The sequence below is a fragment of the uncultured Ruegeria sp. genome (assembly GCF_947489545.1).
Classification (GTDB): domain Bacteria; phylum Pseudomonadota; class Alphaproteobacteria; order Rhodobacterales; family Rhodobacteraceae; genus Ruegeria.
On the sequence record NZ_CANLDZ010000021.1, the window covers coordinates 1 to 92126 of the forward strand.

The window sequence follows — 92126 nt, forward strand, 5'->3', positions numbered from 1 at the left end:
CCAACCCCCCCCCCACCCCCGCCCGCGGTCCCCCGGCGTGTGAGTCCGGTGTTGCTGGGGGGGGGGGGGGCGCCCCCCCCCGGGGCGCCCCCGCCACCCCCAACCGAAGGAGGGCATTTCGAATGCCCGATCGACGGGCGGGAGCCCCTAGCCCTGCTTCTGAATTTCCACCGAATGCGGATAGGGAATTGAAACGCCCTTACTGTCAAATGCTTCTTTGACAGTCTTGGTCGTCTCGAATTTAACGTCCCAGTAATCCGCTGCATTGCACCAGAGGCGCGCCGTCAGATCGACCGAGCTGTCGCCCAGATTTGTGACCCGCGCCCAGGGTTCGGGATCGGTGTGAACGCGGCTGTCAGCCTTGGCGATGTCCAAAATGATCTTCATCGCCTCGTCAGCATTGTCACCATAGTCGATGCCAAAGACCAGATCGACGCGGCGCGTGTCATGAGCCGAGAAATTGGTAATGACCGATCCCCAGGCTTGGCCATTGGGCACGATGATCTGCACGTTATCGGGCGTCACCAACTCAGTGGTAAACAGGTTCAAGTCCAGCACTGTGCCAGCAGTTCCACCGATGTCCACATACTGACCCAACTTGTAGGGGCGGAATACAACCAGCATTACACCCGCTGCCAGATCGCTAAGCGTGCCTTGTAGTGCCAGACCGATGGCCAACGAAGCCGCACCCAGAATGGCGACAATACTGGTGGCCTCGATACCAAAGATCCCCAGAACGGCGACCAGCACCATGGCAAGGATCACCCATTTCACAACGCTCGCCGCGAAATTCCCAAGCGTCGGGTCAATCTGAGGTGTCTTGTTGATGCGACGTCGGACCATGCCCGCGATCGCACGGGCCAGGATCCACCCCAGCACCAGAACAATCAAAGCCTTGCCAGCACTCATGATCATAGGCCATGCCTGACCCGCCATATCCACAGCCTGATCCATCCGTATTGTCCTCATTTCTAAAGGGTGTCGTATAAAACCATCAAACGGCCCCGCCAAATCGGCAGGGCCGAACTTTGTAACACACAGTGTTTCTTACTTTTTCAGCGAGTCGCGGATTTCCATAAGAATATCCAGTTCGCTAGGGCCTGCGGGGGCTTCTTCTGCCGCTTCTTCTTCCTCTGCAGCCGCGTCTTTGACACGGTTGACCATCTTCACCAGCATGAAAACCACCCATGCAATGATAAGAAAATTGATGATTGCCATGATAAACGAACCATAGGCAAACACCGATGCCCCGGTTTCCCGTGCGGCGTCCAGGCTTGCACCTTCGGCCACATCACCGGCCAAAACGGCATAGTTATTGGTGAAGTCTACCCCACCGGTGACCAAACCGATCAGCGGGTTGATCAGATCACCCACCAATGAGGTTACGATGGCGGTGAAAGCCGCACCAATGATTATACCAACGGCCATGTCCATGACATTGCCCTTGGCGATAAACGTTTTGAATTCTTCCAGCATTGCGTCCCTCGCTGTCGAACTAAGGTTTCTTTTTTCATTTGGCGCATCAGCGCAGGTCAATTGTGCGCAAACTGCATGCTAACAAGCGTGTTTTTATGGGAAACTTTACCTAAATTTCCCCAACATGTCGATTTCAGGAGACACCATGACCCAAAATGCGCAATTTTCCGTAGGTGAAAGATGGCCCGCCAAGGATCCATCTGTCATTCAGCTTTATTCATACCCAACGCCAAATGGTGTCAAAGCCTCGATCATGCTTGAGGAAACTGGCCTGCCTTACGAAGCACATCTGGTCACGCTGGCCGATGCCGATGTAAAAAGCCCCGAGTTCCTGTCCCTTAACCCCAACAACAAAATACCGGCAATCATTGACCCCAACGGTCCTGACGGGCATCCGGTGGGTCTGTTCGAAAGTGGCGCGATTTTGCTTTATCTGGCCGAGAAAAGCGGCAAGTTCCTCGGCCAGACTCAATCCGACAAGTACCGCATCACCCAATGGCTGATGTTTCAAATGGGTGGGCTTGGTCCGATGTTCGGGCAGTTGGGCTTTTTCTACAAATTCGCAGGTAGCGAAATCGAAGACCCCCGCCCGCGCGAGAGATACATCAACGAAGCCAAACGGTTATTGAATGTCGTAGACCAGCAGCTGGACGGGCAAGATTGGATTGCTGGCGAGTTTTCAATCGCGGACATTGCAATCGCGCCTTGGTTGAATGCGCTAGACTTTTATGGTGCAAAAGAGGCCGTCGGCTGGGCCGATCACGCCAACGCTGTGGCCTATGTCGAACGCTTCTTTGAACGCCCCGCCGTGCAACGCGGCAAAAACATTCCGGCTCAGGACCAATAAGACAAACCCGTAACACAGTCCGGGGCGGTGTCATCCGCCCCGTAACCAGCGACCTATCCTGGCAGTTTTCCGGTCAACACATAACGCAGAAGCTCAACCACTTGACCAGGCTCTTCGGCAACGGCCAAGGCCGCCGCATCGACCTCTTTCAGTGCATGCTGATGGTCCGGGCCATGCAAGACAATCAGCGACTTGCCTAACGCGGCAGCATAGCCCGCGTCAAAAGCGGCATTCCATTGTTTGTATTTGTCGCCGAACCGCACCACCACGACGTCCGCGTCAGCGATGCCTTTGCGCGTGCGAATGGCATTGACCATCGCACCTTTGTGGTCATGCCAGTATTTGTTTGGTTCTGCGCCCAGAACGGCGACGCCGCAATCGTCGCTTGCTGCGTGATCGGTCACCGGGCCGTTGAACGTCACATCCAAACCCTGTGCCCCGTCGATGATCTGTTCGCGCCAGTCGGTGTGGATTTCTCCGGACAGATAGACATTCAGGCCCATTGCAAGCTCCGTTGTTGTTTCACGACCTACTTAAGTCGCAATCGGGCAAACCCCAATGCGGAATGCGCAGAATCCGCCAAAGCGATTGCTATATCTTGCGAGCAACTAGATACCGAGCCGGAGGAGTCACGGGGAAATTCCCGCTTTCGACAATCTTGAACCCGGCTTTGGTAATTGCGGCTTCAAGAGTATCGATATCAAACTGATTGACAAATGGCGCTTTGCCGAACAGCTGCATTACGGGCAAGAGAAGCTTCAGCAAACCAAACTTGAACCCCAGACCGCCCTGGGCAAGGCACGGTGTTTTTGAGATAAACACTCCGTTGGGTGTCAGTTGCGCATGAATGCCTGCAAAAACCCCGTCGAAATCAGGTACAAGGTGAAACAGGTTGAAGCCCAGGATGGCATCATAGGTCTGCCCCTCAATCGGCATGGTAACATCCACATTTCTGAACGAGATGTTCTCGACCCCTTCTTCTTTCGCCTTTGCCCGGCCAACTTCGAGCATTCCTTCGGAAAAATCGCTCGCCGTAATATGTGAAACAGAGGGTGCGAGCAGCAGCGCTGTTGAGCCCGTTCCGCAGCCAAGCTCTAGAACCTTATGCTGTTTGGACAAATAGGACCGGGTCCGGGCCAAAGTGTACTCATAAGACTTAATGTCGCGGATTGGCGCGCGCGCGTACTTACCAGCTATACCGTCCCAGAACTTTGCGGTTGTCGTTGTCATCCTCGATCTCCTTTGCGCGCAAAGTACTCATGCACCAATCGAATATGAATTGTCGAAAATCGCAGAGTCCTTATACATATTTGCATGTCAAACCTGACCGATTTCGATTGGAACCACATCCGCGCGTTTCTAGCGACGGCCGAAACCGGATCGCTGTCTGCCGCCGCCCGGCAGCTGGGGCAGACACAACCGACGCTCAGCCGGCAGATTGCAGCGCTTGAGGCGGATCTGGGTGTGATGCTGTTCGAACGCATTGGCCGAGCCTTGCAAATCACACAAGCTGGGCTCGAATTGCTGGATCATACCCGCGCAATGGGTCAGGCAGCAAACCACATTGCACTGACGGCGTCGGGTCAGGCACAATCTATCGAAGGGCTGGTACGCATCACCGCCAGCGATATCATGTCCGCGTATATCCTGCCTGACCTTCTACGTGAACTTCGCGCTCAGGCGCCGCGGCTGCGGATCGACGTCATCGCCTCTAACGACATTCGTGATCTGATGCGGCGCGAGGCGGATATTGCGATCCGGCATGTACGCCCCGATCAACCCGACCTGATCGCCAGACTGGTCAATGAGGCATCGGGGCACTTCTACGCCACGACCGAATATCTGAACCGCGCTGGGCGCCCCAAGACCCTCGCCGAGTTATCGAAACATGAGTTCATCAGCTTCGGCGATACAGCCCAAATGATTGCTTATCTGGACCCACTTGGCATTCACCTGACCGAAGATAACTTTCGGCTCGGCTCGCAGAATGGCATCGTTTCCTGGGAATACGCGAAGCAAGGCTTCGGAATTGCTCCGATGTCTGAGGTGGTTGGCGACGCAACACCGGGCGTCGAACGTGTGATCCCAAACATGAAAGCGATCAAGTTCCCGATCTGGCTGACCACCCATCGCGAGCTGCATACAAGCCGCCGCATCCGCTTGGTTTTTGATTTGCTGGCCGACCATTTGTCCAAATGAAAAACGCGCCCGAAGGCGCGCATTTCCAATCGCGGGGCCCTGGGTCAGGCGCGCAGGACGCCGCCCGTGGCCTTGGTCACCTTGGCGATGATCTTTTCGGCCACCGCCTCAATATCCTTTTCCTTCAGCGTCGCATCCGAAGGTTGCAAGCGTACCGTAATGGCCAGCGACTTCTTGCCCTCACCAACACTGCCCCCAATGAATTCGTCAAAGACGCGCACATCCTCGATCAGCGCCTTGTCTGCGCCGGTGGCGGCATTGACCAGTGTCAGCGCCTCAACATCCGCGTCGACAACAAAGGCAAAGTCACGCTCGACCGCTTGTAGATCGCGCAGTTCCAGCGCCGACCGTGTCGCACCCGACTTGCGGGGCATTGGCACCTGGTCCGGCCAGATGGTGAATGCCATTGCCGGGCCTTTGATGTCCATCGCCTGCAGCACGCGCGGATGCACTTCGCCAAACACGCCCAGTACCTTTTTCGGCCCCAGACAGATCTTGCCGTGTCGCCCCGGGTGCCACCAGGCATCGCCATCGCGCAAAACTTGAACCTTGGCGGGCGCACCAATGGCAGCCAGCACAGCCTCGGCATCTGCCTTGGCATCGAACAGGTCTACCGGGCGGGACGCGCCGTGGACATCTTTGGGTCCGTCCCGACCAACAAGCAAACCTGTGATCTGCGTATTCTGCTCGCCGGGCTCTCCGTCATGGAAAACCGGTCCAACTTCGAACAGCGCCAGATCAGCAAACCCGCGCGCCTGATTGCGGGCTGCAGCCTGCAATAGCCCCGGCAGCAGGTCCGGGCGCATATGGCTCATCTCGGTCGAGATCGGATTTTCCAGCTGCGTCGCCTCATCCCCACCGCCAAACAGAGCGGCCGAGGCCTGATCGATAAATGTGTACGAAACGCATTCGTTGTAGCCCAGCGCCGCGCAGGTGCGTCGCGCCATCGACTGGCGTCGCTGTGCTGGCGTCATCACCGGCTTGGGGATACCATCGGTCACACGCGGCAATGGCTTGCCCTGCAACTTGGTCAGGGATGCGATCCGCGCGACCTCTTCCACCAGATCGGCCTCGCCCATGATATCCGGGCGCCAGCTGGGCACATGCGCCATCTCACCTTCAAGACGGAAACCCAGACGGGTCAGGGTCTGGCGTTGATCGCTTTCCGGAATCTCCATGCCAACCAGTGACTGTACGCGTTCCGCGTCCAGCCTGTAGGCCCGTGAATGCTTCGGCGCTTTGCCCGCAACAACAACTTTCGACGCCTCACCACCGCAGATGTCCAGGATCATCTGGGTCGCGTGCTCCAGCCCCTCAAGCGTGTATTCGGGGTCAACGCCACGTTCGAACCGATACCGTGCGTCCGAGTTGACTTTCAGCGCGCGACCCGTCAGCGCAATCTGCACGTGATCCCAGAACGCGCTTTCAAGAAAGACATTAACCGTCTCTTCCGTACATCCGGTTTCCGCGCCACCCATGATCCCGGCAATCGATTCCGGACCGTTGTCATCAGAAATCACCATCATGCCGGGCTGCAGCGTGTACTCTTTCTCATCCAGCGCAACCACCTGTTCGCCGCCTGTGGCGCGGTGCACCCGAAGGTTTCCCTGCACCTTGTCGGCGTCAAAGACGTGCAAAGGACGATTAGAGTCGAAGGTCATATAATTGGTGATGTCCACCAAAGCCGAGATTGGACGCAAACCAATCGCCTTCAACTGATCCTGCAGCCATTGCGGGCTGGGGCCGTTCTTCACGCCCCTTATCAGACGTCCAGTGAAATGCGGCGCCCCGTCCAGCGTGTCATCGTCGATGGCAACCTTGATCGGGCTTTCAAAATCACCCGGCACCGGAACATAGTCCCGCTGCTTCAACGTTCCCAGACCACGCGCTGCCAGATCGCGAGCAATCCCGACCACGCCCAGAGCGTCCGGACGGTTCGGAGTGATCGCAATCTCGATCATCGGATCAACCTTGGACGGATCATTCTCAGCCAGCCAGTCGACGAACTTGTCGCCCACGTCACCCGAGGGCAGTTCGATAATGCCGTCATGTTCTTCGGACAGTTCCAGCTCGCGCTCGGACGCCATCATGCCAAAGCTTTCAACGCCGCGGATTTTGCCAACGCTGATGGTCAGGTCCAGACCGGGGATATACATGCCCGGTTTGCAGACGACGACGGTGATGCCTTCTCGGGCGTTGGGCGCACCGCAGATGATCTGCAGATCACCCTCATTCGTCTCGACCGTGCACACCCGCAACTTGTCGGCGTCTGGGTGTTTCTCGGCATGCTTTACATAGCCCAGCGTAAAGCCAGCCAGCCGGTCCGCAGGATTTACAATCTCTTCAACTTCGAGGCCGAGATCGGTCAGCGTTTCGGCGATTTCCTCAACCGACGCATCCGTGTCCAGGTGGTCTTTGAGCCAGGAAAGAGTGAATTTCATCGGTCGTATTCCGCCAGTAATCTTGGGTTAAACCGCGTGTAGCGGATATTCACCCAAGGTGAAAGAGGCCGTATGACCCACTTACGCTAGTCATCAGCAACTGTGTTATCAACGCTGTCCGATCCCGCGAACACCGCCAGAATACGGGCAATACCATCGCCGGTGTTCACGCCGGTGTGGGGAGACTGAAACGCCTCGACAAAAGCGTCACCCTTGGTATAGGTTTTGGTCCCCTTGTCGGCGTAATCAACGGTTATTTCACCTTCGAGAACATAGGCCGCCAAGGGCGCATCGTGGCGATGCACACCCGTTTCCTGACCGGGTTGCATTGTCACAATAGCCATCGTGATTTGCGGGGTCCCGTCGGGATACTCCAACGGCTCGCCCATAACCGAGCTATCGGTCTGCAGCAGCACATCGACTGGCGGATAAGTGTCACGCGCAAGGGCTGGAACAGCCCCAAAGATCAGGGCAATCAAAAGCAACGTTTTCACCAGCAAACCTCCCAAGTAGCGTCAGTTGGCAAAGCTGAACGCGTTGCTTCGGGCTTGTCAAACCGCAACTTAGGGGTAAGCCGGCGTCTGGCCCAACAACTCATCAAGTTGCCAGCCGATCCAGCCATGCGGGATGAAATGTCCACCCGGATGCGTGTCCAACGTGACTTGCCCGATGGCACAATCGGTCCATTCCACACGGCTGAGCGTCAGAAAGGGCACCACGCTCCAATCACCTTGCGGGGTGGCGGAGCGGCAACCGTACATCTCACGCCACAGCGCCACCGGATAGGTCGTGTCGCCACCGGGGCCAAAGGGGAAATCCATCACCATATCGTCCAGCCCGTGCACATGACGCACCTCGCCCGGAGCCTGCGGGCAGGTTTCGGTCTGGCGGATCGAGCCTGCGACCGCCAGAAGCGCGGCAGTGTCATTGCCGGACTGGCAAACATAGCGCCAAGCCATCGCGCCACCGAAGGAGTAGCCAGAAACATAGACGCGTTCGGGATCGATCGGGTATCGCTTGGCGACATCATCCAGCACCCGGTCGGCAAAACCAACGTCACCTGTATCAGACGCCCAGAAGTTCCAGCTTTTCCCCAACCCGTTGGGCGCAACAAGCAAAACACCCCGCCGTTTCGTCGCCCCTGCGATCCGTTCGTGTTTCACCACAACGGTGCCCTGCCGCGCCCAGCCGTGGAAATGCAATAGCACCGGCAGAGGCGTTTCACCGTCCCAGCCATCCGGCTCCAGCACATGGTACGAGCGCTCGCCCACCTCGCAGGCAGTATCACCGTGGCAGTCAGTGTTCCAAGGCCCCATTGAAAAGGCCGGGGACGCTGCGAGCATCAAAAGGGAAATCAGTCGATAAATCATTTGGCTGAGCCTAGCCAGCCAGCGCGCCATGTCACGTCACAACCCCGTGGGACACTGTAACAAGCCGCGCTATCGCCAGACCGTGGGGTGGCAATCAATGCGGTGAGTTGGGTGCTTTATTGCAGGCAAGTCCGAGTACTGTTCGAGCCGCGTGTTGACGGGGGTAAATCGGCCTTTGCTCCGCGTAAAGCTTAGGAAGTTCTCCAGTGCTCTTTCACACAGTCTTCTCGCATGGCATCGGCAATGCCATCGAGCTTAGTTCTGATGTCGTCCCGATGCTCGTCTAAATCTGGCGCGTCTTCATCCAATCTCGCAAAATTCACTATTGTCATGAGCAACGGCTTCGCTTGGTCAACAACCTTCATTGAGCCGTAAACTTTCAAAGCGAGGAACGCTTCACGGTACTTTACTGTCTGCGCGTCCACTTTGGCTTCATCGCTTTCAGTGCACATAACGCGCAGAAGGTTTTCTGCCTCGGCCAAGTATTTCGTGTAGATTACGCGACATTCTGAAAGAACATGTTCTTTTCTATCGACTTTCTTTTGACGCCCATAGGCAATCAAACCTAATCCAGCTGCTACGAAGGGGGCGGCTAACTGTAGCCAATCAATTACTGTGACTTCGCCGCTCACCGCGACAAACCACCATGCAGGTTCGGCATGTCCAGCGCCGCGAAACCATAGTGGCGCAGCCAGCGCAGATCGGAATCAAAGAACGCCCGCAAATCCGGAATGCCGTATTTCAGCATCGCCAGACGATCGATGCCAATGCCAAAGGCAAAGCCCTGATAGACATCCGGATCAATCCCTCCAGCAGCGATCACCTTGGGGTGGACCATGCCGGAACCAAGGATTTCCATCCAGTCGTCGCCCTCACCGATCTTCAGCTGACCGTTGTCCCAGGAACAGCGGATATCGACCTCGGCCGAAGGTTCGGTGAAGGGGAAGTGCGAGGCGCGGAAGCGTAGTTCGACGTCATCGACCTCGAAGAACGCCTTCACGAACTCTTCCAGAACCCATTTCAGGTTCGCCATCGAGATGTCTTTGTCGATGGCCAGCCCCTCGACCTGATGGAACATCGGCGTGTGGGTCTGGTCATAGTCGGCGCGATACACACCGCCCGGACAAATGATGCGGATCGGCGCGCCCTGCAACTCCATCGAGCGTATCTGCACCGGAGAGGTGTGGGTGCGCAGCACGTGCGGCGGGCGGTTATCCCCCTCAGCACGGTGCATGTAAAAGGTATCCATCTCGGCCCGCGCGGGGTGGTGGCCAGGGATGTTCAGCGCATCGAAATTATGCCAGTCGGTTTCGATCCGCGGCCCTTCAGCAACCGAGAAACCAAGCTCGGCAAAGATCGCCGTCAGCTCTTCAGTGGCCTGGCTGACAGGGTGAACCGAGCCCTGACGACGCGCACGGGTGGGCAGCGTGACATCCAGCCATTCGGTGCGCAGACGTTCATCCAACGCAGCATCGGCAAGACCCGCTTTCTTGGCAACCAGCGCCGAGTTGATTTCATCCTTCAACGCGTTCAGCGCAGGACCCGCGACCTGACGCTCTTCGGGCGTCATCTTGCCCAGTTCGCGCATCTTCAGCGCGACTTCGCCCTTTTTGCCGACGGCCGCAACGCGGATCGCTTCAAGCGTGTTTTCGTCTCCAGCCTCGGCGATTTGGCCCAGATATTTTGCCTTAAGATCGTCCATGACGGCCCTCTGAAATTGGTCGAGAACCTGCTATCGGTCCGGCCACGCAAATGCAAGCCGAACGGGCGGGATCAATAACTGTAGTCGGGGAAAACCCGGGTCAGGTCGCCCTGCCAATCGCCGTTATAGTGATCCAGCAATTCATCGGCAGGAACTTTTCCCGTTTCTATACTGTCTTTGAGCGCATTCAGAAAATGCGATTCATCGGGAACCATGCCACCCGCGCCGGGATAGGCGCGGGCCTTCAGACCGGCCTCGGATATCGCGACCACTTCGCGCGCCAGATCGTGCATGTTGATGTTGCCGACCTGTGCTTGCAGACCGTCCTTGGCGGCTTCGACCCGCAATGCCTCGCGCGTTTCGGCATCCCAGCCTTTGACCAGATCCCAGGCCGCATCCAGCGCGCCTTGATCATAAGTCAGGCCCACCCAGAAGGCGGGCAAAGCACATAGACGCCGCCACGGGCCACCATCGGCGCCGCGCATTTCCATGAATTTCTTGATCCGTGCCTCGGGGAACGCGGTAGTCAGATGATCTGCCCAATCGCTCAGCGTTGGGGTTTCGCCCGGAAGGGCGGGAAGTTTTCCTTGTAGGAAGTCCCGGAACGACATGCCCAGCGCGTTGATGTATTCACCGTCGCGATAGACAAAATACATCGGAACATCGAGCGCGTATTCCACGTAGCGTTCAAACCCAAAGCCTTCTTCGAACACAAAGGGCAGCATACCTGTCCGGGCATCGTCCAGATGCCGCCAGATAAAACTGCGCCAGCTTTTCTGACCGTTGGGCTTGCCTTCAAAGAACGGCGAATTGGCAAAAAGCGCGGTCGCAACAGGTTGCAGCGCCAATGCGACACGCAGCTTTTGCACCATGTCGGCCTCGGATCCGAAGTCGATATTGACCTGAACCGTACAGGTCCGGCGCATCATCGCGCGGCCCATGGTGCCGACTTTCTCCATATAGTCATTCATCAGCCGGTATCGCCCCTTGGGCATCAGCGGCATTTCTTCATGGGTCCAGATCGGGGCAGCGCCCAGACCGATAAAACCCACTCCGATCTCGTCAGCGATATCTTTAACTTCGCGCAGGTGAACATTCACCTCGTCGCAGGTTTCGTGGATCGTCTCCAACGGTGCACCTGACAGCTCTAGTGCGCCGCCTGGTTCCAGGCTGACATTCGCGCCATCTTTTTCGAGGCCAATCAGATGCCCGGCTTCGCGCACCTCGCCCCAACCGTGACGATCCCGCAGGCCTTCCAGCACTGCGACGATCGAGCGTTTTCCGTCGAATGGCAAAGGCTTCAGCGTGTCTTTGCAATATCCGAACTTTTCGTGCTCGGTACCGATGCGCCAATCCTGTTTGGGCTTGCAGCCCGATTCAAGATATTCGGCCAATTGCTCATGGCGTTCGATCGGTCCGCCGCCGGACTGGGGGATGGACATGAACCGTGCTCCGATCCTGTTGAACCTTGTCTTGAAGGCCAGTCCTGAGGGCAAACTGCGCCAGTGTCAATGCAGCCGAAAGTGTGCGGGGCGCGAGGGTGTTCGCTCCCAGATAACGACCGGAATCGACGATCCGCGGTTCAGTTCCGCCAGCATTTGTTCTGTTTTCAAACCCGGCAGATTCGAAAACACATCGAACAACGCCTCGGCGCCTTCTGCATTCACAGGAATGTGAAGCGCCGGCTGACCGGGTTGGTCCAACACCCAATGCGCAGGGTGCAATGTCGGGTCCAGCGCCAGCCGCTCGATCTCGCGCGTGGCGACGATGCCACCGTCAAGCGGACCCAGATACGTGATCTGACCTTCGTCAATGGTCACCACACCTTGCCCGCCCGTACCGGTTCGGAACCGCGCCCGTTGCACGCCAATAACGGCCAGCGCTAGTGACACGGCGACCAATACCCAGCCAATCCAACCCAGCAATCCTCCGGGGCCGCTAACCCAGCTGAGGCCGAGGATCAAAACGAAAACCGCAACGAGAACCTCACGCCACCGCCAAAGGGCAAGCTTGGCTTCGGGTCGAATGAAGCTCATGCTGTGGCCTCCTTTTCTGCCTGGAAGAGTATCAAGGCGAACTTGCCAGCAGTGGCAAACCCAATAGCCATATAGGCACGCGCCGCTGATTCTGAAGCAGCAAACAGAATGGCACGCGTTACACCAGATTCTCGCGCTTCGTTAAGATGCAACGCAACCGCCATCGCTGCCTTATCTTGCCAACCAGCCAATCGAACGATCCGACGGGCCTGCGCGGCCTCGCCAATCACACCTGTAACAGGACCATCGCCAATCAAAGCCAGCGCAAACAGCAATTCGTGATCCGTGCAATCGGAACATTGCCGCAGGATCATTCCTTCGTTTGTGATGGTAAACACTGCTCGTTGATCGTCGCCAATCACCCACATTCGGACAGCGCGCGGATCGCTTCCGTTCAGGCCAAAATTACGCAGGTTGGCCAGTGGGAACATCGAACTTTGCACATGCCGGTACAAAAAACTTTCAATTTTTCCGAGGTCTTCTTGACGCGCGGCGCGCCACATCAGACCCAGTCCCCCAATGCTTGCTGCCACATGGTCAATGCTGCAACGGCCGCTGTGTCGGCCCTCAGGATACGCGGGCCGAGGCTGACAACATGCGCATATGGCAACGCGGTCAGGCGCGCGCGTTCATGATCCGAAAACCCGCCTTCAGGCCCGACGAGGATGGCCCAAGGACACCCCTTCTCGCTGGCCGCCAAACGCAGGGCAGAACCTACTTCGGCTTCGTTGCAGAACATCAGTTGGCGTCCATCTGGCCAGCTATCCAGAACTTTGTCCAGACGCTGTAAATCGGCGACTTCAGGCACAAACGTCCCGCCGCATTGCTCGGCTGCCTCGACCGCGTGCGCCTGCAGGCGATCCTGACGGATGCGCTCGGAATTGGTGAACTGGGTTTGCACGGGCATGATCCGCGCCGCGCCCATTTCGGCCGCTTTTTCGACGATGAAATCGGTGCGTGCCTTTTTGATCGGCGCAAACATGAACCACAGATCAGGCGGCAACTGCAGCGGCTTCGTTTGCTGGGCACATGTCAGGACACCGCCGCGTTTGCCAGCCTCGGACACCTCGGCCAGCCACTCGCCATCCTGACCGTTGAACAGGGCAACTTGGCCGCCCACACCCAATCGCATCACACCAAACAGGTAATGCGCCTGCTCGCGCGTCAATTCTACCGATTGCCCCTGACCCAAGGGCTGCTCTACATACAGTCTGATCTTCGCACTCATGAGACCTACATATGCAAGGCAATGCCCCAACACCAGACGGTCAGGTCGCTGATGCCGTAACCGGCAATTGGGTGGACACCCACGCACCCGCCTTCACCCGTCCCTATCTGCGGCTGAGCCGCGCCGACCGACCAATCGGAACCTGGCTTTTGCTGATTCCGTGCTGGTGGGGCCTAGCACTGGCGATCCTCAGCGATGGCCAACCGCGCCTGGGCGATTTGTGGATCGCCGTAGGTTGCGCGTTGGGCGCGTTTTTAATGCGAGGTGCGGGATGCACCTGGAACGACATCACTGACCGGGAGTTTGACGCTCAGGTCGAGCGCACGCGGTCACGCCCGATTCCTGCTGGGCATGTCACCGTCCGGCAAGCTGCGGCTTGGATGGTTCTGCAGTGCTTGTTGGCACTGGCCATCCTGCTCAGCTTCAATCAGGCAGCTATTGCCATGGGTGTTCTGTCTTTGCTTCCGGTAGCAGTCTACCCGTTTGCCAAGCGCTTCACCTGGTGGCCCCAAGTATTCTTGGGCTTGGCATTCAATTGGGGCGCATTGCTGGCCTGGACTGCCCATAGCGGTACGCTGGGTTGGCCTGCTGTCATCCTCTATCTGTCCGGCATCGCGTGGACACTGTTCTATGACACGATTTATGCTCACCAGGATGCCGAAGATGATGAGCTTGTGGGTATCAAATCCACGGCGCGCCTGTTTGGAACTGATACTGCGAAATGGCTCAAGTACTTTCTGGCTGTGGCGGTTGGATTGATGGGGCTGGCGATCATTGACGCGGGCGTTCCAAACGCGTCGATCTTTGCCCTTGCCGTCGCCCTTGGCGGACCTTGGGCCATGGGGTGGCACATGATGTGGCAACTGCGTGGTCTGGATATCGAGGACAATACCAAGCTCCTCCAACTGTTTCATTCCAACAGAGACACCGGCCTGATTCCGCTGATCTTCCTCTGCGTCGCCCTGTTGCTCTGATTGCACCTCTGCTTCGGGGTCTGTTAAGAGTTCTGCCAATCGCCTGAGGAGTCTAAAACCCGCATATGCGTCTGCCGTATATATTAGTCGTTTCCCTGATCTTCCTCGTGTCAGCCGTGGTGTCGCTGCTGGCGGCCAGCTACGCCGTGACCAAGATCGAAGAGACATCGGAATTCGCCGTTCGGCGTGCATTGGACCTTAAAGGCCATGACTGGGCAGAAGTTGAGTCCGATGGGCTGCGTGTTGTTCTGACGGGGATGGCACCGGATGAAGCAATGCGTTTTAACGCGCTGACGGCTGCAGGGGCCGAGGTCGACACCTCGCGGGTCATTGACGAGATGAAGGTGACCGCAACCTCTGCACTGGCTGCGCCGCGATTTTCCGTAGAAATCCTGCGCAATGACAGCGGTATCTCGATCATTGGACTGATCCCGGCCAGCGAAGATCGCGAAGCGCTGATGGACAGGCTGCGCGGTCTAGATCGCTCGGTTCCGGTATCGGATCTGATGGAGACCGCAGACTACCCCAAACCAAAAGGGTGGGATGATGCGGTTTCTTACGCGATTGACGCCTTGTCTCGACTGCCACGCGCAAAAATCTCTGCCAACTCTGGGCTGGTCAAGATCACCGCCATTTCCGACAGCCAGCAGGAAAAGGAGCAACTCGAACAAGATCTGACTCGCGCCGCGCCAGCCAGCTTGCGAATTGGCTTGTCGATCTCGGCACCGCGACCGGTGATCACGCCGTTCACATTGCGGTATCTGATCGGCGAGGCAGGCGGCCAGTTTGATGCCTGCTCGGCCCAAGACGAAAAAGCCCGGGATCGGATTGTTGCAGCGGCTCAGAACGCGGGCTTATCTGGACCCTATTCTTGCACCATTGGTTTGGGTGTCCCTTCGCCGCGTTGGCCTGAAGCTGCCGAGTTGGGCATCCGTGCATTGGCAGAAATTGGACGAGGGTCGATAACAATCTCGGATGCGGACATCACCCTGATTGCAGCACAGGGTACGCTGCCAGCGCTGTTTGACCGGGTTGTGGGTGAACTAGAAACGGCGCTGCCAGACGTTTTTGCCCTGCACGCCGTATTGCCTGAACCGGAAACAGAAGAACAGTCCGGTCCCATCGAGTTCTCTGCAACCCGCAGCCCAGAAGGCCTGGTTCAACTGCGTGGACGCCTGGGTGACGAAACCCTGCGGGATATGGTCGACAGCTACGCCCGCGCGGCTTTTGGATCGGAACAGGTTTACACCGCAACACGCATCGTTCCGGATCTGCCTGCGGACTGGCCCGTGCGTGTTCTGGCGGGACTTGAGGCATTGAACCAACTCAAAAACGGGGCACTGACCGTCACCCCGGACTCGGTTGAATTGATCGGTCTCAGCCACGATGAGGGCGCTAAAGCCCGAATAGCCGGGCAACTTTCGGACAAGTTAGGAGAGGCGCAGGATTTCACCCTGTCGATCACCTATCAACCACCGCCCGATCCGGCAGACGCCCTGCCCGACCCCGAGCTTTGTGAAACGCAAATTGCCGACATTCAAGCTGTCAGCAAGATTGCGTTTGAACCCGGATCATCAACGATTGCCGCAGATTCGCGCGACACCGTCAACCAGATCGCCGATATCCTGCGTGAATGCGGCCCAATCCGCATGGAGATTCAGGGGCATACCGATAGCCAGGGCCGGGAAGAGATGAACCAGCAGCTCAGCCAGTCCCGCGCGCAATCGATCCTGAACGAATTGCGCGGGCGGCGCATCCCTACCGCAAGCTACACAGCCGTGGGCTATGGCGAAACGCAACCCATTGGCGACAATGACAGTGAAGAAGGGCGCGAAGAAAATCGACGGATCGAATTCCGCCTGATCAGGCCCGAACCTGTCACCAATGAAGAAACCGGGCTAGAAGCCTTGGAGGCTGACGTAACAGACTCCGAGCAAACGGAAAATGACGCATCTGAGTCAGATGCAGAGGACCAGTGACTTGAACAGATTTGAATTCATCATCGCCACCGCCATCATCCTGTTCGCCGCCTTTTGCATGGGCTGGTTCGCAAATTGGCTGGCCCATCGACTGTCACGCGTGCGCCAGAGTGATGTAGCCGATCTGGACCGCATGAGCCAGGAACTGCACGAGGCCGAAGAAACCCGCGATCAGGCGATTACTTATCTTCAGCAGCGCGAGGCGGAACTGACCAATCAGCTGACCCAGACCGAGGCCGAGCTTGCGGCTGCAATGGATGGTCTGCGTGCCGCCCGTCAGGAAGCAGAAGAATTGCGCGGACGGATCAACAACGCTGATTGAACCGTTCACCAGCGGGTCAGCGCGTCTTCATCCTCATCCTTGGCGGCAACCCAATCTGCCCCCGCCCCGGTAATTTCTTTTTTCCAGAACGGGGCGCGAGACTTTAGGTAGTCCATCAGAAACTCGGCAGCTTCGAATGCGTCTTTGCGATGTGGTGCAGCAGTGGCAACCATCATGATCCGGTCGCCGGGCACCAGGCGCCCGTGCCGGTGGATGACAAGAACATCGCCCAGAGACCAGCGCGCCATGGCCTCTTCGGCGATTTTTGTAAGCGCACGCTCGGTCATGCCTGGATAGTGTTCGATCTCCATCACATCCAGATTGCCCGTGGCCAGGTCGCGTACCACGCCCGTGAATGTCACGATCGCTCCGTTTGTAGCGTCTGCAGCCGCGAAGGCGTTGGCCTCGGCACCCAGATCAAACGCGTCTTCCTGTACGACAACCCGCATTGCTTTAGCCGCCGGTCATTGGGGGAAAGAACGCCACCTCGCGCACACCCGCCAATGAGGCATCAAAATCCGAAAGCTCCTGATCCAATGCGACACGCAGGGCCGAAACATCTGCAAAAGCCGCGGCATAGCGGTCTTCCCGTGCGCTGAGTTCGGCTACCAGATCCGAGACCGTGGCTGCATTGGTCTCGACCCGCTCTTTGGGAAGACCGATCCGTTCGCGGACCCAAGCGAAATACAGCACGTCCATTGCTCAGCTCTCCTTCAGATGGGGCATGGCTTTACGTAGGTAATCATAGCCTGTGATCAATGTCAGCGCCGCTGCAAGCCACAGCAACCACAACCCGATCCGTCCCGACCAGAACATAGCTTCAAGGTTCCAACGCACGCCAGTCAGATCTTCGATCTGTCCGGTCAGAACCTGATCGATCATAGTGGGGTCCATCCCGAAGGTGCCCATCACGAAGTAGTGCTCAAAAATGCCCTGAGAAAACAGCACAGCAATGGCGATCATCTGCGCAGTGGTCTTCCACTTTGCCAGCTTGGTGACCTTCAGCGTTCCGGCCACATCACCAAGATATTCTCGCAGACCCGAGACAAACACCTCGCGAAACAGGATTACGGTGGCTGGCAGCACCAGCCAAGGCGTCCAGTGTTCGGTCGAATACCCCACCAATATCATCAAAGCGATCACCACCATTGCCTTATCGGCAATCGGATCCAGCATGGCCCCTATCCTAGTTTCCTGCTTCCAGGCACGGGCCAGATAACCATCAAACCAGTCAGTGATTGCCGCTGATAAAAACAGGATCAGCGCAAACCAATCCGCATAGGGTCGGGTGAAATACAGAAACATAATGGCCAGACCGGGCGCAGCCAGCAGGCGAAGAACGGTCAGGGTGTTCGGCAAGTTCCACTTCATGAAGTGGACAGTACATCGGCGGTTCCGGACAGAAAAGGCAGGACGGCAAAAAACTGCGTCAATCACAGTCGCTTGAAGAGTTTTGGGTCAAACCGTCGCAATCAGATCCTCGCTGCAGGATACAACTTGGCGCGGGGCGGGTTTACCGTCAGATTGCCGGACGGGCCAACCAAGGGACGCGTGCGGAAAAGATGACGACTCATATTCGAACCGATCCCCGTTCAAACCTGATTGGCAGCGCCTGGATGATCGCTGCTATGGCCGGGTTCGCGCTCGAGGATGCGTTGTTGAAATCTGCATCCATCGCCCTGCCGATCTGGCAGGTTTTGGTTCTATTCGGCGCCGGTGGAACCGCCATATTTGCCTGTGTGGCCGGGCTGCGCGGCACGCGTTTGCTGCAACCCGATGTGCTGTCGGCCCCGATGAAGATACGCGTATTCTTCGAAATCTTCGGGCGCTTGTTCTACGTGCTGGCCATCGCGCTGACACCGCTGTCTTCCGCCACGGTGATCCTGCAAGCCACACCACTGGTCGTGGTTGCCTGTGCCGCGCTGTTCTTCGGTGAAACCGTCGGCTGGCGACGATGGAGCGCGATCTTTGTGGGCATGATCGGCGTCGTGATTATCATTCGACCCACCGGACACAGCTTTTCCATTTTGTCGATTCTGGCGGTACTGGGAATGCTGGGCTTTGCCGGTCGCGACTTGGCCAGTCGCGCTGCGCCCGCAAGTTTGGGAACCGAAGTTCTTGGGTTCTATGGTTTCCTTTGCGTCATCGTCGCCGGGTTTGCCTATCGGTTCTGGGAGGGTGCTCCGATTGCCACCCTATCCTTTCATACAAGCCTGCATTTGGCAGGCGCTGCGGTGCTGGGCACAATTGCTTACGCCTCACTGATGAAGGCCATGCGCACAGGGGAAGTTTCAGCCGTAACCCCGTTTCGCTATTCCCGTCTGTTGTTTGGAATCGGCCTGGGTGTCTTCCTGTTCGGAGAGCATCTGGACAGGACCATGTGGATCGGCAGCGCGCTGATTGTCGCCTCGGGCCTTTACATTCTTTGGCGGGGTCGGCGGGCTTAACCCTTGTCGTGGAAAAAGTCATACACCTTCTGCGCCAACCCTGCTGAGATCCCATCGACCGCCTTCAGATCCGCCAGATTGGCCCGGCTGACCGCCTTGGCACTGCCAAAATGGGCCAGCAAGGCACGCTTGCGAGCCGCACCTACGCCGGGGACTTCATCCAGTGGTGTTGCCCCCACCGCCTTGGCGCGTTTTGCCCGGTGCGTGCCGATCGCGAACCGGTGGGCTTCGTCCCTTAAGCGCTGAATGAAGTACAGCACAGGGTCGTTGCGTTTCAGGGCAAAGGGGCGTTGGCCGGTCCGGTGGAATTCTTCCTTGCCATGATCTCGGTCGATCCCTTTGGCGACACCGACCATAGGGATATCTTCGACCCCGTATTGCGCCATGATCTCTTGCACAGCGCTCACCTGCCCGGCACCGCCATCAATCAGCAGCAGATCGGGCCACAGACCTTTGTCGCGGTCAGGGTCTTCTTTTTGAAGACGCGTGAAACGACGAGTCAGAACCTCTTTCATCATCCCGAAATCGTCACCGGGGGTCAGGTCGTCGCCCCGGATGTTGAACTTGCGATATGCGTTTTTCACGTACCCTTCGGGGCCGGCCACGATCATGCCGCCCACCGCGTTGGTGCCTTGAATATGCGAGTTGTCATAAACTTCGATCCGGTTCGGAGGGCTATCCAATTCAAATGCCTCGGCCACACCGCGCAGCAGCTTGGCCTGCGTCGCGCTTTCGGACATGCGGCGGGCCAGCGACTCACGCGCATTGCGTAGTGCACCGGCCACCAATTCCTGCTTTTCACCGCGCTGGGGCACGAGAATCTCAACCTTGCGCCCGGCTTTCTCAGTCAGCGCCTCTTGCATCAAATCGGCGTTTTCAATTGCGTCTGACAGGATTAACTGCCGGGGCGGTTCCTTGTTGTCGTAGAACTGACCCAGAAAGGCCTCCATCGTCTCAGCAGCCGAGACATCCGGCCCCACGCGCGGATAGAAGTCGCGGTTTCCCCAATTTTGGTTGGCGCGAATGAAGAACACCTGAACACAGGCCTGTCCACTGTCCATATAAAGGCCGACTACATCCGCCTCGGTCACACCACGCGGGTTAATGCCTTGCGAGGTTTGCACCTGTGTCAGTGCCCGGATCCGGTCGCGCAGACCGGCGGCACGTTCGAACTCCATCGCCTCGGACGCGGCCATCATCTGCTCAGCCAGGTCCTCTTGCACCTTGGTTGATCGACCCGACAGGAACCGTTCAGCGTCACTGACACTTTCGCGATACTCGGTTTCAGAGATCAGCCCAACGCATGGCCCGGAACACCGCTTGATCTGGTACAGCAAACAAGGCCGCGACCGACCGTCGAACATGGAATCTGAGCAGTTGCGCAGCAGGAATGCCTTTTGCAGCTGATTGAGCGTCCGATTCACCGCACCAGCACTGGCGAAGGGGCCAAAATACGCCCCTTTCTCTTTCTTCGCCCCGCGATGCTTTTTGATCTGCGGAAAAGCATGGTCCTTAGCGACCAGAATGTTTGGAAAACTTTTGTCGTCACGCAGCAGCACGTTGTATTTCGGCTTGAGCTGCTTGATCAGGTTCTGCTCAAGCAGAAGCGCCTCGGTCTCGGTCCTTGTCGTAAGGAACATCATCGAAGCCGTCGCGGCGATCATCCTTTCGATCCGCCCCGAATGGCCGGGTCGCGCATAGTTCGAAACCCGCGCCTTTAGGTTCCGCGCCTTGCCCACGTACAAAACCCGGCTGTCACCATCCAGCATGCGATAGACGCCCGGAGAGCTATCCAGCGTCTTCACGTAGCGCTGAATGCAGGCATATCCGGTGGTCTGAGTATCCGTGTTCGTATCGTTGTGAGAGTTCATGGCCTTGAAATATGATTCTTTGTCATTGGCTGCAATCTTGAGCGCCCCAGATCAAGAGAAAACAAATCCACGGTTTCTGTGGATAACTGTGCAGATAAGTTTTGGGCCACAGTGATTTTTCCTTGTTTTCTTGCCATTTCCCTACGCTGCACAAAAAATAGGCGCTTTTTTAAGTTACTGTTTTTAAATGAAACTTTTTTGATAACTTAGCAAGTATATGAAAAAAAAGACATTTTTGTAACGTCGATGTAACAGAACTGCGAGCAGTGCAAAACTTGCAGCAAATTTAGCTATTCTACACCCAGAACGTCTGGCGTCCGCCATCCCAGATGCTGACCGCCATCAACGCATAAAAGCTGCCCGGTTACGGCAGGGGCGTCCAGAAAATACCCCAGCGCAGCGGTGATATCTGAAGGGTTCGCACCGCGTTCCAGAACCGTATTGGATCGTTGCGCCTGAAAGTGCTCATCGCTTTGACGATGGCCCTTCACTGTTGGACCGGGCCCAATCGCATTCACCCGGATTGCGGGGGTCAACGCCTGCGCTGAAGTGCGTGTCAGTGCCCATAACCCCATCTTGGCGATTGTGTATGACATGAATTCCGGCGTCAGTTTTTGGACACGCATGTCGACCATATTGATGATCGCACCCGTCGCAACGGGTTCGCCACTTGCATCGATCGCGGGTTCCAGCCCCTGTTCGGCCATTGCCTGGGTCAACACAAACGGTGCGCGCAAGTTGCTGTCGAGATGGCGGTCCCAGCTTTGGCGGGTCGCTGTATAGATGCTATCATGTTCAAAGATCGAGGCATTGTTTACCAAACAGGTGATCGGTCCGCCCAATGCCTCTGCTGCGCGAGGCAACAAGGACAAAACCTGCGCCTCATCCAGCAGGTCAGCTTGCAGCGCAACGGACTGTTGGCCCAGGGCTTTAACGTCGGCCACAGTTTCCTGTGCAGGTTGCTGTGAAGTTGCATAATGCACCGCCACATCATAGCCGCGGCCCGCCAGGTACAGCGCCATCGCCCGACCCAGACGAATTCCAGCGCCGGTTACTAAAGCTCGGGTCATGGATCACCTCTTTCCGTCAGATCACACCAGCAATGTGGTGACATACAGCACATAAAGGAAAGTCAATGCCACACCCCAGTTACGTGAGATGTCCTTTTTGAAGAAAACAAACGGGATCAGCAGCAGGGATGCCGCCAGCATGACCCACAGGTCATAACGCAAGAATTCGGGTTCCACAGGAATCTTTCCGAACCAGGTGGCGATACCAACAATGGCCAACAGGTTGAACATGTTGGACCCAATGACATTGCCCAGCGCCACATCTGCCTGACGGCGAAGCGCCGCCATAACGGTGGTCGCCAATTCCGGCAACGAGGTTCCCACGGCGATCAGGGTCAAACCGATCACTGTCTCGCTGACGCCGTACTCCCGCGCAATGATAGTGGCGTTGTCCACCAGCAAATGGGCACCCATCGGCAGGCCGATCAACCCAAGGATCAGGTAAATCGAGACCTTCCAATACGGCATATCCGGATCGGCCTCTTCCAGACCTTCCAGCTCCTCCTCTTCTGCGCAGGCGTCACCAATTGCTTTGCGATGGGCGTTCGCCTCGCGAAACGCATTCCCCAACACCAAAGCCAGCGCAGTCAGCAGAATGGCCCCGCTGAACAGGTTGAACACGCCGCAAAATGCCAACCCAATGAACAAAACTGTTGCTAACAGCATAAAGACGTAGTTTTTGCGGCTGTCGCATTCGCTGGTGTGCAAGGTTGCGAGTAAGGCCGGTACACCCAGAACAAGAAGGATGTTGGCCGTGTTCGAACCAACAACGTTACCCAGCGCGATCCCGGGCGCGTTTTCCTTCAAGGCGCTGATTGCAATCAACAGCTCTGGCGCAGATGTGCCAAAAGCCACAATGGTCAGGCTGACGATCAACGCGGGCACGCCCAACCGAAGGCTCAGGTTCACGGCACCGCGCACCAGCGCATCACCGGCCAGCAAAAGGATTACCAATCCAAGGCCAGATAGCAGCCATGCCGTCATGCCCGGCCTCCCTTTTCGCAGGCGCAGGGGCCTTTTCCAATTTTGAAACGTCCGCAGCGCGGACATTTGGCCGATTTTAAACGCTTCTGACCGGGAAAGCGTAGCTTCCCGAACATCGCTAATACGCCCATGGCGATCAGGAACAGAGTGACAATCTTGACGATCACGTCACAAGCCGAAGCGTGCGTAGGCTGCTCGCTCCTCTAGTCCGGCCACGGCATCCTGCGCCAGCGCCGCACCGAACCGCGACCAGATCGGCTTCTTTACGCCATAGCGGCGAAACTTCACCTTTTCGCCAAACCGTTCCTGTAGTTTTGGTTTGAGATGGGCAACGCCATCAATCAGACCCAACTCATGCGCACGGCGGGCCAACCAGACCTCTCCTGTGAACAGATCGGCGCTTTGGTCCAGCTTGTCCCCGCGCCTTGCTTTGACATGCGCAATGAAGTTTTCGTGGATGTCGTCTAACAAGCGTTCAAGCCGCGCGACATCTTCTTTCTTTTCCGGGGCGAATGGATCCAGCATCGACTTGGACTGACCCGCGGTGTGCACGCGGCGTTCAAAGCCCTGTCGCGCCAGAAAGACGTGGGCTCCGAACCCTGACGAGATCACACCGATCGAGCCCAGGACCGAACTGTCATCAGCCCATATCTCATCTGCCGCCGCTGCCAGCCAATAACCGCCCGAGGCTGCTACATCCTCGACAAATGCTATGACCGGTATCTCGAGCTCTTGCGACAGCCGACGAATTCGCGCCCCGATCAATGAGCTTTGGACCGGAGAACCGCCAGGCGAATTTATCTCAAGCGCGACTGCAACCGGCTTGCCTTTGCGAAACGCTTTTTCAATGACGGGGGCCAAAGTGGTGTCATTCAAAGACCCGCGTCCGGCCATACCTATGGCACCAGACAGACGGATGACGGCCACGCTGGGCTGCTTTTTTACAAACGGCAGGCTGAACTTCATGGGTGCCGATGTAGAGTGCAGCCAAGATGTAAACAAGGGACTCGCTGGGCGTAAAACGCGACGTGAACCAATTTCATCGAGGCTGCGGGCAAAAATGCAACGCACCAGGGTGGGTCAACTTCGGATGCGCCAGCCTGTTTTGAAGATCCAGCCGATGATGCCCAGACAAATGCCCGTAAAGGCTAGAATGGCCAAAAGGCTGAATGTGATCGGCACATCCGCCAGCCCATAAAACGACCAGCGGAAGCCCGAGATCAGATAGACCACCGGGTTGAATAAAGTGATTGTCTGCCACAACGGAGGCAGCATCGAGATCGAATAAAACGTCCCGCCCAAAAAGATCAGCGGCGTCACAACAAGCTGCGGGACAAGGGAAATCTGTTCGAAATTGCTGGCCCAGATGCCGATGATAAACCCTAACAAAGAAAAGCTGAGACAGGTCAGGACCAGGAATGCGGCCATTGCCAAGGGGTGCTCGATACGTATGTCCACAAAGAAATTCGCCGTGACCAGGATTACCAGCCCGACAAACAGTGATTTCGTGGCCGCGGCCCCGACATATCCGATCACGATCTCGATGAAATTCACGGGTGCGGACAGCAATTCATAAATTGTTCCCAGAAACTTGGGAAAATAGATTCCAAATGAGGCGTTTGTGATCGCCAGCATGACAACTGACAGCATGATCAGCCCGGGGACAATGAAGGCCCCGTAAGATACACCTTCGACCTCTTGAATACGGCTGCCAATGGCTGTGCCAAAGACCACAAAGTAAAGTGAGGTCGACAGAACCGGCGACAGAAAACTCTGTGCCAGCGTGCGGAAAAACCGGGCCATTTCGAACCGATATATTGCGGCGATTGCGGACCAGTTCATACGGCCTCTCCCGATACAAGGTTAACGAAGATCTCTTCCAGACTTGACTGACGTGTTTGCACATCGCTCAGCACAAGCCCCGCCTGCGCCACGTCGTTCAGCAACGTTGTGATGCCGGTACGATCCGCATTGGTGTCATAGGTATAAACCAGTGCCCGCCCATTTCCGTTCAAGGTCAGGTTATGCGCTGAAAGGCTGTCGGGGATATCTGCTATCGGATCGGTCAGCATGACCTCGATTTGTTTCTTACCCATCTGCGCCATCAGAGTGTCTTTGTCCTGAACCAGCAGCAATTCACCCTTGTCGATGACTCCGACGCGATCAGCGATGGCTTCGGCCTCTTCGATGTAGTGGGTGGTCAGGATTATTGTGACGCCAGCTTGCTTCAACTCGGCCACGATCTCCCACATGTCCTTGCGCAACTCGACATCCACCCCGGCGGTCGGTTCGTCCAGAAAAAGGATACGTGGCTCATGTGCCAGCGCCTTGGCGATCAGCACCCGACGTTTCATACCCCCGGACAATTCCTTGATGGAGTTCTTACGCTTGTCCCACAAAGAAAGCTTGCGCAGGATCTCTTCAATCCGCGCGTTGTCACTGCCATATCCGAACAAACCGCGCGAAAACCTGACCGTGTTCCAGACCGTTTCAAAAGGCTCCAATGCGATTTCCTGTGGCACAAGACCAATCATTTTTCGGGCAGCGCGAAATTCTGTCTGGATGTCGTGACCGCCCACCGTGACGGAACCGGATGTCGGCGTCGTGATTCCGCAAACTGTCGAGATCAGAGTCGTTTTTCCCGCCCCGTTGGGTCCTAGCAGAGCAAGAATCTCGCCTTCTTCTATGTCCAGCGATACGCCTTTGAGCGCCTCAAAACCATCAGCATAGGATTTGCGCAGATCCTTGATGGATAAAATGGTCGTCATGTCTGCTCCCCGTTCTGCCGGACACACTATCGCGCAGAAAGAACGCGGAACAGGTCAATTCTGCACATAGCCCTGCGCGTCAGTTCACGTCAGATGCCGATAGATCTTAACGGTTGCGCTTGGGCAGCTCTTGATTGGTTGTCCAGTCCCACGTGCCCTGATCCCGGTCAGCAACAGTCTGTTTCCAACCAACTTCCTCGGTTCGGGTTTTAAAGTTGATGCCTTCCGGCGAATGGCGGGTAATCCCGTCAAAAATCGTGGCCAGCCGCTGCGTTTGCATCATACCCATCTGTTCGATGGCCTGATTGATCACCATTTTCTGCATCGCCAACTGGTTGATAGGAACTGATGCCATACGCGAAGCCATGGCTTCGACCGCATCGTTCAGCTGGTCGGAGGGAACTGCGTCCAGGATCAGGCCCATATCAGCCGCCTCGCGCCCGGTGATTTTGTCGCCGGTAAACAGCATGCGCTTGGCCTTTTCTGCTCCCAAACGATAAACCCACATCGACGTGGTCGGACAGCCCCAGACACGGGCGGGCATGTACCCGATCTGCGCGTCTTCGGCCATGATCGTCAGATCGGCACACAAGGCGATATCCGAACCGCCCGCCACAGCAAACCCATGGACTTTGCAGATCACCGGCTTCATTGCTCGCCACAGCGACATGAAATGCTGCGTGTTGCGCCACATGAAACTGTAATCCTTGATCGGATCCCACGGCATGCTTTGCGTCACTTCGCCCGCGCCATTGCCTTCGGCATAGTAAGCCAGATCGTAGCCAGCGCAGAACCCTGACCCGTTGCCCGCAAGAACCATGACATGAATATCAGGGTCCTCATCAGCTTGCGCCACCGCATCGGCCAATTGCACAGGAAGCTCATCATCGATGGCGTTCATCACCTCGGGGCGGTTCAGGGTAATCCGCGCTATCCGCCCGTCTTTCTCGTATAGGACCACCGGCATTTGTTCCTCCTTTTATCGGGTCGAACAAAACACCCGAACTTGCGATCACCTAGCCCTTCCGGTCAAGACGCCACGTCGCAGAACCTCCCTCTTGCATTCCGATCACAGTACCGAAACCTTTGCGCAGGGAGAGTTACCGCATGCTGGATGGAATACGTGTCATAGAGATCGAAGGCCTTGGACCGGCCCCGTTTGCAGCCATGTTGCTTGCGGATCTTGGGGCCGATGTCATTACCATCCACCGTAAGGGCGGAAGCATAACTCCCGGGATGCCCGAACGTTCGATCCTGGATCGCGGAAAACGATCGATAGCGCTCGACCTCAAAGACGACGCGGACCTGGACACCGCCAAACGCCTGATCGACACAGCCGATGCTCTGATCGAAGGGTTTCGCCCCGGCGTGATGGAGCGTCTGGGCCTTGGACCCGAACACTGCCTGAAACGAAACCCCAAACTGGTCTATGGTCGCATGACCGGCTGGGGGCAGGACAGCCCGCTTTCTCAGAACGCCGGTCATGACCTTAACTATATCGCCCTGTCCGGTGCGCTCTGGTACGCGTCGGCGCCCGAGACCCCTCCGCAGACACCCGCCACGCTGGTCGGCGATATCGGCGGCGGTGCCATGTATCTGGTCACAGGTCTTCTGGCTGGTTTGATCAACGCCGAAAAGACCAGGCAAGGCACCATTGTGGATGCAGCCATCTACGATGGCTCAGCCCATATGCTGAACCTGCTCATGAGCATGCGCCAAACCGGCAACCTGTCCGAGGCGCGCGGCCAGAGCTTACTGGATGGCCCGCATTGGAGCCGGACGTACATCTGCTTAGATGGCGGCTTCATCGCGGTCCAATGCCTTGAGCCGAAGTTTTACGCCCAATTCCTGCAGATCATGGGCCTCTCAGACGATGATGCGTTCCAACAGCAATTCGATCGGTCACTCTGGCCAGATCAATCCCGGCGTCTCGCTGCGCTATTTTTGACGCGAAGCCGTGATCACTGGGCTGAACTGTTTCGCGGCACGGATGCCTGCGTTGCTCCGGTGCTCAGCCCCGAACAGGCACAGGCGCATGATATGAACGCTGCGCGCCTAACATGGCGCGACATCGACGAGACCTTGCAAGCCGCGCCCGCGCCGAGGTTCGCGAACACAGCTTGGCACCCAAAATCCAGCCCGATTCGAGGCGAACACACGAAGGAAATTCTGGCAGACTTGGCCAACCTGACCCAGTCTGATCCTTCATCTGGCTAAAAATATCCCGGGGGATGAATTGGCCGCAGGCCAAGAAGGGGGTTGGCCCCCTTCGCCTTCACCGGCTGCGCACGGTATCGATCATCAACTGAACGTTTTCCGGATCCGCATCCGGTGTGATCCCGTGTCCAAGATTGAAAATATGTGGGCCTTTTGAAAACGCCTCAACGATCTGATGCGTCTCATCCACCAGCGCCTGCCCGCCTGTCACCATATGAGACGACGCCAGATTTCCCTGAACGCACCCATCGACCTGCACATGTTCCACCGCCCAATCCAGAGAAACAGAATTGTCCAGCGCAACGCAATCCACACCGGTCGCCCCTGCAAACCCGACATAACCCTCACCTGCTTCCCTTGGGAAACCGATCACGGGGATGCCGGGATGCCGCGTTTTGATGGCTTGCGTGATTACCCGGCAGGGTTCGACGGCATATTTCTGGAATGCCTCGCCTTTCAAAGATCCGGCCCAACTGTCAAATATCTTGACCACCTCGGCCCCGGCTTCAATCTGGGCTGACAGATACTCAATCGTTGCCGCAGTGATCCGATCCAGCAGAGCCTCGAACAAGGCGGTATCGCCTTCACGCAATGCGTGGGCAGGCCCCTGATCAGGCGTGCCACGTCCGGCGATCATATATGTCGCGACAGTCCAGGGCGCACCAGCAAAGCCGATCAAGGTTGTCTCGGCTGGCAATTCCCGCGACAAGATACGGACGGTTTCATAGACTGGCGACAGCGTTTCATGAATATCGCTGACCGGCTTCAATGCCGCGAACTCCGACGGCTGCGTGATCGTCGACAAACGTGGACCTTCACCCGTGACAAACCACAAATCCGCACCCAACGCTTGCGGCACCAGCAAGATGTCGGCAAACAGGATTGCCGCGTCGAACCCGTAGCGGCGGATCGGCTGCAAAGTGACCTCTGCTGCCAGTTCGGGGTTATAGCACAGCGACAAAAAATCACCCGCCTGCGCACGCGTCGCTCGGTATTCTGGCAGGTACCGTCCGGCCTGACGCATCATCCAGATCGGCGGCACCTCCTGCACCTCACCCGCCAGTGCCCGCAGCAGTTTTTTTGTCTCGGCCATCTTCGCCCCCAGTCGTCAAGATTGCGCAACGGGTCGGCTTTCGGCGGCAATTTGTCAAGCGCGGCCCCATTGTCAGGGCAATGTGACGCGACTAAAGCTGGGCGCATGACATTGACCCTGCCCACCCCCGCATCGCCCCTCAGGATTGGCACCCGTGGTTCTCCGCTGGCTCTGGCTCAGGCCCATGAGACGCGCCAAAGGCTGCGCAGGGCATATGATCTTCCCGAAGAAGCGTTCGCGATTAAGGTCATCAAGACCACTGGCGACAATCGCGCTATGATCGACGCGGACAGACCGCTCAAGGAAATCGGCAATAAGGGTCTTTTCACCAAAGAAATCGAAGAGGCGATGCTGCGGGGCGACATTGATATCGCCGTGCATTCGACCAAAGACATGCCCGTCGCCCAACCCGAGGGTCTGGTGCTGGATACCTTCCTGCCCCGAGAAGACGTACGGGACGCTTTCATCTCGGAACACCTGACATCGATCCATGATCTGCCTGAGGGTGCTGTGGTGGGCACTTCGTCCCTACGGCGCCGGGCACAGTTGCTGCACCGCCGCCCGGATTTGAACGTGGTAGAATTCCGCGGCAATGTCCAAACCCGCCTGAAAAAACTGTCTGAAGGCGTGGCCGATTGTACGTTTCTGGCTATGGCGGGCCTGCGGCGCCTGAACATGAGCGACGTTCCGGCCACCGCAATCTCACCGGATGAGATGCTGCCTGCAATTGCACAAGGCACGATCTGCATTGAACGGCGCAGCACCGACCATCGCACTGCCCAAATGCTCGAAGCCATCCATCATGGCGAAACCAATCAGCGGCTGCAGGCCGAGCGGGCGTTGCTTGGCGCGTTGGACGGGTCCTGCGAAACCCCGATCGCTGGTCTGGCTGAAATCCTGAGCGGTCAATTGCGCCTGCGCGGCGAAGTTCTGCGCCCTGACGGATCAGAATCAATCACCGGGGAATTGACCGGACCTGTCGCCGACGGAGCTGAAATGGGTCGCGATATGGCCGTCAATTTGTTGAAACAGGCAGGTCCTGGGTTCTTTGATTGGAAAAATTAATTAAAAAATTTAAACAATGTGAACTACTTCACTGTCGCCCGCCCTGCCATCGGGCATTAAGGTGTCATACCGGTTGGAAAGTCGGATCAGTCTCGAAAGTATCGAAAAGTTTTAGATTGTTGGTGTTTTAGTAAGTATTCGAGGGGGCGAGACTGAACCCCGAAATCCAATCAGTTAGGGCCGCTGTCAATTTCGACAGCGGCCCAATTGATTCATCGGTGAGATTCTGATCACTGATCGCAGATCGCTTCAACGGCCTTGGCGACTGCCTCTCTCGTTTGCCCCAGATCAACCTCGTTTAGCGCCAGCGAAGGGTAAAGCTTGCCCGGTGACTTGAAAATCCCGTGCTCGCGTAAAACTGCATTGTAAGTGGCATTGCGTTTGGGGTCGTCGTGTTTGGCGCTGCGGTAGTCTCTGCAGGTGCTGTCGGTAAAATAGATATCGAACAACGTTTCATCCCCACAAATCTGATGGGCAATCCCTGCCGCCCTCAACGCGTCAGATTGCATTTTTTGCAATGCACGGCCAATTGTGCGGAGCCGATCATAGGCCCCGTCTCGTCGCAAAATCTCCATCGTCTTCAATCCTGCCACCGACGCCACCGGATTGCCGGACAGAGTTCCCAATTGCATCAGCCAGCCGTCTTCGCCAACGCGCGACTTATCGAAATGCTGCATGATCTCAGAACTGGCACCAACCGCCGCCAGCGGAAAGCCTCCACCGGTGATCTTGCCCAGCGTACAAATATCCGGCGTTACGCCATATCGCTCCTGGGCCCCACCATAGGCCAGACGGAAGCCGGTCACGATCTCATCAAAGATCAGCAGCACATTGTGTTTGTCACACAAATCACGCAACCCCAGCAGATACCCGGGCATCGCGGGAATAATCCGTTGCAAAGGCTCGACCATGATTGCCGCGATATCGTCATGTTCGTTCAGCAGATTGGAAACCGCCTCCAGGTCATTGAATGGCGCGATCAGCATCTGCTCAACCACGCCCGCGGGGATACCTGCACTGTCCGGCACAGCCTGCGGGAAATTGACCTCGCGGCTGGGAGCAAGGCTCATTTGTGCTTCTGCGCTCATCCCGTGATAGCCGCCTTCGAATTTCAGGATCTTGTCGCGTCCGGTAAAGGCGCGCGCCAGGCGGATGGCGTACATGTCTGCCTCGCCACCCGAGGCGACAAACCGCACCTGCTCGCAACAAGGTACTGCATCTACAATGGCCTCGGCCAGTTCGATCCCTTTGCTGTTATTGGCAAAGAAGGTCATGCCCTTGGGCAATTGCTCCAGCACGGCCTCCGTCACTTCGGGGTGACCATGGCCCAACAGCATTGGCCCCGAGCCGATTAGGTAGTCGATGTATTCGGTGCCGTCCTCATCCCAGACCCGGCTGCCTTCACCTCGGGCAATAATGATGCCGGGATCAAAATTGCCAAACCCACCGGCAGGCAAGACCGCCTGCGCGCGGGCGATCCATTCGGATTGAGTTTTAATCTTAAGCATCTCAAACAACCTCCAAAATCGGGGAACCCAGAACATCCATATCGGGCACAACGCCCAGGCCCGGGCCCTCGGGCGGGGCAATGCGACCATTGGCTCGAACAGGCGCGTCCGGGCAGATCCGCGGCGCCACGTAAGACGACAGATCACAGGTGTTCAGCAATGCCCCGTGCGGCGTGGACGCTGCAAAATGCAGCGAGGCAGCAGTAACGATATCCGAGCCCCACGTGCATTCCGCGCACGTCTCGGTGCCCAGATGCACACAAAGGTCCCGCGCCCGACGCATAGCTGACAAACCACCGAATTTGGACAGCTTCAGCGCTACCGCATCCATGCAACCTAACGCATGCGCCCGCAATAGTGAGGCCAGATCATAAGCGTTTTCGTCAATTTTCATCGGCAAACCGGTGGCCTGTCGAACAGCGGCACAATCTTCGAGCGTTTTGCAGGGCTGTTCCAACATGACGTCAAGATGCGCCACCGCGCGGCCTGTGCGTGTCGCATGCAACCGCGAGGCCCCGCAGTTCCAATCGCCATAGACAACCGGACCCGATCCCACCGCTTCGCGCACTTTGAGCAAACGTTCCGCATCGGCCTCCCAGTCCCCATCGGCACCCAGTTTGACCTGAAACTGACGTATACCGCTTTGATACGCGGTGGCTGCGATCCGAGCCATTTCGTCTGGTGCGATGCAAGTGATTGAGTGGTAAAGCGGCATATCCTTGCGCGTCCGCCCGCCCAAAAGTGCATAAAGCGGTAAACCCGTGGCCTGCCCGAACAGGTCCCAAAGCGCAATATCAACAATGGATTTGGCATATGCATGGCCCGGCAGAAACCCATCCAGCTCGCGCATCGGCGCATCAACCCCAAAAGGTGAAATACCCAGAATTTCAGGACCCATCTCAGCCACTGCAGCCGGGACACCATCGGCATAGGCAGGTAGGTAATGTGGGATCGGACAAACCTCGCCCCAACCCTTCAACCCGGTATTCGTTTCGAGGCACAGGACATGCGTTTTCACTGTCGCACAGGTCTTGCTTTCGGCCATGTGATAGGTCTCATGACTGGTCAGATCGACAGACCAGAGCGTTATCTTGGTGACCTTCATCGGTAGACCGCCACCGGATCGCCCAGCACGTCTTCGTCCGGATACACGCCAAGTCCCGGCGTTTCGGGCAGGTGCAGGTGGCCATTGCGATTGCGCGGGCCACGGCCTCCAGCGATATCAACGGTGATCATGTCCTGACAAGCCCAGACCGCGTGACAATTGTCGTCCGGAACGGTTGCGGCCAGATGCAGCGCCTCGGCATCGGCCAGAACCGAGCCGCCTGTGGCCATCACAAACATGTCGATGCCATGGGCCAGAGCGATGTCCCGCATCCGCGCGGCCTTGGTAAGCCCACCTACGCGGTTCAGCTTGATCCCAAACACCTCGGCCAACCCGTCACGGGCAATCCGGGTGGCGTCCTGCAAGGTGACAAGGCTTTCGTCCACAGAAACGGGTGAGGCGTGACGACCCGAGATCGCCGCAATATCGTCTAATGTTTCACAGGGCTGTTCGAACATCACATTCATGTCTTCGCAAGCCGTCATGACCTGCAATGCTTGCTGCCGCGTCCAACCCCGGTTCACATCATAAAGAACGATCTCACCAGGTTTCCGAATGCTTTCTACATCGCGGACACGGGCAATGTCGCGCTCGACATCGCCACCAATCTTGACCGAATGTGCTACGTAACCACGGTCGCGATACCGCTCCATCACTTCGCGGGTTTCTTCAGCAGTCTTGGCGCCAACCGAGGACGCAATCGGGCGCGGTGTGCGCGACCCACTGCCCATCAGATCCGCAATCGATAAACCCGCTGCTTGCCCGGCAATATCCCAGCACGCCATATCGATCGGGCTTTTGGCATAGAGATGTCCGGGCAAGGCCGTGTCCATCGCCCGCTCGACCTCAAGGACGCGACGCGGGTCAAGACCCAAGACAAAGGGCGCCATCGTCTCGATTCCCGCCCGGATACCCGGCCCGTGGGCAGGGACGTAGGTGTGACCCCAAGGCGTTCCCTCGCCCCAACCGATCAAGCCACTTTCCGTCTCGATTTTCACCAGAGTTGCGTCCAGAATCTCGAACTTCAGCCGACCACCAGACAACCAATAGGGATGCTCGAGCGGCAGATCGACGTGATAGACCGAGATCCGGGTGATTCTCATTTTAGCTCCACCTCGATAAACGACATCGGGGCATCCCCCGCATTGATCACGTTGTGCTGAACGCCTTTATCCCGGCGATACGCTGTACCAGCCGGAACGGTGACTTCGTTGATCGTGCCATCGGGCAGCTCCAGACGCATATGGCATTCGGTGACAGCTGTGATGACATAGTCCATTGCGTGGCGATGCCATCCTGTTTGCGCGCCGTGTTCGAAATCGAAACGGGTTACCCGGACACGCGCGTCATCGATCATCTGGGTTGCAACGGCCTGTGGTCTCATTTCAGATATTCCTTTTCTGGTTGTCCTGTTCGCCCAATCTGCACACCGGATCTGGCCCCGGCACTTCAACGGCCCGAACTGTCAGGTGGTCAGGTCACATCATGCGGCATCCATTTGCGGCAAATCTTCAATACCCTCGCCCCGCCATAGGACGAACGTCAGGATCGATTTGTCGTAGGTATCCATCGCATGGCTTTGCCAGCTGCCGTGCAGACGCGTCTGTCCCGGTCCAATATGGGCTTCATCCCCTGCGACTTTGAACAGGGCATTTCCGGCGAGGTTCAGATACAACTCCTCGGCCTGATGACTATGCCAATCGTATTTCAAACCCGCCCCCCAAAAGGCGATGTATCCACGTAGCTGGGTCGAGTAAAAATGACCGCTCGGTCCGAACAACTCAAAGTATCCGTACCTTTTAAGAAAATCGACACCGACCTCTTCCTCGGAATAGGCAAGCTGCCAGTTGACCAGATGCGCCGTTGCGCGAACCGCGCCGACCATATGCGCGGTCAAATCTGTTCCAGCCTCGTTAAACCTTTCGACCAAATCCATCGCAGGGATGGGCGTCGGCTGCAGACCCGACGGTGTCAGATCGGTCGGCCAGGCTCCAAAATCCGAAAGATCGGGATGTGATTGGTGCAGCTGACGGGCCGCTTCAAGGAGGTCGTCAAGGGTCACGGGATCACCACAATGTTGCCGGTATGCGCTTTGTCGATAAAGGCCTTCTGGGCCTCACGCAGATCAGCTAACGGATAGGTTGCGGCCAATGCTGGCTTGATCTTGCCATCCTCTATGTATTTCACGACATCGGTGAAGTTTTCCGGCCTGTTTACGGTCGACCCGGTAAAGGTCAGATCGCGCAGGTAGAATGTACGCAGGTCAAGTTCGACCAGCGGACCCGCAATCGCACCAGAACACGTATAGCGGCCACCTCGCTCCAGCATATCAATTAGACTGGCCCACATCGGCCCGCCAACAACGTCGGCAACAACCGTCACCTTCTCGCCGTTCAGCGCAACTTTCAGGTTTTCAGGGCTGCGTGGCAGAATGCGGTCGGGCCCAAGCCTGGCGACATCTTCATGTTTTGCTTCGGACGCCATGGCAATCACCCGCGCACCACGCAACTTGGACAGTTGTATCAATGCGCCACCAACCCCGCCGGAAGCGCCGGGGATCAGAACGGTATCGCCTGCTCCAACATTGGCACGATCCACCATGCCTTCGGCGGTGACGTAGCCACAGATGAACGTAGCCAGTTCTGCGTCACTCAGATCACTCTCGATTGGCGCAACGCCGCGTACATCAGCCTTGGTGTATTCTGCAAAGCCACCGTCGCATTCCGACCCGAAGTACCCGGCCTTGTCGCGGTTCATCGGATCGTCCCAGTCGCGCAACCACCCGGCCACCATGACGCGTTGGCCGATCAGCGAGGGGGCTGCACCCTCACCAACGGCCACAACGATCCCCACTGCATCGGCGCCCTGGATGCGCGGGAAGGTTAGTGGCGCGCCGCCCCAAGTGCTGTCCTCGTCGTCGACCTGCGAATAGGCACCGCCGGTCGTGGCCTCATCGACGGCCTTGGAATACCAGCCCGTTCGCGTATTCACATCCGTATTGTTCAGACCGCAGGCGCCAACCTTGATCACGACCTCCATTGGCCCCGCTTGCGGCGTTGGCCAGCTGTCGTGCCATTCGTATTTGTCCATATCACCGTGGCCGGTGAGGACCATGGCCTTCATTGTTTGGGGCAGCGTCATCAGTTTGTCTCCAGAATTGCGTCCGTTCGCGGCAGCAAGCTTTGAGGGTCATAGGCGGGTTCACTCAACACGCGAGCTGCGCGGGGGTGGCCATGGATCACCACGGTGAGCTTTGTCCCTGGCTTCGCGGCGTCTGGCTCGATGTATGCAAAGGCCAGAATCTTGCCGATCGTGTGGCCATAGACAACCGATGCCGTGGACCCGACTACGCGGCTGTCCAGTAGAACCGCCTCACCTCCGTGCCCGTCGATTTCACCATCCGGTTCGATTTCCAGATAGGCGCAGATCCAAGGCAGGTCTGTGTTCTGAGTCTTGTCTTTGCCCAGATAGTCTTTGTCCGTACGTGCAAAGCGCAGCACGTCGGCCTCGGCCAAAGTGACTTCGTTGGTCAGTTCGCTCGCGCCTTTGAAGCCCTTCTCCATCCGCATCACGTTCATGGCAAAGCTGCCATAGTCGGTGATGCCGTGCGGCTCACCCGCTGCCCAAAGCGCATTGTAGACATCGAGGCAGGCGGCATTGGGCATGTGCAGCTCCCACCCCAGTTCCCCGGCATAGGACATTCGGAAGGCCCAGACGGGGTGACCGGCGATTATGATCTGTTGCGCTGACAGCCAACGGAATCCTGCATTGCTCAGGTCAGCATCGGTACAGCGGGAGAGCACGTCGCGCGACCGGGGACCGTTCAAGGAGAGAGCGGACCATTTGGCGGACAAGGCAGTGATCTGTACATCTTCATCCCGGCGCTGCTGCGCCAGATGGTCCAGCAGGCGCTGTTCAAAGAAGGCGGCGCAGACCAGATAGAACCGATCCTTGTCCATACGGATTATGGCCGTCTCCAAGTCGATCCGTCCACGCCGGTTCAGCATATGGGTCAGGGTGATCGAGCCGATTTTTTGCGGCATCCGGTTTGCGGTCAGGCGGTCCAGCAAGGCATAGGCGTCCGGCCCCACCACCTCGACCTTGGTGAAGGCGGTGACATCCATGATGCCGACGCGTTCGCGCACCGCTTTGACCTCAGCCGCGACCAAGTCGTCGACAGGTGTACGGCGGAAGGAATAGTGATCGCGTTGCTCGACTCCGTCCCGCGCAAACCAGCGGGGGCGTTCGAAGCCGTAGACCTCTTCATGCACCGCGCCTTTGGATTTTAGCAGCTCATGCAGCGGCGATGGCTTGATCGGACGTCCCGCCAGACGGTTGAAATGCGGAAAGGGAATCTCGTGGCGCAGGCAGTAATCTTCCTCAGCTTTGGTCACCTGCCACGCCTTTGTCGCGTAGCTGCCGAACCGGCGCGGATCGTACTCGCGCATCGAGATGTCGGCCGCGCCATGCACCATCCAGCGCGCCAGTTCACGGGTCAGGCCCGGGCCCCAACCAATGCCGATCTGTGTACCACAGCAGCACCAATAGTTCCGAACACCGGGCGCTGGTCCAATCAACGGGTTGCCGTCCGGTGGGTGCGAAATCGCCCCATGTACGTCGCGCTGAATGCCAAGCTCAGCAAAGATCGGCATCCGGTTCAGGCTTTCTTCAAGCCTCGGCATGACCCGATCGTAGTCTGCATCAAACAGCCAATTCTCGTATTCCCAGGGGCAATGATCATGCCAGACCGAATTCGGATTCTCTTTCTCGTAGATCCCGATCAACCCGCGGTTCTGTTCCATCCGGATGTAACCCGAAACTTTGCGGTCGTCGCGGATCACCGGCAGTTCGTTGTCCAGCCCCTGAAACTCCGGAACCGGCTCGGTCACGAAGTAATGGTGCGTCATCGAGGTCATTGGCAGTTGAAGGCCTGACCACTCGCCCATTTGCCGCGCATAGGTACCGCCAGCGTTCACCACATGCTCACAAGTGATAGCGCCCTGCTCGGTCTCGACCACCCACTCGCCGGTCCGTGTCTGTGTGATGTTAGTCGCACGGCAGTTGCGGAAGATGCGCACACCCTTTTGACGGGCGCCATTGGCCATCGCCATGGTCACGTTGGTTGGATCGACATGGCCATCATCCGGCGTATAGAGCGCACCCAACACGCCCTCGATATTGTAGAACGGGTGCAACTCGGCCACTTTCTCCGGTCCGACCAGCTCGATATTGAAGCCAAGTGCGCGGCCCACGGACAGGGTATGGCGCAGCCAGTCCATCTCATCCTCGGTATAGGCCAGACGGAAGGAGCCGCAGCCGTGCCATGTGACGGATTGGCCGGTTTCAGCCTCCAACACACCGGAATACAGCCTAATATTGTAGTCAACGCACTTGCCCAGTCCAAAGCTTGAGGTCGAATGCGTGATCTGCCCGGCCGCGTGCCAGGTGCTGCCGCTGGTCAGCTCGGCCTTTTCCAGGAGCACGGTATCACTGCCCCATCCTTCATGCGCCAGATGATAGGCCAAACCGACCCCCATGACGCCTCCGCCAACGATTACCACGCGGGCATGTGATGGCAGTTCGTTCCCGGACATGATTTTTCCTCTTCCCGAGTCGTGTTTCTACTCGACAGGCTAATTCCACAAATGTACCATCGTCAATCATGAATGACACAAATGTATCATCAACTGTTCTGGACCGCCTGTCCGAGGAATGGAACGCGCTGACGCCCGAGGCCCAAAAGGCCGCGCGTTACGTGCTGGAAAATCCAACGGATGTAGGGGTTTCGACCGTGCGCGAGATTGCAGAAGCGGCCAAAGTGAAACCCAACACCTTTGTCCGGATGGCACGGCAGGTGGGGTTCGAAGGATATGAAGACTTCCGCGCCCCTTTCCGTGACGCGATTCGTCAGGGCATCGTGTCCTTTCCCGACCGAGCCCGTTGGCTGCAGACGATCGGCAAGACAGGCGAACTGGGCGGGCTTTACGCCGATATGATCGGCGCCGCGATCCGCAATATCGAAGACACCTTTGCCGGGATAGATGCCGAGGGCCTGAAAGCCGCGGCCGAAGACATCTGGAATTGCCGTCAGATTTTCACGCTGGGGGTGGGCGTCAACAACTCTAACGCGCGCAATTTTACCTATCTTGCCTCAACCGGCATGAAGCAGTTTCACGCCATACCTCGACCCGGCTCGACCCCCGTCGACGATCTGGCCTGGGCCGACGAACAGGACGTGCTGATCGCCATTACGTGTCACCCGTACCGCACGGAAGTGATCGACGCGATCAAACTGGCCCGCCAACAGGGGCTGACTGTGATTGGGATTTCCGACAGCCCTGCCAGCCCGGTCATCCTGAACGCGCAGCACGGATTTGTTGTTGCTGCCGACACGCCGCAATTCTTCCCGTCCTCCGTTTCGACCATCGCACTGCTGGAAACGCTTCTGTCCTTTGTGATCGCCGTCTCCAGCGACGAGATTGTCGAACGGGTCGAACAGTTTCATCAACGCCGCCACCAGCTTGGCCTCTATGCAGAGGAGCCGGAATGAATGCCCCCCTGATCCGGTCTTTGGACGCGCGATACTACACTGATCCCGCGATTTTCGCGCAGGAGATGCAGGGCCTTCTGGCAAGGACATGGCAATTCGCTGGGCATGTTGCGCAGGTGCGTGAAACTGGGGACTATTTTGCTTTCGAGATCGCAGGCCAGAGCCTGTTCTGCATTCGCGGCCGAGACGGAGATATCCGCACCTTCTACAACGTCTGCCAGCACCGTGCGCACGAGATGGTGACAGGTGCTGGCAATACCCGCGTCGTGGTTTGCCCCTATCATGCCTGGACCTACGAATTGTCAGGTCAACTGCGCGCCGGGCCCAACATCAAATCTGTCCCCGGCTTTGATCGCAGTTCGATCTGCCTGACATCTGTGCGCACGGAAATCTTCAATGGATTCATCTTCGTAAATCTGGATGATGACGCGGCCCCGATGGACGATTGGTACCCCGGCGTGCGCGAGGAAGTCCGTGCCTTTGTCCCGCATATCGACGATCTGGAACCGTTGGAATGGATAGAAATCCCCGAGAACTGCAATTGGAAGGTTAGTATCGAGAATTACTCGGAATGCTATCACTGCCCCCTCAATCACCAGACCTTTGCCGAGGGCGTCGTCGAGCCCGAGACCTATGACATCCAGCCCGATGCCGGCGGCGGCTACGTCCTTCGCCACACGACCGAATGCCAAAGCCTCGACAAGATGACTTACCCCATAGACCTAGCGGTGCCGCACGCGGGCGATTATCAGTCATGGTTCCTTTGGCCAATGTTCTCGTTCCAGTGCTACCCTGGCAACGTGCTGAACACCTATCACTGGCGCGCGGGTGATACCGATCACTGCACGGTCTGGCGCGGGTGGTATACCGAGGGCGGTTCGGAGAGCGCCGTGATCCGCCAATTGGCGGTACAGGACCGCGAAACCACTGTCGAGGAAGATATCCACCTTGTCGAAAGCGTCCATCGCGGGCTTAAATCCCGCGGCTATCGCCCCGGCCCGCTGGTGTTGGACCCTGCGTTCGGGGTGATGTCGGAACACTCGATTGCCCGGTTGCAGCAGTGGATGCGTGAAGCGGTCGACCCTTGATCAAGGCGCCAGAGGTCCGGAGATCGGCATTCGAGAACCACGTCTTACGCTTGATAAACCCCCAAGCGGCGGTATCTATTTGCCTCGCCTGACAGACAAAAACCCGGAGATCTAAAATGCCCGACCTTTTTGACGAAGACCTTTTTCTGAAAGGGTTGGAACAACGTAAATCCACGCTTGGCGCGGAGTATGTGGAAAAGAACCTTATCGCTGCGGACGACTTCACCCGCCCGTTTCAAGAGGCGATGACCGCCTGGTGTTGGGGCTTTGGTTGGGGCGATGACGTGATCGATGCCAAGACGCGGTCGATGATGAACCTGTCCATGATCGGGGCATTGGGCAAGATGCACGAATGGGAAATTCATTGCAAAGGTGCGATCAACAACGGTGTCACCCCGGAAGAAATCCGCGCCATTATTCACGTCGTCGGGATCTATTGCGGCGTCCCGCAGGCTTTGGAGTGTTTCCGCGTCGCCCGCAAAGTGCTTGAAGAAGTCTAACTCCAATCCATTACAATCCGGCTGCGGACAAGAGCTGCACGACATCAGTGTAGTGGCTTTGGTTTTTGAAACAGCCGGGCCAAGCCCAGCGCTTAGCGGTAAAGCCCGGCTGCAATTCAAGAATCCGGCGGGCGTGTCGGCGCGCCAATGACTCGTTTCCACCAGCGACCGACAGCATGCATAAAACCACGCGCGCACGCACACTATCTGGGTCCGCGCGCAGCACGTTATGTGCGTGCTGCCAGGCTGCCTTGTCCTCGGTCAATGCCATCGCCATGGCCAAGTTGGCTTCGATCCAGATCGGTGGGTGCGGAGTCAACGCAAGCGCTTGACGGTAAACGGATATTTCAGCTTCAAGTTGATCGTCGTAGCCAAGCAAGCCAGCGTAATAACCCAGAAGCTCAGGGCTGCTGTGAAATCTGTCCACAACTTCGCGCATCAGCAGGCACGCTTCGTCGGTTTTACCCGCCACGTTGCGCGTAAACGCTTCAAGCGCTGCGCAATATGGGTCTGTCGGATGTTTGGCGCGCAACTGAGCGCATTCCGCGTCCACTTGGATCAGCGTTTGCTCGGGGGTATTATCAATTCCAAGCCGGATCAGATCCAACCGACAGAACCCAATGGCAACACTGGCAGGCAGATAGTCCGGGTCGCGGCCAAGACACGCTTCGTATTGTCGGATCGCGCGGAAAAGCCCGCCTTCAGTTGTGTGGCTTTCCTGGATGCGACCATTCTGAAACGCGGTCCAAACTTCTGTCGAGCTGGAACGGCCCGACCAGATTTCTGACCAATGGCCGTCGCGCAAGCGCAATTGCAGGGCCTCGACGACCTTCATCGCAATCTCTTCAACCGCGTCGAATGTGTCTTGCTTGCGAAACCGGAACCGCTCGGTCCACAAGCAGACTTGGTCAGATGTCGAGGTCAGCTGCGCCGCAACCCGCAAGCCCTCGGCGCCAACAACGCTGCCGCTCAGGACATAGCCATCAATCGGCCCCTCTTGCCTGCGGGCATCCCGCAGTTCGATCACGTCGGATAGCGTGCCCAACAGAAACAACAGTTCGTCGCGTATAGATACTGCGGCCACCGCAATGTCCGGGGTGTCGCCAACCACCTCCATCGGCTCGACCACCACTGCCGGTCGCTGACGTCCCCAATGCGATGGGGCTCGACCGGTGATCGGGCCGGGACCGTCTGCTCCGGTGTCAATGTCCCAGTAGGCCTGACGTTCGACGGCAAGCCATTCTTCGAACTCTGGGTCTGCAACATCAAGCCCTTCCAGCAACTCCGCCCGATCCGGATGCAGCTGTGCGTCAAACAAATCAACTTCGAGCGAATTAAGATCAATCGAAACGTTTTCACGTCCGATATCCAGAAATTTTAGATCAAACTTGCCGAAGTGTTTAGTGAGAACGCTGAGTTCCTTGCGCAAGGATGCAGCGCCTTGTGCAGGAGAGCTTTGACTCCACAACCGGTCCTGCAACCAAGTTCGACTACGGATCGAGTTTTTGGACAATAGCACCAAGGCGACAAGTGCCTTCGCCTTGGTGCCACGCGGTGTTGCATCCCGACCATCGTCGCAAATTACCTGGAACGGGCCAGTCAGGAATATCTTGGTCCGTGCCGTTGCCACGAAGGTTCCTTGGATAAGCTGAGATTCCTCTCTTACTTACCGCAACCGTAGACGACGATGCCACCCATCGCTTCGTATGCAAAGTCGTCGCACCAGCAGTCGTAGTCGGGTTTGTCATCACCGATCTTGTCGCTCAAGTCGGGAATTATGATGTTGATGCGCTTTTGCGAGTCATAAACAAAAGTAACGTCCAAATGTTCACCCTCCGCGATCATTTCGCGGATTTTGCCTTCTGCTTTTTCCTCTTCGCCCCGCTCGCCCAGCGCACGGGCGCGTGCAGCTCGAAGAACCTCGCAACCTATGTCTTTTACTGAAAAATCTTGCTTAAGCTTCAATCGAGCCATTTCGAAATCCCTTCCCTTAGAACCACAATCATCTGTATATCTCCTTGTGTTGGTATCTGGAAATGAAAATGACTGACTCGCTGATTGAACGGGCCGAGACGGCAAGGCTCATTTCCAAACCATCCTTTGCCGAATTTCCTGACGGCGCGCCGATCCATACGGCTTTCCGTCTGATTAAGCTGCGACCGGGAACTCTGCCGCCGGAAGGCGCGATGGAGCATCGCGTGTCTTTCGGCACAGCACGCACCGCCAGGGACGCGGCGCGGCTGGCAGGATTTGAGGCCATTGAACGCTATGCATTGCAATACAGTTCCGACGCGCCTGATGCCGGCGAAAGCCTGATTGCATCGGACGGGGAAACCTACACCGTGCCAACTCAGTCGTTGGCGCTGGGCGCACCGGGCACCAATGAGACGATCACATCCAAGGGGGCGGCGGCTGGTCCGACGCACGAAGCGGCGGCCCTGCGCGCAGTTCTTGAATGCCTGGAACACGCACTTGATCCGCTGGGCTACACCTTCGCTTTGCCCAGTTCGTTCTTGCCTCAGGACCTGATTGAATGGCTGGGCACCTACCTGCGTGAGCTGCACATCCATCTGGCAGAGGTCCCGGGCATTGGCATGTTGTTTCGCGCGGTCTGCGCTGATCCGGATGGCGGCCGACCCACTTATGGGACCGCATTCGCCGCCGATTTGGAAAGCGGTATTTGGCGTGCCACGTCTGAGGCCGTTGTGTCGTGGCGCAACATGGTCACTCTGGACCACACGGGCGTCACGCAACAGGGGATGGATGCCGAACAAAAACGGCTGTTTCAACTGTACCGCGGCGCGCGCGCAGATCGGCCCGTTGCCCCACAAGCGGAATTTGATCCAAACGAGTGGGCGACGCCGGATCCTACTTTGGGCGAAGCTCTGACTGCGGCGGCGAAGGCTTTGGGGCGCCCCGTTGCTGTGTTTGATATGACCGCGCCAGAGGTTCCATTGCCGGTGGTCAAAGCTGTACCGGTCTAGGCACATTCTAGTTGTTTCGCTGCTTTAAGGCTTTCTCGTTTCTACGAGACGCGTTTTCGCACTGATCCGCGAATTCTGAGATTTGCCTGCATCGCTGGGTTCCAGGCAATCCACAAACAATCCCATCCGGTTCAGCGGCGGGTATCTCGGACAGTTCTACTTTGGTGATCGGGCGCGACGTAGCAGCGGTTTTCACCAGCGGCCCGACCTCGATCAAGCTTGCAAGACTGTATCCTGAAACCGGGTGCGTCGTAACGCCAGCACCCAAACAAACCTCGTCCAGAAACCTTGGGTCGTCGTCGGATGGCCCAAATTCCAGACGCATTGGCATCCCCTCGACCCCACGCGAAAACCGAACCCATTCGTTGGGGGCATTTTTTTCATCATGCAAAAGATCGGATGACTGGAAGGATCGGATGTACATTCCCAGTGGATCGGCAAAAGCCATCGCCCGGCCTTTTGGGGGCACTGATCCTTCGACCAAAGCCAAATCATATGCGCCTTTTGCTACGGTTGACAGTGCGCTGCGACAGAACAAATCCTGCCTGTTTGCGTGGGTAAATATCTCGTCAAGTCTTGCCCGACGACTTTGACCCTCTTGCAATACCAGATACGGGAAAGACCCAAAATGCATCACTGAGGTCAGATCGCTCAAACTGTTCGTGCCCGAGGACATAAACAAAACACTTTCAACATTAATTGGATGCTCAGGCGGCTGCGCGCGCCCGGCACCAACCAACCGTTGATGAAAACAGGCCACACGTGCAGATATGTCCAGCGCCTTCCAGTCTTCGCCCGTTACGCCAAACAGCTCTTGCGCGCTATAAGCGCACCGCGTGATCGAAGCGACGACATGCAGGAAATGCTCCAGATCATGCACCGCCATGGTCATCCACCACTCCATCAGCTCGGTGGTGGCAACAAAACGTTTCGGGCGCATTCTGCCGGTGAGATCAGGGCGCGTCACCAGTGCGTATTCGAGGTATTCATTGTGCAACTCGACCCGACTGGACCAACCCAAATCCGATACGCGTTCTGCCAATTCGGCGCCCAAACAATCCAATGGCTCGCGTGGGCTGCCTGACCACTTGAACTCATCAGAAGTCTGTGTGTCTTCGATATCGCGCGGGTCCAACACCAAAAACGGGCTAACGTCATAATCATTAAACAGGGTCTGGACCCGCGCATTCCAGGCCGCCAGGGCAGCTTCATTTACACCCTGATCAGCTAGGCCTGGAGATTGAAAGACAGGCATCTCGATATTCCGTTTGATTTCAGAAAGGCACGACCGCAGGTTCGCGGACGTGGCCCAAACGCGCCCAGGAGTCCTCGGCGCGGAAACGGCGCGGGGTAAATTCACGACACCCATCCGAACCTACTTGAGAAGGTGATGACCTCTGGCATTGATCACCACCCTGCCTGCTCTGGCAGATGGCGAGTCCACCACAATTCGGGCGTGCTATTCTGGACATGGATTTCGCTGTCGTGTTCGTCACTACCTATGATGCTGAGCCGATCACCATCAAAAGTCTCAATCGAGACTTTTGAATTTTCGCTTTGCATGGCCAAGTGCTCTGCCAGCATACCGACTGCAATCCGTTCACCCATGCGAACGCTTTCGAAATAGTCGCTGTAGTAATGCACACCCGCCATACTGCGCCCGATCGCAATATTGGCGGCCAGCTTGTTCAGCTCACCATTCAGTGTGAGGTTGTCTAAGGCATCTTCAGGTCGCTTTGTCGGCACAAGCGACTTGCCGCCAGATTCGGGCACATAGACAGCATATGCACCTGCATCGGCCAACGTCAGACGGGTTCCATCCGAGCTATGCGTTCGGAAAAAGGCCTTGAGCACCGTTACGCAAGCCCCGGCAACTGTTGCGTGGGCTGCACCATAAGACGGATGCATGGGCGATCCCTCGGGATAAGCCATGGGCAACAGAAGATTGCGATCGTTCGCAGGAAGTCCGTTTTGCGAATTCACGTTGTGTGAAAAACGCGGTTCAGACGGCGCTCTGGCGATGGCGCTCATCAAGTTGAACCCCCGACTAGCTGCACTCTCAAGCTTGCTCAGATGTGCATTAGCCAGCGGCTGGGATCGTCCAAGGACCGCACCATGACCATTCGCCACAAGACTTGCGATGCTGCCAAGCTTTTCCGGGCGCGCCCTGTTGTGCACCTGGAATGTCTGGTTTTTGACGGCCCGCAGGGCCCGGGTCGCTGTCTCGGCTAGCAGTGTCAGGGTACGCGGCCCCGCCCAGGTCACGGCATCACGACGACAATCAGTTCCCGAGGCAGACAAACCCTCATCTACGGTTGCACCCCAGCTGAGCAAAAGCAGACATGCGTTCAGGTAGGCCTGGCAGGTGGTCTCGGAATGAACATAGCACGCGAGGTCTCGAGGCGTTTCGATAAGCTTTAGACCCTCGGCATCAATAGCTTGCTCGGCTGTTGTGTCTGCACCGTTCTGCACATCCAACCATTCCGCCCAGTCGCGCATGTAATCCACGCCGGCCGTTTGTGGATCGATCCGCTGATCGATCCTAAGCGCACCAAACGGAGACAGACCGTTTCGTCGCAGAACTGGCGACATATCGGGCTGATCAGATAGCTGCTGTGCGGATGTCACTTTACAGTCAGCCAACCGCTCCTGACCTTGCAGCAAAAACTGTGAGACGTACGGCCCTTGGGCACAACCCTGGCTTGATCCACGGAACAGACTTTGCGTCGTCAGAGCGCCACCATCCCGAACACGCCGTGCCTCAGACACTTTGCTGAGACGTTCACCGTCGGCATCCTTTGGGCTGGCGTCACTCTGGAACCAAGCCATTTGCCCAAGCGCCGACACCACTTTATCCGCACCCTGAGCGCCTTCGCGGATCGCCTCAAAAGGCACGTCCCGCAGATACGCCATCGCATAAAGCTCGGCCATTTCAGCGGCCAGTTCATCCGAGCCGAGACGAGGCGCCGGCGCGATACCCAATGCACCAGCGTCAGGCCCTGTGAAACCAAACGGATGGCCCGAAATCGGGCTTTCCCACGCGCGCCAAAGGAAGTCAGCGCACCCTGTGGTCGGCTTAGTGCGAAAAGGCCCGGAATATGCAGGCATGTCAAATAGAGCCACCCGATTTCCAGCGTTGTCCGTATAGGTCGGATCAGCGACTTCCTCGAGAAACTCGGAATAGGCCTGCGCATCGACGATACCGTGCGCATCATGTGGCAAGCCCTTCGAGAAACTCGTGGGCCAGGAGCCTGCAAATGTATCAGCCTCGCCATTATGCGCTGCCACGGCCGCCGAGGCATTGTTCAGCAAAGGCGCCACGCGGCGCTGACTGCTATTTGCCGCGGGGTTGAATTCGTCCGGCTTAGGCCATGGCTGAGTAGGGGCGGTGGGTCGCGGCATGATGTCCTCCTGATCGACGTCGAACAGGTGCCATCGTTGCGTTACCAGAACGTGACTGCAGGTTATGATCGCATCTAACATATTAATTTTGTTAAATTTAATCTAACCTTTAGATCAACGGCTGAGTTTTAGGTCACAGAATCAGCTAGGCACGTTCAGGCATGGCGGCGCTTCGATCAGCCAGCCGTCAAAAAGTCGCCACAACTAGTTGAAAAGATGTCCGTGAAAAGAGCTGCACAGTGGGCTTCAGACAATCACTGAGTGAACCAAACTGAGGTTGTTGCGTGCAAAACGAGAGTGGACTATCGATACGACGATGAAGTTTCTTTGGGTCCCGATTGTCTCCTGTTTCGTGTGCGTCTTGTCACCTGCCAACGCACAGGAAGCTGCGCTTTCGGGGGTCGATATCAGTGAATCTGGGCAAGAGTACCTAAAGGCCGTCCGTTACCGCGGAATTGACACGGAGGTCGTCTATTTCGATCCGTCGCGCCCTGCCCCACCACTGGACACACGGTTTACGCCGGAAACCGAACGACGCCAGTCAGTGACATTGGACAACCGTTGGGTGGTGGTGGGTGTTTCGGCAATCGTTCTGATTTTTCTGGTTCTGTTTGTCTATTTCGGTGCCGGTGGAACCTCTGTAGCTTTCGGGTCATCCTCGGAAAACGCGCAGCGCAAAGGCGGGCGCAAGCCCACCGGCGAACAGCTGGGTAGTGAGGAAACACCTGATTTGGAGGCGATCCTGCGCATAGAAAACCGCGATCAGGCAGTTGCCGGGCTGGCGCAGCTTGCGCTTGGTAAATGTCTGACCGCCAATGAGGTGTTGTTCAAACGCAGCTGGACGCATCGTGAGGCGCTGCGCAGCCTGCCACAAAACCTTTGGTACATTGCAGACCTGCGCGCGCTTGTTCTTGAGAGCGAACGGGTGAATTTCGGCCACCGTTCGATCAGCGAAGTCGATTTCCGCAGCCTGCTGGATCGCATTCGACCGATCCTGCGCGAGGTCCGCGCGTGACAGAAGCCACCGGATTTGAACCCACAGGCCGGGTCAGAATGGATTGGATTATCGTCGGCGTGGTGGTCGCGCTCTGCGTTGGAATCTTCCTGTATTTCACGGCGGGACGGCAATACGCATTGCGCGACTCGGCAAGCGGGTTCGACGGGTTGGAGTACTGGCTCAAGGATCAAAACCACGCGGCACAGAGCTTTGCCGGAGGGTGGCCACTGAATCGCAATACGGTCGGGTTGTTGATCCAGCCGGTGTATGATGCCCATCCAGACACGGAACGCAGCGCAGCCAAGACCAAAGATGAGCTGTTGCTGCAATCGGATGAGTTCGACCAACAGGTCGATGTCATCCGTGAAAAGGCATTGTCTGTTCCCAGCCTTGTGATCCTGCCGAAATGGCGCAGCGGAATGCGGCTGACCGGACTTGCGCACCCCTTTCTGATCGTGCGCGGCGCAAATACCCAAGAAGTGCTTCATCAAATCGTCGGGTCCGAGGTCGGACCGCTGTCCTTTGCCCGAACTCCGTTTTCAGAGTTTTCGCTCGCTTCAGATCGGAGCCTCGTCGCGCGTATCTATGCCGCTCAGACGTTCGAGGGGCGTGGCTGCGAACCTGTGTTAGGCCGTGAGGGAGCTATGCTGCTTGGGGCCTGCCCTCTGTCGGGCACCGGAGAAAAAGTACACGTTCTGTCCGACCCCGATCTATTGAACAATCACGGACTGGTTCTGGGGGACAACGCCGGGATCGCTGCGCAGCTTTTGCCTGAGATCGCAGGTGAGCATCGGATCATCATCGACTACAGCGACGAGAACTGGCTGACGGAACCCGAGCAGGTGATCGAGCGTGAGCGCACCTGGGAGGATTTGAAACGCCTGTTTGAGCCCCCTTTTGTGGTTCTGTGGGTTGGCGCAGGTCTCCTTCTGGCGCTGGCAATTTGGCGCGGCGGCATTCGCAGTGGGCCAATTGCCGATCCTCAATCCGGGTTGGGTACGGGAAAGCGAACGGCCAACAGGGTGCGTGCACGGCTGATGCGGTTGACCGATCAGGACGGCGCCTTGCTGTCCGATTTTATCGACACCAGACTACGCGCCCGGGCAGCGAAGGTGTTTGGCACAACGCACAACACAAGGGGTTCACCGGAACAGACCTATCTGAAATTCGTTCACGCCAGACGGCCTGAACTGGCCTCTCGTCTGGATGACCTGATCCAGGCAATCCGGGCATTGCCGCCACATATCAGCGCCGATGACGCCATAGAATATGTAGACCAATTTGAATTGATACTGGAGCAACTTGCCGATGACGCTTGATGAATTGTTTGCCCATGCCGAGGCCCTGAGGGCGGAGATCGGCAAAGTTGTCCAAGGCCAGCAGGAGGCGGTTGACCTGCTGCTGACGGCACTTTTCGCCCGTGGTCACGTCCTGCTCGAAGGTCCGCCGGGCACCGCCAAAACCCTGCTCGCCCGCAGCTTTGCCGGCGCGCTGAACCTCGAATTCGGGCGCATCCAGTTCACGCCGGATCTGATGCCCGGGGATGTTCTGGGCACATCTATCTACAACTTTCAGACCAGCGAATTTGTACTGACCAAAGGACCTGTCTTCAGCCAGATCCTTCTGGCGGATGAAATCAACCGGGCGCCGCCAAAAACGCAGGCAGCGCTGCTGCAAGCGATGAACGAACGTATGGTGACAATCGACGGAACCGATCACTCGCTGGGCGCCGAATTCATCGTCGTTGCCACCCAAAACCCGATCGAGCAGCAAGGCACTTACCCACTGCCCGAGGCCCAGCTTGACCGGTTTCTGTTCAAGGTGAACCTGACCTTCCCACCGGAAGACGTCGAATTGTCGATCCTGCGCCAGCACGCGGCCGAGCCATTGGATTTCCTAAGCACGACCCAAACCGTGAACCCCCTGCTGGACGGGGAAATGATGGCAGAGGCACGAAAGCTGATTGATGGTATCGTCTTGGATGACGATATTCTGGCCTATATCCTGCGCTTGGTACGGGCGACCCGGGAAAGCGCGGATATTGCCTTTGGCGCCTCTACACGTGCTGCGGATGCCATTGCGGGTGCAGCGCGCGCCGCAGCCGCCCTCAACGGGCGCGATTTCGCAATCCCGGATGACGTCAAGAACCTGATAATCCATGCCCTGCAGCATCGTATTGTACTTAGCCCCTCGGCCGAAATCGAGGGGCGTGGGGCAAGGCAGGTGCTGGAAAACATCCTCAACCAGATCGAGGCGCCCCGCTGATCCGCCCATCACGCATATTGCTGATTGCGGCCTGTGTGGCGCTTGGCCTTAGCCTGCTTGCGGTGGTAATGGGGGATGCAACGCGCCCCATTGCGGGATTGCCGTGGGTCGTTCTTTGCTTGCTGGCGATTTGCGATCTTTTGTTGTCCTGGCCGCGCCGCCGGTCGGTCACCGTTGAGCCTTTGGGGGATGTCTTTGTCGGGGAAGACAGTCAGATCGAGATAAACATAACCCCCACGGGCCCCGGCATGCGCGGGCAACTGGGCTGGCCCGAAGGGTTGCAAGGCCCAGAGAATATCGATCTGTCCGTTCAGCGCTCGCAAATCCGCTTTCGCGCGATACGGCGTGGGACATGGAGGCTTTCCAATCTGTGGCTGACATGGGCGTCGCGGCTTAGGTTGTTCGAATTTGTTCCAAAAATCGCCTTTGGTCTTGAAGTCACGGTCGTTCCCAACATTCGCCAAATCCAATCGGGCGGGATTTCCACGACGGTTCAGTCCAGATTGTTCGGCGTAAAGGAAAACCGCGCCATCGGTGAGGGTACAGAGTTTCACCAGTTGCGCGATTTTGTTCCCGGCATGGATGCCGGTTCGATCGATTGGAAGCGGTCCGCCCGGCATCGCTCGCTGGTCGCAAAAGAGGTTCGGGCCGAGCGCAATCACCACGTGATCATCGCGCTGGACAACGGATATCAGATGCGTGAGGAAATCGCGGGGCTGCCCAAGATTGACCATGCCATCACCGCCGCCCTGGCAACCGCATGGGCCGCGACCATCGGCGGAGATCTGGTTGGCCTCTATGCCTACGATGCCAAGCCCCGTCTGTTTCTTCCTCCCGAACCCGGACGCACAGCCTTTACCCGCCTGCGCAGTCGAACCGCCGAACTGAGCTATGAAAGCGTCGAGAGCAATCACACCCTAGCCATGACCGAATTGAACGGACGCACCCCCAAACGCAGCCTGATCATCGTATTTTCTGATTTCGTCGACACCACATCGGCCGAGCTGATGGTGGAAAATGTCCGCGTTCTGGCAAAACGGCACCTGATCGTTTTCGTCACACTGCGCGACCCCATCCTTGAAACGCAGGTTAACGCAGCACCTCAGGACATGAACGACGTGGCTGAAACCGTGTCCACCGGGCAGCTGCTGCAGGAACGCCGACTTGTGCTGGAACGGCTACACCAGATCGGGGTTACCGTTATTGACGCGGAACCGGATAATGTCTCCGCCCGGCTGATTTCAACCTATCTGGAAATCAAAGCGCGAGAAATGATCTGATGTCCGACGCCGATCTGATCCGCTCTGCCCGGTTTCGTCAGGAACGTGAAGACGACTGGCGAAAGCTGTCGGATCTCGTTGACAAGGCCGAAAGTCAGGGCCTGCATCGCATGAGCTTTCAGGAAGCACGCGATCTTGCGGATCTATACCGGCAGGCGACCACCTCGCTCTCGATCGCGCGTGAGATTTCGCTGGACCGGGGATTGCTCGAATATCTCGAGGCGCTGACCAGCCGCGCCTATCTGAGTGTCTATGCCCCGCAGCAGCGACTTGGCGGGATCATCCGAAAGTTTCTGACGGCAGGCGGACCGCAGGCGATGCGCGCATCCTGGCGCGTTGTCGCGTTGGGCTTTCTTTGCATGGGAGCCGGTGCAATCGCCGGGTATTTTTTCTACTTTGACAACCCCGAATGGTTCTACGTTTTCATGCCGACTGAACTGTCCGGCGGGCGCGGTCCGGATGCAAGCACCGAGTACTTACGGGCACAAATCTACGGTGAAGACTCAAGCACAGGTCTTGGTGCTTTCGCCACCTATTTGTTTTCGCATAACACGCGCATTGCGATCTTTGTATTTGGCCTGGGCGCATTCTTATGCGCGCCGACAATATTGCTGACCTTTTACAACGGTCTGATCTTGGGGGTGTTTTACGCTCTGCACATTGATCGCGGGTTGGGCTGGGATATGTTTGGCTGGCTCTCCATACACGGCGTAACCGAGCTGTCAGCGATTTGCATCGCCAGCGCCGGAGGTTTGCAGCTTGGGCTTGCTGTGCTCTTTCCCGGACAACAGACACGTCGCGCCGCGTTGCGTGCGGCGGGCCACACTGCGGTCAAGCTGGCATTGATCGCCGCGCTGATGCTGGTGGTCGCGGCCCTGCTGGAAGGGTTCGGGCGCCAGCTTGTGCAGGATCGCTCGACGCGCATTGCAATCGGCTGGGGCGTCGGTGGGCTGTGGTTGCTTTGGTTTGTTTTGGGCGGGAGAAAGCGATCATGAGCCAGGCAGCCCTGGATCGTCTTTTATCACCTGAAGGTGTGCCCCTGTATTTCCGGGTCGGCGGCATCGGCGTTCGGCTTGCAGCCCAGTTCACGGATTTGCTGATCACAGGCGCAGGCGCCGTTGCCATCTTTCTTCTGGTTTTGGCATTGAATCTTGCCACGCCAACAACAGCGATCGCCGTCGCAAGCATGTTGTTTTTCTTCATCCGCATCCCCTACTACGCGGCGTCTGAATTGCTTTGGAACGGCCAGACAGTGGGAAAGCGGCTGATGAAGATCAAAGTCGTTTCTGCCGATGGCCAAGCCCTGACCACTCAGTCTTTGGTCGTGCGCAATCTGATGAAAGAGGCCGAGATCTTTCTGCCCGGCACCCTGGTGCTGACCCTGAGTACCGAAGCCCTTGTGCCTTCGATCCTGTCTCTGATCTGGGTGATGGGCGTTCTGGCCGTGCCGTTGTTCAACCGGCGCCGGCAGCGTCTGGGCGACATTATTGCGGGAACCTATGTGATTCACCTGCCGAAACCGTTTCTGCTGCCGGACATGTCCAAGACCATGCGCCCGCCATCAGCTGCACAACCTTCGTTTCAATTCCTCACGCATCAGTTGGAGCATTACGGCGCGTTCGAGCTGCAAACTTTGGAAGGAGTCCTGCGCAGTTCAAATCGCGCCAAGGGACCAGACGCCTACAAGCGCCACAAAGAAACGTTGGCCGCAATCATCGTGCAGGTGCGACGCAAGATCGACTACGCCGAGCCGGTCCGCCCCGAGCATCAACAAGCCTTTCTCGAAGCTTTCTACAAGGCCCAGCGCGCGTTCCTGGAACAACGCCAACTGTTCGGAGACAAACGTCAGGATAAACATCACGCTGCATCACCTGATCAGGAATAAGACGCCATGTTGCAATTTTACCTAAGGAAGAAGTCGGCCGTACTTTTTCTGCTTGCAGGTGATACCTCCAAAGCGGCTTTATCGGTCTCAGAAAAGCAATTGTTAGTTTAGGGTGTTAAAATGACGGATACTGTTAACCCCGGAATGCATGTTCCATTTGGCGTCGGCACTGTTGTCAGCGATACGTTTTCGATCTTCTTCAAAAAAATCCATATCGTCATTTTGTTGGGATTCATCCCGGCACTTATCGATGTCATACTGAATACCTATTCGCTGGATACGTCATTCGAGACCGTACCAGGCAGCAGTTTTGACTGGGGCGGATTCGCAGTGACAATGATCGCGGTCGGATTGATCTCGTTGGTCGCTGCCGCCGTGACGACGGCAATGGTCATCCAGTTGGCTTACGACACGAAGCTGGCACGATCGGCGCGCATCGGACAGTACTTTTCGGCCGCGCTCAGCAACTTGCCTGCAATCGCCATCCTTTCGATCGTCACGGCTTTCGTTATTTTGGGGGGAACGCTCTTTGTTATCATTCCCGGGCTTTGGTTGTACGCTGTTTTTTCGGTTGTCGTCCCCGCTATTGTGATTGAGGGTGCCGGATTTGGCGCATTGCGGCGCAGCGCAAGTCTGACCAAAGACTACAGGTGGCCTATTGCCGGAACACTGGTTCTTGTTTTCCTGTGCGTCATGCTGGTGTCTTTTGTTCTTGGATTTCTTCTTGCATTGGTGGGCGGAAATCCCGTTCAGGGTGCCTTGTCACCAACGCCTGGTCCTTGGTTGTTCTTCGAAGCCGCGCTCAACGCGATTGCTTATGGCTGGACGAGTGTCGCGATTGCGCTGATCTTTGCTCGCCTAAAAGAGATCAAAGAAGGCGTCAGCGTTTCGGATCTTGCGGACGTTTTTAAGTAGCTTCTTTTGAAATACAGACCCACGGCAGGTGATCCTGCCGTGGGTTTTCGTATATTTGCGCTTACCAAATCAAAACCAAACTTGACCTTTTAGCCCTTTGGGTTGGAAGGTGACGTGTTTTCATAATCGTAGCCGGACAGGCTACCTGACATTCAACGGCCGTGGGAGAGATGATATGACATTGGAATTGGTTGAGCTGTGTAGCGGTTTAGGATTCCCCGAAGGCCCGGTGGCCATGAACGACGGATCGGTTTTGTTCGTGGACATCAAAGAAGAAACGCTTGCGCGCCTGGGAACAGACGGGAAGGTCAGCGTCGTTGCCGAAATTCCGGGTGGCCCAAATGGCGTCGCCATCGGACCGGATGGCGCCGCCTATGTCTGCAACAATGGTGGCGTTTACAGCTTTGTACCTTTTGGCCCCGATCAGATCACCGTCCCAGCGCCGATACGCCCGAACTATAAGGGCGGTTCTGTGCATAGGGTTGATCTTGGCACAGGAGAGGTCAAGCAACTGTTCGACTCGTATGAAGGCAAGCGCCTGATCGCTCCGGATGATATTGTTTTCGACAGCGCCGGTGGGTTCTGGTTCACCGATACAGGGATCGAGGATGAGGAATCGACGCGATATGGCGGGCTGTACTACGCAACAATCGACGGAAAGACCCTGATCAAAGCGGCAACGATACCAATGCCGAACGGTGTCGGGCTGTCACCTGATGGCAAGACTGTCTATGTCTCAGACACTGTCTACGGCAGGCTCTGGGCCATGAAGATCACTGGTCCCGGTCAGGTAGAGCCGGGTCCGATCCACGGCATGCCCGGAAATGTGGTGCAAACACTGCCCGGATATCAGTGGCTGGACAGTCTCAAGGTCGAAGAATGCGGTCGCGTCTGCGTCGGAACGATCTTCAACGGCGGTATCACAGTCTTTAGCCCAGATGGCACAACCGAACATGTAGCGATCCCGGATCTGTTCACGACAAACTTGTGTTTCGGCGGCGATGACATGCGCGACCTGTGGATAACCGCCTCGAGCACTGGAAAAATCTACAGAACCAGATGGCCACGCCCCGGTTTGAAACTTGAGTATACAGCCTGACCCGTTTTCGGCCGCGCATTTTGGGTGTGGCACCAAAATGCGTGACAAAATAGCTGGCATTTGACTTAACCTTTGCGTCAATATGACAGCTAGCGCTAGCGAGGAACGGCGCAGTGTTGTAAACCATTGGCCGATATGGGGGACATTTCGGGGATATCAGCTAAGGCAACTGCAGACTTGGGGCAAAAGCGCCAGGTCTCTGTGCTGTTTGCCGATATGGTCGGGTACACGGCAATCATAGCTGAACTGGGCGAAGAGCAGTCTCTGGAATTTGTTCGTCTCACCTACGAGAAACTTGTCGGCGCGGTCGAAGAACATGGCGGCACGGTCCGTGACTTTGCCGGAGACAGCATCATGGCGCTGTTCGGTATTCCTGATGCATTGGAAGACCCCGCTTTACGTGCCTGCCGTGCGGCAGTGTCGATCAACGCCTCATTTGCAGCCGCCGCTGATGATATTGAGGCCCGCTTTGGCGTCCGACCCGTAATGCGCGTGGGCATCAGTTCAGGCAATGTGCTTATGGCTGCGGTCCAAGGAGATGGCAGCCCGGCCACAGCCGTCGGTAGCACAGTCAATCTTGCCTCCAGGATCGAAAACCTTGCGACTCCGGGCCATCCCCTGATTTGCGACACAACGCGCAGTTTGGTCGAATGGGTGACAGATCTGAGTTTTTTTGGCGAGCATCAGGTCAAGGGCCTGACCAAACCCCAAAAGCTCTGGCAGCTGCAATCTATCCATCAGGATGCGACACGGTTTGACGCATCTGTCGCGAAAGGTCTGAGCGGTTATGTGGGGCGAGAGCCCGAGCTAAATGGCATGTCTCATGCGCTGGCCCGGGCACGCCGCGCCCTCTCTGTCATAGATCTGGTCGCGGAACCCGGGTTGGGTAAAACGCGCCTTGTTTTTGAGTTTCTGCAGCAACTACGACGCGAAGACGCGCTGATCCTGACCGGATATTGTTTCGCCGATGGTCAGCAAACTCCGTATCTTCCCATCCTCGAAATCCTTCGAAACACATTTAAGATTCGGGATCGCGACGACCCCATCAGAGTTGCGCAAAAGGTTGAATCCGGGCTGAAAACCTGGGGCGTTTACTCCCACGAGAACCAGGCCTTGGTGCTCAATCTCTTTGGGCTTACTCCGCCGCCAGGGGTGCTGGATGGGCTTGACGGCGTTCTAATCGGCTTGCGCACGCGAGAACTGCTGCCGGTTCTGCTCAAGGCCAGATGTGCCAAGCAAAAAGTCATCCTGCTGTTCGAAGACAGTCACTGGATCGACAGCGCATCAGAAGAGGTACTGCGCAATCTGATCGAAGTTGAGACGCTGTCAAACCTGCTCATCATTCAGACCCGACGCCCCGAGTACACGCCAGATTGGGTGGGCTGGCCCGGTGTCACAACCATCGAATTGAAGCCGCTGGGCGTTGAGGACTTTGCCCAGCTAGCGCGGGCGCGGCTGGGTGTCGACACGTTGCCGGACGGTTTGGCCCTGCAGCTGACCGAACGCGCTGGGGGAAACCCCTTATTTGGCGAGGAAATCCTGAGTTTCTTGCTGGATCAGGGCGCATTGCAGGTTAAAAACAACGAGGCTGTTCTAGACACACAATTGATGGAAACCGGTCTGCCAGACAGTATGCGCAGCCTGCTGACCGCCAGAATGGAACGCCTGCAACCAGAAGACCATGACCTGTTGCAAGCTGCCGCCGTTATCGGGCGCAGATTTGATCCCGGATTGTTGTCTCAACTGGTCGAGAACACCGAGGAAACCGGGACAACCCTGCAGCGGTTACAGTCCGAGGATGTGATTTACCGCGAGGCGAATTCATCAGACTACGTTTTCAAACACGTGTTGTTGCGGGATTCCGTGTATCAAAGCCTTGTGTCTTCACGCCGGTGCGAATTGCATCTGGCGATTGCCGATGCGCTGGCATCGCGCAATGCAAATCGTCTTCACGAAACAGCGGAAACTCTGGCCTATCACTACGGACAAACAGATCGAACGGATCAAGCGTTTCGATACAGCGCCATGGCCGGTGACAAGAGCTTGGGTGTCTATTCGCTGGACGAAGCGAACAGGTACTTTGTGTCAGCGCTCAACTTGTTCCAAAATGACCCAAGCTGCGCGTCGAAAGAACAGTTTACCGAGTTTCTGGCCAGTTTCGCGCTGTGTGCGAATATTTCCCTGCGCGTGAAATCGATCATTGATCTCGCCGAAACAGTTCGACCGATCCTTGCGCAAGTCGGAGATACACCGCATCACGCATTGTTCCTGCACCACTACGTGTCCTGCCTAGTCTGCAACGGCAAATACCGCGAGGCGCACTTTATCCAGCAGGAACTGACGGGCATGGCCGAACGTCTGGGCGATCCGGCTTCCCGAGCATATGCGATGGTGAACGAGCTGTCGGTTTCGATCTATTTCTCACCCATTGAAAACGAGCTTTTTGATGCCAAAAAACGCATCATTGAACACGAGCTTCAAAGAATAGACGACGCCTATATTCAGAACTTCTTCCTTGCGACCGTCGGCTGGAACGAGCTGACCCGCGGACGTGTTGCACGTGCGCATGCGACCTCAGACCGGATGATCGAGCTGGGCAAAGCCAAAAACGATCCGCGATCCTTGGGTTACGGGACCGCAATGAAAGCCTTGATTGCCATGGTCACGGATGACTATGAACTGGCACTGGCCATGGCAGAGGAGGCACGCGCGGCGTCGCAGGTCGAATTCGAACTGGCAATTGCCGAAGCTGCAAGAATTGGCGCCATGGTGCCACTTGAGAAACCGGACGCAATTGAAGCTGTGCAACGCCACATTCGCAGTTGCGATGCAAAAGGTTGGAGCCTGTTCACTGTGGGCCCCGCAACGATGTTGGGTGTTGCGTATGCCCTGAATGGTCAAGTCGCTGACGGCCTGCGTCAGATTGAAAACGCCATCCAGAAACGCACTGATGAAGGGACTAAGGTTGCTGCCGATTGGGCTCGTCTTTTCCTGTGTGAGATGTACTTAGCAATTCTTACAGGTGAAGGCGGCGGCTCACCTGGCGTTCTCCTTAGGAACTTCAGATCCATCATGCGTGTCATGTTGTTCGGCAAAAAAGAACTGATCGCGATGATTGATGAGGTACGGCGCAATCCGCAATTTGACGACCAGGGGCATTATGTTGCCCGCTGCGATATGATTATGGGATTGCTCTACAAGGCAAACAAAAAGAGATTGCCGGCCATCGAACACCTGACCAAAGCCCGCGTCGTCGTGGAAACAGCGGGTCAGACACCGATGCTGACCCGGATCGACAAGGCGCTGGCCGAACTAAAGTGACGTTTTGGCTCAGTCCGTCAGTTCCGACAAATATTTGATCGCAGCTATGCTCGGCAGGAAGGTGTAGGCTCCTCCGCGCGCGTAGATTAGACGCGGGAACCCGTAGATGCGGATCGTATCCCCGTCGGGTAAAGTCATATCGAACCAGCTGGTTTCAGGTGTATTTGCCCCCAATAAAGGATCATTCGCGCCGGTGATATTCGGATCCTGAAGGCCCAAATTGATCCAGTCACACATCACCGCTTCGAACTGCGCCGCGATATTGGCCCCGATGAAACTACCCAGCAGACCGCGTTCTGCATTGTCAGGGTTTTTGGGGTCGAAATCGGGCCCGTAAGACATACCACGTCGGATCAACCGACGCGTATAATTTGCAATACGTTGCACGATTGGACCGCCACGTGGATTGGCACGGCGCAGATGTGCCCCGGCCGGACAACGTGACGCGTGCGTATAGTCAAAATTGGTCGGCGAGACTTCGGTTTCGGGGAATTGTGCATCCGGCGACAGCTCGTACGGAACACCGTTGCGCCATCGCCCGCACATCTGTGCGGCGACCACTTCGCGCAAGGCACCAAACATGTCTAGGCCTTCCCCAATGCGGCCCAGATTGTCCGGGTCCGCCAGCAGATGTTTCTTGGGATGGTCCATCAGGGTTGTGGCCGCCTGATCCAGATAGTTTTCGAAGGCCACCACATCCTGTTCCAGCACCCGAAACGCGTTGAATGAGCCGTTAAAGCCCAGCTCGTGCGGTGTGGGCACACGGTACAAAACGCCTTCCTGCCGGGTTGGATACCCTAACAGCGCTGTACCCAGAGGGTCCATGGGCTCATCCACATCGGTCATTTCCGGATCAATGACGCGCTTGAACCGAGGCTGTGAAATTCCGTCGACATACCCAAAGAAAACCCGGCCTTCGGGAAGGTTTCGACCATTACGTACACCAAGGACGTTAAAGGCTTTCGCCACCTCTGCTTCGACTTGATCAAGATGCTCGGAAACGTCCGAGTGAATGGATGCAATCAGATGCACGCGGTCTGGTTGGTCAAAAGGCGCGGGCCAATTCTCGGGGGCGCTGTTGCCGAAATCTCCGATCTTGATCGCACGCTTGGTCATGCCATGCTTGAATTCGGTCGGGAACGTGTTCAGGTGCCGGGAAGATGTTCCCAGAGCGCGCAGGCCTTCATACGTGATGCCAATATTGAAACAGTAAGGCGGCCTTACCTCCCAAGTTACATCACGTGTGATCTTGGGTGAGTCTGCGGTGCCATCATCAACAGCCGCCGCCAGAAAACGGCGCGCCGCGCCTTTGTCTTTCACTTCAAGGATCAGATGGCGCACCAGATTACGACGATAACCGCGCAGGATGTTGCCCTGAATATCAGAGAGTTTAAAATGCGTATTCACCAGCCCTGTCCAAATTTCTGGCGCACTTGCGCGGCCGAGACCCCGGGATAGGCGCGATAGCCGCCGCCCAACGAAAGGTTACGATTTGCATGCAATTGCAAAACGAACTCGCGCGGCAATGATGCCAACATATGCGGCGGTTCGTTTGGTGTTTGACCTTTGGCCGCATCCTGCAGACCAAACAAATCGGTCGGAAAATCAGGCGCCTGGAATAGGTCGTGTTCCTGCACCCAGTCAATGAATTCCTCGACATTATGTTCGGTGGGGATAAGATGCTCAGCACCATCCACCAGCGAGATTACATCGTTGAACACGCTGCCGATCGTGGTGATGAAATCCCGGATGTAATTGCTGAAATCGCCGTCATAAACGGATATCATGCAGATATTGTTGTCGATTAGAAGAAACCGCGCAAAGTGGACGGTGCCAACATTGTCCAGCCCGGCAAAAATCTCATCAACGTTCTCGGCAATGGCCAGAGTCGCATGGGCACGCCCGGCAGGCGACGGGTCTTTTAGCGGCATTATCAGGTTCATCATGCGCTGTACGTTCTGGCTTGGCTGCGGAGAGGGTCTTGGACCGCCTGGTAGTTTCGGCTTGGGATCCCGCCAGGCCCAATAGGGCACAACCACATAGCGCGACAGGAACTTGAACCATCCCCGTTCCGGCAAGCTGTTGACGTAGCGATTGAACCAAGTGTTCTGGCGTGTCATCGGTTTACCTCTGCGAGAATGGGCAAGGTGTTCCGCTGCGCCAGGCGCTGGAGACCTTGTAGGCGTCAACGCGCACTTTCAACACCGGATCGTCCGACATCTCGATCCCGTCGGTCAGCAATCCCGGATTAAAACTGAGCTTTTCCGAGTGTTCGATCTGATCCTCTGGCACTGCGTTCAGCGTCAATGTTCCCATCATGATCCGTTTGCGATGTGGTGGCCATGGCCGGGCGGAATTGTTGAAATCGTCACCCACCTCCCCGATGGTCATCATCAGCGAAAAGCGCGCAGTTTCCGCGCTCAGCCGGTCTTTGAGTTCTTGCTGAAGGAAGTCATCCACTGGTGGCAAATTGGGGTTTGTCTCGAGAACACCCGCTATCGGCTGCCAGGCAAACCGCACCCAGCGACGGGTTTTGTTCGGGTCTGTAATGATAAATGTATGTACCGCGTGATATGCTGCACGCACGTAACTGACCGGAGCCCCGATCGCAGCGGCCTGAACCACACCCAGCTGCGCATGCGCGTTTTGATCGGCGAACTCGATGGCCCCGTCATCTGGGCTGATCGTTTCACCCGGATAGGGATCACGTTTTGGCAATATCAGGTGCAAGTAGTTGAAGATCTTCTGCCACGGGGTCTCACCTTTGTACGGCTTGGGCTTAGCTTTTTCGGCAAAAGCCAGAAAATCCTCAGGCGTCGGCGAAAAGAACTCGGGCAAAGTCATTGCGATCAGATCTGTATCGCTTTTGTCCGACAGATGAAAACGAACGGCCATGCCACGCACATCGGACCAGCCGTCACGTACCGTCGCCGCGCCTGATCCATTCGAAAAGCGCACAATGACATCTGTTTTCTTTTCGCGAAAATGTTCGGCAATACAAAAGTTTTGCGCGATCGGAGATGGCTTGAAATACCCCGTGGCGCTTATTCCAATCGTGTGAACCGGTCGCAGTGCTGTATCGCCATCAGGACGATGCAGTACTTCCACCAGTTTTTCGGCAATGCCGGAATCCCCCATGTCCCAACTCTCAATCTGATAATTCTTTAATATCTATCAACTAATTCTTAACGACTGCTCTCAAAAACGCAACAGAGAGGTTGTTTTGGGGAAACTTGGAAAGTTACCATCTGTTCAGCAGCTTGACTGCTTTGTCCCAATGATGGGTCTGCTTGCTGGCCTGAAAAGCAATATCCATCATGTCATACGAGGCAGGTTTGTGTGTGGCCAGGCCGACAACTTTGGGCAATGGTGGGTTCAGACGTACCAGCCGGTCTTTCAATACAAGATTTGCCATCCAGTACTGGTTCTCGGCGGATGTCGTCAGTAGCAATTCAATCAACGCTCCCTTGGTCGCACCCGACGTAATACCGAACCATTTGAGCAACCCCCAATCATTTGGGTCCTTGATCATTTCTTCTGAAATATCTGTCGGTTGCTGACCGGTCCCTATGGACAAAGCCTCAATGTCTTCCAACCCATCTGCGTGATTTGCTGCAATCGCCACATTGATGCCATTCATCACCGGATTGTTGGCAAATGTGCCCCCGTCCGCGAAGTAACCATAATCGACACCATCCGCAGTGATCAGATGAGGCGGAAAGTAGGTTGGCGCGGCTGAACTCGCCATCGCCACATCCAACAGTTTGACGGCGCTCATATCCAGCCAGTGCTCGTGACTCAGATCCTGATTGGTCACTGTGAATGGCGACCAGCCAACCTTGTCGTCCCGATGCAGGCACACAGTATTGACCGCCAGAACGATCTCGGGGTCCAATGTCTCCAGCGTCCGGTGCCCGACAAGGCTCTCTCCGATTTCTGCAAGACCTGTCGAGTTGTACTGTGACGCCGTGATCCCTGGGCCTCCGCCCAATTTGAATTTTCTCAGAACGTCGTCAAATGCCTTGTCCAGAAACGTCCGTTCGTTTTCACGGAAAAGCTTGTCGGCATCATCGCGGTAATGCGCCGCCAGTTTGCCGACCAGTGCAGACATGTCCTTGCCCTGTGACCGACCATCCGCCAGAGCAACCGCAATCATGCCACCCGTAGACGTCCCGGCGAACCCATCCGCCTTATCCAGAAAACGCGTTTCTTCATGCAGGCTCTGCAGAATCAAACACGTCAAGTACCCTCTAATCCCGCCCCCATCGCAGGAAACCAGCCTGAATGCCATCCGACATGCCCCATATCACGTCCACCAATTTGACCCTGCCCCAACCCACCCTTCAGGTGAAAACGAGTGATGGACCAAACTGACTGCTACGACTCATTTACTGGCAACTATCATGAAGAAAACGAAACGCCACGCAAGAATACTTGAACTCGACCGTTACCTGAACGACACCGCTAAAGCATCGCAGAAAAATGCACGCGCCGGAAAAATCGACCTTGTATCTCGGTTACATGCACGGATATACCCGTCGGCGGAGACGTGGCCGAGTGGTCGAAGGCGCTCCCCTGCTAAGGGAGTAGGCGGGAAACCGTCTCGAGGGTTCGAATCCCTTCGTCTCCGCCACCAAACCCCTGATATTATTGTGTTTATCTAGAGCAACGCAACTTGCTGCTTTGGGCAGAAATCAGGGCACAAATGGCGATTGCCCAATAATTGCCCAGAATCTGGTGAAGCCAATTGACTGCACACTTATGTTGACCTCCACACAAATGTGGAGTGCCGAATATCTATTAACAGCGCAGAGTTGGCCCGTTTACTCGAATGGAACCGGAACTCGGTCGATCGCTAGTTTCAGCCTCGCCACGGTACAAAGATCGACCAGTTCGACGCAGCATTTCGTGCGATCGGTGTAATGCCGGTTTATAACAGTGTAGAGTTACCGGCTTCGGAAGAGCCCCACACTTAGACTTTTTGTTGGTTGCGTCCTGTCCGATGGAGGCAGCCCGAAGCGGAAGTGATCGGAACCTTTGTTTTACCTCCCGACACCCCGAGGATGGGCGGTAACCGGTCACTCGCCGCCAATGCACAGTAGCAGCCAATTTTTCCTAAAGCAGACTAATAACTGACAGCTGATCGTTGCCACTGGGCGTTCGAGTATTGCTGCATCTGACGATGCGTGTGGGACCAAAGAAAGATTGTTCGCCAAGTGGTTGTTCAAGTCTGCGGAGAGGGCTATCGTTCAGAAAAACAAAAAGTATGCGCCTCCCGGTTGGAGTGAGCTTGCAGCTAGTGGTGTACACAAAGAAGACCATATGATGAGGTTAGAGCAAACAACCCCAGATTCAGCGTTGAACGCGGCTGCGACAGTTCCAAGCTGCTTGCCAAAAGTTGTGGATTTGTTCGCAGGTGCAGGTGGCTTTTCTTTAGGAGCACGCAATGCCGGTGCTCAGGTTACTTTTGCAGTCGAGTTCGACAAATTTGCCGCGGCAACCTACCGTAAAAACTTCTGCGAAGTTGGGGACACTACACTCTACACAGAGGACATTCTTAAGCTTGATCCAGAAAAGTTGGCGAAAGCGCATTTCACCAATGGCGCCGAATGTGATTTGCTCTTGGGTGGCCCACCCTGCCAAGGCTTCTCTACACATAGAATAAAGGATGCGGGCGTCGGTGATCCTCGTAATTCTTTGATTTATCGATATTTTGACTTCGTCAGATCGCTTCGTCCCAAAGCTTTTCTGATGGAAAATGTCCCAGGTCTACTTTGGCCAAGGCATAGCGACTATTTGGAAAAATTCTACGATCTTGGAACCCGTGAAGGTTACACAATCCTTGATCCAGTGACTTTAGACGCCCGAGATTTTGGTGTCCCGCAACGGAGGAAGCGTGTCTTTATCCTAGGTGTAAGAGAAAGAGATCGAGTAGCCGATTTGGATTGGCCACCGCCTCCAACACACACTGAGACGAATGACAATCCGGCGAAAAGATGGGTTTCTTGCCAAAATGCTTTTATTTCAGCTCCTTGCGGTGACCCTAATGATTTACATATGAAGCACAACGACGAGCTAATTAGAGCGTTTAAGAACACGCCAATAAATGGAGGTTCACGGCGAGATTCGGGCCGAACCCTTCGCTGTCATGAAAACCATGATGGCCACAAGGACGTGTATGGCCGCATAGATTCACAGTTGCCAGCCCCGACAATGACAACGGCTTGTATCAACCCCTCAAAGGGTAGATTTGTACATCCAACGGAGCATCATGGGATAACTGTTCGTCAGGCAGCGAGAATCCAAACCTTCCCGGACAGTTTTGTCTTTGAGGGTGGCTTGACTGCAGCTGGCAAGCAGATTGGCAATGCTGTTCCTGTCAAAATGGCGGAAATTATTGTAAAGCAATTGGTTGCACTTATGATCCCTCGAGAGGTCAATGTGAGTGGAACATTTCTCAAGGAGCACAATCAGTGAGACGTTCGGGCTTCAAGACTAGGGCTAGAACGGTCGATCACTTAGGCCGAGAACAGGTTGCGGATTGCCCTACAGCTATTTCAGAATTGTGGAAGAATGCGTTTGATGCATATGCCACAGATGTTGCGCTAGACCTCTTCGCCGGCAAGTCTCCTGTTGCCGTCGTGTCAGACAACGGTCACGGGATGAACCTGAAAGAGTTTCAGGACCGGTGGCTGGTTATTGGGACAGAGTCCAAAGCTACCGCAGACAGAGTCCCGATTGGTGATCGCAAGGGGCTGCAGGAACGCGTGAAACAAGGCCAGAAGGGCATTGGCAGGCTTTCTTGTGCAAACCTTGGGCCAATAATGCTGCTGATCTCTAAACGATCGGATGAAGAATTTGTTACGTCTTTGATTGACTGGCGGCTGTTCGAGAACCCGTACTTAAATCTCGCCGACATATTCTTTCCCACGGTAGAAGTTTCTCATCTCGAACACGCATTCGAACGCCTTCCAAGCATGATCGAGGAACTGTTACAAAACATCGAACCTGAGCAGCCATCGAGCACCAATCAGTCGAACCCCGAACAACGAGAGAATGCAGAAAGAATTGCTCGGGCTTGGAGTGATTTCGACAAACTGCCTGAGCGGGCCGGTGGAGTGACTTCGAAGGCGATAGTTCAAAGCATTCGTGAGTTAAACTTCTCGTTGGATCACTTGTCTGGCTGGGCAGTTGCGCAAGACGGTTCGGACAGTGGTACAGCTCTGATTGTATCAGGAATCAATTACGATCTGCGCGCTCAGTTGTTGGACGGACAACTAAAACCAACCGAAGCGAGAACCCGAAAAAACTTCCGTGAAACACTGGCCAGCTTTGTAGACCCCTACGTTGACCCAACCAACAGTAACATACCAGATTTCTTTGGAAATTTTGGATATCACGTCCGAACTTGGAGAGACGGCAATAATAAAGAAATCATAGGTAGGGACATCGGTGTGTCACGGCATCAAGTGTCCAAAATGGAGCATTGTATTAAGGGAGAAGTTGACGAGGAGGGCGTTTTTCGCGGTCGCGTCAAGGCATTTGGGAGTTGGTTGCCGGACGAAGTGAAAATTCTGCCTGCTTCTAACATCGAGATCCCAACGCGCTCTGATACTAGATTGGGGCCTTTCGATTTATACATTTCAGCGATTGAATTCGATTACATGAAATCAACGCACGAAAAGGCTGAACATGAGAGATTCAAAGAGATGGCCAGCCTATACAGTGGCTTCATGGTATTCAGAGATGGCTTACGAGTCTTGCCATATGGCAGAAGCGACAACGACTTCTTTGAAATGGACGAAAGGCGTTCGAGAAGCGCAGGTCGCGAGTTTTGGAACCATCGCCAAATGTTCGGTCGAATTGCAACGACCCGGGAAGACAACCCAAACTTAAGGGATAAGGCAGGTCGCGAAGGGTTCATCGACAACAGGGCTGCAAAGGCTTTGCGAGATATCGGTGTAAACTTACTGATGCAATCGGCTCGAAAGTACTTTGGTACGGACGCGCCGGTCAGGAAAGAACTTCTGCCGGAAGTTACGGAAACGAAAAAGCAAGAACGCGTTGCCCAGAACCGAGAAAAGTTAAGAGCAAAGAACAAGCGAACGTTTACTCGAAACCTCAAGGAAGGCCTCGAGAAACTTCCCGTCCTTGTTGAGCAACTCGAAGACGCCGCGAAAAACTTGAGGATCACAAGCGATGCCGATATCGCAGAAAAGCAGGAATTGATTTCGTCATTTCGAGATCACTTACCTTCCGCGACAATTCCTGGCGCACCGCGTTCAATGTCGCCTCGACAGAAGGAAAACTACTCTGCATACCGATCGCAAGCTGCTCGTGCCCGACAGCTATACGTTACAGTTTCCAAGGCTGTAGACGAGGAAGTCGAGAAGTTCCGCCCGTCAGACCCACTGACTGTCCTGGAAAATCAGGTTGAAAAATCACGCAACCGAATTTCGGCTCGTGTGAATCAATGGCAGAAACTTGTGCGCTCACTTCAAACCGATGAATTCAAACGTATCATCGAACTCTCAGATCAACGAAAAGCTCTGTTTAAAGACGAAGCCGAAGCTGTACTTCAGCTCTTCAAAGCAGAACGCGAGACCTTTTCATCTGCATCGGCCAAACTAACAAGGCTAGATCGCGACATTTCAGAGGAAAATGAGGGTATCTTTGAACCTTACGTACGTGCCCTCGAAGGGCTCAAGGAGAGCATCGACCTAGAACACCTGGCAACCCGCGGAATGGAAGAATTAGCCGAGGCAAGAATCGAGCTTGATCGGCTAAATAGCCTTGCACAACTGGGCATCGCAGTGGAAATCACCGGTCACGACCTTCAAGACTTTGACGACATAATTGCCTCCGGCATTAGGGCTCTCCCGGACGGATTGGCGGAAACCAAAGCTGTACGAGACATCACCCTTGGTTACGAAGGGTTGACCGACCAGCTCCGTTTTCTATCTCCGCTTAGATTATCCGGGATCAAGGTAGAAAAGTGGATAACCGGTGTCGAAATACGCGACTACATCCAAGACTTTTTCGGACCCAGCCTTACAAAGAGTCGCATTGAGCTAAAGTCCACAGAAGCGTTTCTCGATTTTAGGGTTTTTGATCAGCCTTCCAGGCTGCTTCCGGTTTTCATCAATCTGGTGAACAACAGCATCTACTGGGTCGGAACCAGCAACAACGAGCACCGTGAGATTTTATTCGACGTAGCGTCGGCAAAAGTTGTAGTTGCGGATAGTGGTCCGGGCGTTGCGCCTGAAGACGTAAACAACCTCTTCAAGCTGTTCTTCACAAGGAAGATTCAGGGTGGGCGAGGCGTGGGCCTCTACCTGGCTAAAGCAAATCTAGTCTCCGGTGGACATTCGATTTCATATGCCGAGGACGCCGCAAGTCAGCTGCTCCCTGGTGCCAATTTTTTGATCGATTTGAATGGGGCCGAGTTCGAGAATGGCTGAGAATTTTCAGAGCTTCATCGAAGAAGCGTTTATTGATCCAATTCGTTCTGTCGTGATTGTGGATGACGACTATCCGACTATCGAAGAGGTCCTAGGTTCCGATCCAAAGCTCGAAGGCGTCGACGGAGTAGAGCCGAGACAAAAGGAATGGGTCAAAAACCCTAAACAAGTTATGGATGTTGTTAGTGAGTTCCGTTCCAAAGAAAAGAAGTACATCCTCGACATACATGACGCTCAGAATCTGACTGACGATGAGGAAGTCGACGGCGCGGCACATCTGCACCAAACTGATCTCTTAGTCTTGGATTATCAGCTTGATCCAGATAACGCCGAGGACCACACCCGCTCTCTTCGCATTGCACGCAAACTCTTCGCCAGCGATCACTTCAACCTAATCATCGTTAACACCAACAAAAATCTAGACGACGTATTTGAAAGCTTCTTGGTTGGCCTGCTTGAAAGCGACCGCTTACCAGCGCTGCCTGAAGATGCGGCGGCTCAGGTTGAAGAGGCATACGAAGAAACGGACATACCAGAGAACTTTTCCGATCAACTCGACAGAGCCGTTGGTTTTCGGCAGTATGCTTCAGTGGTCGCTGACTACAATAACATCCAAAAAGTCATGTCCGGAAAGGCCGAGTTCGCTGCGCTTAATAAGTTGTTCTCAGACACAAAACTGCACAAGAAGTATTGGCGTGGGATGGCGATGTCGGCCGTACTTTCCTATCAAGACAGGATTGCGGACCAGCTGAACCAGGAGAACTGTCGTGTGACGAGCTTCCGTGACTCTGGCGAAGTGAAGTGGATTCGCTCAGACAGAGGCTTTATTACATTTTCAGCCAAGCAAGCAAAGAAGCCGCTACTAGATGCTCTAAGGGCCGCATTGGCTGATTGGAAACCAAGGCCATCACGGCTTTTCCTTGCCAAAATGTCAGCCGATATCGAAAATCAGGGTGTCGAAATGCAGGATCGCGCGCTTGCCGACAATCATTCGTCCGCCCTTTGGTTTAAAGAGCTCCTGCTTTCTGGTGAGGAAAATCGCAGGTCAACAATTGATCGCACGGTTAGACGTCACATTGAGTCGATGATCGCTGAAGTTCTACCAGGAGTGCGGTTATTCGCTGACAGGCTCGTTGAGTCCCAGAGACAAGAAAAAAAGGCCGACAACATCTCGGTTGTGAAGGATCACTATCAAGTCGACCTGAGCAACCCTGAACAACTCAAGAGGGCCCAGCTGTTGCATAACGCTCTGGTATGCAGCGATGACGTCGGTGGGTGGCATATTCAGACAGGCCATATCTTCGACGCAGCAGATGATACCTGGATTTGCGTCTCGCCGCTATGCGACACCGTCCCAGCACAAATTTCCAAAAAGAATCTCAACTTACACGGTAGCCGTCTTAGGTTCACTGCGCTAAAGCTCCATGCGAGAACTCCAAACAAACTTCCTGACAAGGTTCAGAGCAATCAATATCTGTTCTTCAGTTCAGAAGACGGTGTTTCTGTGTTCTCAATTGTGTCTAGCCCCGATGCAATGCCGGAGACAGAAGTGTTCTATGCGGAAAACAAAGGCATCTTTGACAATGGCTTCAGGTTCACCGTATCGCGCTCTGAAATGGACCAAGAAGCCAATGCTTTTGGTATGAGTACTCATCAATGCGAGGTCCGTTATCAGCTTCGGTACGAGTATGCTCAAAATCTTGTGCAGCGCCTTGGAGGTGCTGTAACTAGAATTGGGCTGGACTTCGCTGGTGAATAAGCACCAGTGATATGAACCCGGCACTTTTTCTTGCTAACTACTCCCCAGTATTGGCGGGAGTGAATGTCTGTAAAGTGGGCTGCAGTTGCAGCAACTGAAGGAGTTGCGGAATGTCTGGTAAGGGCCGATGGCTGTGGGCGAGCCAGTGAAGGTTCCGAAACTAAGTTTTAGCCTGGAAGTCCTTAAGCCGATTGATAGATGCGATCAGCTTGCGACGGAGGGTGTTTTTTGCTGGATCATGATGTAACCGCCGGTGACAATTTGGGCAGCAGGCTGTCGCGTTTTCGATTATGTCCGGGCCGCCTTCGCCGAGTGGTCTCACGTGATGCACTTCTAAGAACCCTTCGCCGTCGGCACGTCTGAAGGGCGCGGGAGAGCCGCAGCTTTCGCAGTTACCAGCCGCTTCCTCCAGCACCCAAGCTATGACTTCTGGATCGCGAATATATCGTTCAGTGGTAGCAGTTGTTTTTGGAACTTTCTCTTGACCCTTTGGTGGAGCCGCCTTTTTCGTGCGCCTTCGAATGCGTGCGCGCTCGACTCGCTCGGACAGTTCTTTCGGGTCTCCAGTGGGTTCTTCTGAAGGATCCCAGTGAGCCAACATGGTGGCTATTGAGTCTGCCGACATGCCGGACGCACCAATCCAGCGTATCCGCAACCTTAGCCTCTTTGTTCGATTGCCTCCCTTTTTTGATTTTGTCTCATGCTCACCAGTGACCCGTCCAATTGCCAGTCGGAGTTCGTCGAAGTCTGGTACTTTCGAGAGTTCGAGCGGCAGCGTGTAGCCCTTTGGTCGAATTTGGCGCTTTTTCTCTGGCAGCCGCATCGCCTCGGAACTGGCAACTTGCAGATCGTCCAAGACCATGCCAAGTTCTGCCATTCGACGGAGATGCAATACCAAAGCTCGGGCGTAGTCGGTGTTTCGCGGAGGGCGCCCGCCTGTGGATCCGCCCCGAGACTCGATGATCAGATCGAAACCGCCTCCCAAAGTTTCAACTGAATACCTGGCGTCGAGCACTTCGCCTGTTTCATCATAAGGATTGTACATCTGCAATTGCCTTAGGTTTCCGAAAGTCACATAGCATCTGGCGAACTTCTGCAGTCTATAAGGTGAATAGACTTGACCACACACTATTGACTAGCTGGCACACGCTTTGCCTGAGTAAAAGGACCGCTTGTCGGAAGTCGCGATGCAGCGTCAGTACGATACTGAATGACTGTTGTGGGCCAGTCAGGCCGATCTCGCTCGCCTTTGATTCAAACTTTGCAAAGTCAACTCTCTGCGCTTCGCTGACCCCATACGGCCCGGATGCTGCGTCGTGACGAAATGGCATTTTGTGCTGCGTACAGCATCGGCCCTGTCTACTCATCACCGACGACGCGCAGCCTGATCCTCTGATCCTCGGGCATCTCGCGCCGGAAATCCCAGCCGTGTTTCAGCAACCGCTCGGAGAGGTCGTCCGGGGCCAGTTTCCGGTATCGGTTCGCCATGTCGGCTTTCGACCACCCGCCTTGGTCCATGAGGGTACCGAAATCGCGGGTCTGGGCATAGAACCATGTCGCCCAGGTGTGGCGGAGCACATGCGGCGTCACATCGTCCCCTAACCCGGCGGCATCGCGGGCTTTGTTGAAGGCAGCCTGCATCTGACCGCCACCGCCGTCGATCAGTTTGATCTCTTTGCCATATGGGGTGCGGAACATCCGTCCTTTGAGGGGCAAGTCCCCCATGAGTTCGACTGACCGTTCCGGTAACTTCACCCAGCGTGCGGAGCCGCGCGTTTTCCCGGCCCCGACCTCGATCGCCGGTATCCAGAGTTGGCGGGTGCCCGCGTTCCAATCGTCCACCTTTGCGGCAAAGCACTCGCCGGTACGACAACCTGACCCCAGCAGGAATGCAATCTTCGCGAGGGTGTAGGGTTCCGGGTTGGGATGGCGAGGCAATGTCAGCGCCGCAGCCGCCTCGAGTAATGCCTCGGCTTCCTCGGGGGTAAGCCAGCGCACCCGCCTATTGTCGGTTGATGGTCGCCGCCTGGTACCCTGGGCCCACCGGATAACTGCGGTGATTGGAACCCGGACCTGCCGTCGTATTGTATCCGGTGCTCGGCCTGGGTAGATTACCGCGCCTGCGCCGACGATCTGCGGTTCGTCGATGTCCTCAATCAGCGTATGCTCACCAAAGTGCCGGATCAGCTTGGGCAGAAACCGGGCTTCACCGCCTGCGTCCACGTAGCCCTTGGCAGCTTTCCAAAAGGGTGTTCCCTCCCGTTGCGCTATCGGATTGAGACGACGCTCCCAGAGCTCGCGGTAGAGCTGCTCCGCTTTTTGGCTCGCGATTCTCTTGAAGCTTTTGTCACGGAGGCCAAGGCGTCGGCGAACCCGCTCGCCCTCGATGTAGAAATCGACTTTCCAGCCCCATTTTTCGTCCCAGATCGGGTCCCAGTCCTTTCGCATTTCAGCCCCTTCCTAATTTCCGCTATGTGCTCGGGGTAGAATACCTTTTTCCGACCCCTGAGTTCAAAGTGCGGATGACGGGCCAAAATAGCTACGAATGTTCGACGGCTTATGCCCAGCGCCGCTGCCGCCCCGTTCATGTCGATGGGCTCAACGGCCCAGGAAGGAAGGCGCTGGGCGGTCATTCCACGCAATCGGAAGTATCTGTGCCCCCGCCAGCGCCGGGCGTGGACCCTGACGGGGGCTGCCGTCCGTGAGTGGAGTGCGGCATTCTGTTGGTAATCTCGTATTGACCAGCCTCGAGGCGGAGTGGTTTGCCGTTCATGTCCACGATCTCGATCGCGCGCGCGCCAAAGACCCGGCCCCGTACAATTCCCAATTCAGGATGATGCGTGGGCGACCTTTGAAACCGGACCTCATCTCCGAGATCAGGGAATGAAGAAAAGGCCCCCGAGCTGGGCGAACCATGGCTCGAGGGCGTAGTTTCCCCGGAGCGCGGCGGTGCGGGCGCATCATCGGGGCGAGGTGTTTGGATTGGGGCTTTCATGCTGCAGCCTCGAGCAGACGCTGGGCTTCGGCAATCCATGCGCTGGGCAGGTCATCCAAGGTTTCAGCAGTGGCGCGGATCTTGAATACCTCGATGTAAATGGGCGTCGCTACTGGAAGCCGAGCGCTTGCCCAATCCCATGCGCCACCGTTGTCGCGAGCAAGCTTGACCAAAGAATCCAGCCGGTTCTCGGGCTCGATCGTGTCAAAGACCGCGATCACGCCTCGCAGCCGCTCGAGGTTAAGGCGGCGGCTCATCGACCAACCTCAACTGGCATCCGAGCGAGCCGGTCTTGGTCAACCACGTTCCCGCGCTCGGTCATGAGCGTCATCCATGCCAGTCGTCGAAGCAGCGGGCGATCCGCGTATTGCTCGGGATTCGCAACCACCTGTCGAGGATCCGCGCAGAAATGCGTTGTCGGTTCGACCGCAGGGATCTGTGGGGGAATGAAATGCAGCATGGTTGCCTCCGTAGATGTTGGAAGCAAGCAGATACGATTATTTCGTAATCGTCAATCCAAAGTTACTAAATTTTCGTATAATTTGAAAATCCGGCTATGCAACGGCCAACTTAATGATGAGAATAAAACAAGAACATGGGAGGGAATCGCCTTGATTGTGCGTGCGATCGCGCGAGCTGGTCTGGCCCTGGGGATCAATCTAAACTGGTTTTTCGCGCCAATTACGTGGCTGAAGATTCGCCGAGCTGCACCAAAATCGCTTCACGAACGTCGGCAGGAAGCCGTGCGGCGTCTCCGCCGAGAATGAAGTTATAGTCGACTAAGAAGGCTTTCAGGTAGTAGGTCATGAGCTTGACTGACGGCGACCCCGCCTTTTCCTGACTGATGAATGTAGTGTATTTTATACCCGCACTTGCAGCCAGTTCTTTGCTGGTCAGCCCGGTCATCTTTCGAATGGCGACCAGCCTACAGTGAATCGCCTCTGGCGATACATCACCAGTCTTAGTGCGGCGCTCTTGCTCAAGATAATCCATGAGCTTGATTACATCGCGATACGAAAAATTTGCACTTCCTAACTTTCGAATAGTTGATAATACGATTATTTCGCACTAAGGGTGTTGTATGGATACCCCGACACGAACATTTGTCTCGTCGCTGGGCGGCTATCAAGAGGTAGCCAAAGCACTGCGAAAGAAGCCGCAAACAATCCACACGGCGATGCAGGCCGGGGTTTTCCCATCTGCCTGGTACGATGCTTTATGCCAAATGGCCCGCGAAGCGAAGCTTCAAGAGCCGCCTCGTTCTCTTTTCTCGTTTCTTCAACTGGAGGAGCGAGCCGCATGAGCTATTTTAGCCATTTCCATGCCCAAGTGGGTCATATGGCTGTAGCGCAGATGAAGGCGCTGAGCCAAAGTGTGCCGTACAGAATCTCGAGAATGAACTGTAGCTCAGTGAGATATTCCGTCTCGCCTGTTCTTTCGGGGGCGGGGTGGAATAGCGCGGCGGTGCTTGTGACACCGTCGCGCACCTCGCGGTTTCTGATGGAGACAGTCTGGGCAGTGTCGCTGGCGCGTGTCCTCTGGCGGCACCCCCGCCCAATTCAGGGGCCGCAAAAGCTCACAACACGGCAAAAAACCTCTTTCAGGAGCAGAAACATGGGGCAACGTCGAGAGGCGATGTTGTGCGGTGGGCCATGAGCCATCGCGCAGCTCCCAAACATTTGGTTTTTGAGGTTCGGGCATCCGTCTCCACTCAGTGGAGTCAGGAAAGCTCAGGGTCTATTGATACCAGCGTTCAGGCTCATGGTCCATCTCCACTGAGTGGAGATGGACCATGAGCCACATCGCGACTGGCATCGTTCAGAGACGCCAAACCGGAAGTTCCGCAAACAAGGCGGTACTCATGTTCATGGCCGCATGCGCCTCAGATGACGGTTCCGGGATCTGGACCTCGAAGGCTAACATCGCTGCCGATTTGGAAATGAGTAAGCGGACGGTCCAGCGGGCCGTTGATGCACTCCTGGCCGCGTCGCTCATCTCTGAAGTGGGTCAGAGGAAATGTCGAAATGGTTTCACGGTAGAGTATCGGATCAACATCGAAGCCATCGAAAAGCTGCCCTCGACACGTGACACCATGACACCCCTGGACACAAAATCGACGGGTGACACCATGTCACCCGTGTCACCATGTCACCTGACGGGTGTCACCATGTCACCCCATGGGGTGTCACAGTGTCACCCAAACCTTACTGGAACCATCCTTGAACCTTTATGTGCGGCTAACGCCGTAAACACGGGACTTTCAGATTTCTTTGATCGGTTCTTCGCCGTCTATCCTCGGGGTGGTGATCGAGAAAAGACCGAGGCTGCGCTGAAGAAGGCGGTTTGTCAGGACGGCGTGAGCTGCGAGACCATCCTCTCCGGGACCAAGGCCTATGCCGCCGAGCAGAAGGGCAACCATCCCCGCTATGTCGCCTATTCCGAGAATTGGGTGGAGCAGAAGCGGTGGCTGCAATTCGCCACCACCGCGAAGCCGGTGAGCCCAGATGTAATCCTTGAGCAACGCGCCAAAGCTATCCGCGAACGGCAATCGTGGGTTGGGCGCCATGTGTCGGCAGCGTCCGCGCGGGAGTTGATTTCGCGTGAGCTTGTGACCGTCGAGCAGTGCCGGGCAGCGGGGGTGGCGCTATGAGCAATATCCACGCTGACCCGGCCACCAACGGCACCACCTTTGGCAAGGCAACGGTCACCGTCGATCAAATCGCGGGCGATTGCGTGGTTCATGCCCCGCGTCCTGGTCCGGTCATGCCGGTGATGCGCAGCACCCGGTTTCACAGCCTCGATGAAATCCACGGCGCTTACCAGGTCCAATCTGGATTGGCCACGACAGACCCGATCGCAGCGGATGTTGCCCGTGCTCTCAAGTTCGCGGGTCAGCAACTCAAAGCACACCAGAAGGTCCGAGGGCAGTGAAGCAGCGTTTTTCAGTGAAAGCAGACGTGGCCGGTGTCGGCCACATCCAACACATCATCCGGGCGAAGGATGCCGATGCTGCGTTCGAGCGCCTGACCCGCGCTTACCCAAACCGCGCGATCACCACGTTCAAAGCTCTGTGCGCTGGGCACCAGGACACGGAGGAGGCGTCATGACGGATCGCATGTCTGCTGCCGAACTTCGCGATCTGCAGGAGCAACCGAAGAACCAAAAGTTCGGCGCCCAGGGTGTGGAGGTGCGCGAGGTATGAGCACCCTCCGCGAGTTTCTGGATATGCGTCCGCACGGTGGTTTCAACATGATCATGGCGGACCCGCCCTGGCGTTTTGATCTGCACTCGGAGGCCGGAGAAGAGAAAGCTCCGCAGGCCCACTATTCGTGCGAGGACACGGACGCCATTTGCGCGTTGCCGGTCGAGACCATTGCCGCAGCGGATTGCCTGCTTTGGCTCTGGGCCACGAACCCGATGCTGCCCGATGCACTGCGCGTGGTTGAAGCCTGGGGATTCGAATACAAGACAGCGGGTACGTGGGTGAAGCGCACCACCCGCGGCAAAGAGGCCTTCGGTACCGGTTATGTGCTGCGCAGCTCAAACGAGCCCTTCCTGATCGCTACGCGCGGCGCTCCCAGGACGACGAAATCCACCCGATCGACGGTGGCAACATTCGACGACGGTTTCCATTCCGAATTCGGCGGCGGGCCCTGGCCAACCGGGACAATCACGATCGAGGCGAAGGTGCGCGAACATTCCCGCAAGCCCGACGAGGCATTCGAGGCCGCAGAGAACCTGATGCCGGATGCCCGGCGGATTGAGCTGTTCTCGCGCCAGCTTCGACCCGGCTGGGCTGTATGGGGCAATGAGGTGGGGAAATTCGATGCCGCCTGATCCCACAACCAAGCTACCGCCTTCTGTCCAGGAGATCGCGGACGTGATCGGGCGCGAAAAGGCGCTTGAGTTCATTGGCAAGCTGCCGAACTCGGGTTCACGGTCGTGGCGAGTCTGTATCTACATCCCAAAGGACCTGCCAGCCGATCACAAGCTCGTGGAATTGCTAGGTTGGCACGATGCACGACGTATGGTCGATGCCTTTTCGGGAATGATCCTTCAGCCGAGCAATTGCCGTTTTTTGGAGTGGCAATTCCTGCACCGAGAGATCGTTCGCCTTCATCGTGAGGGCGTCCAAATCGCTGATATCGCCGACATGGTGGAACGTACCGCGTATTGGGTGCGCGTGATCATCGCGCGCGCCGAAGAAACCCAACCCAAGGAGACCGTATCGGATCAGAAAAATCATCGCCGAGGGGCAATCAACCAACCTTTTGGAGGTCTGAATGAAACTTATCCCTAACTGGAAATCGGTGGCCCAAAAGGCCCATAGCATGTGGGCTTTCTATGCGAGCCTGATCTGCCTTCTCCTGCCTGAAATCATCTTCTTGCATTTCGACACCGACACGCACCCGCGCATCTGGTGGGTCGCGGGTATCGTGCTCCTGGTTTATGGCGTCTTCGGGCGACTCTGGGATCAAGGCATCGATCGCTCGAAAACCAACTCCCCTTGGATCGTCGGCGTGATGGCTCTCGGCTTGGTCGTGGTGCTGGCACTGGAGCATGGTAATAGCTTTACCAACGCGCCATTCCAGAACCGCGATGCAACCACGTCGAGCACAGATGCAGTTCCCGCCAGCGCTGGGCCATCGGCTGACACCGCATTCCTGGAGATTGCTGTGCCCTTTGTCGGGCGATGGGAAGGCCTGCGCCTGGAGGCCTACCTCGACATCGTGGGGGTGCCCACGGTTTGCTACGGCGAAACCAAAGGCGTAGAGCTCGGCGACACCCACACCAAGGCTGAGTGCGATGCCATGTTGGCCCGCGAAGTCATCGCCTATCGAGATGCCCTCCGGCCCGCCTTCAGCGCTGAGACACTGCTCTACCGAATGCCGGTCACGCGGGATGTCGCCTTCAGCAGCCTGGCTTACAACGTGGGCGTTTCTCGCACCTCGAAAAGCACCGCAGTGCAGCGCTTGAATGAGGGCAGCATTGCAGGAGCATGCACGGCCCTCGGCTGGTGGAACCGAGGGGGCGGGCGTGTATTGCGCGGCTTGGTCAATCGGCGCAGCGAGGAGACCGAGCTTTGCATGCTTGGGGTCGCGTGATGCGCGTTCGGGTCATGCTGATCGGACTGGTGGCAATGGCGATCTTGGCTATTGCCACCAGCATCTACGGGCTTGGCCGCGAGAGCGCCCAGGTCGATGTCATTGAACAAAATCAGGAGGCAGGAGATGCGGCTGACCAAGCTAGCTCTGTTTTTGAGCGCTGCATTGACGCTGGCGGCGTGTTCGACTTTGCAGCCGGCCAGTGTCGTGGGCATTGACCGCACCATTGGGGATGCGCTGCCAGGCGCAAAGGGTGAGACGCTGAAAGACCAGGATCGGATTGACGATACCATCGCGCGCGCCTGCGCGGCGGGGATTTATCGCGTCAAGCTCTGCGATCTGCACACCAAAGCCAGTGCCGCACGGCGAGCTGAGCTTACAGAAAGCGGGTCCTTCCTGGGGGGTAATGCCTAGTGGGTGTTGATGGTCGCAAAAAAACACTTCTGCGCGGGTGCCGAACCCCATTTCGTTTCGCTTTGGGGTTTTGAACGTGTCAGATATTCAAAGCTATCCCGGATCAAAGATGGTCACGCTTTCGAGTTTGCGACCCTATGGGAACAACTCAAGGACGCACTCTCAGAGCCAGATCAATCAAATTGTCGCATCGATCCGGGAGTTTGGGTTCACCAACCCCATTCTGATCGCGGACGACATGACGATTGTCGCTGGTCACGGCAGGTTCCTCGCCGCCGAGGTCTTGGGCCTGGACAAAGTTCCATGCGTCAAACTCTCGGGTCTGTCTGAAACGAAACGGCGGGCTTATGTCATCGCCGACAACAAGCTCGCCGAACAAGCAGGTTGGGATAAAGAACTCCTGTCACTCGAACTCGGATCACTGGACCGCTCCGACTTCAATCTCGAGGTCTTAGGTTTCAGTGAGAAAGAGCTGGCGAAGTTACTGCAGGTGGAAACGGATGAAGGGGATGTTGTGCCGGCAACTGATCCAGACGAGCTGGCAGTAATTGCGACCTGCGCCAATGCGGAAGAACAACAAGCCGCCTATGACCTGCTCGCCGCGAACGGATACACATGTCGAACCGCCTCCCTCAAAGGCGTTGTAGAGCGTGGGTGATGTGATTGAGTGCCTCCGGCGGACCCACTTACGGCGTCGAGGTTTTCGCCAAGCTGTTCAATCTGACACCACGGCGGATTCAACAGCTCGCGAAAGAAGGGATCATTCCCAAAGCGTCCCGAGGGCAATATGAGCTCGCGCCGGTTGTGCGAGGCTATGTCGCTTACCTTCAGGCCAAGCTGGAAAATCCAAGTTTTGCCGAAAAAATCAGTCTAAACGCTGAGAGGGCCAGAAAGACGAAGGCCGAAGCTGACAAGGCGGAGATGGAAGCCGCCAAAATGCGTGGCGACCTGGTGGATGCGATCGAGATGCGGGAAGCGCTCGAGCTGGTCATGTCGGAGATCAAGACCAAGCTGCTCAACAACACGCCCACCCGCATCGCTGCACGGACCAAGTCGGAGAAGAAGGAAGCCAAAATCAAAGCGATTGCCAAGGACGAGATCGCGGCGTCGCTGCACGCATTGGCATCAACAGACCCGGCAGACCTGGTAGAGGAAAGCTGATGGCGTGGCCGTTTGGATCAGCCGTGCTCATGGTCGCGACCGCTGCCTTTGCCGCGTTGGCACCGCCGCCGGAGCTGAGGCCGTCTGAATGGGCCGAGAGTGAAGACGGCGTTCGCATCCCCGTTGGCGCAGCTATCTCCGGCCCGATCCGGTTCGACAACGCACCCTACCAGCGCGAGCCGCTGGACATGACGGTGAACCCCGAATGCCATCGGATCACGCTCAAGTGGGGTGCCCAAGTCGGCAAAACCCAACTCGCCCTCTGTGCGCAGGCATACAAGATCGTTCATGACCCGATAAACCAGATCATGATGCAGGCCTCTGAGGGTGACCTGCAGAAATGGTTGAACACGAAATTCAACCCTTTGGTCGAGGCGTCACCTTCGCTTCAGGAGCGGATCGCAAAGCCGCGAGGCCGAAAGGGTGTCAACAACACCAAGATGAAATCCTACCCCGGTGGCGATCTCATCTTCGCTTGGTCGGGTTCGCCGAAGACGATGCGCGGGATCTCGGCTCCATTCATTGTCTGCGATGAGACCGATAGCTACGACCGTACCGCCGAGGGTCATCCTGTATCGCTGCTCTGGCAACGAGCCCGATCTTTTCTGCGCTTCATGGCCGATCAGGTCTGCTTGCTCGAGATTTCGACGCCGACCTTCAAGGGCTCTTCCCATATCGACAAGTCGTATGAGGAAGGTGACCAGCGGAAGTTCCATGTTTGCTGCCCACATTGCGGCGAAGCCCAAACACTCGAATGGTCGAATGTCAAATGGAACAAGGCCAGCGACGGCACCCACTTACCTGAGACGGCGTACTACGAGTGCCGCGCCAATGGTTGCGCCTGGGATGACGATGACCGTGTTGAGGCGATCAAGAGCGCTGAAGCGCAGGGGCAAGGCTGGAAGGCGAGCAAACCGTTCCGAGGCCATGCCTCCTATCATCTGAGCGAGCTCTATTCCTGCTTTGTCGGGCTGAAGGATGTGGTTCAATCCTTCCTCGACAAGAAGGCGATGGGGGATCTGCAGGCCTTCGTGAACGTATCTCTGGCCGAGGCCTGGGAAGAGGACGCGGAGACGCTTGAGGTTGATCAACTTATCGCGCGTGCAGCTCCGCTGCCCGAAAAGATACCCAAGGATGTTGCGCTGCAGACTTGTGGTGTGGACATGCAAGAGGATCGGCTTGAAGTCGAGCGCGTCGGCTGGGGGTTGGGCGAGGAAAGCTGGAGCCTGGACCACCAGGTGTTCTGGGGTGATCCATTGAAACCGGAGGTCTGGGATCAGTTATTCGAATATCTGGACCAGACGTGGGAGCATGAGACCGGCGCGCGGATGAAGATCGCCGCCACTTGTGTTGATACCGGCGGCTCCGGCGGCCTCACCCAGGCGGCTTATGAGCAGCTCCGCGGAAAACAGCGGCGTAACATCTTCGCCATCAAGGGCGGCAAAGGTTGGGAGAAGCCGATAGCGTCTGCCCCATCGAAGTCGCGCTCGGGTAGGCGTGGGCGTCCTGTCACCCTATTCACGCTCGGCGTCAATGACGCAAAGCTGATTGTCCAACGTAGATTCAAACAAGAGAAGCCGGGCCCGGGCTATTGCCACGTCCCCATTGATCGGGATCCCGAATGGTTCCACCAGCTCACGGCTGAACGCTTGGTTACGCGCTTTGTCCGCGGTTTCCCGATCCGCGAGTGGAAGAAGACGCGTGATCGCAACGAAGCATTGGATTGCCGGGTCTACGCCTATGCCGCCCTGAAGATCATTGATGCCAACATCCCCACCCGCCTGAAGCGGCTCCGACCGGCTGATGAGATAACGCCACCGACCAGCGATGCGGGAGACTCGCCAGAGGAAGCGACTACCAAGTCCCGTAAGACTAGGCGGCGAAGGCTCCGCCGACCTCGTGGGCGCGGCTCAGGGCCGGGTAACGACGGATGGTAAGGGCTTGCTTCAGAATTTTCCGACATCGATCACCGCAGGTCTAAGCCTGCAATGCGAGGTGATCTGCGACAAGTACCCCGCCCCTGGTTGGGAGCTCACAGCCATCTTGCGCGGCCCTGCATCGATCGACCTTACCGCTGCGGCATCCGGTACCGGCCATGTTTTCACCGTCCCCACCACAGTGACCGGTACGTGGGAGCCGGGCCTCTATGCGGTTTCCATTCGAGCCAGTTTTGGTGATAACGTCCATGAGATCGAGGCCGGGCAAACTACGATCGCGGCAGATCTGGTCAGCATTGACGTCGCGCATGACCCGCGCGGCCATGCCCAGCGAACGCTCACCGCAATCGAGGCTGTGATTGAAGGCAGGGCGAATAAAGATCAGCAGAGCTATACGATCAACGGACGCACATTGGTGCGGACTGCAATCTCAGACTTGCTGATGCTGCGCGAGAAATATCGGGCCGAGGTCGCCAAAGAGAAGTCAGGCGGGCGCCACAACAAGCTGGTTCGCCGCAAAGTCAAAGTGAGGTTTGGACGCTGATGTTTGGCTTTGGGAAAACACGTCATGCAGTGGACGCCGCCCGCAAGGAGCCGCCCGTTGAATTCGAAGCACGGGAGAGCTCGGTTCCCAAGGTGCGTCGCCGCTCTGGGCCAAGCCGCCCACCGACTGGAAACCGGTCGTTCGATGCTGCAATCACCAATCGATTGACTGCCAACTGGACGACAACACCCCTGACTGTTGACCAGGTGATCGATCGTAACCAGCGTATTCTTGTCGCACGCTCCCGCGAGGAGGCGCAAAAGAACGACTACATGCGCAACTTCTTGCGCCTCACCGCCCAAAACATAGTCGGGCATCGGGGCTTTGCGCTTCAAGCACAAGCCCGTTTACAGAATGGTGAGTTGGATCGCTCGGCCAACGAAGCCCTCGAAGCCTGGTGGAAGAAATGGCAGCGTGCTGAAAACAGCGATATCAAAGGGCGTCGCAGTTTCCGCCTGCAATGCAAATCGGTTGTTCGCACAGCGGCCAAAGACGGGGAGTTCATGATCCGCGAGGTCACCGGACGCGCCGCTGGTCCAATGGGCTATGCCCTTCAAACCATCGACCCCCAACGTTGTCCTGTCGACTACAACGTCGAACGGTTACCAGACGGTCGGTTCATTCGCCAAGGCATCGAATTCAGTCGCGAAGGACGGGCTCTGGCCTACTTCTTCCTGCGCGGGGATCCGGCCAGCACGGGCTACACTTTCAATGGCGCCAGCCTTGATCGGGTTCCTGCCAGAGAAATTATTCACGGGTTTCTCGAAGACATTGAGGGGCAGCGCCGCGGCCTGCCATGGGCCGCCACCTCGCTCTGGCGCTTGCATATGCTCGGCGGTTTCGAGAAAGCGGCGCTATCCAGCGCCCGCACTGGTGCGTCAGTGGGTGGCTTTTTCGAGTGGAAAGAGGGCTACGGGCCGGAGCCTGACGACGAAGAGCTCGAGGACGAGGAGCTCTACATCGAGGCCGAGGGCGGAGTGTTCCAAGAACTCCCGCCCGGTGCCGAGGTCAAGGAGTTCAAGTCTCAATACCCAACCGGGGAGTTCGGACCCTTCCACAAAGCCATGCTCCGCGGTGCGGGTGCTGGCATGGGTGTTGCCTACGTCAGCTTCGCCAACGACCTCGAGGGTGTAAGTTTTAGCTCCATCCGTCAGGGTGTGCTCGACGAACGTGATCATTGGATGGACCTTCAGGAGTGGTTGGTCGAGATGCTGATCGACCGGATCTATCAAGGAGCTCTGCGGCAATCGCTTCTACGCGGGCTGGTCGTGCATGGTGGGATCCGGCTCCGTCCTGAGAACGTCGCACGCTACGAGAATGTTCACTGGCAGGGCCGTCGCTGGGCATGGGTTGATCCAAAGAAAGACATCGAAGCCGAAGTTGCGGCCAAGGACAACATGCTGACCTCGCCGTCAGAGATTATTCGCAAACAGGGCCGCGATCCGGAAACCGTCTGGCGGACCTATGCCGCCGACATCCGCGCGATGGAAGATGCAGGGATCCCCGAGAAATTCATCATGGCTGCGCTGGTTAAAGGCACTGGCCTGGTCGCGCCCGCCTCCGAAACGGGCGGCAGCCAAACAGAGGAGACATCCAATGAAGACGATGACGATGACGAATAGCGCCCTGGCCCCTGCCCTTTTGGGCGCAGCGTTAACGCGCGCGATCACTGTCGAGCAGATCAACGCCAACCGTGGCGGCGCCCCGCTTCGCCGACAGGCGGCGGTGCGAAACATCGACGAAGACGCCCGCACCGTTGAGGTCGCATTTAGTTCCGAGGAGCCGGTACCGCGCTGGTTCGGTGACGAGGTCCTCGACCACTCGCCCGATGCAATGCTCGAGACAAGGCTGCAGAACGGGGCCGCGGTGCTCTGGAACCACGACACGGATATTCAGATCGGCGTTGTCGAAGCTGCGTCGATCGACAGCGATCGTCGGGGGCGTGCGACACTCCGCTTTGGCCGATCCGCTCGGGCCGAGGAAATCTGGACGGATATCGTTGACGGTGTGATCCGTCACGTCTCCGTCGGCTATTTTGTCCGCGCCATCAAAACAGAGGAGCGCGAGGGCGAGCGCGACAAGGTCACGATCACCGAATGGGAGCCTTATGAAATCTCCATGGTCAGCGTCCCCGCTGATGCCACTGTGGGGGTCGGGCGTGGCGCGGGAGACCCGCCAGAGGAAGAGGCACCGGGTCCCGGTGATACTGGACCTCAAACGCAAAGCCCACAACTCGAAGGAAGGCGCAATATGGAACGTATTCTCCGGCACAATGGCGCTCTTGTCCGCGCCCGCGTGGACGACAATGGCAATGTCCTCGAAGTCCTTGAGGTCATCGAAAGCGCAGAGGCGACTCGCGCACTTGTGCAGGAAGGAACTCAGGCCGAACAGCAACGCACTGCGGACCTGCTCGAAATCGGCGAGCAATACTCTGCGCAACAACTCGTTGCCGCCGCCATCCGCGACAATACATCGGTCGCAGAATTCACCCGCATGGTGTTGGATCACGTGCATGGCGGAGGCGAACGAGGCGAAGGAGGCAACCAGCCGCTGGACGACAACCCCGGTCAGATCGGTATGTCCGCCGCCGAGGTTCGCCAGTTCAGCTTCCTGCGGTGCGTGAACGCCATGCTCAACCCCGCTGACCGAGCAGCGCAGGAGGCTGCTGCGTTCGAGTTTGAGGCCTCACGTGCCGCAGAGCAATCCATGGGCCGCACCGCCCAGGGTATGATGGTGCCCGTGGACGTTCTGACCCGTGCCCTCAATACCAGCACGGACGGGCTCGCTGCCGGAAACACCGGCGGCTATTTTGTCGACACGACGCTGATGACGATGAGCTTCATCGAGCTTCTGCGGAATCGTTCCGTGTTCCTGCAGATGGCCACGCCAATGGGCGGGCTGATCGGCAACCTCGATATTCCTGGTCAGGCCAGCGGCGGCAACACCTTCTGGGTGGGCGAGGACGAGGATGTAGGTGAAGGCGGCTATGAGGGCCGTCTGGTGTCGATGTCGCCAAAGACCATTGGTGTTTATGGCGAGGTCACGCGCCGCATGGCGATGCAATCCTCTCTGGACGTTGAGGCACGGTTCCGCGCCAGCCTCGCGCGTGATCTGGGCCTTGGTGTTGACTTTGCTGGGTTCTACGGCACGGGCGGCGCAAACATGCCACTCGGCATCAACAACCAGCCGGGGATTAATGCAGTCCAGTTCGCCGGCCTGCAGCCGACTTACCTCGAGCTTGTCGAGATGGAGACCGAGGTTTCCGCAGATAACGCCGATGTTGACTCCATGGCTTATGTCGGAAACAGCCGTTTCCGCGGACACTGCAAATCCACCCAGAAGTTCGCGGGAACCAATGGCTCGCCCATCTGGGAAGCAGGCAACACGGTCAACGGCACCAACGCCGAAATCACCAATCAGATCACCAACGGCGACGTGTTCTACGGCAACTTTGCGGATGCAAATGTCGGGATGTGGGGCGCCCTCGACATCCTGGTCGATCCCTACACCAAGGGACGTTCAGGTACCCGCCGGGTGATCCTGCATCAGGACGTCGATATCTCGGTCAATAACGTGGAGAGCTTCTGCATTGGACGGGACGCCGCCTAATCATTCCTCGGTGGCGGTAGGTTCCGCCCCCTAACCTTTCAATTAGGAGTGCAAGAACATGGCCAAACAGATCAAAATCAAAATCACGTCCGCTGTCTCGATCGGCGGTAAGATCATCACGCCGGGTAAAACCCTGGACCTGGATGAACCCCTGGCGAAGAACCTTTTGCAGCGCGGGAAAGCTGAGCTTTCAACGGTCAACGTCGACGATAAACAGCTTGGAAAAATGACCGTAGCCGAGCTGAAAGCGGAAGCCAAAGAGCTCGGCATCGAAGGTGCTGACGACATGAATAAAGCCAAGCTGATCGCAGCCATTGAAGAGGCCGGCGACGAGTAAGGACATGCCTCACCCCGATTGGGAGGACCTCTCCGCCTTCTTCGAACCCGACGAGTTTGCGACCAGTGCGGTCATCACTCGGGGAGCGGAGATGGTGGCAGAGGTCCTCGGCATTTTTGACGACCCCAACGAGGTTGCAACTCTCGGCGAGTATGAGATCGACCATCCGATGCCGCGATTTGTCTGCCCGGAGATCGATGTCGCTAACGCCCGCAAAGGCGACGTCGTCACGATCGAGGGCAAGGCCTTCGACCTGATGCAGGAGCCGGAGCTGGACGGTACCGGGATCGCCGCGCTGATGCTGGCCGAGCCGAATGTGATCTACGATGCTGGCCTTTGACTTCGATGATGGACAGCTCGCCAAGATCGCGGATGAGTATGCGGCTACCCCGAAGCAAGTCGATCTCAGCCGCGGGCGGGCTCTGAAACGCACTGCCGGGACGCTCCGGCGCATATCTTCGAAGGGCTTGCAATCCGAGCTGGGGCTTCGCAATGCGACCGCGCTCCGCCGACGCATCAAGGAATACCGCGTCGGCAAAGGCCGCAACGCGCTCAAGCTCTGGTACGGGGCCAATGATCTGCCAGTATCAGCGTTCAAGGGTCGTGCTACCAAGGTCGCGGGCGGCATCAAGATCGGCGAGACCATGATCCACGGCGCGTTCTTCGCAAAGATCAACGGTCGGCGGCGGGTGATGGTGCGCTACGGGGCAAAGCGTTGGCAGATTGGCGAGGCCAGCCTGCCGGTTGCTGATCGCATGATGATCTATCTCGAGGACGAGGTGTTCGTCGATCTGGATTCTATCTTTCTGAAGCATTTCCTCGCCGAGATCAGGGCCCGGACAATATTGGGAGTTGGCGATGGCTGATCCGATTGACCTGGGCATGGCACTGGACAAAGTGATTGCCACGCTCGCTGCTCAGTTCAAAACCTTCAAAACCGTCGCTGCCGAGGACGAAGACCGCAAAAAGTTACCGGTCCCAGCGATCATCGTGCAAATGTCGGAGCTTGAGCCCGATCCCGACAAGGATCCCCATACCGGCCAGTTCCCTTGCCTGGTCAGGCTTGAGGCCCGGATCATCATGGGACACCGAACGCCGAAGGCACGCCGCGAGGTCGTCAAAGCCGCGGGTGCGGTCGCGGCATTTGTTCACAGCAACCGGCTGGGCGTTCCCTGGGGTGCGGCCTCGGTGATTGCAGTGGATCCTGACGAGTTCGCCCCGCAGGTCGAAAAGTTCGACATCTGGCGGGTCGAGTGGGTTCACGCCGCCGACATCGGGACCAGCTATTTCGTCGACGAAGGTGTGACCCCGAGCCGGGTTCTGACCGCGAGGTTCCCGACCATTGGTCCCGCCAACGAGGGCGACTACGAGGAGCTGGCCGTCGGTGAATGATTACACCCAATCGGAGCTCCTGAAGGCTGTTGCGCAGATGGTGATGATTGCTGATGTGGTCGCCGTCGATCCCGGTGCCGCCCGCGCAAAGGTATCGTTTGGTCCTGCGGCGACCAGCGCATGGCTGCCGTGGTTGACCGAGCGCTCGAGCGCGATCGCGGTCTGGGCCCCACCGTCTGCCGGAGAGCAGGTTCTCTGCCTGTCTCCGTCGGGATTGACCAGGGATGCAATCATCCTCGGAGCACTCTTCAGTGGTGCAAATGCTGCGCCTTCCGGGGCTGCAGGCGAGCATCTGGTTAAGATCGGTGGATCATCAATCAGCATCACCGGGGACAGCATCGTGCTCAGCAGTAATGGCTCGACGCTCACGATTAACGGATCCGGCATCACCCACACCGGCGGTTCGACCGAGGTCAATACTGGAAGCCTCAACCACAAAGGCACAAACGTCGGTGACACCCACACTCACAAGGGTATCACGCCAGGACCATCCCGAACGGGCGATCCGAAGTAGAATTGCGGAGACCCGCCAGAGGAAACCAGAGCGCCAGCTCTGCAATGTGGCAGCATGTATGGCATCAGCGCGACCACAGGCCGGAATCTCAGGGGTATCGATCATCTCCGTCAGTCTATCCGGGACATCCTGACGACCCCGATCGGGTCTCGGGTCATGCGTCGTGACTATGGGTCTCGGCTCTTTGAGTTGATCGATGCCCCGTACTCCTCGGCCACCAAGCTCGCAATCATCGCGGCGACTGCGGAGGCGCTCATGACGTGGGAGCCCCGCATCGAGGTCGAGGACATCGCCCTGCGCAGCCACACACCCGGCCACATCATCATCGATCTGGTCGGGCGCTACTTGCCGGAGGGTCGGGAGATAAGGATCGAGGGGATAGAGGTGCTATGAGTGCGTTCACGGCCATTAATCTGGACAAGCTGCCCTTTGTGCCTGCGATCCCGGAGAAGGATTTCGAGACGCTCCTGGCAGAGATCAAAGCCGAGGTGCTGGCGCGCGCACCTGAGCTGGAGGCCGCGCTTGCCCTGGAAAGCGAGCTTGCAACCAAGCTCTGTGAGGCTTTTGCATATCGGCTCCTGATCCTTCGCCAGGAGATCAATGAGGCGGCCAGAGGCAACATGCTGGCCTATGCAACCGGCCCCGCGCTCGATCAGCTTGCGGCCCTTCTTGGGGTGACCCGGCAAGTGATCCAGGACGCCGACCCGGATGCGATACCACCCGCTCCCGAGGTGCTGGAAGACGACACCCGGCTACGCACCCGCACGCAGCTCGCACTCGAAGGGTTCAGCACCGCAGGGCCGCGCGGCTCCTATATCTTCTGGGGGCTCTCAGCCTCACCCGGTGTCAAGGATGTTAGCGTCGCCAGCCCTGCGCCTGGCGAGGTCGTGGTGACCGTGCTCTCTCGCTTGGACGATGGCTCCTCGGATGCCGCATTGATCGATACCGTCAGCAGCACCCTCAATGATGAGGATGTGCGCCCGCTCACCGACCAGGTGACTGTACAGGCTGCCACCATCCTGCCTTACGAGGTCGAGGCCATCCTGACCCTTTACAACGGGCCGGACGAAAGCCTTGTGGTGGCAGAGGCACAAGAGGCCATTGATGCCTACGTAGTCGAACACCACCGGCTCGGTCATGACATTACGATTTCGGGGGTGCATGCAGCTCTCCACCAGACTGGGGTCCAGAATGTCGCTCTGATCCAACCCGCCGCCCACATTGAGGTGGATGATCATCAGGCGGCGTATTGCACGGGCATCACCCTAACGGTGGGAGGGCGTGATGTCTGACCCCAGGGCCCTTCTGCCCCCGAATACCACCCCGCAAGAGCGGGCGCTTGAAATCGCGCCAGCCATTGGGCTCGCTGATACACCCAACCCGTTCTACACGCTTTGGGACCCGCGCACTTGTCCGTCCCATACCCTGCCCTGGCTCGCCTGGGCTTTCTCGGTGGACGATTGGCGGAGCGATTGGCCGGACGATATCAAGCGCGAGACCATCATGGCCAGTGCCACGATCCACCGCGTCAAGGGCACAATCGGAGCGGTGCGTCGGGCGCTGGAGACACTGGGCTACGCTATCGATATCTCGGAATGGTTCGAGCATGGCGGCACACCTCACACATTTCGCATTGCGGTCGATGTGCTTGGCTCACACGCGATAGGCATCGAGATCAGCCCGGACATCTTGGCCGAGATCGTGGGGGTGATCGAGAACGTGAAGCCCGTGCGCTCACATTTTGACGTGGCGCTGAACCTCTCCATCGATGCCCCTGCCTATGTCGGGGCCTTCCAACACACTGCCATCAGAGCCGAGGCGGCGGCGCACCTACCGCCAGCGCCGGTTCTGACGGCGCAATCTGGATATGCGGTGGTGGCACATACCCACCTGCGCGTGGAAATCGGAGGCTGAAATGGCGTCTTATGCAATGCTCACCAATGTGGGGCGCAACAAGGAAGCGGCGGCGCTGGCCGATGGTACGCCGCTCAGCATCACTGCAATCGCCTGGGGCGATGGCACCCGTATTCCGGCAGGCGGTGAGACCGCACTGGAAAGTGAACAAGGCCGCAAGCCGGTAGCGGCGCGGGGCGTCACCGCCGGTGCGCTGAATACGGCCTTCTTTGAGGTGCTGCTGGCCGAGGATGAGGGGCCATTTGTGATCCGCGAGGCTGGGCTGTTTGACACTGAAGGCGACATGATCGCCGTCGCCCATTATAACCCTCCGGTGAACAAGCCGCTGACCACCGTATCCGCGCACCTGCGTATCAACGTGGTGTTCTCGGACCTTGAGAACCTGATCATCCAGATCGATGCCAGCACGGCGTTCGTGTCGGCAGATACTTACACCCCGGAAGACATCCTTGCGAAGCTGCTCACGGTGCATGGTCACGGGTCTGGATTGGACGCCGACAAGCTGGACGGCCTGAATGCTTCGGCCTTTGTTCGGACATCACGCAAAGTCATCGCGGGAGACGGCCTGAGCGGTGGCGGTGGTTTGCACGCAGATCGCACGCTTTCTGTTGATATTGCCTCTGCGGCCGAGGCTGAGGCTGGAACCAGCAATGCCAAGGTGATGACGCCATCGCGAACACTGAATCAAGCGGTGGTGCGTAAGAACGCCGAAATCGGATCTATGGTCTTTGCCGTCCACAACGGCGGTAACCTTTTATACAATTACAATGGTAGTGGCTCGGTTGTTTCCGGTGCGTCCCTTCGCCCGTGTGGGTTTTATGCCGCCCAGACCCCCAGTGACAATACATCCATTGGCTTTTCCAATCTTGTTCTGCGCCAGTCCTGGAGCGCGGAACCCGCCCTGACTGGAACGTGGCGCACCCTGGGGTCCGTTCGGATCGGCAATAGCAATCATGTTCGTGCCACCATGTTCCAGAGGATCGCATAATGAAAACCCGCAATCCAAAATACACCGAAACCGGGGCCGTCGAGGTCGAGATTGAGCATCCCGATTTTGGCTGGATACCGTTCAGCTACAACGACCCGGAAGAAACTGCGCTTGCTGCCGAAGTCGCGGCGGCGCTTGATCCGAACATGATTGCGCCATTTGTCGGGCCGGATGTCGAGACCCGCAAGGCAGAGGCCCTCCGAGCGGTTGATACTGCTCATGCCACTTACCTGAGCCTGCTGATCGAACACGCCACGCCGGAAGAGCGCGACACATGGCTGGTGAAGGCGGAGGCCGCGCAAGCCTATCTCGACGGAACAGCATCGGCCGCCCAAACCGCGCTTATTGAAACGGAGGCGGCAGGCGGCGGCAGAACGCCAGATGAACTGGCCCAAAAGATCATCGTCAAAGACATCGCATTCCATGGCCATATCGGTCAGGCCGGTGCCCTTCGCGCTTCGGGTCGCGCCGCCCTCAAGGCCACAGCCACCCATGACGCCCTGCAAGCCGCACTGGAGGCGTTCTACGCCGAGGTGCATGCGGCGGTTGATGCACTAGGGGGAGGCCAGTCATGACAAGCAAACATGTCAGCCGGCCATTGGCATCCGTCGCGATATTGGGAATGGCTGTGCCCTTGCCGTCGTTCCCTGCCGCGCGCGCCGATTGAAGGTATAGCCCTGACCAGATGTTTATCTTCGTTTTGAGTTTCGTTCGTGCAGCAAGTCGCAAACCGCGAGAACCGGACATTCAACACCACGTGGCAAGTGGCGGATGAGCGGGACCTGACGAGCTTTCGCTGCGACTGATCGGCTGTTTGGTTGGCCCGTGTTGACAAAGTGAATGTCTGACAAGTGCAGGCGTCACGATAGCCGATGTCTATTCAAAAATAGAATTCCGGTATTTTTCAATTCGGTGATCTGGATCCAGTGTTGGATGCGGGACGAATTGGCTGGGCGTATTCGCGGGTAATCAGACAGCAAAAATCAAAGCGACAAAACTCTCCAGAAC

General features: G+C 56.8%; 94 protein-coding genes and 1 tRNA gene. 50 read left to right on the forward strand and 45 right to left on the reverse strand.

Annotation, left to right across the window (positions count from 1 at the left end; all coding sequences use genetic code 11):
* Positions 1-147: 147 nt before the first annotated feature.
* Both Q1B13_RS21830 and mscL read right to left on the reverse strand, forming a co-directional pair.
* On the reverse strand, positions 148-954 hold the full coding sequence (locus Q1B13_RS21830) for a mechanosensitive ion channel domain-containing protein (protein WP_298937708.1): 807 nt from the start codon (positions 952-954) through the stop codon (positions 148-150).
* A gap of 93 nt (positions 955-1047) precedes the next feature.
* A complete protein-coding gene (gene mscL, locus Q1B13_RS21835; protein ID WP_298937709.1) occupies positions 1048-1476 on the reverse strand; it encodes a large conductance mechanosensitive channel protein MscL in 429 nt (142 codons plus the stop codon).
* A gap of 145 nt (positions 1477-1621) precedes the next feature.
* Here mscL and Q1B13_RS21840 point away from each other — a divergent pair, with 145 nt between their 5' ends.
* On the forward strand, positions 1622-2323 hold the full coding sequence (locus tag Q1B13_RS21840) for a glutathione S-transferase N-terminal domain-containing protein (RefSeq protein WP_299084324.1): 702 nt from the start codon (positions 1622-1624) through the stop codon (positions 2321-2323).
* Between the two features lie 53 nt (positions 2324-2376).
* Here Q1B13_RS21840 and Q1B13_RS21845 read toward each other — a convergent pair whose 3' ends face one another.
* On the reverse strand, positions 2377-2826 hold the full coding sequence (locus Q1B13_RS21845; protein ID WP_299084322.1) for a YtoQ family protein: 450 nt from the start codon (positions 2824-2826) through the stop codon (positions 2377-2379).
* An 88-nt stretch (positions 2827-2914) separates the two neighbouring features.
* Positions 2915-3553 carry a class I SAM-dependent methyltransferase gene (locus Q1B13_RS21850; protein ID WP_299084319.1) on the reverse strand — a complete coding sequence of 213 codons (639 nt, stop codon included), beginning with the start codon at positions 3551-3553 and terminating at the stop codon, positions 2915-2917.
* Between the two features lie 84 nt (positions 3554-3637).
* Between Q1B13_RS21850 and Q1B13_RS21855 the strand changes: the two genes are divergently transcribed.
* Positions 3638-4522 (forward strand): LysR family transcriptional regulator, encoded by an 885-nt coding sequence (locus tag Q1B13_RS21855; RefSeq protein ID WP_299084316.1) that lies wholly within the window; start codon positions 3638-3640, stop codon positions 4520-4522.
* Positions 4523-4566: 44 nt separating this feature from the next.
* Here Q1B13_RS21855 and pheT read toward each other — a convergent pair whose 3' ends face one another.
* From pheT to Q1B13_RS21900, 9 genes are all read right to left on the reverse strand, one after another.
* On the reverse strand, positions 4567-6963 hold the full coding sequence (gene pheT / locus Q1B13_RS21860) for a phenylalanine--tRNA ligase subunit beta (RefSeq protein WP_299084314.1): 2397 nt from the start codon (positions 6961-6963) through the stop codon (positions 4567-4569).
* 86 nt (positions 6964-7049) lie between these two features.
* A complete protein-coding gene (locus Q1B13_RS21865; protein WP_299084311.1) occupies positions 7050-7457 on the reverse strand; it encodes a cupin domain-containing protein in 408 nt (135 codons plus the stop codon).
* Positions 7458-7526: 69 nt separating this feature from the next.
* A complete protein-coding gene (locus tag Q1B13_RS21870; RefSeq protein ID WP_299084309.1) occupies positions 7527-8333 on the reverse strand; it encodes a PHB depolymerase family esterase in 807 nt (268 codons plus the stop codon).
* 191 nt (positions 8334-8524) lie between these two features.
* A complete protein-coding gene (locus Q1B13_RS21875) occupies positions 8525-8965 on the reverse strand; it encodes a hypothetical protein (protein ID WP_298937717.1) in 441 nt (146 codons plus the stop codon).
* Positions 8962-10035: a phenylalanine--tRNA ligase subunit alpha gene (gene pheS / locus Q1B13_RS21880; protein ID WP_298937718.1), complete on the reverse strand. Its 1074-nt coding sequence runs from the start codon at positions 10033-10035 to the stop codon at positions 8962-8964. Before pheS ends, Q1B13_RS21875 begins: the two co-directional genes overlap by 4 nt.
* A gap of 71 nt (positions 10036-10106) precedes the next feature.
* The gene (locus Q1B13_RS21885) at positions 10107-11477 is read right to left on the reverse strand and encodes a glutamate--cysteine ligase (RefSeq protein ID WP_299084306.1); all 1371 of its coding nucleotides are present in this window, start codon (positions 11475-11477) and stop codon (positions 10107-10109) included.
* A 66-nt stretch (positions 11478-11543) separates the two neighbouring features.
* Positions 11544-12071 carry a hypothetical protein gene (locus tag Q1B13_RS21890; protein ID WP_299084304.1) on the reverse strand — a complete coding sequence of 176 codons (528 nt, stop codon included), beginning with the start codon at positions 12069-12071 and terminating at the stop codon, positions 11544-11546.
* Entirely contained in the window at positions 12068-12502 is a 435-nt protein-coding gene (locus tag Q1B13_RS21895; protein ID WP_299084301.1) for a hypothetical protein, read from the reverse strand. The genes Q1B13_RS21890 and Q1B13_RS21895 overlap by 4 nt, the downstream gene beginning before the upstream one ends.
* Before the next feature lie 71 nt (positions 12503-12573).
* Positions 12574-13299 (reverse strand): 16S rRNA (uracil(1498)-N(3))-methyltransferase, encoded by a 726-nt coding sequence (locus Q1B13_RS21900; RefSeq protein ID WP_299084298.1) that lies wholly within the window; start codon positions 13297-13299, stop codon positions 12574-12576.
* 11 nt (positions 13300-13310) lie between these two features.
* On the opposite strand from Q1B13_RS21900, the gene ubiA reads away from it, so the two are divergent.
* From ubiA to Q1B13_RS21915, 3 genes are all read left to right on the forward strand, one after another.
* The gene (ubiA, locus tag Q1B13_RS21905) at positions 13311-14273 is read left to right on the forward strand and encodes a 4-hydroxybenzoate octaprenyltransferase (protein WP_299084296.1); all 963 of its coding nucleotides are present in this window, start codon (positions 13311-13313) and stop codon (positions 14271-14273) included.
* Between the two features lie 65 nt (positions 14274-14338).
* Positions 14339-16252, forward strand: a complete 1914-nt coding sequence (locus tag Q1B13_RS21910) for an OmpA family protein (RefSeq protein ID WP_299084294.1) — start codon at positions 14339-14341, stop codon at positions 16250-16252.
* Between the two features lies 1 nt (position 16253).
* Complete coding sequence (locus tag Q1B13_RS21915; protein ID WP_120632498.1) at positions 16254-16574, forward strand: hypothetical protein; 321 nt, start codon at positions 16254-16256, stop codon at positions 16572-16574.
* A 5-nt stretch (positions 16575-16579) separates the two neighbouring features.
* Here the strand turns inward: Q1B13_RS21915 and Q1B13_RS21920 are convergent, their stop codons facing one another.
* The 3 genes from Q1B13_RS21920 to pgsA are packed head-to-tail and all read right to left on the reverse strand — an operon-like array spanning position 16580 to position 17945.
* Positions 16580-17023, reverse strand: a complete 444-nt coding sequence (locus tag Q1B13_RS21920) for a molybdenum cofactor biosynthesis protein MoaE (protein ID WP_299084291.1) — start codon at positions 17021-17023, stop codon at positions 16580-16582.
* Between the two features lie 4 nt (positions 17024-17027).
* Positions 17028-17273, reverse strand: coding sequence for a molybdopterin converting factor subunit 1 (gene moaD, locus Q1B13_RS21925; RefSeq protein WP_120632317.1), 246 nt, complete (start codon positions 17271-17273; stop codon positions 17028-17030).
* A gap of 3 nt (positions 17274-17276) precedes the next feature.
* A complete protein-coding gene (gene pgsA, locus Q1B13_RS21930) occupies positions 17277-17945 on the reverse strand; it encodes a CDP-diacylglycerol--glycerol-3-phosphate 3-phosphatidyltransferase (protein ID WP_298937726.1) in 669 nt (222 codons plus the stop codon).
* A gap of 191 nt (positions 17946-18136) precedes the next feature.
* On the opposite strand from pgsA, the gene Q1B13_RS21935 reads away from it, so the two are divergent.
* Positions 18137-19021, forward strand: coding sequence for a DMT family transporter (locus Q1B13_RS21935; RefSeq protein ID WP_299084288.1), 885 nt, complete (start codon positions 18137-18139; stop codon positions 19019-19021).
* Here the strand turns inward: Q1B13_RS21935 and uvrC are convergent.
* From uvrC to Q1B13_RS21970, 7 genes are all read right to left on the reverse strand, one after another.
* The gene (uvrC, locus tag Q1B13_RS21940; protein WP_299084285.1) at positions 19018-20892 is read right to left on the reverse strand and encodes an excinuclease ABC subunit UvrC; all 1875 of its coding nucleotides are present in this window, start codon (positions 20890-20892) and stop codon (positions 19018-19020) included. The two genes, Q1B13_RS21935 and uvrC, sit on opposite strands and share 4 nt — an antisense overlap.
* A gap of 290 nt (positions 20893-21182) precedes the next feature.
* Positions 21183-21962 carry an SDR family oxidoreductase gene (locus tag Q1B13_RS21945; protein ID WP_299084282.1) on the reverse strand — a complete coding sequence of 260 codons (780 nt, stop codon included), beginning with the start codon at positions 21960-21962 and terminating at the stop codon, positions 21183-21185.
* 21 nt (positions 21963-21983) lie between these two features.
* Positions 21984-22946 (reverse strand): calcium/sodium antiporter, encoded by a 963-nt coding sequence (locus Q1B13_RS21950; protein WP_298937730.1) that lies wholly within the window; start codon positions 22944-22946, stop codon positions 21984-21986.
* Between the two features lie 168 nt (positions 22947-23114).
* Positions 23115-23912, reverse strand: a complete 798-nt coding sequence (locus Q1B13_RS21955) for a S49 family peptidase (protein ID WP_299084279.1) — start codon at positions 23910-23912, stop codon at positions 23115-23117.
* A gap of 114 nt (positions 23913-24026) precedes the next feature.
* On the reverse strand, positions 24027-24788 hold the full coding sequence (locus Q1B13_RS21960; RefSeq protein ID WP_299084276.1) for an ABC transporter permease: 762 nt from the start codon (positions 24786-24788) through the stop codon (positions 24027-24029).
* Positions 24785-25714, reverse strand: coding sequence for an ABC transporter ATP-binding protein (locus Q1B13_RS21965; RefSeq protein WP_299084273.1), 930 nt, complete (start codon positions 25712-25714; stop codon positions 24785-24787). Before Q1B13_RS21965 ends, Q1B13_RS21960 begins: the two co-directional genes overlap by 4 nt.
* A gap of 106 nt (positions 25715-25820) precedes the next feature.
* Entirely contained in the window at positions 25821-26681 is an 861-nt protein-coding gene (locus Q1B13_RS21970) for a crotonase/enoyl-CoA hydratase family protein (RefSeq protein WP_299084270.1), read from the reverse strand.
* A gap of 140 nt (positions 26682-26821) precedes the next feature.
* Between Q1B13_RS21970 and Q1B13_RS21975 the strand changes: the two genes are divergently transcribed.
* On the forward strand, positions 26822-27931 hold the full coding sequence (locus tag Q1B13_RS21975; protein WP_299084267.1) for a CaiB/BaiF CoA-transferase family protein: 1110 nt from the start codon (positions 26822-26824) through the stop codon (positions 27929-27931).
* A 58-nt stretch (positions 27932-27989) separates the two neighbouring features.
* Here the strand turns inward: Q1B13_RS21975 and hemE are convergent, their stop codons facing one another.
* Positions 27990-29024, reverse strand: a complete 1035-nt coding sequence (hemE, locus tag Q1B13_RS21980) for a uroporphyrinogen decarboxylase (RefSeq protein ID WP_299084264.1) — start codon at positions 29022-29024, stop codon at positions 27990-27992.
* A gap of 105 nt (positions 29025-29129) precedes the next feature.
* Here hemE and hemC point away from each other — a divergent pair, with 105 nt between their 5' ends.
* Positions 29130-30089: a hydroxymethylbilane synthase gene (hemC, locus tag Q1B13_RS21985; RefSeq protein ID WP_299084261.1), complete on the forward strand. Its 960-nt coding sequence runs from the start codon at positions 29130-29132 to the stop codon at positions 30087-30089.
* Positions 30090-30319: 230 nt separating this feature from the next.
* Here hemC and Q1B13_RS21990 read toward each other — a convergent pair whose 3' ends face one another.
* From Q1B13_RS21990 to Q1B13_RS22020, 7 genes are all read right to left on the reverse strand, one after another.
* The gene (locus Q1B13_RS21990; RefSeq protein ID WP_299084258.1) at positions 30320-31597 is read right to left on the reverse strand and encodes an aminotransferase class III-fold pyridoxal phosphate-dependent enzyme; all 1278 of its coding nucleotides are present in this window, start codon (positions 31595-31597) and stop codon (positions 30320-30322) included.
* Position 31598: 1 nt separating this feature from the next.
* Positions 31599-32702 (reverse strand): mandelate racemase/muconate lactonizing enzyme family protein, encoded by a 1104-nt coding sequence (locus Q1B13_RS21995; RefSeq protein WP_299084255.1) that lies wholly within the window; start codon positions 32700-32702, stop codon positions 31599-31601.
* Positions 32699-33805: a mandelate racemase/muconate lactonizing enzyme family protein gene (locus Q1B13_RS22000; protein WP_299084252.1), complete on the reverse strand. Its 1107-nt coding sequence runs from the start codon at positions 33803-33805 to the stop codon at positions 32699-32701. Before Q1B13_RS22000 ends, Q1B13_RS21995 begins: the two co-directional genes overlap by 4 nt.
* Entirely contained in the window at positions 33802-34086 is a 285-nt protein-coding gene (locus Q1B13_RS22005; protein WP_298937741.1) for a cupin domain-containing protein, read from the reverse strand. The genes Q1B13_RS22000 and Q1B13_RS22005 overlap by 4 nt, the downstream gene beginning before the upstream one ends.
* A 99-nt stretch (positions 34087-34185) precedes the next feature.
* Positions 34186-34764 (reverse strand): dimethylsulfonioproprionate lyase family protein, encoded by a 579-nt coding sequence (locus Q1B13_RS22010; RefSeq protein ID WP_299084249.1) that lies wholly within the window; start codon positions 34762-34764, stop codon positions 34186-34188.
* On the reverse strand, positions 34761-35843 hold the full coding sequence (locus tag Q1B13_RS22015; RefSeq protein ID WP_299084246.1) for an alcohol dehydrogenase family protein: 1083 nt from the start codon (positions 35841-35843) through the stop codon (positions 34761-34763). Before Q1B13_RS22015 ends, Q1B13_RS22010 begins: the two co-directional genes overlap by 4 nt.
* Entirely contained in the window at positions 35843-38296 is a 2454-nt protein-coding gene (locus Q1B13_RS22020) for an FAD-dependent oxidoreductase (RefSeq protein ID WP_299084243.1), read from the reverse strand. The genes Q1B13_RS22015 and Q1B13_RS22020 overlap by 1 nt, the downstream gene beginning before the upstream one ends.
* Positions 38297-38364: 68 nt before the next feature.
* Between Q1B13_RS22020 and Q1B13_RS22025 the strand changes: the two genes are divergently transcribed.
* The 3 genes from Q1B13_RS22025 to Q1B13_RS22035 all read left to right on the forward strand — a co-directional run bounded on the left by Q1B13_RS22025 (position 38365) and on the right by Q1B13_RS22035 (position 40840).
* Positions 38365-39252, forward strand: coding sequence for a MurR/RpiR family transcriptional regulator (locus Q1B13_RS22025; RefSeq protein ID WP_299084240.1), 888 nt, complete (start codon positions 38365-38367; stop codon positions 39250-39252).
* Complete coding sequence (locus Q1B13_RS22030) at positions 39249-40340, forward strand: aromatic ring-hydroxylating dioxygenase subunit alpha (RefSeq protein WP_299084238.1); 1092 nt, start codon at positions 39249-39251, stop codon at positions 40338-40340. Before Q1B13_RS22025 ends, Q1B13_RS22030 begins: the two co-directional genes overlap by 4 nt.
* 116 nt (positions 40341-40456) lie before the next feature.
* On the forward strand, positions 40457-40840 hold the full coding sequence (locus Q1B13_RS22035; RefSeq protein WP_299084236.1) for a carboxymuconolactone decarboxylase family protein: 384 nt from the start codon (positions 40457-40459) through the stop codon (positions 40838-40840).
* A 10-nt stretch (positions 40841-40850) separates the two neighbouring features.
* Here the strand turns inward: Q1B13_RS22035 and Q1B13_RS22040 are convergent, their stop codons facing one another.
* Positions 40851-42470, reverse strand: coding sequence for a hypothetical protein (locus Q1B13_RS22040; RefSeq protein WP_299084234.1), 1620 nt, complete (start codon positions 42468-42470; stop codon positions 40851-40853).
* 32 nt (positions 42471-42502) lie between these two features.
* Positions 42503-42814, reverse strand: a complete 312-nt coding sequence (locus Q1B13_RS22045; protein ID WP_298937749.1) for a hypothetical protein — start codon at positions 42812-42814, stop codon at positions 42503-42505.
* Between the two features lie 68 nt (positions 42815-42882).
* On the opposite strand from Q1B13_RS22045, the gene Q1B13_RS22050 reads away from it, so the two are divergent.
* Positions 42883-43824 (forward strand): YcaO-like family protein, encoded by a 942-nt coding sequence (locus Q1B13_RS22050; protein ID WP_299084231.1) that lies wholly within the window; start codon positions 42883-42885, stop codon positions 43822-43824.
* Positions 43825-43831: 7 nt separating this feature from the next.
* On the opposite strand, the gene Q1B13_RS22055 is transcribed toward Q1B13_RS22050, so the two are convergent.
* Positions 43832-45079: a hypothetical protein gene (locus tag Q1B13_RS22055; RefSeq protein ID WP_299084228.1), complete on the reverse strand. Its 1248-nt coding sequence runs from the start codon at positions 45077-45079 to the stop codon at positions 43832-43834.
* A 152-nt stretch (positions 45080-45231) separates the two neighbouring features.
* Positions 45232-47226 (reverse strand): hypothetical protein, encoded by a 1995-nt coding sequence (locus Q1B13_RS22060; RefSeq protein WP_299084224.1) that lies wholly within the window; start codon positions 47224-47226, stop codon positions 45232-45234.
* Between the two features lie 316 nt (positions 47227-47542).
* Between Q1B13_RS22060 and Q1B13_RS22065 the strand changes: the two genes are divergently transcribed.
* The 9 genes from Q1B13_RS22065 to Q1B13_RS22105 all read left to right on the forward strand — a co-directional run bounded on the left by Q1B13_RS22065 (position 47543) and on the right by Q1B13_RS22105 (position 58988).
* Positions 47543-48241, forward strand: coding sequence for a hypothetical protein (locus Q1B13_RS22065; RefSeq protein ID WP_299084221.1), 699 nt, complete (start codon positions 47543-47545; stop codon positions 48239-48241).
* Positions 48242-48279: 38 nt separating this feature from the next.
* Positions 48280-49542, forward strand: coding sequence for a hypothetical protein (locus Q1B13_RS22070; protein WP_299800465.1), 1263 nt, complete (start codon positions 48280-48282; stop codon positions 49540-49542).
* Positions 49532-50488: a MoxR family ATPase gene (locus tag Q1B13_RS22075; protein WP_299084216.1), complete on the forward strand. Its 957-nt coding sequence runs from the start codon at positions 49532-49534 to the stop codon at positions 50486-50488. Before Q1B13_RS22070 ends, Q1B13_RS22075 begins: the two co-directional genes overlap by 11 nt.
* Positions 50489-50505: 17 nt before the next feature.
* Positions 50506-51768 carry a DUF58 domain-containing protein gene (locus tag Q1B13_RS22080; RefSeq protein ID WP_299800467.1) on the forward strand — a complete coding sequence of 421 codons (1263 nt, stop codon included), beginning with the start codon at positions 50506-50508 and terminating at the stop codon, positions 51766-51768.
* The gene (locus tag Q1B13_RS22085; RefSeq protein WP_299084211.1) at positions 51768-52763 is read left to right on the forward strand and encodes a stage II sporulation protein M; all 996 of its coding nucleotides are present in this window, start codon (positions 51768-51770) and stop codon (positions 52761-52763) included. The genes Q1B13_RS22080 and Q1B13_RS22085 overlap by 1 nt, the downstream gene beginning before the upstream one ends.
* Positions 52760-53653: an RDD family protein gene (locus Q1B13_RS22090; RefSeq protein ID WP_299084208.1), complete on the forward strand. Its 894-nt coding sequence runs from the start codon at positions 52760-52762 to the stop codon at positions 53651-53653. The genes Q1B13_RS22085 and Q1B13_RS22090 overlap by 4 nt, the downstream gene beginning before the upstream one ends.
* 120 nt (positions 53654-53773) lie before the next feature.
* Positions 53774-54568 (forward strand): hypothetical protein, encoded by a 795-nt coding sequence (locus Q1B13_RS22095; RefSeq protein ID WP_299084205.1) that lies wholly within the window; start codon positions 53774-53776, stop codon positions 54566-54568.
* A 175-nt stretch (positions 54569-54743) separates the two neighbouring features.
* Positions 54744-55667 (forward strand): SMP-30/gluconolactonase/LRE family protein, encoded by a 924-nt coding sequence (locus Q1B13_RS22100; protein ID WP_299084202.1) that lies wholly within the window; start codon positions 54744-54746, stop codon positions 55665-55667.
* A 135-nt stretch (positions 55668-55802) separates the two neighbouring features.
* The gene (locus Q1B13_RS22105) at positions 55803-58988 is read left to right on the forward strand and encodes an adenylate/guanylate cyclase domain-containing protein (RefSeq protein ID WP_299084199.1); all 3186 of its coding nucleotides are present in this window, start codon (positions 55803-55805) and stop codon (positions 58986-58988) included.
* A gap of 9 nt (positions 58989-58997) precedes the next feature.
* Here the strand turns inward: Q1B13_RS22105 and Q1B13_RS22110 are convergent, their stop codons facing one another.
* The 4 genes from Q1B13_RS22110 to Q1B13_RS22125 form a co-directional block, all read right to left on the reverse strand.
* Entirely contained in the window at positions 58998-60395 is a 1398-nt protein-coding gene (locus Q1B13_RS22110) for a hypothetical protein (RefSeq protein WP_299084196.1), read from the reverse strand.
* Positions 60392-61108 (reverse strand): hypothetical protein, encoded by a 717-nt coding sequence (locus Q1B13_RS22115; protein WP_298937763.1) that lies wholly within the window; start codon positions 61106-61108, stop codon positions 60392-60394. Before Q1B13_RS22115 ends, Q1B13_RS22110 begins: the two co-directional genes overlap by 4 nt.
* A 4-nt stretch (positions 61109-61112) precedes the next feature.
* Entirely contained in the window at positions 61113-62126 is a 1014-nt protein-coding gene (locus Q1B13_RS22120) for a catalase (protein WP_299084193.1), read from the reverse strand.
* Between the two features lie 103 nt (positions 62127-62229).
* A complete protein-coding gene (locus Q1B13_RS22125) occupies positions 62230-63279 on the reverse strand; it encodes a patatin-like phospholipase family protein (protein ID WP_299084190.1) in 1050 nt (349 codons plus the stop codon).
* 252 nt (positions 63280-63531) lie between these two features.
* Between Q1B13_RS22125 and Q1B13_RS22130 the strand changes: the two genes are divergently transcribed.
* The 4 genes from Q1B13_RS22130 (at position 63532) to Q1B13_RS22145 (ending at position 70208) form a co-directional block, all read left to right on the forward strand.
* A tRNA-Ser gene (locus tag Q1B13_RS22130) sits at positions 63532-63621 on the forward strand.
* Between the two features lie 572 nt (positions 63622-64193).
* The gene (locus Q1B13_RS22135) at positions 64194-65465 is read left to right on the forward strand and encodes a DNA cytosine methyltransferase (RefSeq protein WP_299084187.1); all 1272 of its coding nucleotides are present in this window, start codon (positions 64194-64196) and stop codon (positions 65463-65465) included.
* The gene (locus Q1B13_RS22140; protein WP_299084185.1) at positions 65462-68449 is read left to right on the forward strand and encodes an ATP-binding protein; all 2988 of its coding nucleotides are present in this window, start codon (positions 65462-65464) and stop codon (positions 68447-68449) included. The genes Q1B13_RS22135 and Q1B13_RS22140 overlap by 4 nt, the downstream gene beginning before the upstream one ends.
* Positions 68442-70208: a response regulator receiver domain gene (locus tag Q1B13_RS22145; protein WP_299084183.1), complete on the forward strand. Its 1767-nt coding sequence runs from the start codon at positions 68442-68444 to the stop codon at positions 70206-70208. The genes Q1B13_RS22140 and Q1B13_RS22145 overlap by 8 nt, the downstream gene beginning before the upstream one ends.
* A 160-nt stretch (positions 70209-70368) precedes the next feature.
* Here the strand turns inward: Q1B13_RS22145 and Q1B13_RS22150 are convergent, their stop codons facing one another.
* The 6 genes from Q1B13_RS22150 to Q1B13_RS22175 form a co-directional block, all read right to left on the reverse strand.
* The gene (locus Q1B13_RS22150) at positions 70369-71085 is read right to left on the reverse strand and encodes an HNH endonuclease signature motif containing protein (RefSeq protein WP_299084180.1); all 717 of its coding nucleotides are present in this window, start codon (positions 71083-71085) and stop codon (positions 70369-70371) included.
* Positions 71086-71567: 482 nt separating this feature from the next.
* Positions 71568-72656 carry a site-specific integrase gene (locus Q1B13_RS22155; RefSeq protein ID WP_299084177.1) on the reverse strand — a complete coding sequence of 363 codons (1089 nt, stop codon included), beginning with the start codon at positions 72654-72656 and terminating at the stop codon, positions 71568-71570.
* A gap of 181 nt (positions 72657-72837) precedes the next feature.
* On the reverse strand, positions 72838-73203 hold the full coding sequence (locus tag Q1B13_RS22160) for a hypothetical protein (protein ID WP_299084174.1): 366 nt from the start codon (positions 73201-73203) through the stop codon (positions 72838-72840).
* Positions 73200-73460, reverse strand: coding sequence for a hypothetical protein (locus tag Q1B13_RS22165; RefSeq protein WP_299084171.1), 261 nt, complete (start codon positions 73458-73460; stop codon positions 73200-73202). The genes Q1B13_RS22160 and Q1B13_RS22165 overlap by 4 nt, the downstream gene beginning before the upstream one ends.
* Positions 73457-73663 (reverse strand): hypothetical protein, encoded by a 207-nt coding sequence (locus tag Q1B13_RS22170; RefSeq protein WP_299084168.1) that lies wholly within the window; start codon positions 73661-73663, stop codon positions 73457-73459. Before Q1B13_RS22170 ends, Q1B13_RS22165 begins: the two co-directional genes overlap by 4 nt.
* A gap of 221 nt (positions 73664-73884) precedes the next feature.
* Complete coding sequence (locus tag Q1B13_RS22175) at positions 73885-74196, reverse strand: helix-turn-helix transcriptional regulator (protein ID WP_298938117.1); 312 nt, start codon at positions 74194-74196, stop codon at positions 73885-73887.
* An 88-nt stretch (positions 74197-74284) separates the two neighbouring features.
* On the opposite strand from Q1B13_RS22175, the gene Q1B13_RS22180 reads away from it, so the two are divergent.
* The 25 genes from Q1B13_RS22180 to Q1B13_RS22300 all read left to right on the forward strand — a co-directional run bounded on the left by Q1B13_RS22180 (position 74285) and on the right by Q1B13_RS22300 (position 91693).
* Positions 74285-74506 carry a hypothetical protein gene (locus Q1B13_RS22180; protein ID WP_299084166.1) on the forward strand — a complete coding sequence of 74 codons (222 nt, stop codon included), beginning with the start codon at positions 74285-74287 and terminating at the stop codon, positions 74504-74506.
* Between the two features lie 489 nt (positions 74507-74995).
* Positions 74996-75853 carry a helix-turn-helix domain-containing protein gene (locus Q1B13_RS22185; protein ID WP_299084163.1) on the forward strand — a complete coding sequence of 286 codons (858 nt, stop codon included), beginning with the start codon at positions 74996-74998 and terminating at the stop codon, positions 75851-75853.
* On the forward strand, positions 75850-76134 hold the full coding sequence (locus Q1B13_RS22190; RefSeq protein WP_299084160.1) for a hypothetical protein: 285 nt from the start codon (positions 75850-75852) through the stop codon (positions 76132-76134). The genes Q1B13_RS22185 and Q1B13_RS22190 overlap by 4 nt, the downstream gene beginning before the upstream one ends.
* Positions 76131-76310, forward strand: a complete 180-nt coding sequence (locus Q1B13_RS22195; RefSeq protein ID WP_299800473.1) for a hypothetical protein — start codon at positions 76131-76133, stop codon at positions 76308-76310. Before Q1B13_RS22190 ends, Q1B13_RS22195 begins: the two co-directional genes overlap by 4 nt.
* A gap of 91 nt (positions 76311-76401) precedes the next feature.
* Positions 76402-77040, forward strand: a complete 639-nt coding sequence (locus Q1B13_RS22200; protein ID WP_299084154.1) for an MT-A70 family methyltransferase — start codon at positions 76402-76404, stop codon at positions 77038-77040.
* Complete coding sequence (locus Q1B13_RS22205) at positions 77030-77503, forward strand: hypothetical protein (RefSeq protein WP_299084151.1); 474 nt, start codon at positions 77030-77032, stop codon at positions 77501-77503. The genes Q1B13_RS22200 and Q1B13_RS22205 overlap by 11 nt, the downstream gene beginning before the upstream one ends.
* A complete protein-coding gene (locus Q1B13_RS22210; RefSeq protein WP_299084147.1) occupies positions 77487-78308 on the forward strand; it encodes a lysozyme in 822 nt (273 codons plus the stop codon). Before Q1B13_RS22205 ends, Q1B13_RS22210 begins: the two co-directional genes overlap by 17 nt.
* Before the next feature lie 14 nt (positions 78309-78322).
* Positions 78323-78526 carry a hypothetical protein gene (locus Q1B13_RS22215; protein WP_299800476.1) on the forward strand — a complete coding sequence of 68 codons (204 nt, stop codon included), beginning with the start codon at positions 78323-78325 and terminating at the stop codon, positions 78524-78526.
* On the forward strand, positions 78516-78722 hold the full coding sequence (locus Q1B13_RS22220) for a hypothetical protein (protein ID WP_299800478.1): 207 nt from the start codon (positions 78516-78518) through the stop codon (positions 78720-78722). Before Q1B13_RS22215 ends, Q1B13_RS22220 begins: the two co-directional genes overlap by 11 nt.
* A gap of 109 nt (positions 78723-78831) precedes the next feature.
* Positions 78832-79380 carry a ParB/Srx family N-terminal domain-containing protein gene (locus Q1B13_RS22225; protein WP_299800484.1) on the forward strand — a complete coding sequence of 183 codons (549 nt, stop codon included), beginning with the start codon at positions 78832-78834 and terminating at the stop codon, positions 79378-79380.
* A gap of 5 nt (positions 79381-79385) precedes the next feature.
* Entirely contained in the window at positions 79386-79883 is a 498-nt protein-coding gene (locus Q1B13_RS22230; protein WP_299084139.1) for a terminase small subunit, Nu1, read from the forward strand.
* Positions 79883-81820: a phage terminase large subunit family protein gene (locus tag Q1B13_RS22235; protein WP_299084136.1), complete on the forward strand. Its 1938-nt coding sequence runs from the start codon at positions 79883-79885 to the stop codon at positions 81818-81820. Before Q1B13_RS22230 ends, Q1B13_RS22235 begins: the two co-directional genes overlap by 1 nt.
* A 4-nt stretch (positions 81821-81824) precedes the next feature.
* Positions 81825-82364: a hypothetical protein gene (locus tag Q1B13_RS22240; protein ID WP_299084133.1), complete on the forward strand. Its 540-nt coding sequence runs from the start codon at positions 81825-81827 to the stop codon at positions 82362-82364.
* A complete protein-coding gene (locus Q1B13_RS22245; RefSeq protein WP_299084130.1) occupies positions 82364-83986 on the forward strand; it encodes a phage portal protein in 1623 nt (540 codons plus the stop codon). Before Q1B13_RS22240 ends, Q1B13_RS22245 begins: the two co-directional genes overlap by 1 nt.
* Positions 83961-85973 (forward strand): phage major capsid protein, encoded by a 2013-nt coding sequence (locus tag Q1B13_RS22250; RefSeq protein WP_299084127.1) that lies wholly within the window; start codon positions 83961-83963, stop codon positions 85971-85973. Before Q1B13_RS22245 ends, Q1B13_RS22250 begins: the two co-directional genes overlap by 26 nt.
* 58 nt (positions 85974-86031) lie before the next feature.
* Positions 86032-86310: a Rho termination factor N-terminal domain-containing protein gene (locus Q1B13_RS22255; protein ID WP_298938131.1), complete on the forward strand. Its 279-nt coding sequence runs from the start codon at positions 86032-86034 to the stop codon at positions 86308-86310.
* Positions 86311-86314: 4 nt separating this feature from the next.
* Positions 86315-86650 (forward strand): head-tail joining protein, encoded by a 336-nt coding sequence (locus Q1B13_RS22260; protein WP_298938132.1) that lies wholly within the window; start codon positions 86315-86317, stop codon positions 86648-86650.
* Complete coding sequence (locus Q1B13_RS22265) at positions 86637-87176, forward strand: phage tail protein (RefSeq protein ID WP_299084123.1); 540 nt, start codon at positions 86637-86639, stop codon at positions 87174-87176. The genes Q1B13_RS22260 and Q1B13_RS22265 overlap by 14 nt, the downstream gene beginning before the upstream one ends.
* Entirely contained in the window at positions 87169-87702 is a 534-nt protein-coding gene (locus Q1B13_RS22270; protein WP_299084120.1) for a hypothetical protein, read from the forward strand. The genes Q1B13_RS22265 and Q1B13_RS22270 overlap by 8 nt, the downstream gene beginning before the upstream one ends.
* A complete protein-coding gene (locus Q1B13_RS22275) occupies positions 87695-88216 on the forward strand; it encodes a phage baseplate assembly protein V (protein ID WP_299084118.1) in 522 nt (173 codons plus the stop codon). The genes Q1B13_RS22270 and Q1B13_RS22275 overlap by 8 nt, the downstream gene beginning before the upstream one ends.
* A 54-nt stretch (positions 88217-88270) precedes the next feature.
* Positions 88271-88609 carry a GPW/gp25 family protein gene (locus Q1B13_RS22280; RefSeq protein WP_298938140.1) on the forward strand — a complete coding sequence of 113 codons (339 nt, stop codon included), beginning with the start codon at positions 88271-88273 and terminating at the stop codon, positions 88607-88609.
* Positions 88606-89508, forward strand: a complete 903-nt coding sequence (locus Q1B13_RS22285) for a baseplate J/gp47 family protein (protein ID WP_299084116.1) — start codon at positions 88606-88608, stop codon at positions 89506-89508. Before Q1B13_RS22280 ends, Q1B13_RS22285 begins: the two co-directional genes overlap by 4 nt.
* Positions 89501-90130, forward strand: coding sequence for a phage tail protein I (locus Q1B13_RS22290; RefSeq protein ID WP_299084113.1), 630 nt, complete (start codon positions 89501-89503; stop codon positions 90128-90130). Before Q1B13_RS22285 ends, Q1B13_RS22290 begins: the two co-directional genes overlap by 8 nt.
* A gap of 1 nt (position 90131) precedes the next feature.
* Positions 90132-91118, forward strand: coding sequence for a phage tail protein (locus Q1B13_RS22295; RefSeq protein ID WP_299084110.1), 987 nt, complete (start codon positions 90132-90134; stop codon positions 91116-91118).
* The gene (locus tag Q1B13_RS22300; protein ID WP_299084107.1) at positions 91118-91693 is read left to right on the forward strand and encodes a hypothetical protein; all 576 of its coding nucleotides are present in this window, start codon (positions 91118-91120) and stop codon (positions 91691-91693) included. The genes Q1B13_RS22295 and Q1B13_RS22300 overlap by 1 nt, the downstream gene beginning before the upstream one ends.
* Positions 91694-92126 lie beyond the last annotated feature (433 nt).

Bases quoted from the DNA above. Each gene is read 5' to 3' on its own strand.
- Q1B13_RS22215 (WP_299800476.1), top strand. From the start codon at position 78,323: ATGCTGATCGGACTGGTGGCAATGGCGATCTTGGCTATTGCCACCAGC.
- Q1B13_RS21920 (WP_299084291.1), bottom strand. From the start codon at position 17,023: ATGCGGGTTGTCGTACAGGAAGACGCGTTTGATCTGGGTGCCGAGGCC.
- Q1B13_RS22115 (WP_298937763.1), bottom strand. From the start codon at position 61,108: ATGACACGCCAGAACACTTGGTTCAATCGCTACGTCAACAGCTTGCCG.
- Q1B13_RS22245 (WP_299084130.1), top strand. From the start codon at position 82,364: ATGTTTGGCTTTGGGAAAACACGTCATGCAGTGGACGCCGCCCGCAAG.
- Q1B13_RS22205 (WP_299084151.1), top strand. From the start codon at position 77,030: ATGCCGCCTGATCCCACAACCAAGCTACCGCCTTCTGTCCAGGAGATC.
- uvrC (WP_299084285.1), bottom strand. From the start codon at position 20,892: ATGAACTCTCACAACGATACGAACACGGATACTCAGACCACCGGATAT.
- Q1B13_RS22175 (WP_298938117.1), bottom strand. From the start codon at position 74,196: ATGGATTATCTTGAGCAAGAGCGCCGCACTAAGACTGGTGATGTATCG.
- Q1B13_RS22060 (WP_299084224.1), bottom strand. From the start codon at position 47,226: ATGCCGCGACCCACCGCCCCTACTCAGCCATGGCCTAAGCCGGACGAA.
- Q1B13_RS22120 (WP_299084193.1), bottom strand. From the start codon at position 62,126: ATGGGGGATTCCGGCATTGCCGAAAAACTGGTGGAAGTACTGCATCGT.
- Q1B13_RS22280 (WP_298938140.1), top strand. From the start codon at position 88,271: ATGTATGGCATCAGCGCGACCACAGGCCGGAATCTCAGGGGTATCGAT.
- pheS (WP_298937718.1), bottom strand. From the start codon at position 10,035: ATGGACGATCTTAAGGCAAAATATCTGGGCCAAATCGCCGAGGCTGGA.
- Q1B13_RS22180 (WP_299084166.1), top strand. From the start codon at position 74,285: ATGGATACCCCGACACGAACATTTGTCTCGTCGCTGGGCGGCTATCAA.
- hemC (WP_299084261.1), top strand. From the start codon at position 29,130: ATGACATTGACCCTGCCCACCCCCGCATCGCCCCTCAGGATTGGCACC.
- Q1B13_RS21850 (WP_299084319.1), bottom strand. From the start codon at position 3,553: ATGACAACGACAACCGCAAAGTTCTGGGACGGTATAGCTGGTAAGTAC.
- Q1B13_RS22270 (WP_299084120.1), top strand. From the start codon at position 87,169: ATGGCTGATCCGATTGACCTGGGCATGGCACTGGACAAAGTGATTGCC.
- Q1B13_RS21935 (WP_299084288.1), top strand. From the start codon at position 18,137: ATGACGACTCATATTCGAACCGATCCCCGTTCAAACCTGATTGGCAGC.
- Q1B13_RS21965 (WP_299084273.1), bottom strand. From the start codon at position 25,714: ATGACGACCATTTTATCCATCAAGGATCTGCGCAAATCCTATGCTGAT.
- Q1B13_RS21845 (WP_299084322.1), bottom strand. From the start codon at position 2,826: ATGGGCCTGAATGTCTATCTGTCCGGAGAAATCCACACCGACTGGCGC.
- Q1B13_RS22160 (WP_299084174.1), bottom strand. From the start codon at position 73,203: ATGAAAGCCCCAATCCAAACACCTCGCCCCGATGATGCGCCCGCACCG.
- Q1B13_RS22260 (WP_298938132.1), top strand. From the start codon at position 86,315: ATGCCTCACCCCGATTGGGAGGACCTCTCCGCCTTCTTCGAACCCGAC.
- pheT (WP_299084314.1), bottom strand. From the start codon at position 6,963: ATGAAATTCACTCTTTCCTGGCTCAAAGACCACCTGGACACGGATGCG.
- Q1B13_RS22185 (WP_299084163.1), top strand. From the start codon at position 74,996: ATGAGCCACATCGCGACTGGCATCGTTCAGAGACGCCAAACCGGAAGT.
- Q1B13_RS22165 (WP_299084171.1), bottom strand. From the start codon at position 73,460: ATGAGCCGCCGCCTTAACCTCGAGCGGCTGCGAGGCGTGATCGCGGTC.
- Q1B13_RS22025 (WP_299084240.1), top strand. From the start codon at position 38,365: ATGAATGACACAAATGTATCATCAACTGTTCTGGACCGCCTGTCCGAG.
- Q1B13_RS22090 (WP_299084208.1), top strand. From the start codon at position 52,760: ATGAGCCAGGCAGCCCTGGATCGTCTTTTATCACCTGAAGGTGTGCCC.
- Q1B13_RS22250 (WP_299084127.1), top strand. From the start codon at position 83,961: ATGAAGACGATGACGATGACGAATAGCGCCCTGGCCCCTGCCCTTTTG.
- Q1B13_RS21970 (WP_299084270.1), bottom strand. From the start codon at position 26,681: ATGCCGGTGGTCCTATACGAGAAAGACGGGCGGATAGCGCGGATTACC.
- moaD (WP_120632317.1), bottom strand. From the start codon at position 17,273: ATGGACGTGCTGTATTTCGCTTGGGTCCGCGAACGGATCGGTCTTCCC.
- Q1B13_RS22290 (WP_299084113.1), top strand. From the start codon at position 89,501: ATGTCTGACCCCAGGGCCCTTCTGCCCCCGAATACCACCCCGCAAGAG.
- pgsA (WP_298937726.1), bottom strand. From the start codon at position 17,945: ATGAAGTGGAACTTGCCGAACACCCTGACCGTTCTTCGCCTGCTGGCT.
- Q1B13_RS21995 (WP_299084255.1), bottom strand. From the start codon at position 32,702: ATGAAGGTCACCAAGATAACGCTCTGGTCTGTCGATCTGACCAGTCAT.
- Q1B13_RS22145 (WP_299084183.1), top strand. From the start codon at position 68,442: ATGGCTGAGAATTTTCAGAGCTTCATCGAAGAAGCGTTTATTGATCCA.
- Q1B13_RS21960 (WP_299084276.1), bottom strand. From the start codon at position 24,788: ATGAACTGGTCCGCAATCGCCGCAATATATCGGTTCGAAATGGCCCGG.
- hemE (WP_299084264.1), bottom strand. From the start codon at position 29,024: ATGGCCGAGACAAAAAAACTGCTGCGGGCACTGGCGGGTGAGGTGCAG.
- Q1B13_RS22300 (WP_299084107.1), top strand. From the start codon at position 91,118: ATGAAAACCCGCAATCCAAAATACACCGAAACCGGGGCCGTCGAGGTC.
- Q1B13_RS22200 (WP_299084154.1), top strand. From the start codon at position 76,402: ATGAGCACCCTCCGCGAGTTTCTGGATATGCGTCCGCACGGTGGTTTC.
- Q1B13_RS22155 (WP_299084177.1), bottom strand. From the start codon at position 72,656: ATGCGAAAGGACTGGGACCCGATCTGGGACGAAAAATGGGGCTGGAAA.
- Q1B13_RS22265 (WP_299084123.1), top strand. From the start codon at position 86,637: ATGCTGGCCTTTGACTTCGATGATGGACAGCTCGCCAAGATCGCGGAT.
- Q1B13_RS22190 (WP_299084160.1), top strand. From the start codon at position 75,850: ATGAGCAATATCCACGCTGACCCGGCCACCAACGGCACCACCTTTGGC.
- Q1B13_RS22150 (WP_299084180.1), bottom strand. From the start codon at position 71,085: ATGGCAGAACTTGGCATGGTCTTGGACGATCTGCAAGTTGCCAGTTCC.
- Q1B13_RS21900 (WP_299084298.1), bottom strand. From the start codon at position 13,299: ATGAGTGCGAAGATCAGACTGTATGTAGAGCAGCCCTTGGGTCAGGGG.
- Q1B13_RS22170 (WP_299084168.1), bottom strand. From the start codon at position 73,663: ATGCTGCATTTCATTCCCCCACAGATCCCTGCGGTCGAACCGACAACG.
- Q1B13_RS22100 (WP_299084202.1), top strand. From the start codon at position 54,744: ATGACATTGGAATTGGTTGAGCTGTGTAGCGGTTTAGGATTCCCCGAA.
- mscL (WP_298937709.1), bottom strand. From the start codon at position 1,476: ATGCTGGAAGAATTCAAAACGTTTATCGCCAAGGGCAATGTCATGGAC.
- Q1B13_RS22085 (WP_299084211.1), top strand. From the start codon at position 51,768: ATGTCCGACGCCGATCTGATCCGCTCTGCCCGGTTTCGTCAGGAACGT.
- Q1B13_RS22095 (WP_299084205.1), top strand. From the start codon at position 53,774: ATGACGGATACTGTTAACCCCGGAATGCATGTTCCATTTGGCGTCGGC.
- Q1B13_RS21955 (WP_299084279.1), bottom strand. From the start codon at position 23,912: ATGAAGTTCAGCCTGCCGTTTGTAAAAAAGCAGCCCAGCGTGGCCGTC.
- Q1B13_RS22065 (WP_299084221.1), top strand. From the start codon at position 47,543: ATGAAGTTTCTTTGGGTCCCGATTGTCTCCTGTTTCGTGTGCGTCTTG.
- Q1B13_RS21830 (WP_298937708.1), bottom strand. From the start codon at position 954: ATGGATCAGGCTGTGGATATGGCGGGTCAGGCATGGCCTATGATCATG.
- Q1B13_RS22210 (WP_299084147.1), top strand. From the start codon at position 77,487: ATGAAACTTATCCCTAACTGGAAATCGGTGGCCCAAAAGGCCCATAGC.
- Q1B13_RS22035 (WP_299084236.1), top strand. From the start codon at position 40,457: ATGCCCGACCTTTTTGACGAAGACCTTTTTCTGAAAGGGTTGGAACAA.
- Q1B13_RS22105 (WP_299084199.1), top strand. From the start codon at position 55,803: ATGGGGGACATTTCGGGGATATCAGCTAAGGCAACTGCAGACTTGGGG.
- Q1B13_RS22020 (WP_299084243.1), bottom strand. From the start codon at position 38,296: ATGTCCGGGAACGAACTGCCATCACATGCCCGCGTGGTAATCGTTGGC.
- Q1B13_RS21945 (WP_299084282.1), bottom strand. From the start codon at position 21,962: ATGACCCGAGCTTTAGTAACCGGCGCTGGAATTCGTCTGGGTCGGGCG.
- Q1B13_RS22285 (WP_299084116.1), top strand. From the start codon at position 88,606: ATGAGTGCGTTCACGGCCATTAATCTGGACAAGCTGCCCTTTGTGCCT.
- Q1B13_RS22015 (WP_299084246.1), bottom strand. From the start codon at position 35,843: ATGACGCTGCCCCAAACAATGAAGGCCATGGTCCTCACCGGCCACGGT.
- Q1B13_RS22055 (WP_299084228.1), bottom strand. From the start codon at position 45,079: ATGCCTGTCTTTCAATCTCCAGGCCTAGCTGATCAGGGTGTAAATGAA.
- Q1B13_RS22125 (WP_299084190.1), bottom strand. From the start codon at position 63,279: ATGGCATTCAGGCTGGTTTCCTGCGATGGGGGCGGGATTAGAGGGTAC.
- Q1B13_RS21870 (WP_299084309.1), bottom strand. From the start codon at position 8,333: ATGATTTATCGACTGATTTCCCTTTTGATGCTCGCAGCGTCCCCGGCC.
- Q1B13_RS21990 (WP_299084258.1), bottom strand. From the start codon at position 31,597: ATGCTTAAGATTAAAACTCAATCCGAATGGATCGCCCGCGCGCAGGCG.
- ubiA (WP_299084296.1), top strand. From the start codon at position 13,311: ATGCAAGGCAATGCCCCAACACCAGACGGTCAGGTCGCTGATGCCGTA.
- Q1B13_RS22030 (WP_299084238.1), top strand. From the start codon at position 39,249: ATGAATGCCCCCCTGATCCGGTCTTTGGACGCGCGATACTACACTGAT.
- Q1B13_RS22235 (WP_299084136.1), top strand. From the start codon at position 79,883: ATGGCGTGGCCGTTTGGATCAGCCGTGCTCATGGTCGCGACCGCTGCC.
- Q1B13_RS21840 (WP_299084324.1), top strand. From the start codon at position 1,622: ATGACCCAAAATGCGCAATTTTCCGTAGGTGAAAGATGGCCCGCCAAG.
- Q1B13_RS21950 (WP_298937730.1), bottom strand. From the start codon at position 22,946: ATGACGGCATGGCTGCTATCTGGCCTTGGATTGGTAATCCTTTTGCTG.
- Q1B13_RS22295 (WP_299084110.1), top strand. From the start codon at position 90,132: ATGGCGTCTTATGCAATGCTCACCAATGTGGGGCGCAACAAGGAAGCG.
- Q1B13_RS21910 (WP_299084294.1), top strand. From the start codon at position 14,339: ATGCGTCTGCCGTATATATTAGTCGTTTCCCTGATCTTCCTCGTGTCA.
- Q1B13_RS22005 (WP_298937741.1), bottom strand. From the start codon at position 34,086: ATGAGACCACAGGCCGTTGCAACCCAGATGATCGATGACGCGCGTGTC.
- Q1B13_RS22000 (WP_299084252.1), bottom strand. From the start codon at position 33,805: ATGAGAATCACCCGGATCTCGGTCTATCACGTCGATCTGCCGCTCGAG.
- Q1B13_RS22050 (WP_299084231.1), top strand. From the start codon at position 42,883: ATGACTGACTCGCTGATTGAACGGGCCGAGACGGCAAGGCTCATTTCC.
- Q1B13_RS22070 (WP_299800465.1), top strand. From the start codon at position 48,280: ATGGATTGGATTATCGTCGGCGTGGTGGTCGCGCTCTGCGTTGGAATC.
- Q1B13_RS21975 (WP_299084267.1), top strand. From the start codon at position 26,822: ATGCTGGATGGAATACGTGTCATAGAGATCGAAGGCCTTGGACCGGCC.
- Q1B13_RS22045 (WP_298937749.1), bottom strand. From the start codon at position 42,814: ATGGCTCGATTGAAGCTTAAGCAAGATTTTTCAGTAAAAGACATAGGT.
- Q1B13_RS21890 (WP_299084304.1), bottom strand. From the start codon at position 12,071: ATGAGCTTCATTCGACCCGAAGCCAAGCTTGCCCTTTGGCGGTGGCGT.
- Q1B13_RS21895 (WP_299084301.1), bottom strand. From the start codon at position 12,502: ATGTTCCCACTGGCCAACCTGCGTAATTTTGGCCTGAACGGAAGCGAT.
- Q1B13_RS22075 (WP_299084216.1), top strand. From the start codon at position 49,532: ATGACGCTTGATGAATTGTTTGCCCATGCCGAGGCCCTGAGGGCGGAG.
- Q1B13_RS21885 (WP_299084306.1), bottom strand. From the start codon at position 11,477: ATGTCCATCCCCCAGTCCGGCGGCGGACCGATCGAACGCCATGAGCAA.
- Q1B13_RS21855 (WP_299084316.1), top strand. From the start codon at position 3,638: ATGTCAAACCTGACCGATTTCGATTGGAACCACATCCGCGCGTTTCTA.
- Q1B13_RS22225 (WP_299800484.1), top strand. From the start codon at position 78,832: ATGGTCACGCTTTCGAGTTTGCGACCCTATGGGAACAACTCAAGGACG.
- Q1B13_RS22255 (WP_298938131.1), top strand. From the start codon at position 86,032: ATGGCCAAACAGATCAAAATCAAAATCACGTCCGCTGTCTCGATCGGC.